Raw genomic sequence first — 115343 nt, 5'->3', positions numbered from 1 at the left:
TAATGGTCAAAGATGGTGCGCGCCGCCGACGTCGTGGCATTGGTGACGGTCTCCGCCGTCACGTACGGGTTGCCGTCGTGGTCGCCGCCGATCCACGAACCGGGGCGCACGATCGCCGTGCGTGGCACGCTGTCGCCGTACTGCTGCTTCATGTGCTCGTTGAGACGGCGGTTGATCGCGGGGATTTCGCTGAGCAGGCTGATGCCGTAGTAGCGCAGACCCACTTTGATCTCGTCTTCGATACGCGGGCGCACACTGCGGATCAGGGAGGTCTGCCACAGCAGCGTCATCCGACGACGGATCACCAGCTCGATCTCGTCCAGCTGGCGCGCCGAACGGACCGATTGCGGGTTAAGTTTAAGTTCTTTGAGCACGCGTGCGCGCCGACGCATCATCTTCATGATGTCGGTTTGCACGTCGAACACGGTCCGGCGGCGGGTTTCCGTCGGGTGTGCCGTCAACACTGGTGCTACCAGGGCGTTCGCCATGGTCTCGGCGACCTTCTCCCCCGGCACCGCATGGTTGTGCAGTTCTTGCCAGGTGTAGGCCAGCGTGGAGCGCGGCGCGGTGTTGCCGCGGTCCTCTTCGAGGTCCCGCACGCGCTCGACGTACAGATCCTCGGCCAAGTTCGCCATCAACGCGAAGTGCGAGAACGCGCGGATGACTGGCAGCGCCTTGCCCGTTGGCAGCGTATTGAACTGTTCCGCCAACTGTTCGATCTGCATCTCGCCATAGCGCAGGTCGAATGCCGCACTGCGGGTGTTTTCAATCAGGTTGAAAGTGTACTCGCCCTCTTGCTCCCTAATCACCTCGCCCAGGATGCGCCCGAGGTAGCGGGTATCGTCCCGCACCGTCGGGCTGATCTCTGGGTGGGCAATTTCTTCGGGAGCGACGGGAATGGCCGTGCCGCGGATCGTGTCCTTGCTCATCGTCGCGCGCTTAAGAGGTTGCCTTAGCCGCTGCGGCAGCCAGACGAGCGAAGTCTTCGCCGTCTAGTGACGCCCCGCCGACCAGACCACCGTCGACATCAGGCTGGCTGACCAGCTCTCCGACGGAATCGGTCTTCACGGAACCGCCGTAGAGGATGCGGATGCCACCGGCAACCTCCTCGCCCGCCAGCTCTGCGACGAGCTCGCGGATGGCGTGGCAGACCTCCTGGGCGTCCTCGGCAGAGGCGACCTTGCCGGTGCCGATGGCCCAGACCGGCTCGTAGGCGATGACGGTCTTGGCCAGGTCTTCGGCGGACAGACCCGCCAGGGAGGCCTTGGTCTGCGCCTTGACGAACTCGACGTGCTCGCCCTTTTCGCGGACATCCAATTGCTCACCCACGCACACGATCGGCTGCAGCTCGTTATCCAGTGCGGCGCGTGCCTTGGCGGCCACGACCTCGTCGGTTTCGCCGTGGTACTGGCGGCGCTCCGAGTGGCCAACGATGGCCCAGGTGCAACCCAGCTTCTTCAGCATCGCGCCGGAAACCTCGCCGGTGTAGGCGCCGGAGGCGTGCTGGGATACGTCCTGGCCACCGTAGGTAATGGCCAGCTTGTCTCCGTCGACCAGGGTCTGGACGGAGCGGATGTCGGTGAACGGAGGGATGAAGGCCACGTCTACGGCCTCGTAGTACTCCTTCGGCAGAGCGAAGACGAACTTCTGGACCACCTGGATGGCCTCAAAATGGTTCAGGTTCATCTTCCAGTTGCCGGCGATCAGCGGCTTGCGTGCAGTCATTGTATGAATGCCTTCCTTCTAGTGCCTAGTGTGGCTAGTGTCTAGTGTGTTACCAGCTTGTGGTCTCTTCTAGCTCTCCAGGACGGAAACGCCGGGCAGCTCCTTGCCCTCCAGGAACTCCAGGGAGGCGCCACCACCCGTTGAGATGTGGGAGAAGCCCTCCTCCGCCAGACCCAGGGTGCGGACCGCTGCAGCCGAGTCGCCGCCGCCGACGACCGAGAAAGCACCGTTCGCGGTGGCGTCAATAATTGCCTGAGCAACACCGCGCGTACCCTCAGCGAACGCAGGGAACTCGAATACGCCCATCGGGCCGTTCCAGAAAACGGTTTTGGACTGGGACAGGATGTCGGCGAAGGCATTGACGGACTCCGGTCCGATGTCCAGGCCCATCCAGCCGGCCGGGATGGACTTCAGGTCGACGGTGCGGTGGTCAGCGTCCTTGTCGAAGCGCTCTGCGACCACGACGTCGCTGGGCAGGGCGATGACGTCGCCGAAGCGCTCCAGCAGATCCTTGCAGGTGTCGATCATGTCTTCCTGCAGCAGGGAGCCCCCGACCTCGTAGCCTTGAGCGGCGAGGAAGGTGAAGCACATGCCGCCGCCGATGATCAGGTTGTCTACGCGCGGAGCCAGGGCCTCGATGACGCCCAGCTTGTCAGAGACCTTCGAGCCACCCAGGACGACGGCGTAGGGGTTCTCCGGGTTCTCCGAGACCTTGCGCAGAACGTTCAGCTCTGCCTCCACCAAGCCACCGGCGTAGTGCGGGAGCTTCTTGGCTACGTCGTAAACAGAGGCCTGCTTGCGGTGGACCACGCCGAATCCGTCGGAGACGAAGGCGCCGTTGTCGCCGGTGAGGGCTGCCAGCTCGGCGGCGAACTCAGCGCGCTCGGCTTCGTCCTTGGAGGTCTCGCGGGCGTCGAAGCGGACGTTTTCCAGCAGCAGGATATCGCCGTCGTCCAGACCGTTGGCACGCTCGTGGGCATCCTCGCCGGTGACGTCGGTGGCCAGGGGTACCCACTGGTCCAGGCGCTCGGCCAGAGCTTCGGCGACCGGTGCCAGGGAGAACTCCTCCTTGAACTCGCCCTTCGGGCGGCCCAGGTGGGCGGACACGACCACGCGGGCGCCAGCCTCGAGCAGCGACTTGAGGGTCGGCACAGAGGCGTCGATGCGGCCCGGGTCGGTGATGTCACCGTTGGACAGGGGGACGTTCAGGTCCGCGCGAACCAGGACGTGGCGACCCTGTACACCCTCGTTGATCAGGTCTTGAACGGTCTTGATGGCCATGGGGAGCTCCTTTATAGAGATGGTAATTAGGGATGTAGAGAGAAAAAGAGAAAACGGGTCGGCTTCTCGAAACCCGCGACGCGCTACACGTGCGGCGCTCGGAGCCGAACCCGTCAGTCCTTGTGAAGGAAAATGGCTAGTTAGAGGCGCTCGCCCACGTAGGTAGCCAGGTCAACCAGGCGGCAGGAGTAGCCCCACTCGTTGTCGTACCAGGAAACGACCTTCACCTGGTTGTCGATGACCTTGGTCAGACCGGAGTCGAAGATGGAGGAGTGCGGGTCGCCGACGATGTCGGTGGAAACCAGCGGAGCGTCGTCGGAGTACTTGGCGATGCCCTTCAGCTCGTTCTCTGCAGCCTTCTTCAGGGCAGCGTTGACGGCCTCGACGGTGACCGGCTTCTCAGCTTCGAAAGTCAGGTCGGTCAGGGAGCCAGTGATGACCGGAACGCGGACTGCGTAGCCATCCAGCTTGCCCTTCAGCTGCGGCAGAACCAGGGAGACGGCCTTCGCAGCGCCGGTGGAGGTCGGAACCAGGTTGACGGCTGCGGCGCGGGCGCGGCGCAGGTCCTTGTGCGGAGCGTCGTGCAGGCGCTGGTCGCCGGTGTAGGCGTGAACGGTGGTCATCAGGCCCTTAACGATGCCGAACTCCTCGTCCAGCGTCTTGGCCAGCGGAGCCAGGCAGTTGGTGGTGCAGGATGCGTTGGAGATGATGTGGTGGTTCTCCGGGTCGTACTCGGTGTGGTTAACACCGACGACGAAGGTTGCATCTTCGTTCTTCGCCGGAGCGGAAATGATGACCTTCTTGGCGCCGGCCTCGATGTGAGCCTTTGCAGCCTCAGCGTCGGTGAAAAAGCCGGTGGACTCGATAACGATGTCCGCGCCCAGCTCGCCCCACTTCAGGTTCTTCGGCTCGCGCTCAGCAGACACGGCGATGCGCTTGCCGTCGACGGTGATGGACTCCTCGTCGTACTCGACCTCGGCATCCAGGCGACCCATCACGGAGTCGTTCTTCAGCAGCACAGACAGGGTCTTGTTATCGGTCAGATCGTTGATGCCGACGACCTCGATGTCCGCACCCTGGGAACGGATTGCGCGGAAGAAGTTGCGGCCGATGCGGCCGAAGCCGTTGATGCCAACACGGATAGTCACAGTTGATCTCCTAAAAAGTGCGTCTATATTTTCCTCGATCTAGACGCCAAGGTCGGTGGCTCGAAAACAACCTAAGCCTCGACCCTCACGCCGACACTTTCGAGAGTACCTGCGCCCCACAGGCTTTGCAGCGATTCCGAATGCCCTGCATGCCGGGGGTAACTGTCGGCGTCAATCAACCTCAGTCAACGTCGTTGAACAGCTCCGATGTCACGGCAGAATGCGTGTCCGGCAGCCCCAGTTCCTCTGCCCGCTTGTCCGCCATAGACAGCAGCCTGCGGATGCGCCCGGCAACCGCGTCCTTGGTCATCGGCGGGTCTGCGAGGCGCCCGAGCTCCTCCAGGGAGGCCTCCTTGTGCTCCACACGCATCTGCCCAGCCTGGGCCAGGTGCTGGGGAACGTCGTTATCGAGGATCTCCAGGGCGCGCTCCACGCGCGCGGCGGCGGCAACGGCGGCACGAGCGCTGCGCCGCAGGTTCGCATCGTCGAAGTTGGCCAGGCGGTTAGCCTTGGCCCGGTTCTCCCGGGTACGGCGTTGCTTTTCCCACACCTCGCGGGTTTCCTGCGCCCCCATGAGCAGCAACAGCCTGCCGATGGAATCCCCGTCGCGGATAACCACGCGGTGCACTCCCCTGGCTTCCTTGGTCTTGGCCGTCACGTCGATGCGACGCGCGGCACCGACCAGCGCCAGAGCCGCTTCGTTGGACGGGGTCTGCACTTCCAGCGCGGACGAACGTCCCGGGTCAGTCACATAGCCATGAGCCAAAAAAGCCCCCCGCCACGCGGCCACGCACTGATCTACGGTGCCGCCGATAATGAAGCGCGGCAGCCCGCGAACTGGTCGACCGACCCGGTCGATGAGTTCGGTGCGGCGCGCCAGCTCCATGCCACCCTCAGTCCAGCGCAGCACGTGCCGTGGGCTGCGGCGCAGGTTTCCCGCGCCGATGATCTGATGCTCGGGCTCGATCTTGTACAGCTGCTCGACCATGTCGGTCAGGCGTCGGGCAGTGTCGGCTGAGTCGACTTCGGACTCCACCACGATCTTCTTACCCACCAGGTGAAGGGCCGCCGTGTAGCGCAGCAGGCTGGCGACCTCCGCGGTCATCACGTCGTGGCGGGTCACCAGCACCCTGTTGAGCTCCGCCTTCACATCGGCCGTCAGTGCCACGGGCTGTCCTTTCCTCTGTTTTCCTGTACTAAAACAAGCAATTATAGCTGGATTGGGTGTTTACCTTTCCGGGAGGTTTCGCACTCCTCCGGAGATCTCCTGCAGCACCGCTGCCAGCTTCTCCGGCTTGTGGCGGTCGGTCCACCGCCCGCGGTTGTCGTCCTCCCGTACGTCACGGTAGATCACTTTGGCGCCCAATGCTGCTGCGGCTCTATCTATATGACGCCTCGTGCTGGCCACTGGCATCGTTGACAGATCGACGATGACAACGTCAATCTGCAGGCTTGGGCAGTGCTGCCGCACCATGTGGATGTGGTGTTCCAGCGACATGCCGGCGGTCTCCCCCGGCTCCGGCACCAGATTCAGCACCAGCGCTTTGACGGCCTCCGTGCGGTTCAGGGCGTCCACAATCCCCGGCACCAACAGGTGTGGGATCACGCTGGAGAACCAGGATCCCGGACCCATGGATACGAGGTCGGCGTCGAGGATGGCATCGACGGCCTCCTGGGAAGCCGCAGGTGATTCGGGGTACAGCTTGACCCGGCGCACCTCGCCTAGCGTGGAGGCCACGGCAACCTGTCCGCGCACGGCGACGACTTCCCGGGGGTCTTCTTCCAGCCCCAGCACCTCGGCCTCCAGGTCGAGGGGTTCGTTGCTCATGGGGATGACGCGCCCCTGAATGCCCAGCAGGCGGCCGATCTCGTCCAGGGCGGCCATTTCGCTGCCCATGACCTGCGCCAATCCGGTGATTAGGAAGTTGCCCAGGGCGTGCCCCTTCAGCGCGCCGGAACCGCCGAAGCGGTGCTGGAGGACTTCCTCCCACATGCGACCGCGCTCGGAGTCTCGGGTCAGGGCTGCCAGTGCCATGCGCAGGTCGCCCGGAGGCAGGGAGCCGAGCTCGCGACGGATGCGGCCCGAGGAGCCACCATCGTCGGCCACGGTGACGATCGCGGAGACGTAGTCGGAAATGATGCGCGCGGAACGCAGCGTGTTGAACAGCCCATGCCCGCCGCCAAGGCAGGCGACGCGTGGAATCGGCTTAGCGGGCTCGGAGGTATCAGGCACAGAGGTATCAGGCACAGAGTAGCCAGAAGAATCAGTAGTAGTCATGGTGTATCTCGCGCCCTCTCTAACGCTCGAGGTCTCGGTGGGAAAGGTTCACCAGCACCCCGCCTTCGGCCAGGCGGCGCGAAAGCTCTTCGACGATCGCTACGCTGCGGTGGTGGCCACCCGTGCAACCGACGGCGACGGAGACGAAGAACTTACCTTCCTTGCGGTATCCCGGCAGAACCGAGTGGATCAGCCCCAGGACATGCTCCAGAAACTCCTCGGCACCGGGTTGAGATAGGACAAAGTCGGAGACGGGGGCGTCAATACCTCTAAAAGGACGCAACTCCGGATCCCAGTAAGGGTTCGGCAAAAAGCGTGCATCCAACAACATGTCAATGTCCTTGGGCGGGCCGTGCTTGAATCCGAAGCTCTGCAGGTTAATGCGCACGCTGGAGTGGTCGGCGGCGGCGAAGAACTTTTCCAGCTCCCGGCGCAGGTCGTGGATGCTGCGGTTCGTCGTGTCCAACACTATGTCGGCGCGTTCGCGGATGCTGGCCAGCATTTCTCGCTCCCGGTCGATGCCGTCCTGCAGCGTGCCCTCCTGTTGTAGCGGGTGGGTGCGCCGAACCGCGTCGAAGCGGGCGATCAGTGCTTCGTCGGTGGCATCCAGGTACAGCACCGTGGGGCGCCGACCGCCTGTGTGTAGGTCGTGCAGCACACTGGTCAGATTGCCGGCGAAGTCGCGGGAGCGCACGTCGGTGACGATGGCCAGCTTCTCGATCGGGGAATCCTCGGAGAAGCTGAGCTCCACCATGCGCACGATAAGCTCCGGCGGGAGGTTATCGGCGACGTACCACCCGAGCTCCTCCAGGGCCGCGGCGGTGGCTCGCCGACCTGCCCCAGACATGCCCGTGATCAGGATCAAACTGGGCTCTTGCTGCATTGATGCGCTCATACTCCCCGATCCTACCCAGCATTGAGGGCGTCGTGAATGAGTTGCGCCAACTTCTGCCCAAAGCCCGGTAATGCGGCGATGTCGTCCACGCTGGCCTGCTTGACCTTGGCCACGGAGCCGAACTGCTTGACCAACTGCTGGCGCCTCTTTGGCCCCAACCCCGGAACGTCGTCCAGCTTGCTGCGGCGCATCCGGGCGCTGCGCTGCTGACGGTGGAAGGTGATGGCGAAGCGGTGTGCCTCGTCGCGCAGGTTTTGCACCAGGTAGAGCGCGGGCGAGTTGCGGGGCACGATGATGGGGTATTCCTCGCCGGGAACCCAGATTTCCTCCAGGCGCTTAGCGATGCCAATGAGGGTCACATCCGTCACACCCAACTCATCCAGAACCTCTTGCGCAGCGTTGACCTGCGGCAGACCGCCGTCGACGATGAACAGCTGCGGTGGGTAGGCGAACCTGCGCTTCTCTGGGGCACTGCCCGTGCTGCCATCGCTGCCGCTGCTACCAGCACCGCCAGCGCTCTCTAGCTCCGCTTCGCCCTCTAATAGGTCTCCCCCGTCGTCACCCGCGGGCACCGCGGACTTGTCCTGCTGGTAACGCTTGAAGCGCCGCCGCACGACCTCCGCAATGGAGGCGACGTCGTCGGAATGCCCGTCGCCGGCGGCCTCGCGGATCTTGTACCGCCGGTAGTCTGACTTCTTCGGCAGTCCATCCTCAAAAACCACCAGGCTGGCCACCACGTCGGTGCCCTGGATATGGGAGATATCAGTGCACTCGATGCGCAGCGGAGATTCGTCCATCCACAGCGCCTCCTGCAGTTCCTTCAGGGCTGCCGAACGTGCCGTGATGTCGCCTGCCCGCTTCAGCTTGTGTTGGGCCAGTGCCTGTGTGGCATTGGTCTCCGCGGTGGTCATCAGCGCCTTCTTATCGCCCCGCTGGGGCACGCGGATCTGCACGTTGGATCCGCGCAGGCTTGTCAGCCACTCCGCCAGGTCGGTGGACTCCTCCGGCAGCGTATGCACCAGGATCTCGCGGGGCACGGGCGTTACCTGCACGTCCCCCACCAGGTCGCCGAGATCCTGTGTGGCGGCCGGGTTCATCGCGCGGGCGAGCTCCCGATCCACTTCCGGGCCCGATGCGCCACCCACCTGCGTCTCCGTCGCCTTTGCCAGCTCGGCGGTCTCGCCGTAGAACTGGGTGATGAAGTCGGCGACCAGGCGTTCCTCGCTCAGATCCTCGCGCTCGACTACCCACCCGCGCTGACCGTGGATGCGCCCGCCACGGACGTGGAAGATCTGCACCGCAGCCTCCAGCTCGTCGGCGACGAACGCGATCAGGTCCGCATCGGTCTTGTCCGAAAAGACGACCGCCTGCCTCTCCATGGATTTCTGCATGGCCTGAAGTTGGTCGCGCAGCGCGGCGGCGCGCTCAAAGTCCAGGTCCTCGCTGGCCTGCTCCATTTCTTTGCGCACGCGGCGCAGCACGGGCTCTGTGTTGCCCGCCATGAAGCTGGAAAACTGATCGACCAGTGCGCGGTGGTTGGCGGGGGTGATTTTTCCTACGCACGGCGCACTGCACCTGTCGATGTAGCCGAGCAGGCAGGGTCTTCCCAATGCTTCGTGACGCCTATACACCCCAGCCGTACACGTTCTGATCGGAAACACCCGTGTCAGCGACTCGAGGGTTTCGCGGATCGCCCACGCCTTGGGGTACGGCCCGAAGTAGCGCACGCCCTTGCGCCGGGGACCGCGGTACATGAACGCGCGCGGGATCTCCTCCTTCACGCTGATGGCCAGCATGGGGTAAGTCTTATCGTCCCGGTACATGACGTTGAACCGGGGGTTAAAGCGCTTGATCCAGGTGTATTCCAGGTTCAGCGCTTCCAACTCGCTGGAAACAACCGTCCACTGGACGTGGTTGGCGGATTGCACCATCGCGCGGGTGCGCGGATGCAGTTGATCCAGATCCTGGAAGTAATTAGACAGGCGCGCGCGTAGGTTCTTGGCTTTGCCTACGTAGATGACGCGCTCGGTGGCGTCCCGAAACGTGTAGACCCCAGGGTCGGTGGGGATGCTTCCCGGTTCTGGACGGTAGGAAACGCTACTCATCGAAAGGCATGTAGCGATCCTCCAGCTGGCGGAAGTCCTCTACGCGCTGGGCGATCAGCTGCTTGTCGTAGATGTTCAGTGCCATCATCGGCACAAACTCAAAGTCGGGCAGCTCCAGGCGCGCCCATTTGGCCTCCTGGGGAAAGGACAGGCCGTGGATAATTTCCCACGGGTAGAACTGCCCGTTGACGATGTTGCGCACCTCCACGCCCTGGCTGTTGACCTTGACGTGGGGGCGGAGCAGGGACAGGGCGACGAAGGAGAACACCAGGCCGATGCCGATGAAGCCCCACCGGTCGGCGCTTGACACCGTCACTCCGGTATCTCCCACCGCGACGACGATGGCCATGAAGATGTGCACGGCCATGACCAGTACGACCAGGATCCACGCCAGCTTCTTTAAGAAGGGCGAGGAAACCTCCAGCTCCCATTCATCCTTATCGCTCACGCCACCCAACCCTACTCTGTTGACACGGGGCAGCCCTAAACGCCCCGCTCGATCTGTCGTAGCACGAGTGCGGTGTGGATCGCCGCGACCGCCGCATCGTGCCCCTTATCTTCTTTGGCATTGACGCCGCCGGCACGGTCCACCGCCTGGGCGTGGTTGTCGACCGTCAACACGCCGTTGCCGACGGGCGTGCCCGAATCCATTCCCGCGCGTGTCAGCCCGTAGGTCACGGCATCGCAGACCACGCGGAAATGCTCGGTTTCGCCCTGAATCACACAGCCGTTCGCCACGACGGCGTCAAAACGTTTACATGCCGCGGCGACAGCGACCGGCAGCTCCAGGGCTCCGGCGACCCGCCACTGCGCTACCTGGGCGCCGGCCTGCTTGGCCGTCTCGATAGAGCGGGCGTGCAGAGCGTCGGTGATGTCCGCGTTCCAGGATGCGCTGATCACCGCAACGCTCAAGCCTGCGGCCGAGCCTGCCTTGAGTTCGACATCAGCTACTCCGGTGTTTGCCATGGGGGTGCGGCTCCTTCTTCCAGGGGGTACGGGATCGGTCGGGGTGTTTGGGTTAGTCCAGGGAATCCAGCTGGTGGCCCATTCGGTCGCGCTTGGTGCGCAGGTAGACCACGTTGTCCTCGTTGGCGTTGAGCTCCACGGGGATGCGCTTGGTGACGTCCACCCCGTGGCTGGCCAGGTCGTGGATCTTATCCGGGTTGTTCGAGATCAGCGCGACGGATTTCACCTGCAGATCCTTGAGGATCTGTGCAGCGGCGCTGTATTCGCGGGCGTCCACGGGCAGGCCTTGTTCGAGGTTGGCGTCCACCGTATCCAGGCCTTCGTCCTGCAGCACATAGGCGCGTAGCTTCGGCAGCAGACCAATGCCGCGACCCTCGTGCCCTCGCAGGTAGATCAGCACGCCCCGCCCCTGGGCCTCGATGTAGTCCAGGGCCGCGGACAGCTGATCGCCGCAGTCGCAGCGGCGGGATCCGAACACGTCGCCGGTGAGGCACTCCGAGTGCACGCGCACCGGAACCGGGGTATCACCGGCCTCAGCGACCGAGACATCGCCCTTGACCAGCGCGACGTGCTCCGTGCCGTCGATGATGTTGACGTAGCCGATCGCGCGGAAATCTCCGTGGACGGTCGGCAGTCGGGTCTCCACCGCGCGTTCCAGGGTCTGGGTGTGGTGGCGGCGCCAATGCATCAGCTGTTCGATGCTGATCAGTGCCAGGTCGTGTTTGTCCGCGAAGCGGCGCAGCTCCGGCAGGCGGGCCATAGCCGTCGGGTCTTCCTCGGAGACGATCTCGCACAACGCGCCGGCGGGCGCCAGGTTGGCCGCGCGGGCTAGATCTACGGCGGCCTCGGTGTGGCCTTGGCGCACCAGTACTCCCCCGCGCTTGGCACGCAGAGGAACCACGTGGCCGGGGCGGTTGAAGGTTGCGGCGGTAGAGGAAGGATCGGCCAGCAAGCGCACCGTACGGGCGCGGTCGGTGGCGCTGATGCCGGTATCCACGCCCTCTGCGGCGTCGACCGTAACGGTGTAGGCGGTACCGCGGACGTCCTCGTTGCGGGCGACCATGGGCGGCAGCCCCAGGCGGTCGCAGTCGGCACTATCCATGCCCACGCACACGTACCCGGAGCTGTGGCGCACCATGAAGGCCATCAGTTCCGGGGTGGCCTTCTCTGCGGCAAAGATCAGGTCGCCTTCGTTTTCGCGGTTCTCGTCGTCGACCACGACCACCGCCTTGCCGGCGGCGATGTCGGAGATGGCGCGCTCGACGGAGTCCAGCTGGATGTTGTGTGTATCGCTTGTGCTCATCGGTGCTTAGCCTCTCGCTTTAATTCTGCTCGCCGAACTGAGCGAGCCTTTCGACGTACTTCGCCAGCACGTCGCACTCCACGTTCACTTGAGATCCCGGGTGCAGGTCGCCCAGCATAGTATCGGCCAGGGTCGTTGGAATGAGGGATACCTCGAACCAGTTGCCGGAACCCGATTCACCTGCACGATCTGTGGTGTCTGCGACCTCCGCGACCGTTAGCGACGTTCCGTTGATAGCCACCGAACCCTTCTTGGCCACGTAGCGTGCAAGCTGCGGATCGTTGAGTTGGAAGCGGAATACCTCCCAGTGCTCCGAGGGGCGGCGTTCTATCAGTTCGGCCGTGCCGTCGACGTGTCCTTGCACGATGTGGCCGCCGAAGCGCTGACCGCTGGCCATGGCGCGTTCCACGTTCACGCGGTCGCCTGCGCGGACCTTTCCCAGCGCGCTGTAGTCGAGCGTCACCTGCATAACGTCGGCGGTGAATTCCGTTGGGTGGTCTCCCCCGCTCAGTTCTGCGACGGTGAGGCACACGCCGTTGATAGCGATGGAATCGCCGCGCTTGGCGTCCCCCAGTACTGCCGGTGCTGTGAAGCGCATCCGCAGCGAGTCCCCTGCCACCTCGATCGCAGCGATGCGCCCGACCTCTTCAATGATTCCGGTGAACATGCGCGCTCCTTAGCTTTTATGTATGTGATTACATACACATTAGCCCACTGTGGGTTAACTCAAGCTTTAGGGGGTGCGCTGCGGTGCCGTCATCGCCCAGCGCACATCAGGACCGAAAACCTCCAGCTCACGCGGTACGAAGCGCCGAATGTCGCCGATAGTTTGGCCCAAGCTGTCGTCGCTGTTTCTTATGGACGCCACCCCCGCTCCCAACACCGCAGGGGCCGCGTAGTACTGCACCTCGTCCACCACGCCGGCGCCAACAAAGGCCGCTGCCACCCGGGAGCCACCTTCGACCAGCAGCGTCCGCACGTCCCGCTTCCACAACTCGTCCAGTACCTCGTGTACATCGCGGGTCTGCAGATGCAGCCCCTCGCCGGGGGCGGAGAACACCCGCGCATCGGCGGGGACCTCGCTGATACCCATGACGACCCGCAGGGGCTGCAGCTCCTCGGCGAAGGGTTCCCCGTTTCCGTCGCGGGCGGTGAGCCGCGGATTATCGGCGGCGATCGTTCCGGTGCCGACCAAGATCGCATCACGGCGGGTCCTATCCCGGTGCGCGGCAATCCGCGCTTCCTCTCCGGTGATCCACTGGCTGGTCTTGTCCACCGCCGCCACTCGTCCGTCGACGGTCGAGGCGATCTTTAGCGCGACGTGCGGGCGCTGCTCGGCCATTGAAATCAGCCACGGTTCCACGCTGTACATCTCTGTCCACGCTGGTAGCTGCACGCTGTGACCGGTGGGATGCGGTAAGTAGGGGCCGATGACCTCCACGCCAGCCGTCCGGAGCGTAGAAGCCCCGCCCTCGGCCACGGGGTTCGGGTCGGCGAAGAGGAAGTCCACCCTCCGGATGCCGGCGCGGATGAGGGCCTCGGCGCACGGTCCAGTGCGGCCGGTGTGATTGCAGGGTTCCAGGGTGACAATCGCGCGCCCACCGCGTGCGCGATCCCCGGCCTGCTGCAGTGCCATCACCTCGGCGTGCGCCCCACCGAGGCGCTGCGTGTAGCCGCGGCCGACCACTGCCCCGGCGGGATCCTCAATGACGGCGCCGACCGGCGGATTCGGGCTGGCTAGCTGGGCCGCCTGCCAGCCAAGGCGGTGGGCGTCATGAAAAAGCGAAAGATCCATCGGGCTACGACGCGCTGGCGCGAATAGCCTCCACCGCAGCGGCGGGGTCGTCCTTGCCGAACACGCTGGAACCGGCAACGAAAACGTCCACGCCCGCGGCGGCGGACTCGGCTGCGGTCTCTGCCCCAATGCCGCCGTCAATCTCGATGAGGGTTTCCAGGCCGTCGGCATCGATGCGGCTGCGCAGGGCGCGGACCTTGTCCAGGACCTCAGGCATGAACTTCTGGCCACCAAACCCGGGCTCCACACTCATGACCAGCACGAGGTCGAACTTATCCAGGTGATCCAGCAACGGCTCCACCGGGGTGTTGGGTTTGATAGAAATGCCTGCCATCGTCCCGTGGCCACGCAGCTTATCGGCCAGCGCGATCGCCGCATCCACATCCGCAACGGCCTCCAGGTGGAAGGTCACGGACTGGAAATCGTCGGCGTAGTCTTCTGCCCACTTCTCCGGGTTCTCGATCATCAGGTGCACGTCCAGGTGCTTATCCGTGTGCGACAGCAGGGACTTCGCCACAGGCAGACCGAAGGAGAGGTTGGGGACGAAATGGTTGTCCATCACGTCGATGTGCAGCCAGTCCGCGTTGGGCACGCGGGCGACATCGCTGGCCAGGTTGGCGAAGTCGGCGGCAAGGATAGACGGGGCGATCAGCGGGGTGCGGAGATTGGACATAGCCTGTGGCCTTTCTATGAAGAGTTTTCTGGTGAAGTTAGTTGGCGGCAGGTCGCAGAGCGGCGAAGAACATGGCGTCCGTGCCGTGGATATGGGGCCACAGCTGCACGAAAGGCGCTGTGCGGTCGGTGTTGGTATCGGCCAGTTCGGGCAGAAACTCGGTGACGTCCAGGATCTCCGCACCCGTGCGGGCGGCGATGGAGCGGACAACCTCGCTAGTCTCCTGCGGATGTGGCGAGCAGGTGGAGTAGATCACCACGCCGCCGGGCGCGGTTGCAGCCAGGGCGGAGGTCAGCAGTTCGCGCTGCAGGGTAACCAGCGGGGCGATGTCCTTGGGGTCCTTGTTCCACCGGGCTTCGGGGCGGCGGCGGAGGGCGCCTAAACCGGAACAGGGCGCATCGACAAGCACGCGTGCGAAGCCCTGCTCCGGGGCGTCGAGGTCCCGGATGGCCTCCAGCTTGCGTCCATCGCCCACGTGCACGTTAACAGGCAGGTCGCGGACGGTCTGCTGGATGAGCTTGGCGCGGTGCTCGGCGATCTCGATCGCGTCGACCTTAGCCTGCTCCGACAGGGCGACCGATGCGATAAAGGCGGTCTTTCCGCCCGGGCCTGCGCATAGGTCCAGCCAGCGCGCAGGCAGGTCAGCGGCCACGGGCACGCGGGTGGTGGCAAGGCCGATTAGCTGGGAGCCTTCGTCTTGCACGCTGGCCATGCCTTCGCGAACCGGGGCGATTTCCCCAGGTGCTCCGTCGTCCAGGTAGACGGCATAGGGAGAGTACTTGCCCTCCGTGCCGCCGGTGATCAGTGCTAGCTCTTCGCCGCTGATCTGTCCTGGGCGGGCGGCCAGGTGCACAATTGGGCGCGCATCGTCGGCGGCCAGGGCGCGCTCCAGCTCCGCACGACCGGAGTCCGTCGTCGGGTCCACGCCCAGCGCGTCCGCGAACACCTCCGCGATCCATTCCGGGTGCGCGTTGCGTAGGGCCAGGGCGCCCAGGGAATCTCCTGGAGCCACGCGCTCGACCCACTGCTCTGGCTTCTTGCGCGTCAGCGCGCGCAGCACGCCGTTGACAAATCCAGAGGCCTGGCCCGCGCCAAAGGCCTTCACCAGCTCCACCGAGGTATTCACGGCGGCGTGGTTCTCCACGCGCGTGCGCAGGATCTGGTAGGCGCCCAGGCGCAGAGCATCCAGAGCGACCGAGTCGATCTTCTGCACCTCGCGCCCGGCCGCGTCCGCGATGATCGCGTCCAGCAGCCCACGTGCCCGCAGCGTGCCATAGGTCAGCTCGGTCGCAAATGCGGCGTCACGACCCTTGATTCCGGCTTCCCGCAGCGCCTTCGGCAGCGCAAGATTGCCGAAAGCATCGTCGACGGTCACCGCGCGCAGCACCCCAAAGACGACGTCCCGGACCTTGTCGCCCGATCCCTGGGAGCGGCTCTTGCGCTGCTTATGCGCGGGGCGACGTTGCTGGTAGCCCGTAGCGCGCGATGGCTTGTCCTTCTGTGTGTTGCCGCTGCGCGCCGACTCGGAACGAGACCTAAAACCTGCCATGATCCTTGCGTACTTTCCCTAGTTGCTTTCCCGTGCGGTCTCGTGCCGCGCGCTAAACACGGGCTTCCCGGCCAGCAGCTCTTGTTGGCCACGTGCCCACGCCGCGGCCTCCATCATCTTCTTGCCCGGAGGTTGGATGCGGGTGATCTCTAGCGCGTCGGTCCCGGTGCCGACGAATACCTTTTTTGTTGACGCCCACATTTCCCCAGCGCCCAATCCAGTGACCTCGTTCGGGTCGGCTGGCAACAGCATTCCAATCTTGAAGCGCTGGCCGTCCAAGAGGGTCCACGCGCCCGGAGCTGGGGTGTGCGCGCGGGCAACCCGCTGGATGACCTCGGCGGGCTGGGACCAATCGATCTGCGCATCGGCGGAGTGGATTTTCGGCGCGTGGGTGGCTTCTGCCTCGTCCTGCGGGGTCAGTTCGACCGTGCCCGCCTCCATGGCGACGAGGGTATCGGCCAGCAGCTCGCGGCCGGAATACGTCAGGCTAGCCAGCAGGTCGTCGGCGGTGTCCTCCACGGCGATGGGCTGGGTGAGCTGTGCCGCGACCGGGCCCGTATCCAGGCCTTGCTCGATGCGGAAGATGGAAGCGCCGGTGGTCTCGTCGCCCGCTGCCAGGGCGGCCTGTACCGGGGCGGCACCGCGCCACCGGGGTAGCAGTGAATAGTGAAGGTTGACCCAGCCGTGTGCAAAAACGTCCAGGATGTCGGCGGGGATCAGGTTGCCGTAGGCGACGACGGCGCAGGCGCGCACCCCGTCCGCGGCCAGTTCGGACAGCACTGCCCCAGCCTCATCGCCGGACTCAGTTCCGCCCTTCAGGCTGGGCCATTTGTACGTCGGGATGGCGGCCTTCTCCGCGACCTCCGCGACCTTGGACGGGTGTAGGGTGCGGCCACGGCCACGCTTGGCGTCCGGCTGAGTGATCACCGCGACCACCTCGAGGCGCTCGTCGGCGATGAGGTGCTCGAGGGCTACGGCAGCGGGTTCCGGGGTTCCGGCGAAGACGATTTTCACTGCTTGAACCACTCCGATTCGCGGATCTGGCGCATTGCCTCTCGGCGCTGTTCGGTGGACAGGTGCTCAATGAAAAGCACACCGTCCAGGTGATCCGTTTCGTGCTGCACGCAGCGTGCCATCAGGTCAGTGACCTCGCGGTCGACTTCTTCCCCATCCACGGTGGTGCCGCGCAGGCGCACGCGCAGTGCGCGGGTGACATCCCCGTGGACGTCCGGGATGGAAAGGCAGCCTTCGCCCCCGGTTTCGGTTTCCTCCCCGACGGCCTCCCAGGTGGGGTTGATGATGTGCCCACGATCCCCGTCACAGTCGTAGACGAAAATACGGCGGGTGATGCCAATCTGGTTGGCGGCCAGTCCCACCCCGCCGTAGTGATCCATGGTTTCCAGCATGTCTTCCACGAGCCGTCGGGTGCTCGCGTCCTGGATCTGTTCTTGTTTCATAGGATCTGCAACGGTCTTAAGTACCGGATCCCCGAAGTAGCGCATGTTTAGCACGGTCATGGTTATCCACCCTAACCGATACGCACGGGATCCATGACAACGCGTAACGCGTCCGGCTGGGGACCGCGACCGCTGCGGTGAATCGTGCGCACGGACTGTGCCCGGCGCAGCGCCTGCCCCAGTTCTGCTTGATGCTCGGCCGGTACCCGCACCAGTAGCCGCCGTGCGGACTGTCGGGCTTGGGGATCGTGGCTATCGATGCCTGCGGGCAGCCGTACTCCCTGGGGCAATTCCACTGGCCCCAGAGTCTCGGCGCCTTCCGGCAGCTCCCATCCGGCCTCCAGGTTCTCGATGGAGGCGACGGTGCCGTCGATGGCGGCCACACTATAGGCCGGCGGGAAGGCTGCTTCGGCGCGGTGGGCCAACTCCGCTCGGGCGGAACCCACCGGATCCCACCGAATGAGCTGCTGGGCCGTGGGCAGGTTCGCAGCCCCGGCGAAGATGACCTTTCCGCCTTCGGTGCGCGGAGCCACCAGCGCGGCCGCCTCCATCCAATGGCGTAGCGCAGTTTCCGCCGCCCGCAGATCTTGCCTTCCAAGCAGGATCCAAGGATCCACCAGAACCGCCGAACCGTACAGCCCGCCGTCCACCGTCGGCTCGGCGCCGGGGGTGGCAACGACTATGCTCTTGCGCAGCCTCACCTGATCGACCACGTTCTTGCCGCCGCTGGCGATGATCGGGATGCCGGGGAATGCTCGCCCCAGCTCCTCCACTGTCCTGTCGTGGCCGACCACCGCCAGGCGCACGCTATGGTTACCGCAGCTGGAGCAGGTAAATAGCCCTGCGGTCTGCCCACACCACCGGCACCTCGGCGGCGCGGCCTCGGCACTTGTAGGCAGCTCCAGGGGACCGTTGCAGTGCCGGCACCTCGCCGGGGTACGGCACTTCGCACAGCTCAACGCCGGGGCGTATCCCCGCCGGGGTACCTGCACCAGTGCGGGCACGTTGCGCTCCATGCACTCGCGGATCGCCTCGAATGCCATGGAGGGAATCCGCGCGCCCGGGGCATGCAGCTCCCTCTCGGTTGCCCCGTCGGTCTCCCCCAGCCCGCGGATCCACGGCATGGCCTCCCGCAGTACCTCCGGCAGCGGCGCCAGCGGGTACACCAGCTTCCTATCCACCCACTGCTGCACCTCCGCCGAGCGATGCACCCCGGCAATCAGCAGTCCCGAACCGGAGTGTTCGGCGTGCAGCGCTAGGGCCTCCCGCGCATGGATATACGGCGCGCGCGGATCCACCAGGTTGTCGTCGGACTCCCCCACCAGCACCATCAGCCGTGGTTTCACCATTGGCAGCAGCGCCGCCGAGCGCGTGCCCACCACCACGCGCGCCTGCCCGGCCAGCACCGAAAGGTAGCGGCGGTATCGGGCGTTCGGGCCTATGGACGCCGTCATCTCCAGCACCTGTGCCGGGTTCATATGCTCTTTCAGGCCTGCTACCAGGCGATCTACCAGGCGCTGGTTGGGCGCTACCACCAGCACACTGCCGTCCGTATTCCAGGCCACGGCGGCTGCCACGGCCGCGATGAGCGTGGGGATGTCGCTGCCTGGGGGCGTCAACAGGCAAGAACGAGCAGGCTTTCCCGCGACGAGCGCGGATAGAAACGCTGCTCCGTGCGTATAGGGGGCAAGGGCGGTCTCGGCTGCCGTGTAGGACTGCGTGGCGGCCTCTTCGACGGACTGCAGCTTGGCGCCCAGATCCTCCCAAGCCGCACCGTCCGCGAATAGCCCGGAGGCTTCGGCTGAGGCGTGGCGCGAAGGCACAACCGAACGCAGAATGTCGGAGCGCACCCCGGCGTAGCGATCGGCCAGAGTATTGACGAGCTCCCACAGTGGTTTCGGCAGCACGCGGATAGGGCTGATCACGCGTTCCAGCGGGCGCAGCTGACCGGGATGGTCACTGCGTCGACGACGTTCGATGAGGAAGGCGTCGACCAGTCGGCCGGAAAAACGAACGCGGACGCGCACACCCGGCTGGGCGTGGGCGTCCATGTCCTCGGGGACGGCGTAGTCGAAGAGCCGGTCGAGGTGCGGCACGCCCAGCAGCGGCAAGACGCGAGCGACGGGCTGTTCCACAGTGCCTTTATACCCCTTTCACGGCGGGCGTTATTTCGCTGCGATGGCCTTCTGCAGTGCCTCTACCCGATCGGTGCGTTCCCACGGCAGATCCAGGTCGGTACGGCCAAAGTGGCCGTAGGCGCTGGTCTGGGCGTAGATCGGGCGTTTCAGGTCGAGTTCCCGCAGGATCGCGGCGGGGCGTAGGTCGAAGACTTCGAGCACAGCGGACTGGATGTCCTCCACCGGGGCCTTTTCCGTGCCGAAGGTTTCGACGTACAGGCCAACCGGGGTGGCACGGCCGATGGCGTAAGCGACCTGCACCTCGGCGCGGTCGGCCAGGCCCGCGGCGACGATGTTCTTGGCTACCCAGCGCATGGCGTAGGCGGCGGAGCGGTCGACCTTGCTCGGATCCTTGCCGGAGAATGCACCACCGCCGTGGCGAGCCATGCCGCCGTAGGTGTCGACGATGATCTTGCGTCCGGTCAGGCCCGCGTCCCCCATCGGACCGCCCAGCACAAAGGAACCGGAGGGGTTGACCAGCAGCGTGTAGTCGGTGTCGGCCAGGTTGCCGCTGAGTCCCGCCTCGTCCAGAACGTACTGCACAACATGGGTGCGGATCTGCTCGTGCAGCCACTCTTGCTCGATGCCGCCGTCGTGCTGGGTGGAGACGACGACGGTATCCACGCGCACCGGGGTGCCTTCCGCGTCATAGGCGAAGGTCACCTGGGTCTTGCCATCGGGGCGCAGGTGGGGAACGATTCCCTTCTTGCGCACCTCGGTGAGGCGCCGCGACAGGCGGTGGGCCAGGGCGATGGGCAGCGGCATGTACTCCGGGGTCTCGTTGGTAGCGTACCCGAACATCAGGCCTTGGTCGCCGGCGCCCAGGCGGTCGATCTCGTCCAGCTCGGCGCCGCCCTCCGCATCGTGGGAGCGGTGTTCCAGGGCGGTATCCACGCCCTGGGCGATTTCCTGCGACTGCTCGCCGATGGCCACGCTGACACCACAGGTGGAGCCGTCGAAGCCCATGTCGGAGCTGTTGAAGCCGATCTCCAGCAGCGTCTTGCGCACCAGCGCGGGGATTTCCACGTAGGTGGTGGTGCGGATCTCGCCGACGACGTGCACCAGGCCGGTGGTCACGACGGTCTCTACCGCCACGCGCGCCTCGGGGTCCTTGGCTAGAAGTGCGTCGAGGATCTTGTCGGAGATCGCGTCGCAGATCTTGTCGGGGTGCCCTTCGGTGACGGATTCGCTGCTAAATAGGCGCAAAGACACGTGGATTTTTCCTTTTGTGTGGTCTTGACGGCGGTTGCCGTTTTTAGTTAATGGACACATACTAGACCAAGCTGTCTGTATTTGTCACGTAGCCGGTCTAGTTAGTCTCGCACACGGCTTTCCAGATGGCGGCAGCGACCCTCGTCTTCGGCCCCTGGGGAACCTCGATCACCTCGCCGCCCGGGCGCAAGATCCACCCCGCGCTATCGGGTTGCCCGAAGACCTTGCCCTCGCCCACCGCGTTGCACATGAGCAGGTCACAGCCCTTCTTCTCAAGTTTCTTGCGGGCGAAATCCAGCGGCGTGCTCTCCGCATCACCTGTCTCCGCGGCAAAGCCCACGATCTTTGTTGTGGACGCCACGTCTCCCCGGCTACGGGCCTCCACCACGCCGGCAAGGATGTCCGGGTTCTCGGTCAGATGAACTGTCGTCAGGTCAGCGTCCGAACCCTTCTTCATCTTCGACTCAGCGACCTCTGCAGGGCGATAGTCGGCCACCGCGGCGGCCATGACAACTACATCCGCAGTGCGCGCGTGTTCCATGACCGCGGCTTGCATTTGGCGGGCGGTCTTCACCCGCACGACCTCCGCCCCGCAAGGGGTAGGCAGGTTCTCCGTCACCCCCGCGACAAGAGTGACGCGAGCGCCGCGCTGCGCTGCCACCTCCGCCAGCGCGTAGCCCTGGCGTCCGCTGGACGCATTGCCCAGATAACGCACCGGATCCAACGGCTCGTGGGTGCCACCGGCGCTGATGACCACCCGCTTGCCCTCCAGGTCGCGGCTGAACGCAGTACGATCCCCCAAAACGGTGAGCGCCAGCTGGCCGATCTGCTCTGGCTCTGGCAGCCTTCCTGGACCGCTATCCGTTCCGGTCAGGCGGCCATGGGCGGGTTCCAGGACGGTGATCCCGTGCCGACGCAGCGTGGCGACGTTATCCACGGTGGCGGGATTCTCCCACATCTCAGTGTGCATAGCTGGCGCGAGCACCACCGGACATGTGGCGACTAGACAGCTAGCGGTAAGCAGGTCATCCGCACGCCCGTGCGCGATACGCGCCATGAGGTCAGCAGTGGCGGGCGCTACGACGATCAAGTCTGCCTCTTGGCCGAGGCGTACGTGCTGGACCTCGTCGACGGCGTCAAAAACCTCGGTGGCGACAGGTAGACCCGATAGAGCCTCAAAGGTCGCAGCACCGACGAAGTTCAGCGCCGAGCGAGTGGGAATAACGCGCACCTGGTGGCCCTGCTCGGTGAAGTAGCGGACCAGGTGAGCGGCCTTATATGCAGCAATGCCGCCCCCTACGCCGATAACGACGCGGAGCGGCTGTGTGCTTTCTTCAGCTGATGCAACGTTCACAACGACTCAGCCTAGCTGGTTTAACCCTCGGTGTGTTCCAACAGATCCCGATTGATCTCGCGCAGGGCGATAGACAGGGGCTTCTCGTGAACGTCCGGAGTAACCAGGGGACCAACGAACTCGAACACGCCCTCATCAACAGTCTGGAAGTAGTCGTTGATCTGGCGAGCACGCTTAGCTGCGAAGATGACCAAGGCGTACTTGGAGGAAACCTTCGTCAGCAGCTCGTCGATGGGTGGATTGGTGATGCCCACAGGAGGATCGAATACGGTCTCGTTCGCATTCACGTCCTGATTTTCCACGGTATGCACCTTCTTTGGTGGGTTGTTTGATTATGCGGGTTAGTTCTCTGGCTTAAGGAGGCTACTGATGGCGGCGACGGCCTGGTTCACGTCGTCGTTGACCACCACGTGGTCGAACTCCGACTGCGAAGCCATCTCCACCTTTGCTGTCTGCAGACGGCGCTGGATAACTTCCTCGGTTTCCGTGCCACGGCCAGTCAGTCGTTCCACCAGCGCCTCCCAGGATGGTGGCGCCAGGAAAACCGTCTGCACCTCCGGCAGCAGCTTTTTAACGTTGCGGGCGCCCTCCAGGTCAACCTCGACCAGTACGGGGCGGGATTCCGCTAGAGCGTCCTCGATGGGCTGACGGGGCGTGCCAGAGAGCTGCAGTCCGCCGTGAATTTCCGCCCATTCCAGCATTTTGCCGGCGGCGATGTTCTGTTCGAACTGCTCACGGGTGACGTAGATGTAGTCCTCACCGTCTACCTCCCCTGGCCGGGGATCGCGAGTCGTCATAGACACACTGAAGAACAGATCGGGAACATCACTGCGTAGCCGACGCACGACGGTGGACTTCCCCACCGCCGACGGACCTGCAAGTACGACGATCCGTCCGCTATTCAGGTCCTGGCTCAAAGCTATGCCTCGAAGCCGAAGTGCTCCAGCAGAGCGCGACGCTGACGGTCACCCAGGCCGCGGATGCGACGGGTCTCCGCGATCTCCAGCTGCTCCATGATCTCCTTGGCCTTAACCTTGCCAACCTTCGGCAGGGAAACCAGCAGAGCAGAGACCTTCATCTTGCCCAGGGTCTCGTCGGTCTCAGCGTCCTTCAGGACCTGCTTCAGGTCGGTGCCGCCACGCTTCAGCTTCTCGCGCAGTTCTGCGCGTGCCTTACGTGCCTCTGCTGCCTTCTTCAGCGCTTCTGCTCGCTGCTCATCGGTCAACTGGGGAAGTGCCACGGGTGCCTCCGTATGTAATGCTCGTAAAAAAATGAAAATTATCTGGTCAATAACCAGCATGCTGTGGGTCCGAAAGAGTACGCCAAGCACCGCTGGATATTAAATTGTCTCGGTCTAATATGCCAACCTGACACACCGAGCCTATGTTCCTGACTACTGTACACGACCTCGTGGACTGCGATAAGCGCAGACAGGGCGCCGCAACGGCAGGCTCGAAACAACGCCCATCAGTGTATCACCTCTAGGCTGATAAACCAGCAAAAGACCCAGCTTATGGCCTCTAGAGGCGCAAGGTAGCGGCGTGCTCAACCACCGCCGCGCGGAGGGCGGCGACGTCTGGCCCTGCCTTGAGTACCCCACGGGAAACATTGGGCGATACCAGGCGCGCTGTCTGCTTTCCTCCAGCGATACGCCGCACATCCTCCATGGTGCCGCCCTGCGCACCGACGCCCGGCATCAGCACCATTCCGCCTACCCTATCCAGGCGGGGCGGTTGGGCTAGCGTGGCACCAACGACCACTCCGAGGTTGCCGGCCTCGCCGTGGACAGAGTTTTCCTCCGCCACCCGGTCGACGATGTGCTGTGCCAGGTTTGCCTCGGAGCCATGGAACAGAGAACGCTGCAGCTCAACGGCCTCCGGATTGGAGGTTGCCGCCAGCACGATCACTCCCTTGCCGTGCTGTTCACCCAGTTCGATGACTGGACGCAGGGAATCGAAGCCCAGCCACGGGGAGACCGTCACAGCGTCACTGCTCAGCGGCGAGTCCGGATCCAGCCACGCGCGAGCGTAACCCGCCATGGTGGAGCCAATGTCGCCGCGTTTCGCGTCGGCTATCACTAACACGCCAGCGCGACGCAGCTCGGCGATAGACTGCTCCAGTACAGCAAGACCTGCAGAACCGAACTGCTCGTAGAAAGCCACCTGGGGCTTGACTACACAGGCGACGTCCGCAAAGGCCTCCACACAGATCTTGCTGAAGGCCTCCACGCCCTCGACATTCGCTGGCAGGCCCCAGGCCTCCAGGATGCTGAGGTGCGGATCCATTCCCACGCAGAGTTGGCCGAAGTTCTCGGCACGCTCGAGGAAACGCTCGCCGAAGGTCAGACGCTCGCCCGAACTTGCGGTCACGAGTGATCAACCTCCTGGATCGGGCGCACGGTGGGCTCTGCGCCCTGCAGCGCCTCGATGCCCTGCACCGCGGCAACGGCTCCCTGAACTGTGGTGACGCACGGCACGCCCATGTTGACGGCGGCAGAGCGGATGTCGTAGCCATCGTGACGCGCCCCGGCGGAGCCGGCTGGCGTGTTCAGAATCAGGTCAACGTCGCCGTCCTTGATCCAATCGCCAACGGTGCGCAGCGGGTTGCCATCGGTATCGACCAGCGGGGTGTTGTCAGCGGCAGCGCGACGCTCGTCGGAGATCTTCGCCACAACCTCACACTCCACGCCGTTGCGACGCAGCATGGCTGCGGTGCCTTGGGTGGCCAGGATCTTGAAGCCCAGGGAGTACAGTCGCTGGATCGGCAGGATCAAGGTCCGCTTGTCGCGGTTCGCCACAGAGACAAAGACGGTGCCCTCGGTCGGCAGGTCGCCGGTGGCCTCCTGGGACTTGGCGAAGGCGGTACCGAAGTCGTCGTCCAGGCCCATGACCTCGCCGGTGGACTTCATCTCTGGGCTCAGCAGGGAATCCAGCACGTGGCCTTCCGGGCTGCGGAAGCGGTTGAAAGGCATCACGGCTTCCTTCACGGCGATCGGGTGGCCCTGCGGCAGGGATCCACCGTCGCGGTCGTGCGGCAGCACGCCTTCCTCGATCAGGTCGGAGATCTTCGTGCCCAGCATGATCCGGGCCGCTGCCTTGGACAGCTGCACGCCCGTGGCCTTGGATACGAAGGGAACGGTACGGGAGGCGCGGGGGTTGGCCTCGATGACGTACAGGATGTCGTCCTTCAGAGCGAACTGGACGTTCATCAGACCCTTTACACCAATACCGTGGGCCAGTGCTGCCGTTGCCTTGCGCACCTTCTCGATGTCCTCGGAGCCCAGCGTCATCGGCGGGATGGCGCAAGCGGAGTCACCGGAGTGGATGCCGGCCTCCTCGATGTGCTCCATCACGCCCGCCAGGTACACGCTCTCGCCATCGCACAGCGCGTCGACGTCGATCTCGATGGCGGAATCCAGGAAGCGGTCAACCAATACCGGGTGGTCGTCGGTGATCTCGGTCGCGCGCTGGATGTAGTCGGTCAGGCTTTCGTCGTCGTAAACGATTTCCATACCTCGACCACCCAGAACGTAGGAAGGGCGGACCAGTACCGGGAAGCCAATGCGGGCTGCCACATCGTGGGCCTCCTCAACGCTAGTGGCGGTGCCGAACTCCGGCGCAGGCAGGGCAGCCTTTTCCAAAACCTTGCCGAACTCGCCACGGTCTTCGGCCAGGTTGATGGCCTCCGGGGAGGTACCCACGACCGGCACGCCAGCGTCTGCCAGGCGCTGTGCCAAGCCCAGTGGCGTCTGGCCACCCAGCTGCACGATTACGCCAGCGATCTCGCCGGACTCGGCCTCGGCGTGGTAGACCTCCATGACGTCCTCGAAGGTCAGCGGCTCGAAGTACAGGCGGTCGGCCGTGTCGTAGTCGGTGGAGACCGTCTCTGGGTTGCAGTTGATCATCACGGTCTCGTAGCCCACACGGGACAGCTCCAGGGCTGCATGCACACAGGAGTAGTCGAACTCGATGCCCTGGCCGATGCGGTTCGGGCCGGAGCCCAGGATCAGAACCTTCTTCTTGTCCGGCTGCGGTGCAACCTCGGACTCGGCGGCCGGGTCCAGCTCATAGGAGCTGTAGTGGTACGGGGTCTTCGCCTCGAACTCGGCGGCGCAGGTATCGACGGTCTTAAACACCGGGCGGATACCCTGTGCCCAACGGAGGGCGCGAACGCCGTCCTCCCCTGCCAGCTCCGGGCGCAGTGCTGCAATCTGCTTATCCGACAGACCCATGTACTTCGCTTCGCGGAGAAGGCCGACGTCCAAAACTGGGGCGTCGATAAGGCGATGGCGGAACTCGACCAGACCGGCGAGCTCGTGCAGGAACCAGGGGTCGATGCCGGAGGCAGCGTAGACCTCCTCGACGGTGGCGCCCAGGCGCAAAGCGAGCTCCACGTCGTACATGCGCCCCTCGGTCGGGCGCTTCAGATCCTCCAGGACGGCCTGCTTGTCGGTGGCACGCTCGCCGGCGAAAGCCTCGTCCGGGATTGTCCAGAAGCCCGCCTGCTTGGTCTCCAGAGAACGCATGACCTTGTTCAGGCCGGTGATGTAGTTGCGGCCGATGGCCATGGCCTCGCCCACGGACTTCATAGTGGTGGTCAGTGTGTCGTCGGCGCCGGGGAACTTCTCAAAGGCGAAGCGCGGAGCCTTGACGATAACGTAGTCGAGGGTCGGCTCGAAGGCAGCCGGGGTGACCTCGGTGATGTCGTTGTGAACCTCGTCCAGGGTGTAACCGATGGCCAGCTTCGCGGCCAGCTTTGCGATCGGGAAGCCGGTGGCCTTGGAAGCCAGTGCGGAAGAACGGGACACGCGCGGGTTCATCTCAATGGTGATGATGCGCCCGTCCTTCGGGTTCACGGCGAACTGGATGTTGCAGCCGCCGGTGTCCACGCCGACCTCACGCAGGATGGCGATGCCCTGGTCGCGCATCACCTGGAACTCCCGGTCGGTCAGCGTCATGCTGGGGGCAACGGTCATGGAGTCGCCGGTGTGCACGCCGAGGGCGTCCACGTTTTCGATGGAGCAGACGACCACTACGTTGTCCTTGCCGTCGCGCATGAGCTCCAGCTCGAACTCCTTCCAGCCGAGGATGGACTCCTCGATCAACACGTTGGCCTCGGGCGACGCCGCCAGACCACCACCGGCGATGCGCTCCAGATCCTTTTCGTTAAAGGCCAGACCCGATCCCAGGCCACCCATGGTGAACGATGGGCGAACGACGACCGGCAGGCCCAGCTCTGCAACGGTCTCGTGGACCTCCTCCATGTTGTGGCACACGCGCGAACGGGCGGAATCGCCGCCGATCTTCGCAACGATGTCCTTGAACTTCTGGCGATCCTCGCCGCGCTCAATCGCTTCGATGTCTGCGCCGATCAGCTCAACGCCGTACTTATCCAGAATACCCAGGCGATCCAGCTGGATCGCGGCGTTCAGTGCAGTCTGGCCACCGAGGGTCGCCAAGACAGCGTCGACCTTGTGGCCGGCCTCCTGCTCTTCCTGGAAGATCTTCTCGATGTACTTCGGGGAGATCGGCTCAATGTAGGTGTGATCGGCGAACTCCGGGTCGGTCATGATCGTCGCCGGGTTCGAGTTGATCAGGGTGACGCGCAGCCCCTCTTCCTTCAACACGCGGCAGGCCTGGGTGCCGGAGTAATCGAACTCACAGGCCTGGCCGATAACGATCGGGCCGGAGCCGATGACGAGTACGTGGTTAATGTCTTCGCGACGTGGCATTGGTGTTTTCCCTACTATCCCTGTTGCTGAATCTTCTTCGTTAAAGATCTGTGTTGGCTGTTGGCTGCTAGCTGTTCTTTTCCAAGTTCTCCAGGAACTTATCGAACAGTGGGTTCGCGTCGTGTGGACCAGCTGCGGATTCCGGGTGGTATTGGACGGAGAACGCGCTGCCGTCCACCAGTGCCACGCCCTCGACCACATCGTCGTTGAGGCAAGTGTGGGTCACCTGCGCTTCGCCGAACGGGGTATCGAACTTCTCCAGTGGCTTGCCCTTCAGGGCGAAGCCGTGGTTCTGCGCCGTGATGTCGATCTTGCCGGTCTGGTGATCCAGCACCGGTACGTTGGTGCCGCGGTGGCCGAACTTGAGCTTGTAGGTTTCCATCCCCAGCGCACGCCCCAGCAGCTGGTTGCCGAAGCAGATGCCGAAGAACGGGATCTTGGCTCCCAGGATCTTCTTCAGCTCCTCAACCGTCGCGTCGGCCGTCGCGGGGTCGCCCGGGCCGTTGGAGATGAACACGCCGGTCGCGTCGTACTCTCCCATCAGCTGCTGTACCTCTTCGAAACTGGTGGTCGACGGAACCACCACGCTGCGCACGCCGCGCTTGGCGAACTCGCGAGGGGTGTTGGTCTTGATGCCCATGTCGTAGGCGATGATGGTGTGCTTGCGCTCGCCGTCTGCTTCCACGATGTAAAGCTCGTCGGTGCTGACGTCGCCAGACAGGTCCGCGCCGGCCATCGACGGTTGAGCCTGAACCTGGCTGATCATGTCGTCGTCGGAGCTTAGGGCGTCACCACTAAAGATGCCTGCAGCAACCGAGCCCTTGTCGCGCAGGTGGCGGACAATCGCGCGGGTATCCACACCCTGGATACCGATGATGTCCTGGGCAATCATCTCCTCCGGCAGGCTGCGCTTGGCCCGCCAGTTGCTCACGGAGCGGGACAGGTCGCGGATAACCAACCCGGCCACCCAGATGTTGTCGCCACGGGATTCGGAATCCTCGTCGTTCCAGCCCGTGTTGCCGATGTGCGGGGCGGTCGCCACGACAATCTGGCGGTGGTACGAGGGGTCCGTCATGGTCTCCTGGTAGCCGGTCATGGCCGTCGTGAACACGGCCTCGCCGAGGGTGCGACCCGTCGCGCCGAATGCCCTGCCGCGGAAGATCTTCCCGTCGGCCAGAACCAGTGCTGCTGGGGTGTAGCTCATTGTGTCTCTTTCCTTAACTGTTGGACTGTTGTGTTCGGTTCTTCTTAGTGACGCCCACTCGTGGGTTCTTTCTACACTGATGAGCCGTTCCTACAGGTCACCTTGCCGCGCAACAGCGTGGTGCTGACCTTGACCGGCATATCCATGCCCTCGTATGGGGTGTTGTTGGCCTTGGAAGCCATGTCCTGGCCGCGAGCCACCCAGGACTGGTTCACATCCACGGCACACAGGTTCGCAGGCTCCCCGACCGCGATCGGGCGGCCATGACCGGGCAGCTTGGTGATCTCGGCGGGACGCTCGGACATGACCTTGGCCACGAAGCGCCAGTCCTGATCGCCGTCGATGACGAAGATCTTGGCGATCAGCGCTAGCGAAGTCTCGATGCCCAGCATGCCGGGGCGCGCCTGGTCGAACTCGCAGCACTTGTCCTCGGAACCATGCGGAGCGTGGTCGGTGGCCACGCAGTCGACCGTGCCGTCGATCAGGGCGGCGCGCAGCGCCTCCACGTCGCGCTGTTCGCGCAGCGGCGGGTTCACGCGGTTCACGCCGTCGTAGGTTTCCAGCCGTTCGTCGGTGAGCATCAGGTGGTGCGGGGTGACCTCCGCAGTCAGCGGAATATCCTGTGCCTTTGCCCAGCGCAGCAGGTCAACGGTGCCCTCTGTAGAGGCGTGGCAGATGTGCAGTCGGCCGCCGTAGTCGCGGGCCATGATCGCGTCTCGGGCGACGATGGATTCCTCGGCGACGCGCGGCCAGCCACCCAGACCGAGGCGAGCGGCGGTCTCGCCCTCGTGTGCTACGGCGCCGATCGTCAGGCGTGGCTCCTCGCAGTGCTGGGCCAGCAGTACGTCCATACCCTTGGAGTATTCGATTGCGCGGCGCATGAGGCGCGGATCGTCGACGCACTTGCCGTCGTCGGAGAACATGCGCACCCTCGCATCGGAATCGGCCATCATGCCGAACTCCGTGAGCTCTTTACCCTCCAAACCCTTGGAGATAGAACCGACCGGGTGCACATCGCACAGGTTGGTGTTCTGCCCCTTGTACCAAACCATCTCGGCAATAGCGGGGTTGTCGGTGACCGGTGCGGTGTTCGCCATGGTGAACACCGCCGTGAACCCACCCTGGGCGGCCGCGGCGGATCCGGTGGCGATGGTCTCGGTATCCTCCCGCCCCGGTTCGCGCAGGTGTACGTGCATATCCACCAGACCCGGCAGCAGCACCTGGCCGTCCAGATCCAGCACCTCTGCTCCTTCCGGTGCCTTGGCCGACAGGTCGCTGCCTATCTCTGCAATCACGCCGTCCTGCACCAGCACGTCCTGCTTGTCGCCCTCGCCGTAGATCAGCACGCCACGCAGCAGAACTGCATTATCGGCGCCGGTGGGGTGGCTGGCCAGCTCGCCGGTGGCCGGGTAATCGGAAGTCATGGTGGAAGTCCCTTTGTCGCTCGTTTTGGAGTTTGTCTGTGCCTTTGTGGGGATTGTGGCCATCGTGCGCCTCTAACCCTCTTCCCCAACCAGCAGGGTAAACAGCACCGCCATGCGCACGTGCACGCCTGCGGTGACCTGGTTCAGAACCACGGTCTGCGGTGCGTCTGCCACGTCGTAATTGATCTCCATACCCCGCAGCATCGGGCCTGGGTGCATGATGATCGCACCCTCCTTCATCCGCTCTGCGCGAGCCTTAGACAGGCCATAGCGGGTGGCGTATTCGCGGTGCGAGGGGAAGAAGCCGCCGTTCATACGCTCGGCCTGCACGCGCAGCATCATCACGACATCCGCGTCTGCGATCTCGCTGTCGAAGTCGTAGCTGACCCGCACGCTGTCCTTGCCCCCGCCATTGCCAGCGCTGTTTCCAGAGCAGTTGCCCCAGTGCTCGATGCCCAAAGGCACCAGCGTCGGAGGCGCCACAAACACCACTTCCGCTCCCAGAGTCGTGAGCAGTTGGGCGTTCGAACGCGCCACGCGGGAATGCAGGATATCGCCGACAATAACGACCTTCTTGCCGCTAATGTCCCCAATGCGGTTGCGCATCGTGGTGGCGTCCAAAAGAGCCTGGGTGGGGTGCTGGTTCGAACCGTCACCAGCGTTGATGACGGCCGTATCGCCCAGCCACCCCGCGACCTGACGCGCTGCGCCGGAGGACGGGTGGCGCATGATGATCGCGTCCGCGCCGACCGACTTCAGGGTCAGGGCAGTATCGCGGAGGGATTCGCCCTTCTTGACCGAAGAGCTGGAGGCGGAGATGTTGATGACGTCGGCGCTCATCCACTTACCCGCGGTCTCGAAGGAGGATCGCGTGCGGGTAGAGTTCTCATAGAACATGGTGAAGACGGTGCGACCGCGCAGCGTGGGCAGCTTCTTCATCTCGCGCCCCTCTAAAGCCTCGGCGAAGCGGTCGGCCTCGTCCATCAGCCCCAGAATCTCCGACTTGCTGAGGTCAGCAATGCTAATGAGGTGCTTCATGGGTTACTTGTTCCCTTCCCCGGTGGCCGCGTGGCGGTACAGAACCACGTTGTCCACGTCATCCAATTCGACGAGCTTCACCGTCACTTCCTCGTCCGCTGCGGTGGGGATGTTCTTGCCCACGTAGTCCGCGCGGATCGGCAGCTTGCGGTGGCCACGGTCGATCAGAACCGCCACCTGCACGGAATCCGGGCGACCAATGTCGGTCAGCGCGTCCAGAGCCGCGCGGATGGAACGCCCGCTATAGAGGACATCGTCTACCAGCACAACGGTGGTGCCGTCGATTCCTTCTGCGGGAACCTTGGTGGGTTTGAGGGCGCGGTGGGTCGTGGTGCGCAGATCATCACGGTGCAACGTGATATCCAGCGAGCCCTGGAAGACCTCCACCCCCGTAAAATGCTGGATCTTCTCGGCGAGACGCGCCGCGAGTGGCACTCCCCCCGATGGAATGCCGAGTAGAACTACGCGCCGGGAGTTCTGTCCGTCCAGCGCGGTCTTTTCAATAATCTGGTGCGCGATGCGCGCGACAGTACGGGAAACTTGATCTGCGTCGAGTAGGGTGACGCCAGCTTCCCCAGCCGTCGGGTTCATCGTGACCTCCTTTCCCGCCTCTCTGTGCGGTCCGTTAAAGGATGTCTACATTGTCCGACTGGCAGTTTATCACGCTTCGTTGGACTCGTTAATGACTCCGCCGAGAAGCTCGTCCAGATCGTCCTGGCCTGGTGTTTCGCTAGCGCCTGCAGCGCCTGCAGCTCCTGCAGCGCCAGCGGCCGCCGCACGTTGTGCAGCCGCCGCATCCGCCAGCTGTAGGTCGGCCTGTATCTGCAGATCCTTGTTGATGCCGTCCAACACCGCATGGATGTAGTTGGGCGCCTTGTCGTGCGAGTATTCGCTGGCCAGTTCAACGCCTTCGACGACGGCTACCTTGGCATCCACATCGTCGTTGAACTTCAGCTCCCAGGCCGCTACGCGCAGCACCGCACGGTCGACGGCAGGGAGACGATCCAGACGCCACTCGCTGGACAGGTGCAGCGCGATGGCCTCGTCCAGCGCATCTAGGTTCGTCGCCACGCCGGGCACGATCTGCTGGGTGTACTCCGGCACGGGCTTGACCTGGTTGGCTGCGTCCTTAGCCAGGGTGATGCGTTCCTCGACGATCTCGACCGGGTCGATGTCGCGGAACTCGGCCTCGAAGAGGATGTCAACGGCACGGCGGCGCGCCTTGTAGCGCGCACCGTGGCGCTTGAAGGCGCTCTTATCAGCTGTGTGTTCTTCAGTCATGGGGTGAAAAACGTTCGCTGGATTAGTTGCTGACGCGGGACAGGTACTCGCCGGTACGGGTATCGACCTTTAGTACGTTGCCGGTCTCGATGAACAGCGGAACCTGGATCTCTGCGCCGGTCTCCAGGGTTGCGGGCTTGGTACCACCGGTGGAGCGGTCACCCTGCAGGCCCGGATCGGTCTGCTCAACCTTCAGTTCGACGGCGACGGGCAGCTCGGCGAACAGCGGCTCGCCCTCGTGGAAGGAAACCTGCACGCTGGTGTTCTCCAGCAGGAACTTGGCGCCATCGCCCATCAGGTGCGGGGCCAGCTCGACCTGGTCGTAGGTCTTCTCGTCCATCAGAACGAAGCTGGTGCCGTCGTTGTACAGGTAGGTCATGTCGCGACGGTCGACAGTAGCGGTCTCCACCTTGACACCTGCGTTCCAGGTCTTGTCAACAGTCTTGCCGGAGACGACATCCTTGAGCTTCGTGCGCACGAATGCGGGGCCCTTGCCCGGCTTTACGTGCTGGAATTCGACGATCTGCTGCAGCTTGCCGTCAACCTTGAGGACAAGGCCGTTCTTGAAGTCAGCGGTGGTTGCCACGAATGGTCTCCTTGTATTGGGATATAGGGTTCAAAAAAAATTTTTGCTGCTACAGTCTAGCAGCTGCCCACGCCTAAACGACGATGAGTTCCGTCGGCGAGGCATTGAAGCTCTTAGCCCCGTCGGCGGTGATCACGTACGTGTTCTCAATGCGCAGGCCCGTCTTGCCGGGAATGTAAATGCCGGGTTCGACCGTCACGGTCATGCCTTCCACCAGCTTTTCTTCGGGATTGACGCCCGCCGCCGCCCGCGGGGCCTCATGCACGTCGAGACCCACGCCGTGCCCGGTGGAGTGTACAAAGAACTCCCCGTAACCGGCCTCGGCGATCACGTCGCGGCAGGCGGCATCCACGTTTCGCAGCTCTACACCCGGGGCCAGAATGGCCTCGCCTGCCTTCTGCGAACGGTACACCACGTCGTAGAGCTCGCGGGCCAGCTCGTCGGGCTCGCCCACGCAGACCGTGCGGGTCTGATCGGAGGCGTATCCATCGAGGTACACCCCGAAGTCCACAGTGACCAGCCCCGGCACGATCTTCTCCCGCGATACCCCTGCGTGGGGCTTTGCAGCGTTCACGCCGCTGGCCAGGATCGTGTCGAAGCTCAGGCCGTCCGCGCCTGCGGTGCGCAGCTGGAACTCCAGCTCCGCCGCTGCCTGGATCTCGGTGATGCCTTCGCGAATGCCGCCGTCCTCGATGAAGGAGCGCCACACGCTATCGGCTAGCTCGCCGGCCTCGGCCAGCGCCGCAACTTCCAGCTCGTCCTTCACCAGGCGCAGCCCTTCGACCACGGATCCCAGCACCGGCGGGTTGCCCAGTGCCTGGGCCTGGCCGTAGTCGAGGCTGGGCTCAACTGCGAAGGACTCCCCCACCTCCTTGGCAAACTCGGCCGCGCGGTCGAACAGCTTACGGCCGATCTCGATGCGCACGTCCTCCGGCTCTCCGGTCTCGATGCGCACCTGCGTGTCGTAGCGCCCATCCGTCAGCAACAGGTGCTGACCGTCTTCGCGGATGACTAACAGCCCGTTGGAGCCGGAGAAGCCGGTGAGGTAACGGACGTTCTTCAAGTCGCTAATCAGTACCCCCGCGTGATCTGAGTCTTTGACCAGACCTGTGGCCTTGGCGCGGCGGGTGCGGTAGGCGTCAAAAAATTTTTTAGACATCAACTCTCCTTAAAAATGTAGCGTTACGCAGGGGCCATGCAGGGGGGAGTTATTGGGCGAAATAGCGCAGGGCGGCGACGTAGCCGTAGATACCCATTCCGGCGATCACGCCGCTGGCCAGGGGGCTGAGGTAGCTGTGGTGGCGGAATTCTTCGCGCGCATGGACGTTGGAAATGTGCACCTCCACGAAGCCGGCGCCGTCAGCGATTTCCGCCAGCGCGTCGCGCAACGCAACGGAGGTGTGGGTGAATCCACCCGGGTTGATGATCACCGCGTTGCCCTCGTCGGCGGCGCGGTGGATGCGATCCAGCAGCTCGCCTTCGTGATTGGACTGAAAGAAGTCGACCGCGATGCCCAGCGCGGTGGCTTCGCGGGCCAGCAGATCCTCCACATCGGCCAGTGTGGTGCTGCCGTACACCTCCGGCTGGCGCTTGCCCAAGCGGTTAAGGTTCGGCCCGTTGATGACGCACACCTTCGGCGCGTTGGTTTCCTCTGCATTCATCGCTGTCTCCAGTCTTTGGGTCTTTAGGCCTCCACGCTAGCGGCATACGCCGCGCGCAGCAGATCTTCGCTGGGGCCTTCCAGGCGGGTGGGCTTGCCGATCTCTTCGAGCACGACGAAGCGAATCTTGCCGCCCTTGTTTTTCTTGTCGCGCCCCATCGCAGCCAGAAGCTCGTCGAGCTCGGCGCCGTTGTAGCTGGTCGCCAAACCTACGGAACTAAGGATGTCGCGGTGACGCCGAACGTCCGCCTCATCCAGCAGCCCAGCTGCCTTGGCCAGCTCCGCCTCGAAGATCATGCCGGCGGCGACCGCCTGGCCGTGGCGCCAGCGGTAGTCCTCGTAATGTTCAACTGCGTGACCATAGGTGTGGCCGTAGTTGAGGATCTCGCGCAGGCTGGACTCCTTCAGATCCACCGCCACTACGTCCGCCTTCACCTGGATGGCGCGGGCGATGAGCTCCGGCAGGCTGCCGCGCGGGTCGAGTGACGCTTCGGGGTCGGCCTCGTAGATGTTTAGGATTTTCGTGTCTGCGATGAAGCCAGCCTTGATGATTTCTGCCGACCCGGCCACCATTTCTTCGCGCGGCAGGGTTTCCAGAACCTCCAGGTCGACGATCACGGCGCTGGGCTCGTGGAATGCGCCGACGAGGTTCTTTCCGGCCGGGGTGTTGATGCCTGTCTTGCCGCCCACGGCAGCGTCCACCATGGCCAGCAAGGTGGTGGGATAGTGCACGACCTTGATTCCGCGCATCCAAGTGGCGGCGATGAATCCGGCCAGATCCGTTGCAGCGCCGCCGCCCAGACCGATGATCGTATCGGCGCGGGTCAGGCCGATGTCCGCACACACGTCCCAGCACTCGGCGGCAGAGTGAGCGGTCTTGGCGGATTCGGCATCCTGGATCTCGTGCGTATGCGCGGCGTATCCCGCCTCGGTTAGACGTCCTGCCAGGGTCTTGGCGCGTTCGGACAGCGCGGGCTGGTGGATAATCAGGTAGGTCGCGGTCGCACCGGCAACCTTGAGGATCTCCTGCGCTGCGAAGTCGGTACCGCGGTCGATCACCACATCGTAGGGCGACTGGGAGGCCACGGTGATGCGCTGCTGTTCAAAGGTGTTCATGGGCGGGGATCCTCGTTGGTAGGGGTTGCGGGGAAGATTATCGAAAGGCCGGGTCCGGTTGGACTTGATCGCGTTCGTCGAGGCGCTCCAGGCGGATTTCCTCGATGAACATGAGGATGTCCGTGACTACGCGGCGTGGCTCCTTGCCGTCGCAACGCACCATAAAGTTGGAGACTTCCTCGTAGAACGCGGAGCGCTGGGCGAAAAGCTCCTCGTACTTGCTGCGTGGATCGGGGACGTTCAGCAGCGGGCGGGCGTTAGAGCGGGACGTGCGGCGCACTCCCTCGTCGATGGAGACGTTCAGGTACACCACCGTGTGGTCCGCCAACAGTTGGCGGGTGCGCTCGGTGACCACTGCCCCACCGCCGAGGGAAACGATGCCATCGCTGTGCAAAGCCTCAGCGACCACATCGGCTTCCTTTTCCCTAAAGCCGGGCTCCCCCAGCTCCGCCATGATCTGGCTGCAGGTCTTGCCCAGCTTCGCTTCAAGCAGATGGTCGGTATCGACCAATTGAACGTTCAGGGCATTAGCCAGGCGCTTGCCGATCGTGGTCTTGCCAGAGCCGGGAAGCCCAACCAACACCGCGCGGGGACTCATCGACTCTCTCCTACCTCAGCCTGCGCCTCGGACCAGTCCAGCCGGTCATTGACGTACTCCAAGTAGGACTGAACGTTCCGCTTGGTTTCTTCCACAGAATCACCACCGAACTTCTGCAGTACCGCGCGAGCCAGCACCAGCGCGACCATGGTCTCTGCGACCACACCGGCGGCGGGTACGGCGCACACGTCGGAGCGCTGGTGGATGCCCGTGGCCGCTTCGCCATTGGCCATATCCACGGTCTTCAGGGCGCGCGGCACGGTGCTGATGGGCTTCATTGCCGCCCGCACCCGTAGCTCCTCGCCGTTGGTCATGCCACCTTCGAGCCCACCGGCGCGGTTGCTCAGCCGACGGACGCCACCATCGTCGGCGGCCTCCATCTCATCGTGCGCCTCAGAGCCGCGGCGGCGAGCTTCCTCAAAGCCATCGCCGATCTCCACGCCCTTGATGGCCTGAATTCCCATCAGGGCCGCTGCCAGTTGTGCGTCCAGTCGCTCCTCGCCCGACACGTGAGAGCCCAGGCCGATCGGCAACCCCTTCACAACGACCTCCACGACGCCCCCTAGGGTATCGCCGGACTTCTTGGCCGCCTTGATCTCGTCGATCATCGACTCCTCGGCCGCTGCATCGAATGCGCGCACCGGAGAAGCATCGATGGCCTCCAGGTCCGCAAACTCGGGGGTGGGGCCCGTGTACGGCTCTGAACGGCCGATGCTGATCACGTGGGATAGAACCTCCACGCCCAGCACCTCGCGCAGCAGGGCGCGGGCGAAAGTTCCGGCGGCCACACGAGCGGCAGTTTCGCGGGCGGAGGAACGCTCCAAGATCGGGCGTGCTTCAGCGTGGTTGTACTTCACCATGCCGGAGAAGTCCGCATGCCCCGGACGCGGGCGGGTGAGCTTCGCACCACGGCCACTGGACATCTCCTTATCCACCTCCGGATCGGACTCATCGATCGGGTCGGCGGACATAATCGTGGTCCACTTCGGCCATTCCGTGTTGCCGACCATGATTGCAACAGGGCTGCCCAGCGTCTTGCCGTGCCGCACACCGCCGACAAAGGTGACCTCGTCGGCCTCGAACTTCATGCGCGCACCGCGCCCATAGCCCAGCCGGCGCCGAGCGAGCTGATAGGAAACATCTTCCCGAGTAACCGACAGACCGGCCGGGAGGTTCTCAATCAAAGAAATGAGCGCCTGGCCGTGGGATTCACCTGCAGTAGTCCAACGAAGCATAAGAAGCATAATACAGGCCACACACGACCCTAGCCCCACTGACGTGCCCATTAACTAACACCGCGTTAACGGTGCTCACGGCGCAATGAGGGTTATTGACGCCACCACCACAATCCCACTGCCCACCAACATCGCCGGGCCGTGCGGTGTGCCCCGGATACGGTCTGCACCCCGGGCGACCCCGGCGGGCGATACGAAAACACAGTGCAGTATGCCACTGAGAGCCATGGCCACGAAGGCCCCCAGCGGATCAGCGATCGAAGCCAACGTGCCGGTCGATAGCGCCAGCTTCGCATCACCTCCCCCGGCCAGCAGACGCGGATGCACGGCGGGAAGCGCAAACGCAATCGCACACCAACCTAAGCCTCCTAGGAAAGCCAGACTATTGGCGCCCGGAATCATCGCGGGCACCGCTGCGGCGACCGCGAAGGCTGGCAGGGTAAGGACGTTGGGTAGTCGGGAGGTGTGGGCGTCAAGAACAAAGAGCGCCACGCCCCACGGCAGAAAGAGGAGCAATAAGCAACAGGCCACAGGCCACGAATGAACGAACACACCTCGGAAGGTAACCGGTAGACCGGACGGCGAGTGCGGTTCTACCCCGGCGGAAAGAGAGCCCTGTGGAAAGCCAAAAGTTTTCCACAGGGCAGAAAAATTAGTCTTGACCCTTGGCGCGCAGCACGGTATCCAACATGATCCCTTCCGGGGCGGAATGCCCCGTGAACAGGCGGAACTGCTCCTCGGCCTGGCCCGCGAGCATGCGCAGCCCATCGGCATGCGGAACCCCCTGCGCGCGTGCGGCGGACAGCAATGGCGTGGGATAAGGGTCGTAGATCACGTCCACAATACCGGCGGCAGAGCACAGAGCGGGCGCTAGTTCCTCGGCAGCGTGGGCGGGGATCGTCGACACAACCACGGCCGCATCGGCGCAGGTCTGGGCGATGTCAGCATCCTCGAAACGGGACCAGGAAAATTTCATGCCCAGCGTCTCCACCACGGCCTGCAGGTTCAGGGCTCGCTCGGAACGCGCCAGCACCGTGACCTGGGAAACCCCAGCTGCCGCCAGCGCGGCGACCGCCGGGCGCGCGGTGCCTCCATTGCCGACGATCACCGCGTTGGTGTCCTGCAGAGGATCATCGCCACGCAGGTAGGAAAGGCAGCTGGCCACACCGTCGACGTCAGTGTTGTCCGCCAGCCACTGACCATCGCCCTGCGGAACCAGAGTGTTGGCAGAGCCGATCTCCTGCGCCCGGTTGGTCGCCAGGTCCGCCAGCTCCAGGGCAGCCTGCTTGCCAGGCATCGTCACGGAGAAACCACGGACGTCTGCATCGGATTCGCGGAGAAGACGGCGGATGTCGCGGGACTCGGCGGCCTCCACGCGGAAGTAGTCCATGTCCAACCCGAGGGCACGGTAACCGGCAGTGTGCAGCTCCGGCGACAGCGAGTGCTCGATTGGGCTTCCCAGAACCGCGCAGCGCGGGCCGGACTTTTCCAGGAACTCATCTACCGTCAGCACCTGGCCTGCGGCGGACATACTTTCACACACCCCTATGGTTGAAAAACTAGAGAAATCCTACTGTGGCCGCTGTTAGCGGTTAGAGTCCAGCACGCCGTTCCGGCGGGACTCCTCGATGGCCCTTTCGTGGGCATCGAAGTCGCGGTTGAACACCGTGCGGCCGTTGCGATCCACCGTAACGAAGTACAGCCAGTCGCCGTCCGCCGGGTTCTCAATCGCATGCATCGCCTGCAGGCCCGGGGAGGAAATCGGCGTTTCGGGCAGGCCTTCCTTGGCGTAGGTGTTCCACGGGGTCGGGCGCCTACGATCTTCGTCGGTGGTGGCGACCTCGACTTCGCTCAGGTCGTAGTTGACGGTGGAGTCGAACTCCAGCTTCTGGTTTTCGTGCAGGCGGTTCAGGATCACCCTGGCAACCTTGTCAAAGTCACCCTCGGGAGCCTCGCGCTCCACCAGAGACGCAGCGACAAGCATGTCGTAGGGGCTAAGCCCCACAGTCTGTGCGGAGGACAACAACCCGGTGTCCTCGTACTCGCTCTTGGAGGTGTCCAGCAGCGAGGCCAGGATGTCCTTGGCGCTGCTGGTCGGGTCGAACAGGTGCACACCGGGAGAGATCAAACCTTCGATGCGCTTCGGGTCATCGCCGCGAGCCTTCACCGGCTCCAGCGCCCACTCGGCAATGTTCAGTTCTTCCGGCGGGGTTTGCCCGGCGGCCTTCTCCAACTCCTCAACGGAGACGCAGTTGTGCTCGTCCTGGCAGGTCTGTTCTGAAATCAGGGTGAAGATACCCTTGCGGTTATCACCGCCGACGACCTTCACGTCTTTAAGGGTCAAGCCGTTCGGAATGTCTACCACGCCGCGGCGGCGATCTTCACTGGACAGCCATTCCAGAGCCTTGTCCGCGGACATTTCCTCCTGCAGGGGGTAGTACCCCGCCTGCAGTTCAGGTTCCTTCCGCTCTGCGGCGGACATCAGGGCCCGGCGGGAGCCCACCACGCCCTTTTCCACCAGCTGCGAGGACAGACTGTCTACAGAATCACCCGGGCTGACGCGCACCATCACAATGTTGCCGTTGCCCTCACCCGCGTAGTCGCGCACGGCCACCACGTCGCGCTGATACCAGACGTAAGTGCAGGTACCGACCAAAAGTACAACCAGAGCGATCCCTAGCGCCAAGGCGAGCTGCCGGCGACGGCGAAACTTTGGCTGCATATTACGGGTCGGTCCCATAGGTAAAGGTGGCCTTTCGTACAGGTTGTTTTACGCGGGTGTAGATAATACAGCGCCCATTTTCTCACGAATTGATAAATTTTAGGAAAGCGCGCGCCGCCGCGTGTCTAACCACCCCTGCAGGATGTGTACTGCGGCCGCCTGGTCTATTTTCTTTCGGCCTTTTTTACTATTGACGCCAGATGCGTGGAACGCCTGTGTCGCGGCCATCGTAGACATTCGCTCGTCCACCATGCGCACAGGAATATCGGGCAGTGCCTCTTTAACTAAGCGGGCAAATTCCTCCGCATTGACGGTGCTCTGAGTATGATTTCCGCGCAGTGCGACAGGAAGCCCGACCACGATTTCCACCACGAAGTTCTCTTCGCAGATTTCCACGACGCGCTGAACGTCAGCGTCGTCCGCGCTGGCCTGGATCGTCTCCACCGGGGTGGCCAGGATGCAGTCCGGGTCAGAAATCGCCACGCCGATGCGTACGGTCCCCACGTCCAGGCCCAGCCGCCGCCCCCTTCCGGGGTCGGTGGCGGGATTCGGCTTCTCGGTTTGCATCGGTGACAACTCCCCTGTTGGCGGTTAACCGCGCAGCGCGCCCTTGACTGCCTCGATGGCGGCGGGGATGCCGGCGGCGTCCGAACCAGAGCCCTGCGCCATGGCCGGCTTACCTCCACCGCGACCAGCGACCTTGTCCCCGAAGGTCTTGACCAGCTCACCGGCCTTGATTCCCTTGTCCACGGCGGCATCGTTGACCGCGGCGACGAAGGGGACCTTTTCGCCGTCGACGGAGGCAAAGACCACCACGGCGGGCTCGGAGCCCAGGCGGTTCTTCGCGTCCATGGCCAGGGTGCGCAGGTCACCAGCGGCCACGCCTTCGGGCAGCTGCTCGGCCAGAACCTTGACCTCGCCGATGGTCTCGGCCTTCTCGACCAGCTGGCCGACCTGACCCGCGAGCTGCTGGGTGCGTAGCTGCTGGATCTGCTTTTCGGCGGCCTTCAGCTTGGCGGTGAGGGCATCGATGCGCTCGGGTAGTTCCTCGCTGGGAGTCTTCAGGCTGGAAGCCAGACCCGCGACCAGGGACTTTTCGGTGCTGAGGAAACGGAAGGAATCCATGCCGGTATAGGCCTCGATGCGGCGCACGCCGGAGCCGACGGAGGACTCACCCAGGACGGAGATCGGGCCGATCTGGGAGGAGTGCTCCACGTGGATGCCACCACACAGCTCCATGGAGAACGGACCACCGATTTCCACCACGCGCACCTCGGTGCCGTAGTTCTCGCCGAACAGTGCCATGGCGCCCATGGCCTTGGCCTCTTCCAGGGAGGTCTCAATGGTGTTGACCTGGTAATCACTGTCCACCGCACCATTGGCGATCTCTTCGATTTGGCCCAGCTGGTGCTCGGTCAGCTGCTCGCCGTAGTTGAAGTCGAAGCGCAGGTAACCGGGCTTGTTCATCGAGCCTGCCTGCACGGCTGTCGGTCCCAGTACCTCGCGCAGCGCTGCGTGGATCAGGTGGGTACCAGAGTGCGCCTGGCGGGCCTGGTGGCGCCATGCCTTGTCCACGGTGGCCTGAATCTTCTGGCCCACAGCCAGCTCGCCGCCGCTGACAGTCACGTGGTGCACCCACACCTTCTTGCCAACCTTCTGCACGTCCTCGACGCGCACGGCACCGGAGGTGGAGGTCATCTCGCCACGATCAGCCATCTGGCCACCAGCCTCGGCGTAGAACGGGGTGCGGTCCAGGATCACCTGGGCGGTCGCGCCCTCGGTCGCGGTCTCCACCAGCGCGCCGTCGCGGATGATGCCCAGAACGGCGGCCTCGTCGGCCAGGTTCTCGTAGCCGGTGAACACGGTCGGCTGGTTATCGACGAAGGGGCGGTAGATCGTCTGGTCTACGTGACCCAGCTTCTTGGCGTTGTTGTCGGCCTTTGCACGGGCCTTTTGTTCGGCCATGAGGTTGTGGAATCCGTCGATGTCGACATTCAGGCCGGCCTCGGCAGCCATCTCCTGGGTCAGGTCGATCGGGAAGCCGTGGGTATCGTGCAGGGAGAATGCAACGTCGCCCGGCACCGTGTCCTCGCCGCGCTCCTTGGCGCCGGTGACCCAGTTGTCGAACATCTGGGAACCGGATTCCAGGGTCTTCAGGAAGGACTTCTCCTCCGCCAAAGCAACGGAACGGATGCGCTCGTAGTTGTCCGCGATCTCCGGGTAGGAAGGCGTCATGGTCTCCCGCACGGTATCCATGAACTTCTCCAGCGTCTCCCCCGTCGCACCCAGCAGGCGGGCGGAGCGGATGATGCGGCGCAGCAGGCGGCGCAGGATGTAGCCGCGGCCTTCGTTGCCGGGGGTCACGCCGTCGAGCATCAGCATCAGGCCGGTGCGCGAATGGTCGGCGATCACGCGGAAGCGCACGTCGTTGGCCTTGTCCGCGCCGTACTTCGCGCCCGTTACTTCCTGGGCAACGTCGATCACGGGGCGCAGCAGGTCGGTCTCGTACACGTTGTCGACGTCCTGCAGGATGCAGGCCACGCGCTCGATACCCAGGCCGGTATCAATGTTCTTCTTCGGCAGCTTGCCAACGATCTCGAAGTTGCCCTTGCCCAGGCCCTCTCCACGCTCGTTCTCCATGAACACCAGGTTCCAGATCTCGATGTAGCGCGTGTCGTCGACGATCGGGCCGCCTTCCTGGCCGTGCTCCGGCCCGCGGTCGTAGTAGATCTCCGAGCACGGACCACACGGGCCGGGAATACCCATGGACCAGTAGTTGTCCTCCATGCCCAGGCGCTGAATCTTGTGCTCGGGCACGCCGATCTTCTTGTTCCAGATCTCCGCGGCCTCATCGTCGTCGGTAAAGACGGTGACCCACAGGCGCTCCGGGTCCAGCCCCAGGCCGCCTTCCTCTACCGGGTTAGTCAGCAACGTCCAGGCGTGCGTAATGGCGCCTTCCTTGAAGTAGGCGCCGAAGGAGAAGTTGCCCGCCATCTGGAAGAACGTGTTGTGGCGGGTGGTAATGCCAACTTCGTCGATATCCAGGGTGCGCACGCACTTCTGGATGGAGGTAGCCGTGCCGCTTTCGAACGGCGGGTTCTGCTGGCCCAGGAAGTAAGGCTTGAACGGAACCATGCCTGCGTTGACGAACAGAAGGTTCGGATCGTCCAGGATCAGCGAAGCGCTTGGCACCTCGGTGTGCCCGGCCTTGGTGAAGTGCTCAATGAAGCGCTGGCGAATCTCATGCGTTTGCACGTTGGCTTTACCTCGTCAATTTGTGTCGACAGTGTACGGAATGCGTTTATTCTACCCCCGGGTAAGGAAGGAGCGAACGATAGCCCTCAAGCTACTCAAGCGCGCGCCGATGGTCTTTTCGTGCCCGTGGTTCGTCGGTCGGTAATAGACCGCATCGCGCAGGTCCTCGGGCAGGTACTGCTGCGGCACCACGCCCTTCGGATCGTCGTGGGGATAGACGTAGCCCACCGCGTTACCCAGTGCTTTTGCGCCTTGGTAGTGCCCGTCGCGCAGGTGGGCTGGCACGGCACCACCCTTGCCCGCCCGCACATCGCCGATCGCCGCGTTGATAGCTGCGATCACGCCGTTGGACTTCGGCGCAGTGGCCAAGTGAATCGTCGCCTGTGCCAGGTTAAGCCGCGCTTCCGGCATGCCGATGAAGCTCACGGCGTGATAGGCGGCCACCGCCACCTGCAGCGCCTGCGGGTCGGCCATGCCGATGTCCTCGCTGGCGTGAATCACGAGCCTACGAGCGATAAAACGCGGATCCTCGCCGCCTTCCAGCATGCGCGCCAGGTAGTGCAGCGCGGCATCCGGATCCGAGCCGCGGATGGACTTAATAAAGGCACTGGTGATGTCATAGTGCTGATCGCCGTCGCGATCGTAGCGCACCACGGCCTTGTTCAAGGACTTCTTTACTTGGGACGCCACCAGCTCCCCCACACCGTCTTCCCCATCCAGCTCGACTCCCTCGGCGGCGGCCTCCAGGTATGTCAAACTGCGGCGGGCATCCCCGGCGGCCAGGGCAACAAGCTGATCCATGGCCTCGGAAGTCACGCGCAAACGACCGGCGTACCCGCGCTCGTCGTCGAGCGCGCGCTGGAGCACGGTGCGGATGTCGGCGTCACTAAGAGAAGACAGTTGCACCAACAGCGACCGCGACAACAGCGGCGAGACCACGGAGAACGACGGGTTTTCGGTGGTAGCGGCGACAAGCAGCACCGTCCGATTCTCGACGGCGGCGAGGAGAGCATCCTGCTGGGTTTTAGAGAATCGGTGGACCTCGTCGATAAACAGCACGGTGTGCTCGCCGAGGAGCAGACGCTTCCGGGACTGTTCGATGATGGCGCGGACTTCTTTGACACCGGAGTTCAGGGCGCTTAAGGCCTCGAAACGGCGACCGGAGGCCTGGGAGATCAGGCTGGCGATGGTGGTCTTGCCCGTGCCGGGAGGGCCATAGAGGATGACGGAGGTATCGCCCTGCCCCTCGATCAGCCGGCGCAGCGGTGAACCGGGACCCAACACCTTGTCCTGGCCCACTACCTCGTCCAGGTTGCGGGGGCGCATGCGCACCGCCAAGGGCGCGTGGGTGCCAGGGTGGAAGTAGGCCTCGGCGGCCGAGGGCTCGGTGCTGGCGCCCTTGTCCGGCTGCGAAAAAAGATCATCCACGGGCTCGGACCTCGCCTCGTTAGTCGGCGCGCTCGTGCGGGAACGCGCCCAGCTGTGCCAGAACCTTCAGCAGTACCCCTGCGAAGGCGCCGACGGCCTCGAAGTTGCTGGAATCGCGGCGGCGGGAGAAACGCTGGATCGCCTCTACGGTCGTGGCCAGATCCTCCAGCTGCTCCTCCGACATATGGCGAAGAGAGCGCGAGACTTCCTGGTTATCGGGATCCTCGCCGAAGACGAAGGAGGAGTGCTCGGCGACGGACAGCCGGCCGTAGTACATCATGATCAGCGACAGGAAAGCCCAGCCGATAAGGGCGGACATGACCCAATCGTGGAACACCTCGTCGTCCGAGAGCACCGGCCAGATGTGTTGCGCCTCCGCGCGCCAGGCGGCCAGGAACTCCGTGGTCTCGGGCTCGTCCAAGCTCGGGGTGGAGTTGTCCTGCGGGAAGCCCGCGACCACGCACGCGACGTCGAAAGCAGCATCGCGGAAGCCCGCCCATTCGTAGTCCAGCAACACGACATTGGTCGTGAGCATCACGTTGTCCGGCGCAAGGTCGAACGGGGTAAAGACCTGGTACTCGGACTTAGTCTGGCGCTCCGCGGCCTCCATGGCGTAGCGCTGCACCACTGGATCGATGGTCAGGCCGTTGGTGGTCATCAGTTCCACGCCCGATTCGATGAGCTCGCCGACATTGATATCGGATTCCTGGATCGCCTCGGGGCTGATGTGATGGCGCTGGCACTGCCGGCGCATCAGCGTGGTGTAGGAATCGGCGCCGCCGAAGGTCGCGGCGTGCATCTTGCCCAGGGAACGCCCCAGCTTGCGCAGTGCGCCCGTGCGCGCTTTCGAATCCTGCAGCGTCAGCACGTCGGTGAAGCTGGTGCCATCACCCGCGTCCGACAACACCAGCAGGCGCTGGTTAATGTCGTAAGCCAACAGCACCGGGCCGGGGCGCACGGACTCGGCCAGGGTGTTGGTGTACTGGTAGGCCACAACCTCGCGCAGCATGCCTAGTGCGTCCGGACCGAAGTCCTCCCCACCATCGGTGGCCTTAGCTGCCACGGGCTCGCCGACCTTCTGCGGCGGCAGCTGCTTGATAACGACCGTGCGCTCCTGCAGGAACGGGTCAGCGGAAAGTCGGCACCGCAGAACCATCGAGGAACCACTGCCACCCAGGTCCTCCGGATCGCTGAGTTCAGGGGAACCTCCAAAGCGAGCCACTAGTAGAGCTGTGGCCGCTTCGACGGTGGACTCGACTGATTGCACTTCTCTTCGCCTATTTCCTCGTGTGGGTTGCTAGCAGGCAGGGCTAAGCCTTGCAGGGCTAGGCCTTCATATCCTTCTTCGGCTTGAAATCAATGCCGGATTCCTTGCGCTGTGCCGCGGAAATCTCACCCGGGGCGTCGGTCAGCGGATCAACACCACCGCCGGACTTCGGGAATGCGATGACATCGCGGATGGAATCGAAGCCGCCCAGCAGGGAGACGATGCGATCCCAGCCGAAAGCGATACCGCCGTGCGGCGGGGCGCCGAAGGCGAAGGCGTCCAGCAGGAAGCCGAACTTCTCGCGAGCTTCCTCCTCGCTGATTCCCATGACCTTGAACACGCGCTCCTGGACGTCGGGCTGGTGGATACGGATAGAACCGCCACCAATCTCGTTGCCGTTACACACGATGTCGTAGGCGTAGGCCAGGGCCTCGCCCGGGTTTTCGTCGAAGTTGTCCAGGTATTCCGGCTTCGGGGAGGTAAAGGCATGGTGCACGGCGGTCCAAGCGGAGTTGCCCAGGGCCACGTCGCCGGAGGCGGTTGCGTCTGCAGCCGGTTCGAACAGAGGGGCGTCCACGACCCAGGTGAAGGCCCAGTCGCCTTCCTTGATCAGACCCAGCTTGTTAGCGATCTCGCCGCGGGCAGCACCCAGCAGGGCACGGGACGGCTTGGTCTCGCCCGCGGCGAAGAAGATGCAGTCGCCCGGCTTCGCGCCGACGTGCTCGGCGATGCCTGCGCGCTCTTCGGCGGTGATGTTCTTGGCCACCGGGCCCGACAGCTCGCCGTCTTCGCCCACCAGGATGTAGGCCAGGCCCTTAGCGCCGCGTTGCTTAGCCCATTCCTGCCACGCATCCAGCTGACGACGGGGCTGATCGGCGCCGCCTTCCATCACAACGGCACCGACGTACTCGTTCTGGAACACGCGGAACGTGGTGTCCTTGAAGAACTCGGTGCACTCGGTGATCTGGATGTCGAAGCGCAGATCCGGCTTGTCGGAGCCGTAGTACTTCATCGCATCGGCGTAAGTCATGCGCGGGATTGGGGTGGAGATCTCGTAGCCGATCTCCTTCCAGATAGCCACCAGGATTTCCTCGGCCAGGGAGATCACGTCTTCCTGGTCGACGAACGACATCTCGACGTCCAGCTGAGTGAACTCCGGCTGGCGGTCAGCGCGGAAGTCCTCGTCGCGGTAGCAGCGGGCGATCTGGTAGTAGCGCTCCATGCCAGCCACCATCAGCAGCTGCTTGAACAGCTGCGGGGACTGCGGCAGGGCGTAGAAGGTGCCCGGGCGCAGACGCGCCGGCACCAGGAAGTCGCGAGCACCCTCCGGGGTGGAGCGCGTCAGCGTCGGGGTCTCGATCTCCGTGAAGTCGTGGTTGGCCAACACACCGCGGGCGGCCTGGTTCACGCGAGAGCGCAGGCGCAGCGCATCGCCCTGGGGCTTGCGGCGCAAGTCCAGGTAGCGGTACTTCAGACGAGTCTCCTCGCCCACCTCGCCGGAGGAGGAGGGATCGTCGATCTGGAACGGCAGCGCCGCAGCCTCGTTCAAAACCTCGAGCTCGGAGACGTTAACCTCGATGCCGCCGGAAGCCAGGTTCGGGTTCTCCGACCCCTCCGGGCGAGCCTCCACCACACCGGTGACCTTGAGGCAGTACTCGCTGCGCAGGTCGTGTGCGCGCTCGGCTACCTCGGACTCACGGAAGACGACCTGTGCCACGCCGGTGCGGTCGCGCAGATCGATGAAAATGACGCCACCGTGGTCGCGTCGGCGACCAACCCATCCGGTTAGGGTCACTTCATCGCCGATATTTTCTGGGCGCAGTTCGCCCGCAAGGTGTGTGCGCAGCACGTTCCTATAAGTCCTTCCTCGTATTAAGCTCTCTAGCTTTCAGCTTTTCTAGCCTTTATCGACCTTATAGCCTACCTTGTCCCCATAGGGCTGTATACGGCGCCCGGGTATGGCACGATTCACTTGTGACTTTTAACAACAATCTGAACAACTATTCCGACCGTGGACAGCGCGGAGGTAGCGGCTCCGGCGGAGGCGGTTTCGGCCTCGGGGGCGGGGGTGGCAACCAAGGTGGGGGCGGTGGCCTTTTTACCGGCCTACTTTTTGGCGCCCTCGCCCGCCGCTTCGGCATTCCGGGAATCATCGTTGCCGCCATTCTGGTGTTCCTCTTTAACGGCGGACTCGGCATGTTGGGTGGAAACAATGCCTCCGACCAGCGTGCGGGCGTCAGTAACAGTAGGCAGGGTGAAGGCTTCGAGCACTGCAAGACCGCCGATGACGCGAATAAGAACGACGACTGCCGAATCCTGGCGACCGCGACTTCCGTCGACGATTTCTGGGGTCGAGCACTTCCCGAGGAAGCCGGGATCGATTACACCAAGCCGGGGCTTGTGATTGCCGAAGGCCAAACCAGTACCAGGTGCGGATCGGCAAACCTCGCCAACACCGGGCCTTTCTACTGCCCGGGCGACGAGACGGTGTACATGTCCACGCCCTTCTTTAAGGAGCTAAAACAGATGGGCGGTTCCGATGGACCGTTCGCACAGATGTACGTCACTGCCCACGAGTTCGGCCACCACATTCAGCAGCTGGAAGGGAACCTGGGGCTAAGCGACTACGACAATCCAGGCGAGGACTCCAATGCGGTGAAAATGGAAGTCCAAGCCGACTGCTACGCCGGCGTGTGGGCCCAGAACGCAGATAAGGGCGAGGGAGCTCTCTTGGAGCCCCTCACCCAGGAGCAGGTCGAGCAGGCAATTAAGACCGCCCGTGCCATTGGTGATGACGCCATCCAGTCCAGCGCCGGGCAGGAAGTTAACCCTGACAAATGGACCCACGGATCCTCAAAGATGCGCGTGGAATGGTTCATGCGCGGCTACCAGGGCGGCACCATGAAGTCCTGCCACCAGGACTTCCAGCGCTAGTCGCCCGGGTTTGCCGCTAGTCCCCGTGGTTAGCGTTGCGGCGGCAGAAACGGGCGCAGCCAATTCGGAACCATGTGAGCCGGAATCAGGTGGTTGACCCAACCCCACAGACCCGCCCCCACGGTGCCCAGTGCGATGACGCCCAGCATGATCGTGGTGATGATGCCCGCCTTCGACGAGCCGTCGAGACCCGGCTTGGAGCTATCGGAGGAACCAGAGGATCCACCCGGCTTGTCAGGGTTACCGGGTTCGCCCGGCTTGTCAGGGCTACCGGGTTCGCCCGGCTTCCCCGGTTCCGCACCCGGTGCGTTAAAACCGACCTTGATCGGATCGTGGTCCGACGCGCGGAACACGTTCTGCTCATAGAAATCAACCACGTTGTTGTTGCGACGAGAGTACTCGAACGCAACGGACTCGTCAGCGTTAATGTCCCACACGTCAGCGCCGGTGGTCAACTTCGTAGCCTTTTCATTCGCCAGCACGTGATCCAGCGAGCCGACACGGCCGCCAAACTGGTAAGAATGACCCGCTTTGTACTTGCCCTCCAGGTTGGTAAAGCCAGCCTCTTCGATGATGCGGATGGCATCTTCCTTGGCGTAGGCATTGAAGTCGCCCAGTACGAACTGCGGCTTGTCCTTCAGATCAGCGTCCTCGGCCAGCCACTTGACCAACTGGCGGGACATCTCGGCGCGCAGGCGCGCGTTGTTGCCCTGGCCGTCGCCGGTATCCGCGTCACCATTCGCCACGCTGCCCTTGGACTTGTAGTGGTTGACCACGGCCACGAAGGCCTGATCATCCTTCGCGCCCTTGTTCTTAAACTGCTGTGCGAGGGGCTGGCGCGCAATCCCGTTGAAAGCCTCAACGTCGAGGATCTTGGACTCCCCGACCGGCTCCACCTTGTCCGGCTGGTAGATGAATGCCGTGCGGATAGCGTCCTCGTTCGCCGCAACCTTTGCCGGACTCGGCACGTACTGCCAGTTGCCACCTTTGCCGTTGAGTTCACCGACCAGGTGCTTCAGCGCCACGTCGCGATCCTTGCCGAAAGTCGCGGAGTTCTGAATCTCCTCCAGCGCCAGGACGGAAACATCCAGGGTGTTGATGGCCTTCACGATCTTGGCCTGCTGATCCTTGAACGCCTGCTCGGTGAACGCACCGCGGACGTCACAGTTGTTAGCAGTGACCGGGTTGCCCTCGCGGTCCTTGTAGGAACCACAGCCGTCAGTGTTCTGACCCAGATCCGTGAAGTAGTTCAGCACGTTGAAGCTGGCGATGGAGTGGCTACCGCCGACTTCCTGCGGGCCGTTTTCCTCTGCCGGGCGCGAGTCCTCCCAGGTGATCGGCAGATCACCACGAGCAGTATCGCCCGTGATCTGGCTGGCGGGCTGCAGCGACCACTTCTTGAAGTTGTAGGACAAAACGGTGGGCTGGGCGAAGCTGACCTTGTCGCCAGTGCGCAGGGACCTGATTCCCTCGGCGGTCTTCAAGTACGGCTGAGGGGTGTTTTGGGCATTCTTGTTGCGGAGGTAGTCCAGCGAAGAGCCGTCATCCAGGGTAACGACGCGCTTGGCATTGCCGGCCTCGTAAGCCTGAGCTTCCGCACCTGGGGCAACCACGGACGTCGCCTGGTACAGGGGCTCGTTGCCTTCCACCAGATCCACCGATCCGTACTGGTTCAGGCTGTAGTTGTTAGTGACCGTGTAGGTGGCGCTGGGCTGGAACAGCATGTGCTCGTTGGCCTCGCGGGTCTCCTCATCCAGCGGAATGGCGTCCTTAATCGGCTCCGGCTTGTCGCCACAGTCTTCAGTCGGGTTCGTCGACTCGGTGTACTTGGCATAACCGATCTGCGTGGAGTCGAAGTGCTCACCGACCTTGCCGGTAACCACGACGCACTTGCCGAGATCCGCCGGGGTGCCACCCTTCCCGGTGTAGACAAACACGGCCTGGGAAGCCTCCCCCGGCTTACGCAGCTGCGCCTTGCCGCCCTCCTGGATAACGAAGCCGTCGAAGCCGCCGTTCGGGTAGCTGGCGGTAACCCAGCCTGCGGTTTTAACCTGCTTATCCACCAGCGGGGACTTCGCGCCTGTGCCCTGAATGTCAGAGATCTTGTGCTGCTCCCCCTCGCCCGGCTGGGCCGGATCCTTGGGATCAGTTGGGTCGGTAGGCTTCTCCGGCTGCTCGGGAGCCTTTGCGTTCGGGTCGAGCGCATCGCCACCGCTGAAGCGCGGTTTCGGCTCACCGACGGAGAAGTCCACACTGTTGTCGTCAGTGTCCTTGCCTTCGGCCGAACGCGCCGCCGCCTTTGCGCTACCCAAGGCGCCGGTTCCGGAAGCCTCCTTCACCTGCGTTTTGCCGTAGCCCACGATGTCGATCGCGGGGGTACCGGCGGCCCACACATCGGAAGAGTTGGTCAATACGACGGTGCCGTTGGTACCGCCCATGGCCAGGTCGCCACTGGTGGCGTCAGCAACAAATTCCTGGGTACCGCCGTTACCCGCAGCGCCCTTGATCAGATAGAACGACTTCGGCTGGATGGTGCCGGACAGGGCCACAGGCTTGCCGTTGTTGTTGCCGCTGGCGACGAGGTACTGCACGGTCCAGCCGTCAAGGCTGATCGGCTTGTCGGTGGGGTTGAACAGCTCAACATAATCGTTCTTAAGCGTCGCGCCCGAGTTGCCGCCGCCACCATACACTGCGCTGATGACGACCTTATCGCCAGCCGGGGTAGCCACGGCAGTTGGGACGGTGAGGACGTTGGCTCCTAGAGCCAGCGCGCTGAAGGTGGCGACAGAGGTGATGGTCTTGAAACGTGCCTTCATGATTCTAAAGTCTGCTTTCTAGTAGAAGATAGCTCCCGCTGGTGAGGCGGGAGCTAGAGGTGGTTGAGGTGCTGATTACAGTGACCTAGATGTGGAGCATGTTGCGCGCCCACTGCGGCAGCATGTCGCGCGCCCACTGCGGCAGGATGTGGGTCGGGATGCCACCGTGGTTCTGTACCCAAGCGATGGCAGTTGCGCCACCGATGATCACGGCGAGGATGCCAATCACTGCAGCGATGATGCCGCCCTCGGAGGAACCAGACAGAGAGCCATCCGTGCCCGGCTGCTCGTCGCCTTCGCCCGGCTGCTCGACGCCGCACTCCTTGTTGCCTTCGACGGCGACCGGGTAGTTGAGCTCGCTGCCGGCATCCGTGGTGATCTGCAGGAAGCCTGCTTCCTGCGGAACCGTCAGATTGACGGTTGCCTTGCCGGTCTCGTCGTGATCATCGGTGATGGTGTTATCCATCTTGCTGTTAGCCTCGGCACCCTCGATAGCGGTCTTGCCATCGCACTTCAAGAACTTGGCGGTCGCCGTGGTCGGCTTATCCTCCTTGCCGGTGTAAGCCAGAGAGCTGAGGTTGACGGTGACGTCCTTCTTCGGCGCCAGCACGCTACCGCGCAGGGCCTCATCGGAAACCTTTGCTTCATCCACGGCCGCGCCGGACAGCTGCACGCCGACGGACGTCTGGTTCGGGCGGATGGAGATATCCGAGTTGTCCTTCAAGTAGCGGTTGAACGCATCGATGTCGATCTGGCCTGCGTCCTGGAACTCGCCACCCTTGAAAGCTTCGAAGCCATCGCCACCGTTTAGCAGGAAGCTGGACCCGGCCACGCGGTACTTCTTGCTCGGATCAAGGGGCTTGCCATCGACGGTGACGTAGGTGATGCGCTTACCCTGCTCTGCATCGGGGTTGTAGGCGTACTGCACGTTCTTGGACAAGCCCAACGCCAGCATTGCGCGCTCCCCGCCCGGCTTCCACTGCTGTTCGAGAGCCTGCTTCAGCTGCTCACCAGTGATCTCCACAACACCCAGGGAGTTGCCGAAGGGCTGCACCAAGAATGCCTCTGCGAAGGTCACCTCGCCGGAGGCCAGATCCTCGCGCACGCCACCGGCGTTCATCACTCCCAGGTCGGCCTTCAGGTCGGTCAGCTCGTTCACGCCGTACAGGGTGGCATCCGCGATCATCGAGTTGAGAGAGGATTCGGTGCCGCGGTTGCTGCCGAGGTCACCGTCGCCGTTGGCGCCACGGTAGAAGTCGTTCTTCAGGTTGGTAACTACCTTCTCGCCCTCGGTCTTCGCCGCGTCCTTAGCAGCTGCAACGATCTTCGCCACCTCGGCGTCCGGGGTTGCTCCGCAGCGATCCATCATGTCCTTAGCCGAACGGTTGACAGCGGTAACGGACACGACCTTCTTAGCTGCCTTGTCGTAGACGATGTCGATATCCGCCAGGTCCATGCCGTAGTTGGCGGGCTGCACCAGCACCGGCTTACCGTCCAGCTTTCGCAGTACGTGGGTGTGACCGGCGATCACTGCGTCCACATCGCCGGAGAACTCTTTGTTATCCATGCCCTCGTGCACCAGTCCCACGATGACGTCGGCCTCGCCGCTGTCCTTCAGACGCTTTGCCTCAGCGTTGGTGGCGGCCACCGGGTCGGTAAAGCTGATGCCCTTGATGCCGTCCGGGGACACCAGGGTTGAGGTCGTGTCGGTGACGGTACCAACGTATCCGATCTTCACGCCGTCCTTTTCGATGACCTTGGACGGCGCCATCTCTGCACCCTTGACGTTCGCGCCGAGGTAAGGGAACTTCGCAAGCTTGTCGCCGTTAACACCTACGCGATCCTTCAGGTCTGACCAACCCTTATCGAACTCGTGGTTACCCACGGCGGAAGCCTCCAGCCCCATCTGGTTCAGCGCCTCGATCGTCGGCTTGTCCTTCAGAATGGAGGATTCGAACGGGGAGCCACCGATGTTGTCGCCTGCGGATACGAAGCTGGTGTTCGGGTTCTCTTCGCGTTCCTTGTTGATGTAGCAGGCCATCACGGCCGCGCCGGGCTCCTTGATGTTGTCGTTGCGGTCCTTGGCCTGGGACAGGTGGCCGTGGAAGTCGGTGACGCCGATGATGTTAAGGCTAACCTGGTCGGACTCAGCGGCGTATGCAGGGACGTTCAGGCCCGCGAGAGCCAGGGTTGGTGCCATGGCGAAGGTCATCACGGCACGGGAACTGCGGCGAGACAGCTTGAACACTTTGGGTTTCTCCTCGTTGAAACGAATCTTCAAAAGTTGCGCAAGAAAGACGTGCTACAACGAAGGAGAGCTAACCACCGTTACCTGCTTCTGTCCGCGCAATGCTTTGCGCAAATCCCCCTGTGACCAGGCAATTCATATAATGTAACGAAAGTATTAAACTTCAATTCACCAAAAATACCCCCGTGCGGTGTGACACGGGGGCAAAGATGTGACGAGTGTTGCTTAGGGCTCGTGACTTGCGGAGCCCCTCTAAGCCTCGGCCGTCTTTTCCTCCAGCAGCTCCACCACCGCTGCCAGATCAATCTGCTGCTGTTCGTGCGCCGCCAGATCCTTGACCGTCACTGTTCCCTCGGCCAGCTCCTTGTCACCGAGCACTAGAGCGTACAGCGCACCTGCGCGGTCGGCGCCCTTCATCGCCCCCTTCAGACCGCGGTCGCCGTAGGACATGTCGGCGGAAATACCGCGGCCACGCAGGTCGTTGACGATACTCACCATGCGGCGCTTGGCCTCTGCGCCCAGTGCCACGCCGTAGACATCGACCCTTCTTCCTGTGGACGCCTTCTTCTCCTCCGCTTCCAGCGCCAGCAAGGCTCGGTCGACTCCCAAGCCGAAGCCGATTCCAGACAGGTCCTGCCCGCCCAGCTGCGCCATCAAGCCGTCGTAGCGGCCACCGCCACCGATTCCAGACTGCGCCCCCAGGCCGTCGTGAACGAATTCGAAGCAGGTCTTGGTGTAGTAGTCCAGGCCGCGCACCATCCGAGGGTTGATGGTGTAGCCAACGCCGAAGTCATCCAGCAGGCCAGTCACGGTTTCAAAGTGCTCACGGGAAGAATCGCTGAGGTGATCCAGCATCAAGGGCGCCTCGGCCAGCATCTCCTGCATCTCGGGCCGCTTGTCATCCAGGACGCGCAGTGGGTTCAGCTGCGCGCGACGCTGGGTTTCCTCATCCAGCGGCAAGGTGGCCAGGAAGTCCTGGAGTTTCTGGCGGTAGGCAGGGCGATCCTCCCAATCACCCAGGCTGGTCAGCTCCAAGCGGAAGCCGTTCAGACCAATGGAGGTAAAACAGCGGTGTGCCAGCGCGATGACCTCGGCATCCAGCGCGGGATCGTCCACGCCGATGGCCTCCACACCGACCTGCTGGAGTTGGCGGTAGCGCCCCGCCTGCGGGCGCTCGTAGCGGAAGAAGGGACCGTTGTAGACCAACTTGACCGGCAGCTGCCCTCGGTCCAAGTTGTGTTCAATGACGGATCGCATGACGCCCGCCGTTCCCTCCGGCCGCAACGTCACCGAACGCCCACCCCGGTCTGCAAAGGTGTACATTTCCTTCGACACGACGTCCGTCGACTCGCCCACGCCACGGGCGAACAGTGAGGTCTCCTCGAAGATCGGCAGCTCTACGTGCTCGTAGCCCGCGGCATGCGCGGCACTGGTAAAGGCATCCTTGACCGCCTTAAACTCCGCGGATGTCGGCGGCACGTAGTCCGGCACGCCCTTGGGCGCGCTCAGCGCGGTGAACTTCTGGGCCTTCTGTTGCTTCTTGTCGCTCTCAGTCACAAAAGATCAGTGTACTGCACCGCTATTTCACTGCTGCCAGGAAGCTATTAGTGCGCTTTTCTTCCCCAATGGTGGTGTGCGGGCCATGTCCCGGCAACACGATGTCGCCGTCGGCGAAATCAGTGGTGAGCTTCTTCAGGCTCAGCATCATGTCCTCCGGCGAGCATCCCGGCAGATCTGTGCGGCCTACTCCCCCGCGGAACAGCACGTCCCCACCGAAGATCAGACCATTCACGCGGAACATCACGTGCCCGGGCGAGTGGCCCGGCATGTGGTGGATCTCGAACTCCGCGCCACCGATACTGATGGAATCCCCCAGAGGGCGGATGTCCTCGATCTTCGGCATGTTTGCTACATCGAAAGGCTGCGCCAGCGGGCTGGCCGCCTGATCCATCTCCAGCATAAAGCGGTCGAGCTCGTGGACGTACACAGGCACTCCGAATGCACCTGCGTCGCGGATGTGGTCAATGTGCCCGTGGGTTAGCACGACCTTCTCCACGAAGAACCTATTCTCCTCAGCGAGCCTTTGGATATGGGCAAAAGCACCCAGGCCAGGGTCTATAACGACCGCCGGGGAGGTTTCCCCCGAGGTGGCGTCCGAACCATCAATCACCACATAACAATTGGTTTCGAAAGGTCCGGCGGGAAAGCTTAAGATCTGGGTGCTCTCCGGAAGGTCAACGGGGCTGGGCGCGCTATCGGTGCTCATGCCACTACAGCCTAGCGAAAAGCGACGAAACCACTCGCCCCCTTCGCACTATCCGGGCATCACATGAGGCATAATGGATCACCGTATCTAGCACAAGAAAGGCCCTAGAAGACGTGTCTGATTCGCCTGACAAGAATAACTACCCTAACTCCGCCTACCGCGACGAGGCGCTGGACGAGCTATCCAAGGCTCTCAAGTCCCGCGAGCGCAAGGCAAAGGTCGCGCCGCTGGGCGTGGTCGCCGCAACTCTGGCCGTACTGGTCGTGATTGTCGGTGGTATCTGGTTCGCCTCCACCTACAGCTCCGACGAGAACGAAGACCAGGTCGCAGAGAGCGAACAGCAGGATGAGCAGACCAAGCAGAGCGAAGAGAAGGACATCAAACCCGCATCTCTGCCACGGGGCCCGAAGGAGCCCTATGGAATGACGGTGAAGTGCGAATACAAGAAGGACCCTCAGGGCAAGCTCAGCGAGGCCGGGCTGCCGAATGGTGACGGGGTCCAGTCCCAGGGCACCGAGAAGGTCACCCTGACCATGAACGGTCAGAAGGTTGGCCTGGAGCTGGAGAACAGTGTTTCCCCGTGCACCACGAACTCCTTCAAGCACCTGGTGCAGAAGAAGTTCTATGACTCCACGAAGTGCCACCGCTCCGTGAAGTCCGACTCCATGACGATCCTGCAGTGCGGCGACCCGGAGGCCAGCGGTGCCGGCGGCCCGGGCTACTCCTTCGCTGACGAATACCCGCTCAACGGTGTGGATAAGGACAAGGCCCAGCAGCCTGTTAACTACAAGCGCGGAACCCTGGCGATGGCCAACAGCGGTCCGAACACCAACGGAAGCCAGTTCTTCCTGGTCACCGGCGATACCACCCTGCCGCCGAGCTACAACATCTTCGGCACCATCGACAAGGCTGGGCTGAAGATTCTGGACAAGTTGATGGAGAAGGCTCCGGAGGGCGATGCTGCTCCGACCGAGGACATCAACATCGAGTCCGCCGTGCTGGGCTAGAACCGGGCACCCCGGCGCCTCAGCGCTCTAGCGTTTCCCGGCTTAACCGCCGGTGGTCACGCGATAGACGTCGTACACGCCTTCGACGTTGCGCAGCTGGTTCATCATGTATCCCAGCTGCTTCGTGTCCGAGACCTCGAACGTGAACCGGATCGTCGCCACCCGATCGCCCGCAGTATGCGAATTGGTGGCGATGATCGGCACCTTCTGCTCCGAGACCACGCGCGTGACATCGGATAGCAACCCATTCCGATCCAGGCCTTCGATCTGGATCGTGACCATAAACACCGCATTGTGGAAGCTGCTGGCCCACGAGACCTCGATGATCCGCTGCGGTTCCTGATGCAGCTTCTCTGCGTTGGTGCAGTCCGTGCGGTGCACACTGACTCCCCCGCCCTTGGTGATGAAGCCAAAGATCTTGTCCCCCGGTACTGGGGTGCAACACTTCGCCAGCTTCGCCGAGAAGTCTGCCTCTCCCTGCACCAGAATTCCCGAGCCGTCGCCGCGCCCCTCCTGCGGAGTATTCGCGATCTTTGAGGTGGCCGAGCCGGACTGCAGAACATCGTCCGCCTCGGACTCCGGCTCCAAGCCCTCTACCAGGCGGTGGCACACGTGGCCCGGGGTGATCTCTCCCCTACCGATCGCCGTGTACAGCGCATCAACATCCGAATAGTTCAGGTCGCTGGCCAGCATCCGCAGGGATTCGTGGGTGAACAGTCGGTGCACTGCCAGCCCGCCGCGCTGCGCCTCGGCCGCCAGCATGTCGCGACCCTTCTCCGCCGCTTCTTCCCTCCGTTCCTTGGCGAACCACTGGCGGATCTTCGCCTTCGCCCGGGGCGATACGACGATGTTCATCCAGTCCTTCGTCGGCCCGGAGTTCTGATCCTTGGAGGTAAACACCTCCACCTTGTCGCCAGTCTTCAGCTTCGATTCCAGCGCCACCAACTTGCCGTTGACCTTCGCACCAATGCAGCGGTGGCCGATCTCCGTATGCACCGCGTAGGCGAAGTCGATGGGCGTGGACCCGTTCGGCAGCGTAATCGCATCGCCCTTGGGTGTGAAGACGAAAATCTGGTTCGTCGATAGGTCGTAGCGCAGCGAATCCAGGAACTCGTTGGGGTCCGCGGCTTCCTTCTGCCAGTCCAGCAGCTGGCGCATCCACGCCATCTGGTCGACTTCCTGAGACTCGCTGTTGTTGTTACCGCGGGTTTCCTTGTACCGCCAGTGCGCCGCAATGCCGTATTCGGCGTTGTGGTGCATTTCGTGGGTGCGGATCTGCACCTCCAGCGGCTTAGTGTCCGGGCCGATCACCGTGGTGTGCAGCGACTGGTATACGCCGAACCTTGGCGCGGAAATATAGTCCTTAAACCTTCCCGGCATCGGCTGGTAAATCGTGTGGATCGCACCGACGGCGGCATAGCAATCCTTCACGTTATCGACCAGAATGCGCACGCCCACCAGGTCGAAGATCTCATCGAAGTCCCGCCCGCGCACAATCATCTTTTGGTAGATCGACCAGTAGTGCTTGGGTCGGCCTTCCACCGTGGCGTGCAGCGAGCTGCGGGACATGGCCAGCTCGATCTCCTGCTTGACCTTGGCCAGGTACTGGTCGCGCTTCGGGGCACGGTCGGCTACCAGCCGCACGATCTCCTCGTACTTCTTGGGATACAGGATCGCAAAGGCCAGATCCTCGAGTTCCCACTTGACCGTTGCCATGCCCAGGCGGTGCGCCAGCGGGGCAATAACTTCTAGGGTTTCCCGTGCCTTCTTCGCCTGCTTCTCCGGCGGCAGGAAGCGCATGGTGCGCATGTTGTGCAGGCGGTCGGAGACCTTGATCACCAGCACGCGCGGATCCTCGGCCATTGCGACGATCATCTTGCGGATGGTCTCTGCCTCCGCAGCGGAACCCAGCACCACTTTGTCGAGCTTCGTCACCCCGTCCACCAGGCGCGCGACCTCCGAGCCGAAATCGCGGGATAGATCCGCCAGCGAGTATTCCGTGTCCTCCACCGTGTCGTGCAGCAGCGCTGCGACGACGGTTGTGGTATCCATGCCAATCTCGGCGGCGATGGTTGCCACGGCCAGCGGGTGGGTGATGTAGGGCTCGCCGGATTTCCGCTTCACGCCTTCGTGCAGCTTCTCGGCGGTGGCATAGGCACGGTTTAGCAGGGCGAGGTCTGCTCGCGGGTGGAAGCGCCGATGCACGGAGATCAGCGGCCCCAGCACAGGGTTGATCTTTGGTTTACCGGTGCCGGTGAGGCTGCGCGCGATCCGAGCCGCCATCCACAGCGACCCCTTTTCGTTACTCATTGCCGCTCTACCCTGCCTCTTTGTCTCTAGCTCGAACTATTAAGTTGTGCCGTGCTCTTTTATTGACGCCACTCGCGGCTCCGCCGCCGGGACGGGTTTAGCGGGCCTGATCGACCACGTAGAGCGGAAGATCCTTTAGGCGATCCCGACCGTCCAGCGCGGCTACCTCTAGCACCACGCCGAGGCCACACACGTTGGCACCAGCTTTTTCCAGCAGTTCCCGGGAGGCGCTGAGGGTACCGCCGGTTGCAAGGACATCGTCGATAAGAAAAACATTCTTGCCGTGCAGCGGAATCGCGTCCCCGGCGGGGATCTCTAGAGCAGCCGTGCCATATTCCAAAGCGTAATCCACGTGGTGAACCGGGGGTGGCAGTTTGCCACCTTTGCGTACTGCCAGAATGCCCACTCCGAGCTCATAGGCCACGGCGCTACCCAGCAGAAAGCCGCGGGCGTCCAGTCCGCCGATGAGGTCAATGTCGAAGTTGCGGCAGTGATCCGCCAGATCCTTGACCAGCAGCCTAAAGGCCTCTGGGTCAGCTAGCACCGGGGTTAGGTCCTCGAACACAATCCCCCGGGAGGGGAAGTCGGGGACGATACGGATCAGTCGGCGCAGCGCCTGGGAGGCAGTTTCTGTGGATGTCAAAGCTCTACAGTCCTCTTTTCTGAACAAGCTAGCTGGTGTGGCAGGTAACCCGTACCACTCTAACGCCACCCTCAGGCTCGGCGCTGCAGGGCGGGGTTAATCTTCAGGGTTATTTTTCCGGCGCCTTAGATTTTTCCTCGGTAGCCATTCCGGCACCCGCGGAGCTCTCTGTGTTCTTCGTGCCCTCTCCGTCCCCGATGTCCTTCGTGTCATTGGAAGCACGCCCCGTGGATACAGGTTCGTCGGCCTCGACCCATCGGTCCATGTTCCAGCTCACCCCGGTGTCTGAGGAACTATCTAGAACGTTGGCCGCATGCACCTCCGCCAAGACGGTCCGCGGTTCCGTGATCAGGGGCAGCGTCAGAGCGTCCTCAGCCAGGGTGTGCTCCGCAACGCGGATCTCCTTCAGCGTGGAAGATTCCGTGGCGTTAACCGCCGAATTCCTGCCCGCTGCAGAGCGGGTGTCTAGCGCAACGTCGTAGTCCACGCCAAGCAGTCCATAGTCCTCCGCCTTCCGGGGCACAGGCTGGATCTCCACGCCAGCCTTGGAGCACTGATCCTTGAGGGCGTCAACAATCTTTCGATAGCGCGGCACGCTGTCCAGGAAGCCGATCCGAATGGTCAAACCCTGCAGGGACGGACGGGCTGCCTCGATGTCGGTCGCGGTGTTCCGACGGTTGATGTCCTCGAGGTACTCCCGCAACGGGTGGGTCGTGCCGAGGATTCGCAGGCCGGTGGGTTCCACCGCAGCGCCGGTCTCCTTCTCCACCGTCTTCGCAATGGCCGTGCGATCGATGCAGGAGTTCAGGGCGCGGCGCGTCGCCGGATCCTGCAGGATCCCGAGATCGGAGATCCGCAGTGTGTCGACGCGCTGGGAATGCTCCTCCACCACGCGGTAATCATCGCCGTTAAGACCCAGGTCACCAGCGAGCTTGCCGGGCTTATCACCGGATCCGCGGTTGATGTCCACGACGGAAAGCTGGTTGTGCTCCCCCAGGCTCTTCACATCCGCGTCGTGCGGCCACAGGTAGACCGGCGATTGGTTGGCCTCCACGCCCTTCCACTCGGGGTTCTTCTCCAGCTTCAACGACCCGTTGTCCTCCCGGGCGCCGATCTTGTACGGCCCAGAGGTAGGAACCTCAGCGGGGTCGGTCTTGTGGAAGTTAAACACGTCCTGCCAGGCCTTGCCCAGTTCCGTCAGTGCCTGTTCATCGGCACTATCGATGGCAGCCACCACGTTTTCCACTCCGGCCTTCTGCGCCACAGTATGGGAGGGCAGCACCGTGCCCGGGCCGAATAGTTCGCGGTAGCGGCTACCCCGCTTCTCCGCGAAATGCACGCTGAACTTCTTCGCACCGGCGGCGCAGTCCACGCGCTCTACCTGCCCAAACAGCGGCATGTCGGAGTTAAAGAGATCTGCGCGCTTGCTGGCCTGGTAGGCCAACAGAAAATCGTCGCATACTACGGGCTTGGAATCGGAGTAGCTGGCCTTTTCGTTGATGGTGTAGTCGACCCGCCGGGGGTCATCCTGGCCCGGCTTGGCCGTCACTAGGTCCCCGTTGGGCAGGTTCTGTCCTCTGGAACCAGCGATGAAGGCCCCCGGGTACAGCCGGGCGGAAATCTTCGCAGCATCCGTCGCCACGCCGACAGCGGTGCCGGCGTTGGAGGTCACCAGGTCGCTCGTCAACACGTACCCAAACTGCTCCGGTGCCGGCTTCAGCCCGCTACCCTCGGAGCAGGCCGCCAGACCTCCCGCGGTCAGCGCGGCAGTTAGTGCCAGCGCCGCGGTGGCCGTGGTTGTGTGCTGTGCTGCGCGCCGCCTGCGAATCACTGCCTGCCTCCTCAACTCTTCTGCCCAGCGTTCCCGACAACCGTTTTACATGCCCGGGCGCCAGGACCGTCCGGCATCCTCGTTGCCGGTCTCGCGCAGGAAGTCCTCGGTGGAGTCATCCACCGCACGCTTCTTGTCCGCGGCCTTGGACTCCAGCTTCGCGTTGGGGCTAGATACTCCGCGCTTCGCCGGAGTATCGGTTGCTTCGTCCTGTGCGCTGGATTCTTCGGCGGCCTCCACTGCGGCGTCATCCTCCGAAGAATCGTCGGTAGGAGCAACGGCAAGGGAACGCGCGCGCTCCACTCGAGCCTCGTGCTGCTTGTACTTCTTTTGGCGCATCTTGAAGGTCACCAACAGCGGGGCGGCGAAGAAGATGGAGCTAAACGTACCGGCGATCACGCCAATGAACTGCACCAGCGCCAGATCCTTGAGCGTTCCCACTCCCATGATGCCCACAGCGACAACCAGCAGAGAGGCGATCGGCACGAGGGAGAAGATCGACGTGTTGATGGAACGCATGATCGTCTGGTTGATGGCCAGGTTTGTCTCCTCGGCAAAAGTCGAGCGCGTGGATCCGAACAGCCCGGCAGTGTTCTCTTGTACCTTGTCGAACACCACCACCGTGTCATACAGCGAGTACGCGAGAATCGTCAGCAGGCCGATGACGGTAGCCGGCGAAACCTCGAAGCCGATGAGGGCGTAGGTGCCCGAAACAACAGTCAGGTCGATCAGCAGACAGATAATTGCGGCGGCGGCCATATCACGTTCCAGGCGGATCGCGATGTACAGGAACACCACCAGCAGGAACACGCCGAGGGCGATAAGCATTTTCTTGGTGATGCTGCTGCCCCACGACTCGGACACGGTGGAATCGCTAATTGCGTCCTGCGTGATTTCGCCGACGTTGTTCTTCGGGTGGAACTCGTTGAACAGTGCGGAGCGTGCCTTGCGGATCTGTTCTTCCGACAGGCGCTCCGCCGTGATTTCGATGGATTCCGCGTCACCGCTGCCGACGGTCTGGGTCGACTGTGGCGCGATGCCAGTTGCTTCCTCGAACACCTCGGACACGCTGGACTCGGTGGCTCCACCCGCGGGCGGCATCGTCATGCGGGTACCGCCCTCAAAATCGATGCCGAGGGTAAAGCCGCGTACCGCGATAGACAGCACGCAGGCAACGAGCACAGCGACGAGGATGCCGTAGAGGCGCCCACGATTCTGCACGATGCGGAAGCCACCGGTGCCGTTGTAGATCTTTTCAAAGAAGCCACCGGCTTGGGTGTCTGGCGCGTCGACCGGGGTTGCTACTGCGGTCGTTTCAGTGGTCGTCTCAGCGGTCGTTGTCTCAGCGGTCGTTGCTTCTGCCGCACTTAGGGTTTCAGCGTTACTCATTTACTTCCCCTCCTTGGTCTCGGAGGTCGAGGACTCTTGGTCGTCCATGGATGCGGTGTCTGCTGTGTCTGTGTCGGTGTCGGTGTCTGTCGAGCTGTCTTTTGCTTTCGACGCCGACTTCTCAGCCTTCGCCTTCTCCTTGGCGCTCACAGCGTGCGCGTGGGGCTTACGCCCGTACTTGCGCTCCGCAACGCGGTACGCAGAGCCCAGGCCATTGAGCTTCGGGGAAGCGAAGAACGCCCGGCGGGACATCAGGATGATCAGCGGTGCGGTGAGCAGGAACGCAACCACCAGGTCGAAGAGGGTGGTCAGACCCAGCGTAAACGCGAAGCCCTTCACGTCGCCGATGGCCAGGAAGTACAGGATCACGGCTGCGATCAGGGAAACGATGTTACCGGTAACGATCGTGCTGCGAGCTCGCTGCCAAGCACGCGGCACGGCGGAGCGGAAGGTCGAGCCGTTCTTGATCTCGTCCTTGATCCTCTCGAAGTAGATCACGAAGGAGTCAGCGGTGGTGCCCAGGCCGATAATCAGGCCGGCGATTCCGGAAAGGTCCAGGCTGTAGCCGATCCAGCGACCCAGCAGAACGATGAAGCCGTACACCAGAGAGAACGCAGCGATCAGGGAGACGATGGCCACCACGCCCAGGCCGCGGTAGTAAGCCAGGGCGTACAGGCCCACCAGCACCAGGCCGACCAGGCCAGCGATCACTCCGGCCTTCAGGGAAGCGGCTCCCAGCGACGGGGAGATCGTGGTGGTGGTTCCGCCCGGCTCGCCGTTCTCACCGACGAAGCTCAGCGGCAGCGCGCCGTAGCGCAGGTTGTTAGCCAGATCCTGGGCTTCCTTCTCGGAGAAGCTACCCGTGATCTGGGATACCTCGCCCGGAGGGGTTGGAGACTGGATTTGCGGCGCGGAGATCACCTTAGAGTCCAGGGTGATAGCCACGCGCTTGCCCAGCATCTGCTGGCCCAGTGCGAACCAGGTCTCGCCACCCGGAGTCTTGTCGCCAGTCTTGAACTTGAAGGTGATGGCCATCTGCGCCGAGTTCGGCTGCAGGCCACCGGTGATCTGCGAGTTCGTATCGATCATCTCGCCGGTCAGGCGCTCGCCGTGCTTCTCGTCGGTCTCGCCCTTGAGTAGCGGTGCCGGGCCGAGGATCATCGGACCTTGGTCGCTACAAGTCACCAGTGGCTTCGCCGGATCGTCGGAGCCCGCCATGGGGTCGCTCTTCTCGCAGTCCAGCAGGGAGCCTGCAGCCTGCTGCTTGTTGCCATCGGTGCTTTGGCGGTCAGCCTTCAGCACCTCCACCTGCTTATCGCGGCGCTCCTGCTCTTCCACCGAGTCCTTCGGCGTCGCCGGCGGCTTGGCCGTGACCTTCATGTCCTTCGGGTCGACCTTCAGACCGGCCTGCGGGAGCCCCTTCGCCATCTTGGCCAGGCGCTCGTTGGCAAACTCCGGCGTGATGATGCCGTTCTCCACCCACCTGTTAGCCATGTCCTTCAGCGCCTTGGGGAAGTCCTTCGTCGGCTGACCTGGCTGGGACTCCGGGCGGAACAGCAGCTGGGAGGTCTTGCCCAGCGTGCGAGCCTCACCTGCGTCCGACCCGGGCACTGTGATGACCAGGTTGTTGCCGTCGGTCACCACCGATGCGCCCGATACGCCCATGCCGTTAACGCGATTCTCCAGGATCGTTCGAGCCTGGCTGAGCTGTTCCGGCGTCGGGGTATCGCCCTGTGGCACCAGCGTCACGCGCGTGCCACCCTGCAGGTCGATGCCCAGTTTGGGTCCGAAGGACTTGTTGCCCGTGAACATGATCAAGCCCAACACGATCAGGGCGATCACTACGAATGCGGCGATCGCCCGTTTCGGCCATGCGAAGCCACCCCGCGTAGCTTTTTTCTTTTGCTTCTTTGCCACCGCTTTATGTCTCCTACAATCCAGCCCTGCACCCGTCGGCGTGGCCGGTGTACTTAGAAAAATCCAACCCCGTGATACTAGCGCCTACTTGGGGTATTGAAAACACCCGACGCTCGTCGTGGCGCTAGTTAGCAGGTAATTCTTAGGTCGTTAGTCTTCCGTCAGCTGCGAAGCTTGCTGCGAGCCCGGCTCGACCGCATCAACGGTCTCGAGGATCGAAACCTTCTCCCAGGTCGTCACAACCCCCTTCGCAACCTCCAGGTCAACGGTGGTCTCCCCTACGTGAGTAACGCGACCGTGCAGGCCAGAGGTCGTCTTCACGACCATGCCCGGCCCCAGGCGATCCTGGAAGTCACGGATCTGCTGCACCCGCTTGTTCTGCTTGCGGATCTGGATCAGAGGCAGACCAACGAAAACCAGAAGGACCAGGACGATAAGAATAATGTCATTTGGCATAAGGCCAATCTTGCCATACCGCCCGCTAGACCCCGATGGTGCCCTCTGGTGGTTCCAGCCCGATGTGGCGCCACGCCGCCGCGGTGGCCACTCGCCCGCGCGGTGTGCGGCTGACCATTCCGGCGCGCACGAGGTAGGGCTCGCAGACTTCCTCGACCGTTGACGGTTCTTCCCCTACCGCCAGCGCAAGGGTATTGACGCCCACCGGTCCACCACCATGGCCTTTCACCAACGCTTCAATGACCGCCCGGTCAAGCCTGTCCAGCCCCGACTCGTCGACGTCGAAAACCAACAATGCGGCACGCGCCACCTCGACGGTGATTTTCCCGTCGGCGTTGACGTCCGCGAAGTCGCGGACCCGGCGGAGCAATCGGTTGGCGATACGCGGGGTTCCGCGGGAACGGGAGGCGATCTCCGCTGCGGCGTCCCCAGTAATATCAACCCCCAAGATTCCCGCAGCGCGCGTGACGACGCGCGTGAGGTCGGCGACGTCGTAGAACTCCATCTGTGCAGTAAAGCCGAAGCGGTCGCGTAGTGGCCCGGTGAGCATGCCCGCGCGCGTCGTAGCGCCGACCAGGGTAAACGGGGCGATTTCGATGGGGATAGAGGTAGCGCCCGGCCCCTTGCCGACGATGACGTCGATGCGGAAGTCCTCCATGGCCATGTACAGCATTTCCTCGGCGGGGCGGGCCATGCGGTGGATCTCGTCGATGAAGAGCACGTCGCCCTCCATGAGGTTCGAGAGCATGGCAGCCAGGTCACCCGCGCGCTCCAGCGCGGGGCCGGAAGTCATGCGCAGGGAGGTTCCGAGTTCCTGAGCAATGATCATGGCCATCGTGGTCTTGCCAAGTCCCGGCGGACCGGCCAACAGCACATGGTCGGGAGCCACGCCGCGGGAGCGCGCCCCGCCGAGGACCAGATCCAGCTGGGTGCGTACCTTCGGCTGGCCGATGAATTCGTCTAGAGACTTCGGGCGCAGGGAGGTATCGATATCGGAATCCCCGGAGGTTTCTTGGGGGTTCAGCTGCTGGTTCGGGGCGAGGTTGTTCGGCGCAAAGTTGTTGCCCACGCCCGGTGGCAGTTCGAACTCGGTGCGCTCAATATCGCTCATGCTCTACAGTCTCCCCTATTTCACCGCGGCCAGGGAAGCGCGCAGCAGCGAGGAGGCATCGGGCGGGGTCTGCTCCGGCCACTGTGCCAGCACGCCGTCGACAGCCGCGTTCGCCTTCGGCTCAGTGAAGCCCAATCCCACCAGGGCTTCGATGACTTGTTCACGGACGTCCGGGGCGACTGCCCCGCCGGTGCCGGACGTGCCGGTTGCCCCGACCGCAGTTCCCAGTGCGCCTTCGCCGGCCGGATCACCGAAGTCTGCAACCTTGCCCTTCAGATCCACGGCCATGCGCTCGGCCAGACGTTTGCCCACTCCGGGGGCCTTCTGCAAAGTCTTGTGGTCTCCGTTGGATACCGCCACGGCGAGCTCTGCGGGCGACACCACGGACAGGATAGCCAGTGCCAGCCGTGCGCCCACGCCGGAAACGGACTGCAGGGTGTTGAACGCACGCTTCTCGTCGGCATCCTTGAATACGTACAACGTCTGCGAGTCCTCGCGCACCACCATCGCGGTGGTCACGAACACTTCTTCGCCGCGTGGTAGCTCCGCGATGGTCGTGGCCGTGCCAGCGCACTGGTAGCCGACACCGGCGCACTCGATAACCACGTAATCAAGACCCTTATCAATGACGATTCCGCGCAGTGATGCGATCATAGTTTCCCCTTCACAAGATGGTTCAGCGGCGCTCGCCAGCAATGGCAGACCGCCAGCGCCAACGCATCCGCCGCGTCCGGTGGCTTCGGCGGCTCGCCGAGCCCCAGGATGCGGGTGATCATGCGGGTCATCTGTGCCTTGTCTGCCCGGCCATTGCCGCTGATGGACTTCTTGACCTCACTGGGCGTGTACATGTGCACGTCCACTCCCCGCTTCGCCGCGGCAAGCATCAGCACGCCCGATGCGTGGGCGGTGTTCATCACCGTGGACACATTGGATCGTTCAAAGACGCGCTCGAGCGCCACCACATGCGGCTGGTAATCGTCGAACCACTGCTCCACCGCAGTGGATAGCTTAAGCAGTCGCTGCTCTAGCGCCATATCGGCGGGAGTCCGCACCACCCCCACGGCCACGGGGTACACGGCCCGCCCCTTCCCCGCCTGCACTACAGAAAGTCCGCAGCGTGTCAGCCCAGGGTCGATCCCCATGACGCGCAGCCCGGCCAGCGAGGTCGGGCTAGCGGCTGGGGCGCCCCAGGCGGAATTCTGTGGAGTACTCATCGTGCCATAAAGAATAGCACAGATGTTCCAATTACTCCCCGTCCAGCTCCGCCAGCACCTCGTCCGACAGGTTCATGTTCGTAAACACGTTCTGCACGTCGTCTGAATCTTCCAGCGCGTCAATAAGGTTAAACACCTTCTTCGCCGTGGACGCATCGGCCGGAACTTCCATTGTGGCGCGGAAGTCCTGTTCAACGGAGTCGTAGTCGATTTCCGCTTCCTTCAGCGCGTCGCGCACCGCGTTCATATCGGAAGACTCGCACACGACCTCGAACTTCTCGCCGATGTCGTTGACTTCTTCCGCACCCGCGTCCAGCACGGCCAGCAGGATGTCGTCCTCGGTGTGGTCGCCCTTCTCCAGCACAGCCACGCCCTTGCGGTTGAACAGGTAGGAAACGGAGCCCGCGTCGGCCATGTTGCCGCCGTTCTTGTTCATGGCGGTGCGCACGTCGGTGGCGGCGCGGTTGCGGTTGTCGGTCAGGCACTCGATGAGCATGGCCACACCGTTGGGGCCGTAACCTTCGTACATGATCGTTTCCCAGTTAGCGCCGCCGGCTTCTTCGCCAGAGCCGCGCTTGCGGGCGCGCTCGATGTTGTCGTTGGGCACCGAGGACTTCTTGGCCTTGGTGATCGCATCCTGCAGCGTCGGGTTCGCGCTGGGGTCACCACCACCGGTACGGGCAGCCACTTCGATGTTCTTGATCAGCTTGGCAAATTCCTTGCCACGCTTCGCATCGTTGGCAGCCTTCTTGTGCTTGGTCGTTGCCCATTTTGAGTGGCCGGACATGGTCCTCTTTCGGTAGTCGGGTTCGTCTGTATCGCTTCCATACTAGACCTCCCGCTGCACCGACAGTCACGCGCATGGCCTTTTCTATTGACGCCCCCACGCCGGAACCGCCCTACACCCCAGCGCGGTGCCCTTCAACCATCAGTAGGAAGTAGCCGTGCACGCGATTGTCTTCGGACAACTCCGGATGGAAGCTGCATCCCAGCACGTTACCCTGGCGCACGCCCACGATGGTTCCATCAGGCAGGGTGGAAACCACCTTGACCCCATCGCCCACTTCCTCGACCTTGGGGGCGCGGATAAACACGGCCTCGACCGGCGTCTCGATATCCCCGAACGGCAACTGGGTCTCGAAGGAATCCACCTGGCGGCCGAAAGCGTTGCGCCGCACTGTGATGTCTAGCGCGTGCAAGCTGTGGGCGTCCGCACGAGTATCCAGAACCCGATCGGCCAGCAGGATCAACCCGGCGCAGGTACCAAACACCGGCAGGCCATCGGCGATGCGGGCGCGCAGAGGCTCCAGCATTCCGCCGAGATCCAGCAACTTGGACATCGTTGTGGACTCGCCACCGGGCAGGATCAGCCCGTCGAGGCCCTCCAGGTGTTCGGTCCGGCGGACGGCGCGGGCTTCGTGGCCCAGGCGCTCGATACTGCGCATGTGCTCGACGAATCCGCCCTGCACGCTCAACACACCGATGATCACAGCGCTACTGCTCCTTCTAGCTATTGCTTCTTCAAAGGCACCGAGGAGGCACCGTCGCGCAGGCTGCGGGTCAGACCCTCCTGCGTAACCACGGCAACAAGGTCGCCCTGCTGGTTGAAGATCCGCCCGTGGGTCAAAGCTCGACCACCGTGGGCGGACGGGGAAATCTGGTCGTACAAAAGCCACTCGTCGGCACGGAAGGGGCGCAGGAACCACATCGCGTGGTCCAGCGAGGCCTCCTGGAACTCCGCCGGGCGGTGCGGAACCAACGCCGAGGACAGCAACGTCATGTCGGACATGTACGCCAGGGTGCAGACGTGCAGTGTGTCTGCGTCCAAACCCTCTACCTCCGGCAGCGGGGTCTTCGTGCGGAACCACACCACCTGTTGGGAGGCGGTGTACTTGTTGTGCTCGTAGTCCTCCGGTGGCACAATCCGCACGTCCCAATCCGCCCACTCGTCACGGAACAGGCGCTGCATGCTGGTCAGCGATCTCGGATCAACCACAATCAATTCTGGGTCCGGAACCGCGCGCATCTCATCGGAGTGCTCGGGGCCGTAGTCGTTCCGGATGTGAAAGCTGGCCTGCATGATAAAGATGGCCTTGCCGTTCTGTACGACCTTAACGGAACGGGAAACGAAAGATCGACCATCGCGCACGCGGTCGACCAACATCACCGTCGGCGCGTCGGGGTTGCCGGGGCCGACGAAGTAGCCGTGCAGGGAATGCACGCTGAACTCGTCGCTCACTGTGCGGGTAGCTGCCACCAGAGCTTGGGCGGCCACCTGGCCTCCGTAGGTGCGAGCCAACTTCGACGGCAGTGGACTACCGCGGAAAATGTCGCGGTCGACGCGCTCCAGATCCAGGATGTCAAGGATCTTCGGACGGTGATCTGCCATTACCAGCCGCGCTCCGCCAGACGGTGTGGCTGCGGAATCTCATCCACGTTGATGCCCACCATGGCCTCGCCCAGTCCACGGGAAACCTTGGCGATGGTCGCCGGGTCATCGTAGTTCTGGGTGGCCTGGACAATGGCGCGGGCGCGCTGCTCCGGGTTGCCGGACTTGAAGATGCCGGAGCCGACGAAGACACCTTCGGCGCCGAGCTGCATCATCATTGCAGCGTCGGCCGGGGTGGCGATGCCACCGGCGGTGAACAGCACAACCGGAAGCTTGCCGTTGGTCGCTACCTCGCGAACCAGCTCGTACGGCGCCTGCAGCTCCTTGGCTGCAACGTAGAGCTCGTCATCAGCCATGGAGGTCAGTCGGTTGATCTCCGCACGGATGGTGCGCATGTGGGTCACGGCGTTGGAAACATCGCCGGTGCCGGCCTCGCCCTTGGAGCGAATCATGGCTGCGCCCTCGTTGACGCGGCGCAGTGCCTCACCCAGGTTGGTGGCGCCACAGACGAAAGGCACCTCGAAGTCGAACTTGTCGATGTGGTTCTTGTAATCGGCTGGGGTCAGCACCTCGGACTCGTCGATGAAGTCCACGCCGAGGGATTGCAGGACCTGAGCCTCCACGAAATGGCCGATACGAGCCTTAGCCATCACCGGGATAGAGACGGCGTTGATGATGCCCTCGATCATGTCCGGATCGGACATGCGGGACACGCCACCTTCGGCGCGGATATCGGCGGGCACGCGCTCTAGAGCCATGACGGCGGTAGCGCCGGCATCCTCGGCGATCTTGGCCTGCTCCGGGGTAACGACGTCCATGATGACGCCGCCCTTGAGCATGTCGGCCAGGCCGCGCTTGACGCGAGCGGTACCAGTGTGGGCAGCAGAAGAGTTATTAGTCACGATGCTTGACTTCCCATCTTTCAAGAAATGTGGATTTGCTCTAGTCTAACCTGTCTAGTTTGCGGAAACGCTATCGGGCGGGCGCTTAAATCTGGTCCTCCACAGAGTCTGCCTCACCTGCGGAATCCTGCGCGTAACCGGGCTGGGCCTCACCGCGCTGGGCGTCACTGGGCTGGGCGTCACCTGATTGGGTGGCACCCTGTGCGGGCGCAGGGCTGGACAGCAGCGCCTCGTAGTATTCCGGCAGTGGGGCGCGACCGGCCAGACGGAGGACGCGGACCAGCGGGCGCGTACGCACACTGAGCGTGTCGGATACCGCGTCGTTGTAGAACCGCGCGGCCAGATCCACCTTCGAGGAGGCCTCCACGAAGCTCGCGGCGTTCCAGACCTCCGGTTTCAGTTCGCTCAGCAGCTCGTTTTCCGCGCCGCTGCGTGCCCCCATGTCAGTGGCCCGCAGTGCCACCCGGTTCACCTGCGCCACCTCCTGGCTCAGGTCCGGTTGCAGTGCCGCAATCACGGCCGATCGGGAATGCAACGCGCCTTCCAGGCTCACGCGGGCGGAGTCCGTGCGGATGTGTAGGCGGTTCAGCCTGGTGGCCATGCCAGAGGCCCACACGCCGACAATGATCGCGAGGATCACCGCCAGCGCGGCGATCATTGCCCATACCGGAATCGTGATCATGCCAACGTCACCTTTCGCCCCTTCACCGTCACCGTGTCATAGACCTGCTCCACCTGGTCGGTCACGGTTTTCCAGTCGAAGTCCATCGCCCTTGCCGCGCCGGCTTTGATGAGCTCCGCCCGGGTGTTTCCCTCCCGCAGCAGCTGCACGGCCTGCTTCGCCAGGTTCTCGGCCGAGCCATTGTGGAAAAGCCGGGCGGATTTGCCGTGCTGACCGACCGCCTCGAAAGCCGGAATGTCGCTGGCCAGCACCGCGGCACCAGCCGCCATGCCTTCAACCAGGACGATTCCGAAGCTCTCGCCACCGGTGTTCGGCGCCACATAGACATCGCTAGCGCTCAAGGCGCTGGCCTTGTCTGCGTCGCTGACGCGCCCGAGCACGCGCACGTGGGCGTCACTAGGACCTAGCCCTACACACGAGGAAAGCCCCAGGTTACGTACCCGCTCGACCAGCGCATCGATGTCGCCGCCACCGGCTATGATCAGCTCCACATCGGGCACCTCCGCCACGATCCGCGGCATGGCCTCCAACAGAACCTGCAGTCCCTTCCGGGGCTCTTCGAAACGGCCAAGGAACATCAAGCGGGGGCGCTCCACACCGGGCTGACCGAGGCCCTCCAAGGGGCGAGCCTCCCGGTAGACGGAAGTATCCACGCCGTTGGGGATCAGCACCGGGTCGCCGGCCAGGTTCTCCACCTGCCACTTGCGCGCCTCCTCAGAGACTGCGATACCGCCGTGGATGCGTTCCAGGTAGGGCCGCAGGAACGGCAGGGCTACCTTCAGAATCTTCGACTCGCTGGCAGAGGCGTGATACGTGGCCACGATCGGTCCCTCCGCCACGGCCATGGCCATCATGGAATACGACGGCGAGTTCGGCTCGTGGATGTGCAGCAGGTCGAATTGATTATCACGGATCCAGCGCTTCAGGTGCTTTCTGGTGCGCGGGCCAAAGCTCAGCCGGGCGACCGAGCCGTTGTAGCGGATCGGAATGCTGGAACCACCTAGCTCCACGAAATCCGGCAGCCCCTCGGCGGACTTCCCCGGGCCGATCAGACTGACCTCGTGTCCGCGCTTGCGCAGCTCCGTACACAGGTCGATGGCGTGGATCTGTACTCCGCCGGGTTCGTCGAAGGAGTACGGGCAGACCATTCCTATCCTCATGCGTCCTCCAACCCCAGTCGCTTGCGCCGTGCCTCGGATAGGTCGGCGAACCACAGAGGCTGCAGCATGTGCCAGTCCTGTGGATCCATGGCGATACCCCGAGCGAAGTTATCGGCCATCTCCTGCACGATGTCCTGCAGCTCGCGTCCGTCCACGGCGACCGGGGTGGTTTCGTGTTCCCAGGTCTCGGGCTGGCCCCGTCGGGCGGCATCCGAATCGGTCGACCCGCCACGGAAAGCCACGCGGGCGGTGAACAGGTTAGCCCCGGTGCGCTGTGCCAGCAGCGCCGCACCAGCGGGCATGGAAGTCCTTTCACCGAAGAAGTCCACGTGCACGCCGTGGCCGGTCATGTCGCGCTCCCCCATCAGGCAGATCGTCCCGCCGCCCCGCAGCACTTCCTCCATCTGCTCCAGCGGCGGTACCTTTGCACCCGTTAAGGCGATGATTTTAAAGCCCAGCGATTCGCGGTACTCCACGAACGCCTCGAAAAGGCTCTCTGGCTTCAGCCGTTCCGCCACCGTCGTGAACGTCCCGTAGTGGTGGACCAGCCACACACCGGCCATATCCCAGTTGCCCGCGTGCGGCAGCGCGATGATCGTTCCGCGCCCAGATTCTGCGCTGGCGTGCAGCGCCTCCAGCGACCCGGGCACGAAGTTCCGGTTCAGCTCCGCAGCCAGCTCCGGCCCCGCCATGGCTGGTAGCTGGAAGGCCTCGCGCCAATAGCGCATGTAGCTGCGCATCGACCGGCGCACCAGGTCGCGAGTGACGTTTTCTGGCCCGACGACGCGCGCCAGGTTGCGGCGCAGCTGCTCTGGGCCTTTGCCGTTTTTGGACGCCACGTCTGCGCCCCATTCGAACAGTACTTTCGCCACCGGCTGCGGCAGCTTGGAGGTGATCTTCCAGCCGGCAATATAGGCCGCGGCCGTGAGCCGCTCGCGCATTACTGCTCACCCCCGTCGGTCGGGAACTCGCGGGCTCCTTCGGGGGCGGCGATGGTCTCAGACGCGGCGTCAGAACGCGCGACAACGACCAAGCGCTGAATGACCGTAAACAGCGAACCAGCAGCGAGGATCCACAGGCCCCAAGCGAGGATGTGCGGGATACCCAGACCGCTCAGGCCGACGGCGACGAGCGAGATGATGAGGCGCTCGGGGCGTTCGATCAGGCCACCCACGACCTTGATGCCGGAGGCCTCGGCGCGGGCTTTGACGTAGCTGGTGACCTGGCTGGCGACCAGAATCACCAGGCAGACGCACATCATGATGGTGTTGACGGGATCCTGGAGGCCGAACCAGACGACGAGGGCTCCGAAGATTGCCCCGTCACTGAGGCGGTCGCAGGTTGCGTCCAACGTGGCGCCGAAGCGGGTGCCGCCGCCGCGCATGCGGGCCATGGTGCCGTCGACCATGTCGGTAGCCACGGTCAGGCCAATCAGCACCGCCGCGGTGAAGTGATGTCCGGTGGGAATCAACCACAGCGCGAAACCGATCGCCAGCATGGTGCCAAAGACGGTCACCGCGTTGGGGGTGATCCCCACCTTGTGCAGCACCCGGGCGATCGGTTCGATGATGACCGCGGCGGGACCGCGGCCGTGCACGCTAAGCATCGCTGAAGTTACTCTCCCTTGTCTGCGGAAAGGACGGTGCGCTCCCATGCCTCCGCTAACAGCGCACGGGTCTCGCGCAAGGTCTGTGGCAGCACCTTGGCACCGGTCATGACTGTCATGAAGTTAGCATCACCCACCCACCTCGGCACTATATGTTGGTGGAGGTGTGTCGGAATGGAGCCACCCGATGCCTTGCCCAGATTCAGGCCGACATTCACCGCATCGGGCTTCGACACGGCGCGCAGGGTCTTCAGCGCAATCTTCGTAAACTCCGCGAGCTCCGCGGTTTCTTCGTCCGTGAGCTCCGTGTAGTCCGCAACCTGGCGGTAAGGAACCACCAGCATGTGCCCGGGGTTGTAGGGGTACAGGTTCAGCACGCAGTAGACGGTCTGGCCGCGGGCGACGATCAGCGCCTCCTCGTCCGACTGCTCCGGCAGGGTGGAAAAAGGGTCAGCGGAACGATCCGACTTTGCGATGTACTGCGAGCGGTAGGGAGCCCACAGCCTCTCGAGCCCGCCTTGCAGGTTGGGCTGCGAGCCTGCGCCTTGGTCTACGTACTGGTCCCCCACAGCGATTTAAGCCTCCACCAACGGCTGTACCAGTTCCGCGCTTGGCTGGGCATTGCGGCGTTCGCGGATCCAGGTGGAGATGATGCGCAGGGCATCCTCGCGTGGCACGCCGTTAACCTGGGTGCCGTCGAGGAAGCGGAAGCTCACCGCGTTGGCTTCCACGTCACGCCCGCCGACCAGCAGCATGAACGGCACCTTGCCGGTGGTGTGGTTGCGGATCTTCTTCTGCATGCGGTCGTCCGACGTATCGACCTCCGCGCGGATTCCCTGGGTGCGCAACTCGGCAGCGAAGTCCTCCAAGTAGTCGTTGAACTCGTCGGCGACGGGGATGCCGACGACCTGGTGCGGAGCCAGCCATGCCGGGAAGGCACCGGCATAGTGCTCCAACAGCACGCCGAAGAATCGTTCGATGGAGCCGAACAGGGCACGGTGGATCATGATCGGACGCCTCTTCGAACCATCCGGGGCGGTGTATTCCAGGTCGAAGCGCTCCGGCAGGTTGAAGTCCAACTGTACGGTGGACATCTGCCAGGTGCGGCCGATGGCGTCGCGGGCTTGCACGGAGATCTTCGGACCGTAGAAAGCAGCACCGGCCGGATCCGGAACGAGTTCCAGCCCCGACTTGGTGGCCACGCGCTCCAGGATCTCGGTGGAGCGCTCCCAGATCTCGTCGCTACCGACGAACTTGTTCGGATCCTTGGTGGATAGCTCTAGGTAGAAGTCATCCAGACCGTAGTCGCGCAGCAGGGAAATGATGAACTCCAGCACCGTCGTTAGCTCTTGTTCCAGCTGGTCCTCGGTGCAGTAGATGTGCGCATCGTCCTGGGTAAAGCCGCGGGCGCGGGTGAGTCCGTGGATCACGCCGGACTTCTCGTAGCGGTACACAGTGCCGAACTCGAACAGGCGCAGCGGCAGCTCGCGGTAGGAGCGCCCGCGTGAGGCGAAGATCAGGTTGTGCATCGGGCAGTTCATCGGCTTGGCGTAGTAGTCCTGCGCCGGCTTGGTCTCGTTACCCTCGTCATCGGTCTCCCCGTCCAGCTGCATGGGCGGGAACATGCCGTCTGCGTAGAAGTCCAGGTGCCCGGACTTCTGGAACAGGTCACCCTTGGTGATGTGCGGGGTGTTAACGAAGCTGTAGCCGGAGGCAATGTGACGCTTGCGGGAGTGCTCCTCCATCTCCAGGCGCACGATGCCGCCGTCCGGGTGGAACACGGGGAAGCCAGAGCCGATCTCGTCCGGGAAGCTGAACAGATCCAGTTCCTGTCCCAGTCGGCGGTGGTCACGCTTCTCCGCCTCCGCCAGCATCGTCTGGTACTCGGCCAGCGCTTCCTTGGATTCCCACGCGGTTCCGTAGATGCGCTGCAGACCAGCCTTGGACTGGTCACCGCGCCAGTAAGCGGCGGAGGAACGGGTCAGCGCGAAGGCCGGAATGTAGCGAGTGGTGGGCACGTGCGGGCCGCGGCAGAGGTCGTACCACTCGACGTCGCCGGTGCGCGGGTTGACGTTGCTGTAGGCGGTCAGCTCGCCGGAGCCGACCTCGGTAGCCTCGTCGGAATTCGGGTCGACGTTGCCCTTGTCGGCGATCAGTTCGGTCTTGAAAGGCTCGTCCGTGTACTCCGCACGCGCCTGCTCTACGTCGTCGTAGGCCTTGCGCTCGAACTTCTGGCCGGACTTGATGATCTTCTTCATCGCCTTTTCCAGCTTGTTCAGGTCCTCCGGGGTGAAGGGCTCTGCAACCTGGAAGTCGTAGTAGAAGCCGTTTTCGATGGCCGGGCCGATGCCCAGCTTCGTGCCGGGGAACTCCTTCTGAACGGCCTGAGCCAGGACGTGTGCGCAGGAGTGGCGAATAACCCCGCGTCCCTCATCGGTGTTGGCGGGCACCGCAGTCACATCGGTGTCTTGCTCTGGTGCCCAGGAAAGGTCGCGCAGCTGGCCGACGTTGTCGCCCTCAGCTTCCTTGACGCAGACGATGGCTTCCGGGCCTTTGTTCGGCAGTTCCAGCTCGCGCATTGCAGCGCCTGCGGGAGTGCCTGCCGGCACCCGGAAGGTTACGGGTGCCTGATGGGCATCGGCTGCTGGAGGGTTTGCGGGGTTACTCACTTGTGGATCGCGCTCCTTCTAAAGGCTCATGTGACGGTCACATACCTGGTGACAGTCCTCAACGCCCGTAGATTCTACCCCTCTAGAATCTTCTGGCCCCAGTACGCCCCGTGTTGGGTGCCGGGCAGTACCCAAAACACCGCGGAGCCGACGTGGGTAATCCACTTATTCAGTCGATCCTTTTCCGCCAGTCGCTTCTGCAGTGGAGTGAAGGCCTTGTCGGGGTCGTTCTGGAAGCAGATGAAGATAAGGCCGCTGTTGCCCAGTGGCGTTACTTCGTTGTCCCAGTTGTAGGCGCGACGGCGTATGTGCGTGCCCTCGCCGGCGGTAATGCCAACGTGGCTGCGCTCGTCGATCAACGGCAGACCGTCATCGCCCGTCTTGTTCAGATCCACTGGGTCGAATTCGTCGTTGCCGCCGATCGGGGCGCCCGTATCGACGTGGCGCCCGAACACGACCTCCCGCGACTTTCGATCCAGTTGCTCCCAGGCCGGCATGTCGAAAACGATCCGGCGCACGACCATAGCGCTGCCGCCCTGGTCGTCCCAGATGAACTCGTTGTATTCCTCTTCCTTGCGGGGAATGGCCGTGCCATCCTTGAATCCCAGCAGGTTGCGGGGAGTCTCACCTGTGGGTGAGTCGACGAATCCGCGCTGGGTCCACTTCGGCGTGGCGTAGTCGCGCCCGCCACGGGTCAAAACGCGAGCCGCGTGACTAACGGCCGTCAGATCGTCGCCGCAGATCTGTAGAACCACATCGGCTGCGCCGAAATCATCGTTGAGCTTGTCCCCCTTGAACTTCGGCAAGCCGTCCAGGTTCTTCTTTACCCACGACGGAGCATCGCCCAGAAGACCTACTTCCTCAATCAGCTTCGGCCCCCACCCGACGGTAATCGTCAGGTTCTGGGGTGCGACGGTCAACTCGTGCTCCAGATCCGCCAGGGCGGTCTTGCCCTGCGTCATCGAGCGAGCGTCACCCGTCCAGATCCGCATCAAGCGTGTGAGGTTCTGCTTCAACCCACCGCTGGGCAGCCCGTCCCTCTGCAGGTCAAAAGCCACGACCAGCGCATGGGTCTGCGAGTCTTCCTGGATTCCTGCTTGGTGCGGCCCGTCGAAATCTATCTTTCTTATTGACGCCCCACTGTCCGCCCCAGCATTGCCAGCTGACGCAGCGGAATCATCCGCCGAGCTGCATGCTGCCAGTACGGATGCGGCGCCGGTCATGCCCAGCCCGGCGAAGAAACCTCGGCGGGTGAGCTTATGCCCGCTGGCGGGTTCGGGCGTGGGGGCGTCAGAAAGCGAAGAACGGGAATCTACAGGATCAGACATGGCGATTAGTGGTGCTCGTGGCCCTCGTGGCTCATGTGATCACCGTGATCATGCCCCATGTGATCATGACCCTCGTGCCCCTTGCCGTCCTGGCCCTCGCCATAGTGCTCGTGGGTCGACTGCTGAACGCGCACCGGGATGTTCTTCATCTCGTATTCCTTGCCGTCCTCGTCCACGAGGGTCAGGGTCAGGGCATCACCGGCGGAGAGCTCCTTCTTAACCTCCATGATCATGATGTGATCGCCGCCGGGCTCCAGAGCCTTGTCCTTGCCCGCAGGAATCTTCATGTCGGAGACCTGCTTCATCACACCGGCGTTGTCAACCGTGTGCAGCTGATAATCAGCACCATCGATGTCGCCCTTGACCTCGGTGATGGTGATGTCCTTGTCAGTGGTGTTGTGCAGAGTACCGAAGACGGCAGTCATCATCTTGTCTGCGCCCTTTGCCGTCACATAAGCGTCCTTGAACTGCAGCTCCTCGCTGCCAATCGCTGCAGACTCTCCACCCTGCTCGGCGGATTCAGCGGCCGAGGACTCGGTTGCCGAAGCGCTCTGGGAGCTAGTGGAATCCTTCTTCTCATCCCCGCTATCAGAACATGCGGAAAGAACCAGCGCACCACTGAGGGCAATCGCGGCCACCGAAGCGGCACGCAAGCTCTTCTTGGAAGCATTCAGGGAGGTCAGGGACATAACGAACCTTTCGTTTAAAAAGGCGTTCAGGCCCACCATCGTTGTGCCCGGGAATATCCCGGGCACGCACGCTACTAAAAGTTTCGTGCGTTAGTTGGCGGAACCAGACGCGGAAGCTGCGCCGGAGGCGGTTGCCTCGGCGTTGTTCCCGGCCGTGCCGTCCATCTCAGTCATCTCGGACTCTGCAGTCGCGGATTCAGACTCAGCCTCAGACTCGGTTTCAGACTCGGTCTTAGACTCAGCGGAATCCGTAGCTGCCTCCTGAGTGGACTGGATGCTCGGGGTAGCCGGGCCGGTGGTGGCAGTGTCCTCGCGCTTGTCACCGTCGTTCTCATGCGGAGGGGTGCAGGCGGACAACGCGAGAGCGGTGGAAAGAGCCAGTGCAGCGGCGGTTGCAGAGCGGAACTTCTTCACGGGAATTCTCCTGATCAGGTAAACGTCAACAAATCACGCGCGAAGAACCTAGTCGTTCTTCACATCGCGAAAGCGGGCAATGGCGAGCGCCAGTGCACCTACAATTACGACGATACCGCCCAAAGGCAATAACCAAGAAGGAACACTCGGGGATTGCTCCCCCGCTTCCCCCTCTTCACTCTTTTTCTCCTCTCCACTATCGCCAGCGCCGTTAACCGTTCCGCCCTCAGCTTCGAGAGTGAACTTGACGCTACCGCGAGTGGAGTGACCATCGGAGCTAGTGATCTGGTAGCCGATAACGTACTCGCCGTTGTCCTTCTTCGACTGGACATCCTCGGGCACGTCGATGCTCAACTGCCGACCATCTGCCTTCGGCTCCCCGCGGAACAGAACATCGCCGTTGTGGGACAACGCGATGTTGTTGAAACCATCCTGCGGCGCGCCGGAGAAATCCAGCACGATTTTGCCTGGCAAATGGTCAACCGTGGAGTTGGCAGAAGGGTTCGAATTCAGCACCACGTCGTGAGCCTCCGCAGGAGCACTGACCCCCACCGAGACGGCAGCGACCATTCCACACGCGGCAAGGCCGCGAGCGAGGGGGCGTCCAAAAGAAGAAAAACGGCGAGGCATGAAAACGGTGAACCTTTCTGTCACAGACACTGCTAACACCATAGCGCCGAAAACGATGGATGAAATCCTGCGAACACTTTCGACACTGCATGAGTAGTCGGGCGCGGGCTGACAATAGTTCCCACCCCAGATCCCCCACCCCCTAGAGGGGGAAAAGAAAAACCGCCCGGCGCCTACGCGCCGGGCGGATGTTGGTGGTTCCAACTGGGTTCGAACCAGCGACCTTTCCGGTGTGAGCGGAACGCTCTTCCACTGAGCTATGGAACCTTAGTGATCCTTTGCGACCACTGGGGAAGAAAGTTACCACTAGGAACTCAGCAGAACCAAACCCCCTTGAAGTCAGCGGTGCCGAAAATCCCAACGATGTAGTTCTATGGCTGCGACCCCGGCAGTATCTCCGGCAACGAAGCGCTGTTTAACCTGGGGATTTGTGATCTGGCAGATAAACACGCTAGTGTTTGTTTTCGCAACAACGATCGATTGCACATTCAGTAGCACCGATCAATGTTTGCGAGTGCGGATGTAGCGCAGTTGGTAGCGCATCACCTTGCCAAGGTGAGGGTCGCGAGTTCGAGTCTCGTCATCCGCTCCACGCTCAAGCCTAGTAGGTTCCCTAATAGGACTTGGGTCGTTGATTTCCTGCGCGTTTAGCTCAGCGGGAGAGCGCTTCCCTGACACGGAAGAGGTCACTGGTTCGATCCCAGTATCGCGCACAGGATCCCATGCGGATCCGAATGCGGATGTAGCGCAGTTGGTAGCGCATCACCTTGCCAAGGTGAGGGTCGCGAGTTCGAGTCTCGTCATCCGCTCCACGGTTCACTAAAGTGGACCACGAGCAAGCACTTCACTTGCCGCGGTGGAATGGCTGAGTGGCTTAGGCAACGGTCTGCAAAACCGTGTACACGGGTTCGATTCCCGTTTCCACCTCCACATTCTTAAACACAAAGTGAACTATTAGGCGCGTTTAGCTCAGCGGGAGAGCGCTTCCCTGACACGGAAGAGGTCACTGGTTCGATCCCAGTATCGCGCACAGGATCCCCCCGAGGATCCGAATGCGGATGTAGCGCAGTTGGTAGCGCATCACCTTGCCAAGGTGAGGGTCGCGAGTTCGAGTCTCGTCATCCGCTCCAAAAAATTTGAGGGAGGCTCCGCGCCTCCCTCTTTTTGCTTTCTTACCAGCGGCGTGGCACCGGGGCGCGGGGAACTTCCGGGGCTAAAATCATTCCGCGATGAATGCCGACAAATCTACTTCTCCCCGTGTAGACACCTCCCGGTTGCTCTGCGTGGTGTTCTGGCCGCTAGCCGTGATGACTTTTATCCACCGCGCGTTCCTGCACCCCTGGAACGCACGGCTGACCGATGACTTCGGGACGGTCATTAACGCCCTGTACAAATTCCGCGCGCACGAGGCGATCTACGACCAGGACTATTCGTCCACCGACCCCCACTACTTGTACTCCCCCGGCGCCACGCTGCTGCTGAGCCCCCTGTCGCTGGTTGGCAACATCGATGCCGCCCGCGCGATTTACGTGGTCGGCAACGCCATCGCGGCCGTACTCGCGGTGATGGTGCTGACAAGGTTGTTCGGCTTCCGCCTTTCCTCCTGGGTTGTGCCCGTCGGCGTCTTCTTCCTCTTCAGCTCCGAATCGATCGCGAACACCCTGGGCTTCGGCAACATCAACGGCGTGCTGCTGCTGGCCGAGTCGCTATTCCTCTGGCTGCTCATTAACAACCGGAGCCTGCTGGCGGGGCTCGTGATCGGCCTAGCCATCACGGTCAAGCCCCAGTTCCTCCCCCTGCTGTTCATTCCACTGATGCGCCGTCAGCTTTCCACCATTGGCATTGCAGTGGCGATTCCGGTTGGGCTGAACGCCATCGCCTTCCCACTGACCGCCAACGCCAACGATTACTTCGACAAGCTGCTGCCTTACCTCGGCGGCGTTCGCGACTTCGCCAATTCCTCCATTCCTGGGGTCGGCGTGTACTTCGGTTTCCCGGATTGGACGATCTGGCTGTGGCGGATCTTGGCGGCTCTGGGCGTGATCGTGGCCCTCGCGATGCTGTTGCGCTTCCGTGACCGCGACCCCGTCATGTGGTCTGCAACCACGGCCGGTGTCTTATTGACAGGCGTGTTCTTGATCAGCAGCCTGGGGCAGATGTACTACTCGATGCTGCTGTTGCCGATGATCTTCACGGTACTGCGATCCCGTTCCACCATGCACAACCCGGTGGCGTGGTTGGGCGTGTACCTGTTTTTCAGTTTCGACGAGTGGTTTTCCGACCGGTGGGTCAACTATGGCCGTATCGCGGAATATACTCGCGGCACAATCGGTTGGTCATTGTTGATCGTGTCTGCCGCGGTGGTTTCGGTGTTGTGGTTTCTTAGGGATCGACGCCACAGCGTCCACCCCCTCGGCGATCTGCACACGAATGGCCTGTTCTACCGGGCACCAGCCGAATCGGTACGTGAGAGGAAAGACTAATGGTAGAGCTGAACCCTTCCGTCGACTACCGCAAGCTCTCCGAGGAGCAGTGGCGCGAACGGTTGACCCCTGAGGAGTTCACCGTGCTGCGCCAGGCGGGTACCGAAGCCCCGTTTAAGGGCGAGTACACCGATACCGAAACCGAGGGCGTGTACGCCTGCAAGGGCTGCGGCGCAGAGCTGTTCCGTTCCAGCGAAAAGTTCCACTCGCACTGTGGGTGGCCGAGTTTCTTTGATCCGAAGGATTCCGACGCGGTGATTACCCGCGTGGATAACTCGCTGGGTATGCGCCGGATCGAGGTGCTTTGTGCACGCTGCGAAAGCCACCTTGGCCATGTTTTTGAGGGTGAGGGCTACCCCACCCCCACGGATCAGCGCTATTGCATCAACAGCATTGCGCTGACTCTCAAGCCCACCGAGGGCTAAAAGAGCCAAAGAAAAAGGCGCCCAGTGGGCGCCTTTTGAGTTAAGCCAGCGACTCTACGAAGCCGGCCAGGTTCTCCTGGGAGCCGTTCACACGGCGGCCGGTGAAGAACGGGGTTTCCTCGCGCACATGGTGGCGGGCCTCCGTGTAGCGCATCTTGTACATAAGCTCAACAATGCGCTCCAAGGTCGGGGATTCGAAGGCCAAGATCCACTCATAGTCGCCGAGCGCGAAAGCAGGAACGGTGTTGGCGCGGACCTCATCGAAGCCCAGTGCAGCCTGACCGTGCTCGCGCAGCAGGCGGGAACGCTCCGCGCGCTCCATGGTGTACCACTCGTAGCTGCGGACGAACGGGTAGACGCAGATCCAGTCGCCCGGATCCTCGCCCATGATGAAGGACGGTAGGTGCGCCTTGTTGAACTCGCTGGGGCGGTGCAGGCAGGTGTTGGACCATACCGGCTCGCAAGCCTGACCCAGCTGAGTCTCCTTGAGGAAGCGACGGTAGGCCGCCTGCAGGTCTTCCATCTTCTCTGCGTGCCACCAGATCATCACATCTGCTTCGGCACGCAGCGCGGACAGGTCGTAGACGCCGCGGATCTCCAGATCCGCGTCCGCGTAGGAGTCAATGAATGCCTGGAAGTCTGCAGCCACCTCCGAGCGCTCCCCCAGTACACCCGGCTCAACCTTGAAAACCGAGTAGTTCGCAAAGCGGACGACGGCGTTGAGGCGCTTGATTTCCTGCGCGTTCAGTTCACTCATGGTGTTTAAGCCTTTTAGCCTTTCTTGGTTTTGAGTGTCGCGGGTTTTCCCACACCCGCATGTGCAATCCAATTTACGCGACCCAGTACATGGGAGGGGGTAGGCGTGGGGAGGGTCACGCCATTTCGCGGATGATCTCCCGGGCCGCCTCCACACCGGAGGCCGCACAAGCTGGCACGCCCACGCCGTTGAGCATGGCGCCGGCCAGTGCCAGCCCACGCACACCGAGCACGTCGTCGTAGGCCTGCGCCATCGCATCCATGTAGCCCACTCCGTAGCGTGGCAGGCCACCCCACCAGCGCTGAACGAAGTACTCCTCCGGGGTCTTGCGCTCGCCAGTGATGCGCTCCAAGTCGTCGACTGCGAAACTCAGCAGAGCACGGTTGTCCACTTCCAAGTGCCAGGGGTTAGAGAAGCTGCCGAAGCTAGCGCGCACGAAAGCTCCTCCCCGCTCGGCCAGATGCGGCCACTTGCGGGAAGAGAACGTAAAAGCCTTCGCCTCGGTGGGGGCGTCACTTCCCAAAAGAACCCCAGAGCGCTCCGGGATGCCATGGGCGGAAGCCATGCGCATGCCGACGACTACGCTGCTGGCAAGCTCCACCTCGCCCAACACGTCCGCGGCCGTGGGTGCCATGTACTGCAGAATCGCGGATGCGGTCGGGGCGGGAGTGGCCACAATAACCGCGTCGAACTCACCGATCGGATCGATGTAGTAGCCAGTGCGGGTGCGGCCGATGGATTCCACCGCCGTATTGCGCAGCACCTCGGGGTTCGCGTGACGCACCAGTGCGTCCACCAGGCTGGCGTAGCCTCCGCGCAGACTGCGGAACACCGGCTTGGGCTTCTCCCTCGCCTCCGGCTGTGCAGCCGCACGCTTCGAAAGAATCGCTTCCACGGCATCCACCAGGAAGAACGGCTGGCCGTTTTCGCCCAGACGATCAAGTTCCGCGGCAAGCTGCGGGATGGTGGCGCGGACACCCAGGTCGAATCCGTCGGCGGAATACACGCCTCCGAGCAGCGGGGAGACCAACCGGTCGACCACGATGCGCCCCAATCGGGCTTCCACCAACTGGCCAACAGAGGTGTCCTGGCCGGGGGTCCACGTCATGGGCTGACCGTTACGCTCCGCGTCGATGCGGGCAGCTCCGTCCTTGCCGACGACCTCCAGCACGTCCTCACCACGGGCGGGGATTCCCATCAGCGTGCGGCGGGGGATGTCCACCAGGGCACCGTCGACGTAGAACCCACTCGGCAGGCCAGAGGGGGTGCACAACTGATCGCCCAGCCCGACGGACTCGATTAGCTCTGTGAAGTCCTGCCGAAAACCCAGGTAGGCCTCCGCTCCCATGTCCACTGGGCCGTTGGCGAAGTTAACTGTCTTGAGCTTCCCGCCCAGACGGTCGTAGGCCTCGGTCACCAGGATGCGGGCATTCGGCCCCAACTGTCGGCGCAACTCCCAGGCTGCGCTCAGACCCGCAATTCCGCCGCCGATGACGGCGACGCGCAGCCCCTCCAGCCCGGTGGTATCTAGCTTCTCGAAGTGGCAGGAGAACTGGTTAGCTTTCATCGCTTGTGAACCTCCTCAAAGGCGCGAGTGATGGCATCCGGATCCGTGTTGGGCAACACCCCGTGGCCGAGGTTGAAGATGTGCCCGCGAGCCTGGCCGCGCTCGATAGCTCGGTCGGCCTCTGCACAAATGCGGGCGACGTTCTCTGCGGTAATGTCCGGGCCAGCGAATAGCACCGCAGGATCCAGGTTGCCTTGCAGTGCCTTCGCGCGGCTGGCAGGCTCCGCGGTGGGTTTGGCCTCTTGCAGTGCGGCAGAGATACGCGCCGCCGCAGAGTCCATCGGGACGCGCCAATCCACTCCCACCACATCCGGGCCGGCCAGAGCCATATCTCCCAGTAGCTCGCCAGTGCCCACGCCGAAGTGAATCATCGGAATGCCATAGGGACGCATCGCATCGAAGATCTGGGCGGAATACAGCTGGACGAATTCCCGGTAATCCCGGGCGGACAAGTAGCCCGCCCAAGAGTCGAACAGCTGCAGGGCATCCACGCCAGCCTCCGCCTGAACCTGGAGGAAGCGGACAATTGTGGGCGTCAATCGGCGCATCAGCGAATGCCACACATCAGGATGGGTGTACATCAGTGCCTTCGTGACCTCATGGTTCTTCGATGGGCCACCTTCCACCAGGTAAGAAGCGAGGGTGAAGGGCGCGCCTGCGAATCCGATGAGCACCTGGTCGTTGCGCAGCCCCTCCAGAACTCCGCCGATGCCCTCGACGATGCTGTCCAACTGGCCTGGTTCGACGACCGGCAGCTCGTCGACAGCCTCCTGCGTGCGAACCGGGTGCTCGACGACCGGACCCCGACCGGCCACAATGTCCAACTCCACCCCCGCTGCCTTAAGTGGCACCACAATGTCGGAAAACAGGATCGCTGCATCGGCATCGTGCCTCCGCACCGGCTGCAGCGTGATCTCCGCCAACAGCTCAGGGTTGAAACAAGATTCCAACATCCCGTGGTTCTTGCGAATCTCGCGGTATTCAGGCAGCGAACGGCCTGCCTGGCGCATCATCCACACTGGTCGGCGACTGGGTTTTTCGCCGCGCGCAGCGGCCAGGAAAGGCGCATCCTTATCGGCTCGGCGGCGTGCCTCGGCAGCAGCGACATCGGCGGGCAAGTCGGACATAGGATCTAGGCGATCAAAAGGCTCACGCGTCATGGCCTCCATTATGCCAGCGCCAGCGGAGCGCCCGACAATCACAATCGCCTCGGCGCGCCTCACGTCCGCACCAAACCTTAAAGGCTAGGTTTAGGCCTTGTGAGCCAAGAGACTGAGATCCCAGAGTACTTCCACGAAGCCGTGCGCTCCATGTCGGAAGCACATGTGCGTCGCGGCATCAGCGTCGGCGATATTCGCCCTCCCCGCAACCTCGCACCCCTCAGCCACGCCATCGGCCTCGAGGTGCTGCCCGCCGACGAGGACACCCCCGGCGCCGAATCTAGCGCTACCCCCGCAGGCGACGCCTTTGGCCGCCTCATTCTGCTGCACGACCCGCAAGGCGAGGAGCAGTGGAAGGGCAAGAAGATGCGCATGGTCGCCTACATTCAGGCGGACATGGACGCCGCCGTTGCCTCCGACCCCCTGTTGCCGGATGTTGCTTGGGATTGGCTTAAAGAACAGCTCGATTCGCCGGAATGCGAGTACACCGACCTCGGCGGAACGGTCACTTCTACCGCCTCTGTTCGTTATGGCGACATCGGTGGCCCGCCGCGTGCCTTCCAGCTGGAACTGCGTGCGTCCTGGACTGCCACCGGCTCTGACCTGACCGGCCACGTCCAGGCTTTTGCCGAGGTTCTGGCCAACGTCGCTGGCTTGCCACCAGAGGGTGTGACCGCACTCGCCTTCGGCGCCCGTTCCGCGGGCACCGCCAGCGCCGCCAACGACTCTTAAATCGCACGCCTCCGCAGTGCAGCTCCAGCGGCCAGCAACGCGCCCGTGGCGTATCGTTGTCGTGTGAGCTTTGTATCTGTCCCCGCCGCCGGTACCCCGCCTCTGCGGGACACCCCGGAGCAGATCAAGGAAGCCACCCGCGCCCTCGCCGCGGGAACCGGCCCCATCGCCATCGATACCGAGCGTGCTTCCGCCTACCGCTACAACGACCGCGCCTTCCTCATCCAGCTGCGGCGCCGCGGTGCCGGAACCTTCCTCATCGACCCAGAAGCGCAGCCCACGGCCGCCGCCCGCATGTCGGAGGTCGTCAATAGCGCCGACTGGATCCTGCACGCCGCACACACGGATCTGCCCTGCCTGATGGCTCTGGGGTGGCAGCCGCAGCGTCTGCACGACACACAGATCGCGGCTCAGATCCTCGGCGCCGAACGCATCGGGCTGTCCGGCCTGCTGGAAGATTTTTTCGGCATCGAAGTACCAAAGGACAAGGGCAACGCCGACTGGTCGCGCAGACCGCTGACCACGGAGATGCTCAACTACGCGGCCTTGGACGTGGAATGGCTCATCGAGATCCACAAGCTCTGCATGCAGGAGCTTGCCGAAATGGGCCGTAATCAGTGGTACAGCCAGGAATGCGCCTATGTGCTCGAATCCGCCACGGCCCTGGCCGACCCCGACTGGACCTCGATGAAGGGGCTTTCCTCTCTGCGTAGACCCCTGTCACGCAAGGTCGCCCACGACTTGTGGGAGGCGCGCGATCAACTGGCCCGCCACCGCGATCTATCCCCCGAAACCATCCTGCGCAGCCGCGACATCGTCGCCATCGCCGGTCACGTCGTCGACGATCCGAATGCTGCGCTGAAGCAACTCCGATTTTGTCTGCACCGCTCGCGGGTTCGCCTTGCCCCGCGGGCTCGCAGGCGGTTTACTGAGGTTCTTTCGGACGCCCTCACCTCCGCCCCCTACGACCTCGAACTAGAGCACTACCGTGCGCCCCGGCACTCGTCCCCCGGGATTCCCGACCACAAGATCTGGCCCCAGGAATACCCGCGCGCCGCTACCTACGCAGATGCAATCCTGTCTGCGGCGGACGACGTCGCCGATAATCTACAGATACGGCTGGATACCATCGTCACCAGGCGAAACCTGCGCAAGGCCGCCTGGGCCTGCTGGCTGGCGGAGGCCAGCCATGCCTACGACGGGGCGGCCGACCCACTGGCCGAATGGGAGGATCTTCTGGGCACTCAATGGGAAAGCCTGGGGCTGCGTCCGTGGCAGGTAGAGGTCCTCCTCAACGCCACCCTCCCCGCCGTGGCCGGGGTGTATAGCGGGGACTACAGCTTCTGGGCGTAACCCAGTACGGTGTCCACGACCGTGTCGACGTCCAAGCCGAGCTCCTCCAGCACTTCCCCGCGCGAGGCGTGAGCCAGGAACTTCTGCGGCACGCCCAGGATCCGTACCGGCACGTCAATGCCCGCGGCGGATAGCTCGTATTGCAGGGTGCTGCCGGCACCACCGTGGATGCCGTTGTCTTCGATCGTGACAACCAGATCGAAGTCCTTGGCCAGCTCCAGCAGGTTCTCCGACGTGGGAATGACCCAGTGGGGATCGACGACGGTGGCGGAAAAGTCGGCGTCACAAAGAGCTTGGGCGGCAGCGAGGGCCTGCGCGGCCAGAGCGCCGAAGGAAACAATGAGCACCTTCTTGCCAGAATCGGCACCGTCGCCGCCCTGCTCGAAGAGCACGTCGTAGTCGGCTTCCTCTCGCACCGCAGGAATCGCTGCGGGGGCGTTGCCCTTCGGGAAACGCACCACGGTAGGCGCATCGTCGATGGCCACCGAACGGTCGAGTGCCAGCTCGAGGGTGCGCGCATCACGCGGCGCGGCGACGTGGATGCCCGGCACGATGCCCGTGATCGACATGTCCCACATACCGTTGTGGCTGGCGCCGTCGGAACCGGTGATGCCCGCGCGGTCGAGGACGAGTGTCACACCTAGCTTCAGCAAGGCGACGTCCATCAGCAGCTGGTCGAAGGCGCGGTTCAGGAATGTCGAATACACAGCAACGACGGGGTGCAGACCACCGAGCGCCAAGCCGGCAGCGGAGGTCACCGCATGCTGCTCGGCGATGCCGACGTCGTAAGTACGGCTGGGGTGTACCTTGGCGAAGTCGGCCAGACCCGTAGGGCCAGCCATGGCGGCGGTGATGGCAACTACGTCCTCGCGCTCGTTGGCGATATCGATCAGGCGATTGGAAAACACCTTGGTCCAGCTGATTGCGCCCTCGGTCTTCTTCGCCATCGACTCGCCGGTAATCGGGTCGATCACGCCGGTCGAGTGCATCTGGTCGGCCTCGTCCTGCTCCGCTGGGTCGAAACCCTTGCCCTTCTGCGTCACGGTGTGGACGATAACTGGGCCGCCGTAGTCCTTGGCATAACGCAGGGCGTTTTCCACCTGCTTGAGGTCGTGGCCGTCGACCGGGCCGATGTACTTCAGCCCCAGCTCCGGGAACATCTCGTGCGGGATAACGGTGTGCTTCACGCCCTCCTTGAAGCCGTGAATCACCTGGAAGGCACGGTCGCCGACCCAGCCCATGCGTCCGAGGGCGTTCTTTCCGGTATCCATCACCCGGTCGTACATGGGCTGTAGGCGCAGCGCGGCCAGGTTCTCGGCCAGGCCGCCGATCGTCGGGGAATAAGAGCGCCCGTTGTCGTTGACGACAACAACAAGGCTGCGCTTCTTTGCTGCAGCGATGTTGTTGAGCGCCTCCCAGGTCATACCACCGGTCAGGGCACCATCGCCCACGAGGGCAACGACGTGCCGGTGCACCTGCCCGGTGAGTTCAAACGCCTTGGCCAGACCATCCGCGTAGGACAGAGATGCGGAAGCATGGGAAGATTCAGTCCAGTCGTGCGGGGATTCCGCGCGGTCGGGATAGCCGGACAGGCCATCCTTTTGGCGTAGGGTATCGAAGAGGTCACGGCGACCGGTCAGGATCTTGTGCACATAGGCCTGGTGGCCGGTGTCAAAGATCAGCGGGTCCGACGGCGAATCGAATACCCGGTGCATCGCGATGGTCAGCTCCACTACGCCCAGGTTCGGCCCCAGGTGGCCGCCGGTGGCGGAGACCTTCTGGATCAGAAACTCGCGAATCTCCGCGGCCAGCTGTTCGAGCTGGTCTGCATCCAGTCCCTTTAGGTCAGCGGGCGAGGACACCTTGTCGAGAATTCCCATGTGAAGCTACTCTTCTCCATCCTTTATCGCGCGCCGATGAGTGATTTTCGTTCTATTCTAACGGCGCCCTAGCGAATTGAAAGAATCCGCTGTGAGTCCGCGCTGCTACCTAAGAATCAGCTCGTGAACCAGCTCGACGGCCACGGGTAGGAACTAGATATGCCAATAGCTCTACGTGGTGGTTAAGGCCGAATGCATCCACTACGCACAGCTCCTTGATCGCATAGCCCCGCTGAATCCATACACCCAGGTCACGGGCTGCAGTGGCAGGGTCACATCCGACGTGCACCACGTGGCGCGGCCGTGCCTTAGCGATGTCGATAATTGCTTGCGCACCCGCACCCGTGCGCGGCGGATCCACAACCACGGCGTGGACTTTTCCGCCCCGTGGGAGGCTAGAAACGCTTCGGGCTACATCGGCGTCGACGAACTCAACGTTGTCGATTCCCGCCGCTTCCAAGGCCCGCGCCCCGGCTTCACTGGCGCTCCCGGCAACGTCTACGCACACTACGCGGTCGGTTTTACGGGACAGCGTGGCACTGAATACGCCCGCGCCGCCATAGAGGTCCCACGCGGCGGAAGCGCGCTGCTTGCCCGCTGGCGGTATATGCCGCGCAATCCAGCTGGAATAGAACTGCGGTGCAGCGCTGTGAGCCTGCCAGAAGTCCTGTACCTGGCTCTCCCACTGCACATCGAACTCACGATCCAAGCCCTCGCCATAGTGCACTGTGCGGGTGACGGTGGGTAATGGTCCGCCCGTAAGCGCTTCCGCCTGCGGTCGTCCAGCCGATCCCTGCAGCTGCACCATGCGCCGGGTGCCGTCGTCCCCCACCGCCACGGCGATTTCCGTGTTCGGGGTCAGTCGCCCTGCCTCCTGCAGTTGCTGGATGTCCTGCGCCAAACCGTCCTTCAGTGCGTCACTCCACTGCGCGCATTCGTGCTCCACCGACACAACGTCGTGGGAGCCGCGGACGCGTTGCCCGACGGTGCCTTGGGCGTCAACGGCCAGGCGCACTCGGGTTCGTGAACCCGCGTAAGGTTCCAGGCTCTTCGTGGTCACCTGAATCTGGTTCAACGTCTCGGAGTCGATCTTGCCCACCCGGCGCAGCTGGTCCAGCACGACCTGCTTCTTCAAATCCAGCGCGCCGATAGCGTCCACAAAATCCAGGTCACAGCAGCCCGCTCCCGCCTTCGCCGCTGGACACAGAGGTTCCACGCGGTGCGGGTGTGGCTGGCCGACCGCTGTCGCCTCACCGGTCCGGAAGCCCTTCTTGGAGTTCGATTTCCGCGCCGGATCCAGCGCAACCGTCACATCATGCTCCCCGGGCAGCCCACCGCGCACAAACACGACTTGCCCGTCTAGCCGACCAATCACGGTGCCGCCGTTGGCTGGCCCCTCCAGGTTGATCACTACTTCTTCCTTCTTAGTGACGCCCATCCGCTTCCACTTCTTCGTCATTTCCCACGGTGCTGTCGGTCTCCGCTTTCTCGGGTTGATCAGCGTTCTCCGTGTGCCGGCCCTCCGCCTTGTTCGCAGCCTTGACGGCCCAGACGGTGACGGCCACCGCGACAAGAGTTAACGGCCATCCCATGGCAATACGGGTGTAACCCAGCGCGTCGGTCTTGTCGGCTACATAGAGCCACTGCTGAATGCCGAAGCGTGCAAGGAACACCAGTGCCCAGGCAATCGTGGCGATGTTGAATGCCTGCACGGCCCGACGGTTAGTGCGCCAACGCTGGTCGTCGCCATTGATTCCGCGCCAGATCACACCGACCAGGGGCCAGCGGACAAAGATCGAAATGATGAAGGCGATACCTGCCACCAGCGAATACCAGATGCCATAGGCGAAATATCCCTTTGCATCCCCCATGAACCAAGCAATGGCTGCGCACAGCGCGACGGCCATGAATCCAGATATTGCGGGCTGTAGATTTTCCTTTCGCGCCAGCCGCCACACCAGGATCGCCACCGCTACTGCGAGCGCAGAAATCAAAGCAGGTGTTAGCCCCCATTGACTGTTCACAGGCACGAGGACAAGCACGGGCAGGGTCGACGAAACCAGCCCGGACAGACCACCCATCTGCTCCAGCAGAGTGCCCTGCTCTTCCTTGGTTTGGCTCTGCTTCTGTCCAGATTCCGCCGATTCGGTCGATTCGGCCATTACTGCTGTTCTCCGCCGTTCTGTTCAGCTTCCATCTGCCGCAGCTGTTGCTCCATCTGCTCCTGCAGAGCCGGTGACATCAAGACCGGCAGCGCCTGACCAGCCGGGATCGGATCATTGCCACGCCGGATAAAGGTACGTGCGACAATCTCTCGGGCGATCAATGCCAGATCCTCGGCCTTGGACTTTTCACCAGCCAACGTCATGCGGAACATCCAGCGCGGGCCGTTGGCGCCGATGATGCGCATCTGCCCCTCACCAGCGACTGCACAGATTTCCTGGCCCCACGGGCCATCCTCCAGGTGCACTTCCAGCCCGTCCTTGGTCATGCCCGCCACGGTCTCGTCGATGGTTTCGGCCCACAGGTCGCCGTTGCGAGGCGCAGCGAAAGCTACGGGTGTCAGGCGACCACCGTCAACCTGCAAGTGGATCATCTGTGGCCCCTCCGGCCCCATCTCCACAATCACTCCACCGCCACGAGGCACTGGAATCACCATGGAACCCAGGTCGAGGGCACCGGCGGAGAAGTCCGAGAAGTCGAAGTCCTCGAAGTTCACGGTGTCACCGTCAAAGGGACCGAAGTCGTTGTCTTCCTGCCCCTGCTCGGCCACCACCTGCTCCATCTCTTCAGCGGGGTTGTTGTCCTTCTTCTTGCGCCCAAACATCATCAAACTCCGATTCTCTGGATTGGCTTACTTCTGTGACTAGCTTCTTTGTGTCTTATACGCCGGTTATACGCCGGTCGACCCGTACCCGGACGCGCCACGGACGGTCTCCCCCAGGTCGTCGACGCTGTCTACTTCCTCCACGTCGCACAGGCTCACTTCCTGTACCAACAGCTGCGCGATGCGCTCACCGCGGGCCAGCTCAATCGGCTGCTCGGGATCCAAGTTGATTAGGCATACCTTGATCTCGCCGCGGTAATCTGCATCGATCGTCCCCGGCGCATTCACGATGGAAAGCCCCTTCTTCAATGCAAGCCCACTGCGCGGGTGCACCAACCCCACAGTCCCTACCGGCAGCCCGATGGCAATGCCAGTGCCCACCAGCTCCCGGTGCCCCGGGGCAATGGTCACATCCGTCGCTGCGTAAAGGTCGATGCCCGCATCCGTCGGGTGGGCGCGACGCGGCAAGGGCAGCTCCTTGTCCAACCGGACGATGCGCAGCGGGGCGTCGCTACCACAAGAGCTAGTGCTATCAGTTGCATTCTGCTTAGAGGTCACGATCACCAAGACTAACAAGTCAGCGGGCAAAGTTACGATGTCCAAACGCGGTGGGGCTAGAATTGCTTCACAGCACTAGAAGCGAACAATCAACAGGAGTTTTCAAGTGGCATCGGACAATCAGCAGGAAAAGCTGCTGTATTCGGAGCATCAGCGTGTCCCCCTGGTGTGGTGGCTCTTCGCCGCAGGCGTTGTGGCAATCATTTCCTGGCAGGCGCAGATGGGCCGACCGATGTGGGCTTTCTACGTCGCCCTGGTTGTTTCCGGAGCGCTGGCCATCTGGGCACTAATCCACTTCTCCCGCACCAAAGTGCAGGTCACAGAGGATTCCTCCGGTGAGCGCTGGCTCCACGTCGGACCCGCTAAACTGCCCGCGGAAGTGGTCAGCCGGAGCCTGGTTATTCCCCCCACCGCTAAGCGCGCCGCCATGGGGCGCCAGCTGGACCCTGCCGCATATGTCGTGCACAAAGGCTGGATCCCAACGATGGCAATGTTGGTTTTGAACGATCCGGACGATCCCACGCCCTATTGGCTGATTTCCACTAAGGAACCTCAAGAGGTTCTAGAGAAGCTGGGGAGCCCGATCTACTAACTGGTTCTTCTGTAAGGGCGATGAGCGCCGTCCTTATAGCTAAGCGCAGAACTGAGCGCTATGCGCAGTCCTTACAGATGTACTCGCCGTCACTGACAGTCTCTGCAATGCAGCTGCGGTGCTGCACCAGGAAGCAGACGCTGCACGTGAACTCGTCGTTTTGACGCGGGATGACAGAACCCGATAGTTCCTCACCGGACAGATCCGCCATCGGAACGTCGAAGGGTTCAACGATCTCGCCGTCGTCGGTATCAGAGATAGCTGGCTCGGCCTTTTCCGCCGCTTTCAGCCCCTCCAGAGAGTCGGTCTCGATGTCGTCTTCGGAACGTCGCCGGGGTGCGTCGTAGTCAGTCGCCATGTGGGGATCCTTCGTGATGAACTAGCTGAAAATTGCTTAAATTTGCTCGCTGTTCGCGGATCGTAGAGCACCAGTACCGCACTTGTCACTTTCACGCGCGGCAGGGGCGACTATTGGGGTACTTCCCCTCCCCCCGCGCCTAGTCCGCAAGCAACTCAGCGAGCTCAACAGCAACGCCGGGTTTAACGGCCATAACCAGCGCTTTTTCTTCCTTCATCACGGCGTAGTCAGGCGCTGCCACAATCGCCCCCGCCCGCGCTGCAATGAGCGCTCCGGCGGCATGGTCCCACGGCCCCAATCCGTGCTCGAAATACGCATCCACTTCCCCGCTGGCCACGCGGCAGAGGTCCAACGCGGCCGAACCGATGCGACGGATATCACGCACCCGCGGCAGCAGTCGCGTCAGCCGCTCGGCTTGGCGGCGCCGGTCCTCGGCCACGTAGGAGAACCCCGTCGCTACCAAAGCGCGGCCCAGGCTCGCTTCAGTCTGCGCCGGAACGACACGCAGCACTTCTTCGCCACCCTCACCAGCGCTGCCAGCTCCGCTGAGTCGCCGTGCCGGTCCTCCAGCGTGTGCCACGTATGCCTCACCAGCCTTCACATCGACAACCACGCCCGCCATCGGCTGACCATCCACCACCGCGGCAATACTCACCGCATATGCAGGTACGCCGTAGAGGAAGTTCACGGTTCCATCGATCGGATCTACGATCCACAGAACCTCCCCGCCAGCCCCGCCACCTGCACTGTCCCCGTCACTCAGCCCGCTTTCCTCACCAAGTACCCGGGAACCCGGCACTCGCTCCACCAGCTGCTCAAGAATCAGCTTCTCGCTGGCTTGATCTACCTCCGTGACGGGGTCCACCTCGGAGGTTTTCGTCCCCAGCACGCCAACGTGACCATGCTCGTCGGCCAGTTCGGCTCGGCGGCGTCGAATAAGAGCAGCGGCATTCAGCGCCACCTCGAGGGCTACGACCTCTAGCTGGGCAGGGCTCAGGGTTTCTTTATTTATCGACGCCCGATCCTCCCACCCCGTGACGGCTTCATCGAAGACGTAAAGCTGCACCTTGCCGGGGCTATCTTTCTGCGTGCTGTTGAGGACGCGTGCTACATCGTGGGCGATGTGGGAACTTTCCATGAGCACCACTGTGCCATAATCGCCACCGTAATCACCTCCGACAACTCAGCGGAGTAATGAAGGTTCAAGGTAGGGTTAAGCGCATGACTGAGGATATTTCCAGCCAGGGTGAACAGCACAAGCAGCAGCTGAGTTTCGGTGTAGATATCGGCGGCTCCGGCGTCAAAGGCGCCGTGGTGGACTTAAACACCGGTGAACTGGTCACCGAACGCTTCAAGATCCTCACGCCGAAGCCCTCTACCCCGGATGCGGTGGCAGAGGTCGTACGCAAGCTCATGGACATGGCAGAGTGGGACGGCCCAGTAGGCGTGACAGTCCCGGCCGTTGTGAAGAACCAGCGCGCCCGCACTGCAGCCAATATCGATAAGTCTTGGATCGACACCGACCTGCAAGAGCTGTTCAAGCGCCACCTCGGGGAACGCGAAATCGCGGTGCTGAACGACGCTGACGCAGCCGGCCTGGCAGAGGTTGAGTACGGAGAGGCCAGTGCCAAGGAGGGAGCGGTGCTGATGCTGACCTTCGGCACCGGAATTGGGTCTGCGATGCTGTGCGACGGCCACCTCTTCCCCAACTCCGAGCTGGGGCACCTTCCCTACGACAAGAACGGCGATGTGGAGTGGTACGCAAGTTCCGCGGCCAAGGATCGCGAGGAGCTGTCTTACAAGAAGTGGGCTGCGCGCGTCGACGAGGTTCTGCACGCTTACAGTGCGCTGTTTAGCCCCCAGCGCTACATCGTCGGCGGAGGTATCTCCCGCAAGGCAGACAAATGGGTGCCTTTGCTGACCGTCGAGCAGGAAGTTATTCCCGCCAAGCTTCGCAACCAGGCAGGCATCATCGGCGCTGCCATGGCCGTGCGTGACGGAATCAAACCATAGAAAGACCGGGGACCCTTGGCACACGTGCCGATTTTTTGGGTTATAATGGGCGGTCGATTCCCAGAATAGGGGTTCGCAGAACCCCCTAGACCAATGGTTGCGGGCGTGCCGTAACCTGGTGCAATCCAATTCCCTACAGGAATGTGGCCACCACATGCGGCCATTCGTTGCACCATGCACTACGAGCGAAAGGGCTTCCGTGGCAGCGAACGACTCGACCACCACCGGCGATGACGCACAGGGTGTTGTGCGTAAGGTAGCAAAAAAGACGGCAGCGAAGAAGACTGCCCGCAAGGTGGCAAAGAAGTCGACGGCCGCGAAGAAGACTGCAGCTAAGAAGGTTGCACCCAAGGCAGCCACGTCGAACGACGTGGATACGACCAATGCGGTTGAGGAGCAGGCGTCCACTCCCGTGAAGAAGGCGGCGAAGAAGACCGCTAAGAAGACGGCGAAGAAGGCCGCTAAGAAGACTGCCAAGAAAGCCGCGAAAAAGACTGCGAAGAAGACCACCCGCAAGGCCACGAAGAAGGCAACCACCAAGCGGGGAACCAAGGCAGCGAAGGCCGCCGCAGAGGCCGCTGAAGTCACTGAGGAAACGACGAAGGCGACTGCCGCGCAGGTCGAGGGCAAGGACAACGACGCTGACGTTGATAACGACGACTTCGACCGCGACCCGGACGACCTCGATGACATCGATGACCTGGACGACGACCTCGACGACCTAGACGACCTCGATGACCTGGACGACGACCTCGACGATGACGATGACTTGGAAGATGACGACCTCGACGATGATCTAGAGGACGACGATCTGAACGAGGACGACGAAGATTCCGATGACGGTGACTCGGATGACGACGAGGAAGAGAAGAACGACGGTAGCTTCGTCTGGGACGAGGATGAATCCGCCGCGCTGCGCCAGGCACGGAAGGACGCGGAGCTTACCGCCTCTGCGGACTCCGTCCGTGCGTACCTGAAGCAGATCGGCAAGGTAGCCCTGCTGAATGCAGAGCAGGAGGTCTCCCTCGCCAAGCGAATTGAGGCCGGCCTCTACGCCGCCTACCGCCTGCAGGAGATCAAGGAGTCGGGTGAGAAGCTCTCCCCGATGAACCGCCGCGATCTCCGCGAGATCGACCGCGATGGTCGCCGTGCAAAGAATCACCTGTTGGAGGCCAACCTGCGACTGGTGGTTTCTCTTGCGAAGCGCTACACCGGCCGCGGCATGGCCTTCCTGGACCTCATCCAGGAAGGCAACCTCGGTCTGATCCGTGCGGTGGAAAAGTTCGACTACGTCAAGGGCTACAAGTTCTCCACGTACGCCACCTGGTGGATCCGCCAGGCCATCACCCGCGCAATGGCGGACCAGGCTCGCACCATCCGCATTCCGGTACACATGGTGGAGGTCATCAACAAACTGGGCCGCATCCAGCGCGAGCTGCTGCAGGATCTGGGCCGCGAGCCCACCCCCGAAGAGCTGGCCCGCGAAATGGATATCACCGTGGACAAGGTGCTGGAGATCCAGCAGTATGCCCGCGAACCGATCTCCCTGGATCAGACCATCGGTGACGAGGGCGATTCCCAGCTGGGCGACTTCATCGAGGATTCGGAGGCCGTCGTGGCCGTCGATGCGGTTTCGTTCACCCTGCTGCAGGATCAGCTGCAGGACGTCTTGCACACCCTGTCCGAGCGTGAGGCTGGCGTGGTGAAGCTGCGCTTCGGCCTGACCGACGGCATGCCACGCACTTTAGACGAGATTGGCCAGGTCTACGGCGTCACGCGTGAGCGCATCCGCCAGATCGAGTCCAAGACGATGTCGAAGCTGCGCCACCCGTCGCGCTCCCAGGTTCTGCGCGACTACCTGGACTAGTCGAGCTCTCGGCGCCTCGCGGCTACTTGTTCTGGTTGTTCTTCACGCAGTCGGAGAACTCCGTGCCGCGGAGGGTTTCGCACCCCTCGACGCTCTTCATCGCGGCCTGTGTGAAGAAGATCGCCATAGCCATCGAAATCACCGCCAGAACCAGGCCAATGATTGCGTAGCTGCGCTGCGTTCCCTTGCGGTTCGCCCTGATCACAGCAATTATTCCCACCACAATGGCCACCGCGGCCACGACCACGCCGACCAGCGGGAAGATAGCCGCGGGAATCGCCAGGATACCGACGAGCAGCGCCGCCAAGCTCAAGCCGCCGACGGCGCGGGGTTGTATCTTTTGGCGCTCAATCTTCTGCGCATGGGACTTGTCCAGATCGGTGTAATCTTCCCGAGCCACGTGGCCTGCCTTTCAGTGCCCTTTTTTTCAGAGCCCTATTTCAGGGCTCTAGTGCCTATTGCCTTCGACGGCGTACATGCTAATTCCTACCAGTCTCTCAGATAGGCGATGCGATCCCGTAATTGCTGTGCGGTACACAGCGCCGTGGCCGGACCACCGCAATTTCGCCGGGCATCGTTGTGAATCTGCCCGTGAGGCTTTCCTGTCCGAGCCGACTTCATCGACACTAGCGCATTCAATTCCTTCCGCAGCGCGGGAATTTCCTCGCTGGTCACACGCTTGTTCCGCAGATCAGCGCCACTGCCTTCGGGCGCGGGGTTCTGCTTCTCCTGCTTGCGGCGCTGTTCCTCTTCCTTCGCCCGGGCATCCAATTGCTCGGCTTGGCGCTGGCGCAACAACGTACGCATCTGGTCGGCGTCCAAAAGACCGGGAAGGCCAAGGTAGGCCTGCTCCTCGTCCGATCCGCTCAGCGTCGCAGTGCCGTAGGTCGATCCGTCGAAAATCAGACTGTCAAGTTCGGCCTCGGCGCCGACCGACTCATAGCCTTTATCCTCTTCGGGCTCGTTCTTTTCCTGGTTGGCCTGCTGCAGCAGCTCGTCGTCCCAGCCTTCGTTCGGCCGATCTGGCTTGCCGAGCACGTGGTTGCGCTGCTGCTCCATCTTCGACGCCAACTCAAGCAGGACCGACACGCTAGGCAGGAAGATGGACGCCGACTCTCCCGGCCGCCGCGAACGCACGAAACGGCCAATAGCCTGGGCGAAGAACAGTGGTGTGGAGGACGACGTCGCGTACACGCCCACGGCCAGGCGCGGAACGTCCACGCCCTCGGACACCATGCGCACGGCCACCATCCACTCATCAGTGCTGGCGGAGAACTCCTTGATGCGCTCCGAGGCGCCTGCCTCGTCAGAGAGCACGACCGCGACGGGGGTGTTGCTGATCCGTTCGAGGATCTTCGCGTAGGCGCGGGCTGTCGTCTTGTCGGTGGCGATCACCAACCCGCCCGCGTCCGGGGTTGTCTCCCGCAGCTGCTGCAGACGTGTCTGCGCCGCATTCAGCACTGCGGGGATCCAGTCGCCCTTGGGGTCCAGTGCGGTGCGCCAGGCACGAGCGGTCTGTTCAGCGTTCAGCGGCTCCCCCAGGCGAGCCTCGAACTCCTCACCGGCAGAGTTACGCCACCGCGCCTGCCCGGAATACGCCAGGAACACCACGGGGCGCACCACGCCGTCCTTCAATGCGTCCGCGTAACCGTAGGTGTAGTCGGCGGAGGAAACCAGCGCGCCGTCGGCGCCCTCCACGGCCTCGTAACGCACAAACGGTATCTGCGAATCGTCGGAACGGAACGGCGTACCCGTGAGCGCCAGGCGCCGCTCGACGTGCGCATAGGCCATCCGCACGCCGTCACCCCAGCTCTTCGCGTCGCCGGCATGGTGAATCTCGTCAAGGATCACCAACGTCTTCTTCGCGGTCGCGACCTGGTAGTGCTTGGTGGGCTTCATTCCCACCTGGGCATAGGTCACGCACACTCCGTCGTAGGAGTTGTTGAACGGTGAGGAGTTCGTGAACTCAGCGTCGAGCGCAATCCCCTGCCCCGCTGCGGACTGTGCCCACTGCACCTTCAGGTGCTCTGTGGGCACAACGATGATCAGCCGGTCAACCGTGCGGGTGTCTAACAGCAGCCGCGCGATCGTCAGGGCGAAAGTCGTCTTACCCGCTCCCGGGGTTGCCACCGCCAGGAAGTCCTGCGGACTGGTCTCGACGTATTTGTTCAGTGCCTCCTGCTGCCATAGGCGGAGGTGCTTCACTTCTTGCGCAGCCCCTTGTAGATCTGCTCGCAATCCGGGCAGACGGGCGACCCCGGCTTCGCCTGCTTGCGCACGGGGAAGGTCTCACCGCACAGTGCCACGACAAGCTTGCCCATCACGGCGGATTCGACGATCTGGTCCTTCTTTACGTAGTGGAAGAACTTCGGTACATCGTCATCCGTCGTCGAGTCTGTGTTGACTTCGGGGCGTTCAATCGTTGTCGTACTTGGGTTACTCACAGTTCACCATCATGCCCCTGAATCTGCCTGTTTTCCAGCCGCGTACTAGCGTGGGTTCCATGGCAGTTGCACGAAAAAGGAAAACGGGAGGTGAATCCCGTTCCAGGCGTGTCTCACAGGTGGAAGTGATCACGGATGCGAAAAGTTCGCCCCTGGAAGGCTGGCACCACCGTCGCAGGGTTTATACCGTGCTGCAGATCCTGCGCATCCCTCTGCTCGCTGCGAGTGCAGTGGTGATGCTGGTGACCCATAACGCTGCCCTGGCTGTGGGGGTGGCGGTGATCAGCATTCCGCTGCCGTGGATCGCGGTGCTCTTGGCCAACGAGACTGGCCAGGTCGACGAGACCACCAACAAGGTTTATAAACCCGCCCTCGTCCGCGAACAGCGCCGTGCCCAGCGCGCCGCATTGTCGGGTGAATCGGCCCGGCCGATGATCGAGTCCACCGAATCGGCCCCGCAGGTCATTGATCACCTCGAAGCCCCCGACTCCCCCTCCGACTAGCAAGGATCCACTATGTCTGCCCATTCTTGTAGCCCTTCTTGTAGTCCCAGTGCAGCTACCGAACAACTGGTTCGCACCCTTATCGCGCGTGGGTATGGCTCTGCCCTGATCTTGGAGGCGCTCGGCGAAGAAGGTGTCGCCGCCGTGCAATCTGGTTCGCCCGCGGCGGCGCACTGGCACCTGCAGCGCCGCAATGCTGCGGGCGCGCAACTGGTCGCCGCCATATATTTACGACGCCCCCAGCCAGCCACCTTCTACCAGGATCTCGTCGGGGCAGATGTGACCTCCGGCTTGGTGGCAGAGCATGCCCTGGTCAGCGCCGACGATCAGCTGCAGCTCAACCTCGACATTCGCCCTGCCCACCATCCTGCGCACGGCAACGCGGAAGTACTGGTGCTGTCCGATCCGGATGCGTCCCTGGACCTCCGTATCCCGGGTTCCGATCACGTCCCCGGCGTCGGCAACGCTCCCCTTTCGCTTCTGAACTCCATTCCCCGGCTTCCCGAAGAAGCTAGAGTGTTGGACCTCGGCACGGGCTCCGGTGTGCTTGCGATGGTGTTGGCCGCCAACTACAGCGCAAGCCGCCCAAAAATTTTTGGCAGCGATATCCACGCCCGCGCACTGGCCTACGCCCGCGTCGCCGCCGCGGCGCAAGGCCTGGAAGAGCCCCTAATCAACTGGGTTGAGGGCTCGTGGTTCGAGCCTTTTGCAGGCGAGGAGTTCGACGTCATCGTCGCGAACCCGCCCTTCGTCATCGGTCCGTCTGTGGATCTGGACGCCGCAGAGGGGCACGTGTATCGCGATTCCGGCCTGCCCCTGGACGCCGCCAGCAAACTAGTGGTTGAGAATTCCGTCGCGCACCTTGCCCCCGCCGGCCACGCGCACCTGTTGGCCGGCTGGGCTCTCGAGGATGAGGGCTCTGCCGCGGAGCGCATCCTCAGCTGGCTTCCCGACGAAGGCGCCCGCGCCTGGGTGCTACAGCGCGAGGAGGTGGATATCGCCACCTATGTCACGACTTGGCTGCGGGATGAGAGCATTGATCCGCGCAGCGCAGACGGGCAGCGCCGCACCACCGAGTGGTTGGACTACTTTGCCACCCACGGAATCACCCGCATTGGCCTGGGATGGATTCACATTGAGAAAATTTCAGGCCCCACCGAGCTGACCGTCGAAACGCTGTCCCACGGGCTACCAGCAGGAGCTTTCCTGGGCCAGGAGGTAGCCGAGTGGTTCGCCCGCTCCCGCTGGATCGACGGCTTGGAGGTCCCTGGGCGTTCGGCCCGCGACGCGATAGTGGGATCGCGCTATCAGCTGCGACGTGGCGTCATACTAGAAAAAACAGCAAGCACCACGAACCAGGGCTACGGCGACGAAGAGTTAGCGCTCACCCGAACCGAGGGTCCGGGGTGGACACACCAGATCGATGCGGCGCTGGCGGCGATTCTGGCGGGCCTGAACTGGGAAGGACTGAACCTCGGCGACGTCGCCGAGCTCTATCACGCCGTCAACGGCCAGGAACTGGACCTAGAGGCCGAGCAGCTAGTGGACCAGTTGGTGCCGATTGCGATTGATTTGGTGCGGCACGGGATGATTGTGCCGGAAGACCTGCGGGAAAGGAACGGGAACGAATGAAAGCAGTGGTAAGTACAGTCAGCAGTGCCGAAGTAACAGTCGACGGCGAGGTCGTCGGGGCGGTTCAGGGGCCGGCGCTTTTGGCTCTGGTGGGCATCGGAGTGGACGACGTGACGAATAACGAGTCGGTGGAAAAGATGGCGCGGAAGATCGCAGAGCTGCGCCTTCTCCCCGCAGACGGAGAGGCATGGGACAGGCCACGGAACCACTCCGTGGAGGAAGTCGGCGGGCAGGTGTTGCTGGTAAGCCAGTTCACCCTGATGGGGGAAACGAAAAAGGGCCGCCGACCGTCCTGGGCGAACGCTGCCCCCGGCGAGGCAGCGCAGCCAATCTTCGACCGAATCGCCGAATTGCTACGCAAGCGCGGGATAGTTGTAGAAACAGGTCGATTCGGGGCGATGATGAAGGTCTCCAGCGCCAATGAGGGGCCGTTTACCGTATTGATCGAGACCTAAATCAGCACCCTCATCGAGCGCTAAATAACCTGGTCGGCTAAGATTTTTCTGGCTACGGCGCTGCGCGGGTTCACTCCCTAACCCCTGTGCGGGGGTACACACAGTTCCCTCCTTGTGGGCGTGTGGGGAACAATTCGACGCAGTAGTCCGTTAACCCCTTAGAGCTTCGGCACAAACCCACACATCTTGAACGGCTTGAGCGCTATCGAGCCACAGGAGGAACACCAGCACTATGAGCAACTCCATGTTTGATGACGACATCCAGGCCGTCAGCAACGATCGAGGGATTAACGGCGGTTCCGCCGACGATAGCGATAAAAAAGAGGACAAAGGTCGGCGCCGGGGTAACAACGAAAACCCTTCGGCTGACCTCGTGCGCGTGTACCTCAACGGCATCGGCAAGACTGCCCTGCTGACCGCAGAGGACGAAGTCGAGCTTTCCCAGCGCATCGAGGTAGGCCTGTACGCCGAACACCTGCTGGCAACGGCGGAGAAGCTAACCCGCGCGAAGAAGCGCGACTTGAAGGTGCTGGCTCGCGAGGGCAAGGCAGCGCGCAGCCACCTGCTAGAGGCCAACCTGCGACTCGTCGTTTCCCTGGCCAAGCGCTACACCGGCCGCGGAATGCCCCTGTTGGATCTGATCCAGGAGGGCAACCTGGGACTGATCCGCGCGATGGAGAAGTTCGACTACACCAAGGGCTTTAAGTTCTCTACCTACGCCACCTGGTGGATCCGCCAGGCCATCACCCGTGGCATGGCCGACCAGTCCCGCACGATTCGCCTGCCCGTCCACCTGGTGGAGCAGGTCAACAAGCTGTCCCGCATCAAGCGCGAGATGTACCAGCAGCTGGGGCGCGAGGCCACCAACGAGGAGCTGTCAGAAGAGTCCGGCATTGAGGAATCGAAGATTGAGATGCTGCTGAAGCAATCCCGCGATCCGGTGAGCTTGGACATGCCAGTCGGTAGCGATGAAGAAGCTCCCCTGGGTGACTTCATCGAGGATTCCGAGGCAACCGACGCAGAGACCGCAGTTGTGGCTTCCCTGCGCCACTCCGATGTGCGCGCAGTGCTGGGCACTCTGGAGGAGCGTGAGCAGGACGTCATCAAGCTACGTTATGGCCTGGACGATGGCATGCCCCGCACGCTGGATCAGATTGGTCGCCGCTTCGGGCTGTCCCGCGAGCGGGTTCGCCAGATTGAGCGCGAAGTGATGGCCAAGCTGCGCGAGGGCGACCGCGCGAACAAGCTGCGCGAATACGCAGTCTAAGCTCGAACTTAAGCTTCTGCCCCAAGCCCCGACAGTCGGGGCTATAATCGGTCGAAGTCAATCAGTATAGAAAGGGCGTAGCGCTGGTGAGGGATCTCGTCGATACCACTGAGATGTATCTCCGAACGATTTACGAGTTGGAAGAAGAAGGAATTCCTCCGCTGCGCGCCCGCATCGCCGAGCGGCTGGATCAGTCCGGCCCTACCGTGAGCCAGACGGTTGCGCGCATGGAGCGCGATAATCTGCTGACCGTTGAAAAGGATCGTTCCCTGAAGCTCAGCGCACAGGGGCGTGAACTTGCTACCGCCGTCATGCGCAAGCACCGCCTGGCCGAGCGCCTGCTGACGGACGTTATTGGACTGCCCTGGGAGAAGGTGCACGACGAAGCCTGCCGCTGGGAGCACGTCATGGGCGACGAAGTCGAAGTGCAGCTAGTCAAGGTTCTAAGCGAATACTCCACCTCCCCATTCGGCAACCCGATCCCCGGACTTGACGAGCTGATGGATAGCGTCCCGGAGGCAGAACGTGCCGACATGCGAGACAAGATCCGCACGCTGCAGGAAGGCTCCTCGCAGCGCGCCTCTGACCTCGATCCGGCAGAGCCCATCACGGTCAAGATCCTGAGTATCAACGAAATCGTTCAGGTCGAGCACAAGTTGATGGCAAAGTTCCACGCGCTGGACATGCGACCCGGCAGCGTCGTCACCTTGGTCGCTACCGAGGACGGCCTGGAGTTCGGCAACGACAACGGCACCATGGTCGTGCCGGAAGAACTATCCCACGCCGTGCGGGTAAAGGAGACCAGCTAGTCAGTGCGGTAGCGTTGGACGTGTGAACAATATCGATCTTTCCACCTCCGTCCTACCGCCTTCCTCCCACATCGTGGTCACCGGCGGTGCCGGCTACGTCGGCAGTGTCTGCGCCACCGTACTTCTCGAGCACGGCTTCCGTGTGACCGTCGTCGACGATCTATCCACCGGCAACGGGTACGCAGTTCCGGACGGCGCGAACTTCGTTGAGGGCGATATCCGCGATGTAATCTCCGACGTCTTCGCCGCCGGGGATGTCGCGGCAGTAATGCACTTCGCCGCCCGCTCGCTGGTCGGCGAATCGGTGGAGAAGCCGGATATCTACTGGCACAACAACGTAGGAACTAGCCTTTACCTGCTGGATCAGATGCACGAGCATGGGGTGAAGAACCTTGTGTTCTCCTCCACTGCCGCCACCTATGGCGAGCCGAAGCAGGTGCCCATCACCGAGGACATGCCAACCGCGCCAACCAATCCTTATGGCGCCTCCAAGTTGGCAATCGACCACATGATCACCTCCTACGCAAAGGCCTATGGTCTGGGCGCCACGTCCCTGCGCTACTTCAACGTAGCCGGCGCCTACGGCACTATCGGTGAGAACCACAAGGTGGAAACGCACCTGATTCCGCTGGTTTTGCAGGTCGCGCTCGGCCACCGCGAACACATCTCTATCTTCGGCACCGATTACGCCACCGCCGATGGAACTGCAGTGCGCGATTACATCCACATCCGCGATCTCGCGGACGCGCACCTCCTAGCAGCGGCTTCCAATGCCTCCGGCACCCACCGCATCTTCAACCTGGGTTCCGGCGACGGATTTAGCGTACGCGAGGTAATCGAAACCTGCCGAGAGGTCACGGGCCATCCGATCCCAGCGATCGAATCCCCCCGTCGTGCTGGCGACCCGGCCACTCTTATCGCTTCCTCTGCGAAGGCGAAGTCAGAGTTGGGGTGGAACCCCACCCGCTCCGACCTGCACACCATCATCTCCGACGCATGGGCCTTCAGCGGACAACTGGGTGATAGGTTGCATTCCGCACAGCGTTAATCGCATCCCAATCCACCGTCTGGAGTAGTCGCTCGTACTCCCAAGCTATGTCGAGTCCGGCGTACTCGCGGACGGTGACATATGAATGCTCCCCTTCAGAAGCTTCATTTTCGCTGGCTTCTTCGCTGCCATCTTCGGCCGCGTCCAGATCCATCTGCACATTCGCCATCACGGTGCAGGCCGCGCGCACGGCCTTGGCTAGCAGTAACTTGATCATTCCACGCTGGTGGGCATCCAACGCTGCGATCGCGATATCCACGGTGAAGCTGTCCATGTCGGAAAGCTGCAGTTCGCCATCGAAGGAAGCTTCATTCTCTACCCTGTGCAGCACATCCTCCGGTGCATCGGCGAGGCTATCCGTCTCCTCGTCATCGATCCACGGCGCCTGCCCCAGATTATCCAGCATGTGGCAGGCATCCTCCGCGCGGAGATCAGCCTGCAGCTCCTCTAGCAGGCGATTCAAGGTGTGATAGGCCAACACTCCCTCGTCGTTTGCAGAGGCCACAAGAGCCAGGATCAGCATCACTCGCCGGCGCACAGCTCCTGTCGTCCGACGGGCCGTGCTGGCCAGCATCTCCCGCAAGATCGCGCTGTTCGCACCCAACGACCAGGCGATGACCAGCGTGTGCAGCAATTCGTCACTGCAGACGGCGGCCAAGCTATCCACCAAGTATTCGTGCTCACACTCTTGCTCTAGCACCCGCGTGCCGTTGGCTACGGAGGCGACTGATATCAGCACTTGGATCAGATCCACCGTCGAGGCCTCCCCACGATCCTCGATGATCCAGTCGGGTTCCAGGAGGTTCGCCGGATCCAGCCACTGTTCCATCTCTTCCCTGCCACGCATCTTGCGTGCTCCGCTTAAGGCACTGATGTCGGCCAGCTCATTGGTCTCTACGCTATCCACCGTGCCCTTTTCCCCGTCCAGCAGGTCGGTCCACTCCTCCCCCGTGGCGATACGCCGAACGATCAGGGCGGATTGCAGCTCCACGCAGTCGCGCTGGAGTTGGTTCGTGGCGGTTGCCATACAGGTCCCCAGGCAGTCGTCATTGTTTCCGATCGCGAGGATGATGGCCTCTGCCGCTGGGGCGTCACAAAGAATCCGAGAGAGACCGCGCACCGCTTCGTCGACGGCAACGGGGTGTAGATCGCAACGCAGGACCGGACCAATGCGGAAGCGACGATGCCCCTCCGCCAGCGAATCCGTGTCGGCGGACGCGACAAGACCAATGAGAACCATGGAATCGACGGGCGGGAATCCCAGCAGCGAGGGGATCGCGGCGATGAGCTTCCCCTTATCTGCGCCGAGGTGAACCGAAGGGGTGGGAATAGATTGTGTGCTGCGCTGGTTGTCTTCTGGTGAGTTGTTCATGCCACAGATAGTCGCCGAGGGAAGAGTTTTTCGCCGACGCGCGGGAGAACTTCGGCATGGAAGCCCCAGGGGCCTGTGGATAACTCACAACTGTGAATAAACGTGTCCGAAGCGCCTGATAGGCTAGGCAGACGGTGCTTGGTTGGACACAGGTTCCGCCGGAAGGGAGAGCGAAACTATGCATGAGCACTTCGAAAACAACGACCGCACAGAGCAGCAGTCGACGGGACGGATGTACGAGCTAGAATACCCAGCTCCGATCCAATTCGATCGACAGTCTATCGCCGACGAACCAGCTGTGCTGGGTGAAGGCACGTCTGGCGATGGCGCGCCCAGCGAAGAGCTGCCGATGCTCGTAGCCCTGCAGGGCTACGCGGATGCGGGACAAGCTGTGTCCAGCGCCAGCTCCCACCTCCTAGCTGCCCTCGAGCACAGCCCCGTGGCCTCGTTCAAGATTGACGAGCTGATCGACTACCGTTCCCGGCGCCCCGGCGTGACGATCGATAACTCCAAGGTCGTGGACAGCGAGGACATTCGTCTTGACCTGCACCTTGTGAAGGATACGCAGGGTCGCCCGTTCTTGCTGTTGAGTGGTCTGGAACCAGATCTGAAGTGGGGTGCTTTTAGTGACGCCGTCGTGGATCTGGCTCGCCGTGGTCAGGTAGGCATGGTGGCCTCCCTGTATTCCGCGCCGATGACGGTTCCGCACACTCGTCGCCTGGTGATCTCTGCGCACGCTTCGGAGGCGTCGCTGATCCGGGATTACCACACCTGGGATTCCCGCATGATTGTCCCCGGTGCGGCGGCGCTGGAGACCGAGAAGAAGCTGAACCGGCATGGCTTTGAGACCATCGGTTTCACGGCCCACGTTCCGCATTACATCGCGGCCTCCGACTACCCAGAGGCAACCCTGCGACTGCTGCAGGCTTTCGGCGAAGTTGCCAACCGCGAACTGCCGTTGAAGGCGCTGGAGGGCGAGCTGGAGCGGGTTCAGCGCCAGCTGCAGGACCAGGTCGACGATTCGCAGGAGATTGCGACGGTCGTCAGCGCACTGGAGCAGCAGTACGACGCGGAAATGGAGCGGATGCGCCGCAAGCGGGAAAACAACCTGCTGCAGCCCGGCCAGGATATCCCCACTGGCGAAGAGCTAGGGGCGGAATTCGAGGCCTTCCTACAGAACATGTCGGACGAGGGCGGCAGCGATGGCGGCTCCGCTGGCACCGACGGCCCGGAAGAAAACAAGTAGAGGAAAAGTAGACAACGTGGGTATTGCCGCAGAACTGGCCGAGCTCCTCTCCGACCTCGATGAGGTCCCAGAATCCCTGATCGACGATGCGATTCTAGAATCCTTTCTGGGCTGGACGCGCGACCGCGGCATCAACCTCTACCCCGCCCAGGAGGAAGCCGCGACCGCCCTGGTTGCCCAGGACAACGTCATCCTGGCTACCCCCACGGGATCCGGCAAGTCGATGGTTGCCATCGCCGCGCACTTCATCGCCATGGCGCGCAAGCAGCGCAGCTTCTACACCGCGCCGATCAAAGCCCTGGTGAGTGAGAAGTTCTTCGACCTGTGCCAAACCTTCGGCCCGGAGAATGTCGGGATGATGACTGGTGACGCCACAGTCAACGGTGGCGCGCCGATCATCTGCGCCACCGCCGAAATCGTTGCCAACATCGCCCTCCGCGACGGAGCGGAGGCGAAAATCGACCAGGTAGTGATGGACGAGTTCCACTACTATTCCGAACCCGACCGCGGCTGGGCGTGGCAGGTTCCGCTGCTGGAGCTCCCTAAGGCGCAGTTCCTTTTGATGAGCGCCACCCTGGGCGATACGAAATGGCTGGAGGATGACCTCACAGAGCGCACGGGGCGCCAAACCACGCTGGTCACAGGCACGACCCGTCCGGTGCCTCTGGATTTCCACTACGTCTACACTCCCGTCCACGAGACAGTGGAGGAACTGATCAGCGACGGCAAGTCGCCGATCTACATCGTCCACTTCACCCAACGCGAGGCCATCGAGCGCGCCCAGGCGTTGACCAGCATGAAGCTCGTCAACGACGAGGCCAAGGCAGCCATTGCCGAGGAAATCGGCGACTTCCGTTTCACCTCCGCCTTCGGCAAGACGCTTTCGCGCCTGCTGCGCAAGGGCATCGGCGTGCACCACGCGGGTCTGCTTCCCAAGTACCGCCGCCTGGTCGAGAGACTGTCTCAGAAGGGTCTGCTGAAGATCATCTGTGGCACCGACACCCTGGGCGTGGGCATCAACGTGCCGATCCGCACGGTCCTGATGACGGGCCTGACCAAGTACGACGGCGTTAAACACCGCGTGCTGAAGTCCCGCGAGTTTCACCAGATCGCCGGCCGTGCGGGGCGTGCGGGCTATGACACAGAAGGCACCGTGGTCGTCCAGGCTCCGGAGCACGAGATTGAGAACTTCCGCCTGCGCCAGCGCGCGGGAAGCGACCCGAAGAAGCTCAAGAAGCTGCGCAAGCGCTCCGCCCCGGACGGGCAGGCGACGTGGACCGAGTCGACCTACGAGCGGCTCACCCACGCCGAGCCAGAGGAACTCACCAGCCAGTTCCGCATGAGCAACTCCATGCTGCTCAACGTCGTCGCCCGCGACCAGTGGACCTTCGAGGCACTGGAGCACCTGCTGCGCACTAACCATGACACGCGCGCGAAGCAGAACAAGGCGATCCTGCGCACCATCGAGCTCTATCGCGGGCTGCTTAACGCAGAGGTCGTGGAGGAATTCTCCGCCGACACTCCCAGTGGTAAAGATGCCCGGCTCACCGCGGATCTGAACCGCGACTTCGCCCTCAACCAGCCGCTGTCCCCATTCGCATTGGCCGCGCTGGAGCTGCTGGATCCGGAGTCCGACACCTTCGCGCTCGACGTCATCTCAACCTTTGAAGCCGTGCTAGAGGATCCCCGGCAGGTACTTCTCGCCCAGCAGAAAGCTGAGCGGGGTGAGGAGATCGCGGCGCTAAAGGCAGAGGGCGTCGATTACACCGAGCGCATGGCCATCGTGGAAGAAATCACCTGGCCAATGCCGCTTGCCGACGAGCTCGACCAGGCCTATGACACCTTCTGTGAGGGCAACCCGTGGGCGCGGGACTTCCAGATCAGCCCGAAGTCTATCGTGCGCGACATGGTGGAAAAGGCCATGACTTTCTCTGACTTTGTGGCGACATACGGCCTGGGGCGTTCCGAGGGCGTGGTACTGCGCTACCTGACGGACGCCTACCGCACGCTGGAGCACTCGGTGCCGGACGCTTATCGCTCCGAGGAGTTCGACGACATCCTCGTGTGGCTGGGTGAACTGATCCGACAGGTCGATTCCTCCCTGATCGACGAGTGGGTTCAGATGGCCGACCCGGACGCTCCACTGACCGAGGATCAGGTCGCCGAGCACGCCTTTGGGGTGGAGGATACGAATCTGCTATCCGCCAACCCGCAGGCGCTGACCCGCATGGTGCGGAACTACTTCTTCCGCCACGTGGAGCTGTTCGCCTTCGAAAAGGAGCGCGAACTTGCGGAGATGGACGAATACCTGGACTCGCCGCCGGATTGGCCCGCCGCCATGGACGACTACTTCGACGAGTATGCGGATGTTGGTGTGGACGCCGCCGCGCGGTCAAACATGAACATCCTCATCAAGCGGGGCACCGGCTCCGACGCGGGCAGCTGGTTTGTGCGCCAGATCATCGACGATCCGGAAGGCGATCACGGCTGGGCGCTGGAAGGTGTGGTGGATCTGCACGCAACGGACGAGGCTGGCGAGATCCGCCTGTCCGAGCTCAGCATCGTGCAGGGCTAAGAAAGCCTCTAGAAGTAGGTTTCTAGAACGCGCCGGCTTTCCTGCGCCACGCGGTTGAACGACTGCGCGACGATCTCCCCCAGTGCCGCGTAATCGTCGATGCGCGTGGAGCTGGAACGGTAGGCCATACCAATCGTGCGTCCGGCGCGCACCGCGCCGCCGGAGAACGTTGCCAGGGCGATACCCGGCCGCTGGCATTCCACGGACACCGCGGACAGTGGCACCAGGGTGCAACCAAGGCCCGCGGCGACCAGCTGGATAACCGTAGACAGGCTTGCCGCGCGCGTCACAGAGTGGCGCGGATCGTTGGACATATCCACCGTTCGGCACAGCTCGAGAATCTGGTCGCGCAGGCAGTGCCCGTCGTCCAGCAGCAACAGATCCACGTTCTTCAGTTCGTCGACGGAAAGGTCCTTGCGCCCGGCAAGCGCGTGCCCCTCCGGCAGGACGAGGACGAACTCCTCGGTGTACAGATCTACGGTATTCAGACCGCCGCCTTCCCCCGGCATACCCAGCACGGCGACGTCGATCTTTCCTTGGCGCAGAGCATCGACCAGCAGTGGGGACTTTTCCTCCACGATCCGCGGTTCGAGCTCTGGGGCTGAGTCGGCGACCGAATGCAGGACGTCCGGGAGGATATACGGCGCGACCGTCGGGATCATGCCAATCGCCATCGGTCCGACCAGCCCACCGTGGGCGCCACGGGCGTGGGTGACGAAGGTCTCTAGGCTCTCCAGCGTTGCCTGGGCGTACGGGAGCAGCCCCCGGCCCACTGGGGTGACGATGACCTTGCGAGTAGAGCGCTCAATCAGTTGCACCCCCAGCCCTGCTTCCAGCGCGGCTAGTGCCTGCGACAAGGAGGGTTGGGAAATGCCCAAATGGGTTGCGGCAGTACCGAAATGGCCGTGTTCGGCAATGGTCACGAAGGTGCGCAGCTGGGCAACTGTAGGGCGATACTCTCTCTGAACCACGCTCACAACATTACAGCAATTATGAGAAACGTATAATTAAACCGTAAAAAATAAGTAGCAAGTCCAACGCTAGGTAATCTGCAGTTCAGCAGTGCCCTCGAATGGCGTCAGCTTCCCCAAGAACGCCTTCCAATCGCCCTTCAAACGCACGGTGTACTGCCCCGGAGGAACATCCTGTGTATTCCAGTCAATCGTGGTTCGCGTCTGCCCGAAACTGTTTTCGAATGTGATCAGAGTATTCTCGCTGGAATCATCTCCGACAACCTCACCATTGAGGTCTTCGATGGTCACATAGCCCTCACCGTGTCGCATATCGTTGTTGGGGTTAGCCCCCACGAATACCACTCGCGCGTTCGAGCCACTCTTGACCTCCGTTGGCGCTTCCAAGACTTCCCCGAACTTCTTCCCCGCCGGTGGAGCGTCCATCCAGTTATCGCTTCCCGGAACCTTAGGAATCAGGCCGGTCAGGTCGCCCGCAGGCTGTCCAACCTCCACCGGCTTGCCCTCCTTCAGCGCCCGAGCCAACTCATCGAAGACGTCTTGAAATGCGGACAGCTGGTACTGACCGAAGATGGTCGCGCCACCCTCATAGTTCTGCGCCTCATACTCCTCGGGCGTGGTGATGTAGTGGCCGTAGGCATTGGTGTAGCCCTGCACCACGATGGTGTTCTCCGGCACTTCCAACGCCGCGGCGACAGTGCGCTTAATGCGCAACCCACTGGTAATGGTCGGCTCGAATCCCAGGGTGACCAGAACAAAGGTTCCCAGGCGGTGAATGGTAAATGGGTGTACCTGCTGGATCATTCCGTCGATATACCCCATCGGTAGCAGACATTCCTTTGGGCCGTGAATATCCTTGATTTCCTGCGGTGCGAGAGCCTTGTTCAGGTCACGCACCCACGGATTGCCACCGCGCTCACCTTCGTTGAAGCCCAGTAGCGGCACGCCCCCGCCATCCTCTTGAGAGGACCCGGCGAAGGCCGCGCCCAGAATCGCTGGCCCGAGCTTGTGCTCCTTCTTGTCCGGGGTAAAACGGGGGCTTGCCACCAGCTTGGGACAATCCACCCAACGAAATCGCCCGTCGATTCCGCCTGCCGACCAGTCCTTACCCAGGTCGTCGGTCGCCTTCATCATCCGCTCGCCGAGGATCTTTGCTGATTCGCGCTCGTCTGCGCCGGGTCCAGAGTTAGGCGTCAACCCCATGTTCGGGGTGATGTCGCCCGGGCACATGTTGGCAAAGGCCGCAACGAACGGCGCGTCCTCGGGGTGGCGATGCACCACACCGTGGGCTTCCTCGGTAGCCCAGGCAGCATAACCCTTGTTGTCGCCGGCAATGTGCTTGTATTCTGCACCGAAACTTGTGGGGTGGAGCGAA

The 115343-nt window shown here is 62.8% G+C and carries 104 protein-coding genes and 7 tRNA genes (2 of these 111 cut by a window edge); 23 read left to right on the top strand and 88 right to left on the bottom strand.

Annotation, left to right across the window (positions count from 1 at the left end):
• The 44 genes from ppc to aspS form a co-directional block, all read right to left on the bottom strand.
• Positions 1-863, bottom strand: the 5' portion of a protein-coding gene (gene ppc, locus CRD15_RS08935; RefSeq protein ID WP_187402419.1) for a phosphoenolpyruvate carboxylase. The gene continues 1918 nt to the left of window position 1, outside the view; 863 of the gene's 2781 nt are visible here — the first part of the coding sequence; it begins with the start codon at positions 861-863; its stop codon lies beyond the left edge, outside the window.
• Between the two features lie 76 nt (positions 864-939).
• Positions 940-1725: a triose-phosphate isomerase gene (tpiA, locus tag CRD15_RS08930; RefSeq protein WP_034974415.1), complete on the bottom strand. Its 786-nt coding sequence runs from the start codon at positions 1723-1725 to the stop codon at positions 940-942.
• Positions 1726-1794: 69 nt separating this feature from the next.
• The gene (pgk, locus tag CRD15_RS08925; protein ID WP_034967992.1) at positions 1795-3006 is read right to left on the bottom strand and encodes a phosphoglycerate kinase; all 1212 of its coding nucleotides are present in this window, start codon (positions 3004-3006) and stop codon (positions 1795-1797) included.
• A 140-nt stretch (positions 3007-3146) separates the two neighbouring features.
• Complete coding sequence (gene gap / locus CRD15_RS08920; protein ID WP_034967997.1) at positions 3147-4154, bottom strand: type I glyceraldehyde-3-phosphate dehydrogenase; 1008 nt, start codon at positions 4152-4154, stop codon at positions 3147-3149.
• A 181-nt stretch (positions 4155-4335) separates the two neighbouring features.
• Positions 4336-5322, bottom strand: coding sequence for a DNA-binding protein WhiA (whiA, locus tag CRD15_RS08915; protein ID WP_034968001.1), 987 nt, complete (start codon positions 5320-5322; stop codon positions 4336-4338).
• A gap of 60 nt (positions 5323-5382) precedes the next feature.
• On the bottom strand, positions 5383-6432 hold the full coding sequence (gene yvcK, locus CRD15_RS08910) for a uridine diphosphate-N-acetylglucosamine-binding protein YvcK (protein WP_051892219.1): 1050 nt from the start codon (positions 6430-6432) through the stop codon (positions 5383-5385).
• 19 nt (positions 6433-6451) lie between these two features.
• Positions 6452-7327, bottom strand: coding sequence for an RNase adapter RapZ (gene rapZ / locus CRD15_RS08905; RefSeq protein ID WP_034968004.1), 876 nt, complete (start codon positions 7325-7327; stop codon positions 6452-6454).
• An 11-nt stretch (positions 7328-7338) separates the two neighbouring features.
• Positions 7339-9432: an excinuclease ABC subunit UvrC gene (gene uvrC, locus CRD15_RS08900; RefSeq protein WP_187402371.1), complete on the bottom strand. Its 2094-nt coding sequence runs from the start codon at positions 9430-9432 to the stop codon at positions 7339-7341.
• Positions 9425-9880 (bottom strand): PH domain-containing protein, encoded by a 456-nt coding sequence (locus CRD15_RS08895; RefSeq protein ID WP_034968010.1) that lies wholly within the window; start codon positions 9878-9880, stop codon positions 9425-9427. The genes uvrC and CRD15_RS08895 overlap by 8 nt, the downstream gene beginning before the upstream one ends.
• 35 nt (positions 9881-9915) lie before the next feature.
• Positions 9916-10398 (bottom strand): 6,7-dimethyl-8-ribityllumazine synthase, encoded by a 483-nt coding sequence (ribH, locus tag CRD15_RS08890; protein ID WP_034968014.1) that lies wholly within the window; start codon positions 10396-10398, stop codon positions 9916-9918.
• A 52-nt stretch (positions 10399-10450) separates the two neighbouring features.
• Positions 10451-11701 carry a bifunctional 3,4-dihydroxy-2-butanone-4-phosphate synthase/GTP cyclohydrolase II gene (locus CRD15_RS08885; protein ID WP_034968018.1) on the bottom strand — a complete coding sequence of 417 codons (1251 nt, stop codon included), beginning with the start codon at positions 11699-11701 and terminating at the stop codon, positions 10451-10453.
• 19 nt (positions 11702-11720) lie between these two features.
• Complete coding sequence (locus CRD15_RS08880) at positions 11721-12368, bottom strand: riboflavin synthase (RefSeq protein ID WP_034968023.1); 648 nt, start codon at positions 12366-12368, stop codon at positions 11721-11723.
• A gap of 66 nt (positions 12369-12434) precedes the next feature.
• The gene (gene ribD / locus CRD15_RS08875; protein ID WP_034968028.1) at positions 12435-13496 is read right to left on the bottom strand and encodes a bifunctional diaminohydroxyphosphoribosylaminopyrimidine deaminase/5-amino-6-(5-phosphoribosylamino)uracil reductase RibD; all 1062 of its coding nucleotides are present in this window, start codon (positions 13494-13496) and stop codon (positions 12435-12437) included.
• Between the two features lie 4 nt (positions 13497-13500).
• Positions 13501-14169 (bottom strand): ribulose-phosphate 3-epimerase, encoded by a 669-nt coding sequence (gene rpe / locus CRD15_RS08870; RefSeq protein ID WP_034968031.1) that lies wholly within the window; start codon positions 14167-14169, stop codon positions 13501-13503.
• Positions 14170-14206: 37 nt separating this feature from the next.
• Positions 14207-15718, bottom strand: coding sequence for an RsmB/NOP family class I SAM-dependent RNA methyltransferase (locus CRD15_RS08865; protein ID WP_034968035.1), 1512 nt, complete (start codon positions 15716-15718; stop codon positions 14207-14209).
• 18 nt (positions 15719-15736) lie between these two features.
• Positions 15737-16732, bottom strand: a complete 996-nt coding sequence (gene fmt / locus CRD15_RS08860) for a methionyl-tRNA formyltransferase (protein WP_034968039.1) — start codon at positions 16730-16732, stop codon at positions 15737-15739.
• Positions 16729-17235 carry a peptide deformylase gene (gene def / locus CRD15_RS08855; protein WP_034981977.1) on the bottom strand — a complete coding sequence of 169 codons (507 nt, stop codon included), beginning with the start codon at positions 17233-17235 and terminating at the stop codon, positions 16729-16731. The genes fmt and def overlap by 4 nt, the downstream gene beginning before the upstream one ends.
• Positions 17236-17246: 11 nt before the next feature.
• The gene (locus CRD15_RS08850; RefSeq protein ID WP_034968050.1) at positions 17247-19310 is read right to left on the bottom strand and encodes a primosomal protein N'; all 2064 of its coding nucleotides are present in this window, start codon (positions 19308-19310) and stop codon (positions 17247-17249) included.
• A 30-nt stretch (positions 19311-19340) separates the two neighbouring features.
• Positions 19341-20564: a methionine adenosyltransferase gene (metK, locus tag CRD15_RS08845; RefSeq protein WP_187402370.1), complete on the bottom strand. Its 1224-nt coding sequence runs from the start codon at positions 20562-20564 to the stop codon at positions 19341-19343.
• Between the two features lie 97 nt (positions 20565-20661).
• Positions 20662-21918, bottom strand: a complete 1257-nt coding sequence (gene coaBC / locus CRD15_RS08840) for a bifunctional phosphopantothenoylcysteine decarboxylase/phosphopantothenate--cysteine ligase CoaBC (protein ID WP_187402369.1) — start codon at positions 21916-21918, stop codon at positions 20662-20664.
• 20 nt (positions 21919-21938) lie between these two features.
• Positions 21939-22220, bottom strand: coding sequence for a DNA-directed RNA polymerase subunit omega (gene rpoZ / locus CRD15_RS08835; protein ID WP_034968060.1), 282 nt, complete (start codon positions 22218-22220; stop codon positions 21939-21941).
• A 39-nt stretch (positions 22221-22259) separates the two neighbouring features.
• Positions 22260-22835, bottom strand: coding sequence for a guanylate kinase (gene gmk, locus CRD15_RS08830; RefSeq protein WP_034976472.1), 576 nt, complete (start codon positions 22833-22835; stop codon positions 22260-22262).
• Positions 22836-22837: 2 nt separating this feature from the next.
• Entirely contained in the window at positions 22838-23158 is a 321-nt protein-coding gene (gene mihF / locus CRD15_RS08825; protein WP_034968069.1) for an integration host factor, actinobacterial type, read from the bottom strand.
• Between the two features lie 280 nt (positions 23159-23438).
• The gene (pyrF, locus tag CRD15_RS08820; protein ID WP_051894015.1) at positions 23439-24263 is read right to left on the bottom strand and encodes an orotidine-5'-phosphate decarboxylase; all 825 of its coding nucleotides are present in this window, start codon (positions 24261-24263) and stop codon (positions 23439-23441) included.
• A gap of 20 nt (positions 24264-24283) precedes the next feature.
• Positions 24284-27649 carry a carbamoyl-phosphate synthase large subunit gene (carB, locus tag CRD15_RS08815; protein WP_187402368.1) on the bottom strand — a complete coding sequence of 1122 codons (3366 nt, stop codon included), beginning with the start codon at positions 27647-27649 and terminating at the stop codon, positions 24284-24286.
• Between the two features lie 67 nt (positions 27650-27716).
• The gene (gene carA / locus CRD15_RS08810; RefSeq protein WP_034968078.1) at positions 27717-28853 is read right to left on the bottom strand and encodes a glutamine-hydrolyzing carbamoyl-phosphate synthase small subunit; all 1137 of its coding nucleotides are present in this window, start codon (positions 28851-28853) and stop codon (positions 27717-27719) included.
• Between the two features lie 71 nt (positions 28854-28924).
• Positions 28925-30277, bottom strand: a complete 1353-nt coding sequence (locus tag CRD15_RS08805) for a dihydroorotase (RefSeq protein WP_187402367.1) — start codon at positions 30275-30277, stop codon at positions 28925-28927.
• A gap of 72 nt (positions 30278-30349) precedes the next feature.
• Positions 30350-31315 carry an aspartate carbamoyltransferase catalytic subunit gene (locus tag CRD15_RS08800; RefSeq protein ID WP_034968087.1) on the bottom strand — a complete coding sequence of 322 codons (966 nt, stop codon included), beginning with the start codon at positions 31313-31315 and terminating at the stop codon, positions 30350-30352.
• A 3-nt stretch (positions 31316-31318) separates the two neighbouring features.
• The gene (gene pyrR, locus CRD15_RS08795; protein ID WP_034968091.1) at positions 31319-31906 is read right to left on the bottom strand and encodes a bifunctional pyr operon transcriptional regulator/uracil phosphoribosyltransferase PyrR; all 588 of its coding nucleotides are present in this window, start codon (positions 31904-31906) and stop codon (positions 31319-31321) included.
• 69 nt (positions 31907-31975) lie between these two features.
• Complete coding sequence (gene nusB / locus CRD15_RS08790) at positions 31976-32596, bottom strand: transcription antitermination factor NusB (protein ID WP_034968095.1); 621 nt, start codon at positions 32594-32596, stop codon at positions 31976-31978.
• A 22-nt stretch (positions 32597-32618) separates the two neighbouring features.
• On the bottom strand, positions 32619-33182 hold the full coding sequence (efp, locus tag CRD15_RS08785; RefSeq protein WP_034968099.1) for an elongation factor P: 564 nt from the start codon (positions 33180-33182) through the stop codon (positions 32619-32621).
• A 73-nt stretch (positions 33183-33255) separates the two neighbouring features.
• Complete coding sequence (locus CRD15_RS08780; protein WP_034968102.1) at positions 33256-34341, bottom strand: Xaa-Pro peptidase family protein; 1086 nt, start codon at positions 34339-34341, stop codon at positions 33256-33258.
• A gap of 49 nt (positions 34342-34390) precedes the next feature.
• A complete protein-coding gene (gene aroQ, locus CRD15_RS08775) occupies positions 34391-34843 on the bottom strand; it encodes a type II 3-dehydroquinate dehydratase (RefSeq protein ID WP_034968106.1) in 453 nt (150 codons plus the stop codon).
• 23 nt (positions 34844-34866) lie between these two features.
• On the bottom strand, positions 34867-35958 hold the full coding sequence (gene aroB, locus CRD15_RS08770) for a 3-dehydroquinate synthase (RefSeq protein ID WP_034968110.1): 1092 nt from the start codon (positions 35956-35958) through the stop codon (positions 34867-34869).
• A gap of 37 nt (positions 35959-35995) precedes the next feature.
• The gene (locus CRD15_RS08765) at positions 35996-36556 is read right to left on the bottom strand and encodes a shikimate kinase (RefSeq protein ID WP_034968113.1); all 561 of its coding nucleotides are present in this window, start codon (positions 36554-36556) and stop codon (positions 35996-35998) included.
• Entirely contained in the window at positions 36553-37791 is a 1239-nt protein-coding gene (aroC, locus tag CRD15_RS08760; protein WP_187402366.1) for a chorismate synthase, read from the bottom strand. The genes CRD15_RS08765 and aroC overlap by 4 nt, the downstream gene beginning before the upstream one ends.
• 75 nt (positions 37792-37866) lie before the next feature.
• A complete protein-coding gene (locus tag CRD15_RS10155; RefSeq protein WP_034968122.1) occupies positions 37867-38322 on the bottom strand; it encodes a prepilin peptidase in 456 nt (151 codons plus the stop codon).
• Between the two features lie 121 nt (positions 38323-38443).
• Positions 38444-39322: a shikimate dehydrogenase gene (locus CRD15_RS08750; protein ID WP_034968125.1), complete on the bottom strand. Its 879-nt coding sequence runs from the start codon at positions 39320-39322 to the stop codon at positions 38444-38446.
• Between the two features lie 54 nt (positions 39323-39376).
• Entirely contained in the window at positions 39377-40513 is a 1137-nt protein-coding gene (mltG, locus tag CRD15_RS08745) for an endolytic transglycosylase MltG (RefSeq protein ID WP_034994042.1), read from the bottom strand.
• Positions 40514-40612: 99 nt separating this feature from the next.
• Positions 40613-41080: a Holliday junction resolvase RuvX gene (ruvX, locus tag CRD15_RS08740; protein ID WP_034968128.1), complete on the bottom strand. Its 468-nt coding sequence runs from the start codon at positions 41078-41080 to the stop codon at positions 40613-40615.
• A 24-nt stretch (positions 41081-41104) separates the two neighbouring features.
• Positions 41105-43768 carry an alanine--tRNA ligase gene (gene alaS / locus CRD15_RS08735; protein ID WP_034994044.1) on the bottom strand — a complete coding sequence of 888 codons (2664 nt, stop codon included), beginning with the start codon at positions 43766-43768 and terminating at the stop codon, positions 41105-41107.
• Positions 43769-43819: 51 nt separating this feature from the next.
• The gene (locus CRD15_RS08730) at positions 43820-45196 is read right to left on the bottom strand and encodes a replication-associated recombination protein A (protein ID WP_034994046.1); all 1377 of its coding nucleotides are present in this window, start codon (positions 45194-45196) and stop codon (positions 43820-43822) included.
• A 19-nt stretch (positions 45197-45215) separates the two neighbouring features.
• Positions 45216-46463 (bottom strand): phosphotransferase, encoded by a 1248-nt coding sequence (locus CRD15_RS08725; RefSeq protein WP_034974472.1) that lies wholly within the window; start codon positions 46461-46463, stop codon positions 45216-45218.
• 58 nt (positions 46464-46521) lie between these two features.
• Positions 46522-48312, bottom strand: coding sequence for an aspartate--tRNA ligase (gene aspS, locus CRD15_RS08720; protein WP_034994048.1), 1791 nt, complete (start codon positions 48310-48312; stop codon positions 46522-46524).
• Between the two features lie 125 nt (positions 48313-48437).
• Between aspS and CRD15_RS08715 the strand changes: the two genes are divergently transcribed.
• Positions 48438-49397: a neutral zinc metallopeptidase gene (locus tag CRD15_RS08715; protein ID WP_034994050.1), complete on the top strand. Its 960-nt coding sequence runs from the start codon at positions 48438-48440 to the stop codon at positions 49395-49397.
• Between the two features lie 29 nt (positions 49398-49426).
• On the opposite strand, the gene CRD15_RS08710 is transcribed toward CRD15_RS08715, so the two are convergent.
• From CRD15_RS08710 to CRD15_RS08695, 4 genes are all read right to left on the bottom strand, one after another.
• Positions 49427-52213 (bottom strand): ExeM/NucH family extracellular endonuclease, encoded by a 2787-nt coding sequence (locus CRD15_RS08710; protein WP_034968160.1) that lies wholly within the window; start codon positions 52211-52213, stop codon positions 49427-49429.
• 85 nt (positions 52214-52298) lie between these two features.
• Positions 52299-54461 carry a bifunctional UDP-sugar hydrolase/5'-nucleotidase gene (locus tag CRD15_RS08705; RefSeq protein ID WP_034994074.1) on the bottom strand — a complete coding sequence of 721 codons (2163 nt, stop codon included), beginning with the start codon at positions 54459-54461 and terminating at the stop codon, positions 52299-52301.
• A gap of 252 nt (positions 54462-54713) precedes the next feature.
• Positions 54714-56018 carry a histidine--tRNA ligase gene (gene hisS, locus CRD15_RS08700; protein WP_034994051.1) on the bottom strand — a complete coding sequence of 435 codons (1305 nt, stop codon included), beginning with the start codon at positions 56016-56018 and terminating at the stop codon, positions 54714-54716.
• A gap of 22 nt (positions 56019-56040) precedes the next feature.
• Positions 56041-56727: an MBL fold metallo-hydrolase gene (locus CRD15_RS08695; protein WP_034994053.1), complete on the bottom strand. Its 687-nt coding sequence runs from the start codon at positions 56725-56727 to the stop codon at positions 56041-56043.
• Positions 56728-56840: 113 nt separating this feature from the next.
• On the opposite strand from CRD15_RS08695, the gene CRD15_RS08690 reads away from it, so the two are divergent.
• Entirely contained in the window at positions 56841-57734 is an 894-nt protein-coding gene (locus CRD15_RS08690; RefSeq protein ID WP_034994055.1) for a peptidylprolyl isomerase, read from the top strand.
• Between the two features lie 42 nt (positions 57735-57776).
• On the opposite strand, the gene CRD15_RS08685 is transcribed toward CRD15_RS08690, so the two are convergent.
• From CRD15_RS08685 to CRD15_RS08570, 24 genes are all read right to left on the bottom strand, one after another.
• Entirely contained in the window at positions 57777-60044 is a 2268-nt protein-coding gene (locus CRD15_RS08685) for a bifunctional (p)ppGpp synthetase/guanosine-3',5'-bis(diphosphate) 3'-pyrophosphohydrolase (protein ID WP_034968180.1), read from the bottom strand.
• Positions 60045-60141: 97 nt separating this feature from the next.
• A complete protein-coding gene (locus CRD15_RS08680; RefSeq protein ID WP_051892223.1) occupies positions 60142-60687 on the bottom strand; it encodes an adenine phosphoribosyltransferase in 546 nt (181 codons plus the stop codon).
• A 109-nt stretch (positions 60688-60796) separates the two neighbouring features.
• Positions 60797-62518 (bottom strand): ABC transporter substrate-binding protein, encoded by a 1722-nt coding sequence (locus tag CRD15_RS08675; RefSeq protein ID WP_370546983.1) that lies wholly within the window; start codon positions 62516-62518, stop codon positions 60797-60799.
• 45 nt (positions 62519-62563) lie between these two features.
• Positions 62564-63907 (bottom strand): protein translocase subunit SecF, encoded by a 1344-nt coding sequence (gene secF, locus CRD15_RS08670; protein WP_034968187.1) that lies wholly within the window; start codon positions 63905-63907, stop codon positions 62564-62566.
• On the bottom strand, positions 63908-65824 hold the full coding sequence (secD, locus tag CRD15_RS08665; protein WP_034968191.1) for a protein translocase subunit SecD: 1917 nt from the start codon (positions 65822-65824) through the stop codon (positions 63908-63910).
• 150 nt (positions 65825-65974) lie between these two features.
• Positions 65975-66280: a preprotein translocase subunit YajC gene (gene yajC, locus CRD15_RS08660; RefSeq protein ID WP_034968196.1), complete on the bottom strand. Its 306-nt coding sequence runs from the start codon at positions 66278-66280 to the stop codon at positions 65975-65977.
• 25 nt (positions 66281-66305) lie between these two features.
• Complete coding sequence (gene ruvB, locus CRD15_RS08655) at positions 66306-67391, bottom strand: Holliday junction branch migration DNA helicase RuvB (protein WP_187402365.1); 1086 nt, start codon at positions 67389-67391, stop codon at positions 66306-66308.
• A 15-nt stretch (positions 67392-67406) separates the two neighbouring features.
• Positions 67407-68045, bottom strand: coding sequence for a Holliday junction branch migration protein RuvA (ruvA, locus tag CRD15_RS08650; RefSeq protein ID WP_187402364.1), 639 nt, complete (start codon positions 68043-68045; stop codon positions 67407-67409).
• Complete coding sequence (ruvC, locus tag CRD15_RS08645) at positions 68042-68605, bottom strand: crossover junction endodeoxyribonuclease RuvC (RefSeq protein ID WP_187402363.1); 564 nt, start codon at positions 68603-68605, stop codon at positions 68042-68044. The genes ruvA and ruvC overlap by 4 nt, the downstream gene beginning before the upstream one ends.
• A 31-nt stretch (positions 68606-68636) precedes the next feature.
• On the bottom strand, positions 68637-69392 hold the full coding sequence (locus CRD15_RS08640) for a YebC/PmpR family DNA-binding transcriptional regulator (protein WP_034968213.1): 756 nt from the start codon (positions 69390-69392) through the stop codon (positions 68637-68639).
• A 112-nt stretch (positions 69393-69504) separates the two neighbouring features.
• Complete coding sequence (pdxT, locus tag CRD15_RS08635) at positions 69505-70095, bottom strand: pyridoxal 5'-phosphate synthase glutaminase subunit PdxT (protein WP_187402362.1); 591 nt, start codon at positions 70093-70095, stop codon at positions 69505-69507.
• Positions 70096-70115: 20 nt separating this feature from the next.
• Positions 70116-70994 carry an acyl-CoA thioesterase II gene (locus tag CRD15_RS08630; RefSeq protein WP_034982003.1) on the bottom strand — a complete coding sequence of 293 codons (879 nt, stop codon included), beginning with the start codon at positions 70992-70994 and terminating at the stop codon, positions 70116-70118.
• Positions 70994-71896, bottom strand: a complete 903-nt coding sequence (gene pdxS, locus CRD15_RS08625) for a pyridoxal 5'-phosphate synthase lyase subunit PdxS (RefSeq protein WP_141747037.1) — start codon at positions 71894-71896, stop codon at positions 70994-70996. Before pdxS ends, CRD15_RS08630 begins: the two co-directional genes overlap by 1 nt.
• A gap of 85 nt (positions 71897-71981) precedes the next feature.
• Positions 71982-72578: a hypothetical protein gene (locus tag CRD15_RS08620; RefSeq protein WP_255463816.1), complete on the bottom strand. Its 597-nt coding sequence runs from the start codon at positions 72576-72578 to the stop codon at positions 71982-71984.
• Positions 72575-73738, bottom strand: a complete 1164-nt coding sequence (locus tag CRD15_RS08615; protein ID WP_043015198.1) for a glycosyltransferase family 4 protein — start codon at positions 73736-73738, stop codon at positions 72575-72577. Before CRD15_RS08615 ends, CRD15_RS08620 begins: the two co-directional genes overlap by 4 nt.
• Positions 73735-74679, bottom strand: coding sequence for a phosphatidylinositol mannoside acyltransferase (locus CRD15_RS08610; protein WP_034968230.1), 945 nt, complete (start codon positions 74677-74679; stop codon positions 73735-73737). The genes CRD15_RS08615 and CRD15_RS08610 overlap by 4 nt, the downstream gene beginning before the upstream one ends.
• Entirely contained in the window at positions 74679-75344 is a 666-nt protein-coding gene (gene pgsA / locus CRD15_RS08605; protein WP_043012147.1) for a phosphatidylinositol phosphate synthase, read from the bottom strand. The genes CRD15_RS08610 and pgsA overlap by 1 nt, the downstream gene beginning before the upstream one ends.
• A gap of 8 nt (positions 75345-75352) precedes the next feature.
• Positions 75353-75913 carry an HIT domain-containing protein gene (locus CRD15_RS08600; protein ID WP_051891509.1) on the bottom strand — a complete coding sequence of 187 codons (561 nt, stop codon included), beginning with the start codon at positions 75911-75913 and terminating at the stop codon, positions 75353-75355.
• A 6-nt stretch (positions 75914-75919) separates the two neighbouring features.
• Complete coding sequence (gene thrS, locus CRD15_RS08595; RefSeq protein ID WP_043012148.1) at positions 75920-77923, bottom strand: threonine--tRNA ligase; 2004 nt, start codon at positions 77921-77923, stop codon at positions 75920-75922.
• A gap of 164 nt (positions 77924-78087) precedes the next feature.
• Positions 78088-79341 (bottom strand): Dyp-type peroxidase, encoded by a 1254-nt coding sequence (locus CRD15_RS08590; RefSeq protein ID WP_187402361.1) that lies wholly within the window; start codon positions 79339-79341, stop codon positions 78088-78090.
• A gap of 5 nt (positions 79342-79346) precedes the next feature.
• Positions 79347-80030 carry a copper chaperone PCu(A)C gene (locus CRD15_RS08585; protein ID WP_187402360.1) on the bottom strand — a complete coding sequence of 228 codons (684 nt, stop codon included), beginning with the start codon at positions 80028-80030 and terminating at the stop codon, positions 79347-79349.
• Positions 80031-80120: 90 nt separating this feature from the next.
• Positions 80121-80444: a hypothetical protein gene (locus CRD15_RS08580; RefSeq protein WP_034968256.1), complete on the bottom strand. Its 324-nt coding sequence runs from the start codon at positions 80442-80444 to the stop codon at positions 80121-80123.
• Positions 80445-80492: 48 nt separating this feature from the next.
• Complete coding sequence (locus CRD15_RS08575; RefSeq protein ID WP_080719771.1) at positions 80493-81074, bottom strand: copper resistance protein CopC; 582 nt, start codon at positions 81072-81074, stop codon at positions 80493-80495.
• A gap of 192 nt (positions 81075-81266) precedes the next feature.
• Positions 81267-81341, bottom strand: a tRNA-Val gene (locus CRD15_RS08570).
• Positions 81342-81590: 249 nt separating this feature from the next.
• Here CRD15_RS08570 and CRD15_RS08565 point away from each other — a divergent pair.
• The 8 genes from CRD15_RS08565 to msrB all read left to right on the top strand — a co-directional run bounded on the left by CRD15_RS08565 (position 81591) and on the right by msrB (position 83982).
• Positions 81591-81666 (top strand) — tRNA-Gly (locus CRD15_RS08565).
• A 49-nt stretch (positions 81667-81715) separates the two neighbouring features.
• A tRNA-Val gene (locus CRD15_RS08560) sits at positions 81716-81787 on the top strand.
• A gap of 23 nt (positions 81788-81810) precedes the next feature.
• Positions 81811-81886: transfer RNA gene (locus tag CRD15_RS08555), tRNA-Gly, on the top strand.
• A gap of 43 nt (positions 81887-81929) precedes the next feature.
• Positions 81930-82004, top strand: a tRNA-Cys gene (locus CRD15_RS08550).
• Between the two features lie 28 nt (positions 82005-82032).
• Positions 82033-82104 (top strand) — tRNA-Val (locus tag CRD15_RS08545).
• Between the two features lie 24 nt (positions 82105-82128).
• Positions 82129-82204, top strand: a tRNA-Gly gene (locus CRD15_RS08540).
• Between the two features lie 99 nt (positions 82205-82303).
• Positions 82304-83557 carry a glycosyltransferase family 87 protein gene (locus CRD15_RS08535; protein ID WP_187402359.1) on the top strand — a complete coding sequence of 418 codons (1254 nt, stop codon included), beginning with the start codon at positions 82304-82306 and terminating at the stop codon, positions 83555-83557.
• Positions 83557-83982 (top strand): peptide-methionine (R)-S-oxide reductase MsrB, encoded by a 426-nt coding sequence (msrB, locus tag CRD15_RS08530; RefSeq protein ID WP_034972822.1) that lies wholly within the window; start codon positions 83557-83559, stop codon positions 83980-83982. Before CRD15_RS08535 ends, msrB begins: the two co-directional genes overlap by 1 nt.
• A gap of 40 nt (positions 83983-84022) precedes the next feature.
• Here the strand turns inward: msrB and hemQ are convergent, their stop codons facing one another.
• The 3 genes from hemQ to hemE all read right to left on the bottom strand — a co-directional run bounded on the left by hemQ (position 84023) and on the right by hemE (position 87433).
• On the bottom strand, positions 84023-84739 hold the full coding sequence (gene hemQ, locus CRD15_RS08525; protein WP_034970708.1) for a hydrogen peroxide-dependent heme synthase: 717 nt from the start codon (positions 84737-84739) through the stop codon (positions 84023-84025).
• 115 nt (positions 84740-84854) lie between these two features.
• The gene (hemG, locus tag CRD15_RS08520; protein WP_187402358.1) at positions 84855-86306 is read right to left on the bottom strand and encodes a protoporphyrinogen oxidase; all 1452 of its coding nucleotides are present in this window, start codon (positions 86304-86306) and stop codon (positions 84855-84857) included.
• Positions 86303-87433, bottom strand: coding sequence for a uroporphyrinogen decarboxylase (gene hemE, locus CRD15_RS08515; protein WP_187402417.1), 1131 nt, complete (start codon positions 87431-87433; stop codon positions 86303-86305). The genes hemG and hemE overlap by 4 nt, the downstream gene beginning before the upstream one ends.
• 132 nt (positions 87434-87565) lie before the next feature.
• Between hemE and CRD15_RS08510 the strand changes: the two genes are divergently transcribed.
• A complete protein-coding gene (locus CRD15_RS08510; protein WP_034975344.1) occupies positions 87566-88198 on the top strand; it encodes a DUF3000 domain-containing protein in 633 nt (210 codons plus the stop codon).
• A 63-nt stretch (positions 88199-88261) separates the two neighbouring features.
• A complete protein-coding gene (locus CRD15_RS08505; protein WP_187402357.1) occupies positions 88262-89551 on the top strand; it encodes an HRDC domain-containing protein in 1290 nt (429 codons plus the stop codon).
• On the opposite strand, the gene dxs is transcribed toward CRD15_RS08505, so the two are convergent.
• From dxs to dut, 5 genes are all read right to left on the bottom strand, one after another.
• Positions 89533-91431 carry a 1-deoxy-D-xylulose-5-phosphate synthase gene (gene dxs, locus CRD15_RS08500; protein ID WP_070551445.1) on the bottom strand — a complete coding sequence of 633 codons (1899 nt, stop codon included), beginning with the start codon at positions 91429-91431 and terminating at the stop codon, positions 89533-89535. The two genes, CRD15_RS08505 and dxs, sit on opposite strands and share 19 nt — an antisense overlap.
• A 109-nt stretch (positions 91432-91540) precedes the next feature.
• Complete coding sequence (locus tag CRD15_RS08495) at positions 91541-92890, bottom strand: class I SAM-dependent RNA methyltransferase (protein WP_255463815.1); 1350 nt, start codon at positions 92888-92890, stop codon at positions 91541-91543.
• Positions 92856-93593, bottom strand: coding sequence for a DUF3159 domain-containing protein (locus CRD15_RS08490; RefSeq protein WP_187402356.1), 738 nt, complete (start codon positions 93591-93593; stop codon positions 92856-92858). The genes CRD15_RS08495 and CRD15_RS08490 overlap by 35 nt, the downstream gene beginning before the upstream one ends.
• A complete protein-coding gene (locus CRD15_RS08485; RefSeq protein WP_237746798.1) occupies positions 93593-94261 on the bottom strand; it encodes a DUF3710 domain-containing protein in 669 nt (222 codons plus the stop codon). Before CRD15_RS08485 ends, CRD15_RS08490 begins: the two co-directional genes overlap by 1 nt.
• A 63-nt stretch (positions 94262-94324) precedes the next feature.
• Positions 94325-94816 carry a dUTP diphosphatase gene (gene dut / locus CRD15_RS08480; RefSeq protein ID WP_051892250.1) on the bottom strand — a complete coding sequence of 164 codons (492 nt, stop codon included), beginning with the start codon at positions 94814-94816 and terminating at the stop codon, positions 94325-94327.
• A gap of 106 nt (positions 94817-94922) precedes the next feature.
• On the opposite strand from dut, the gene CRD15_RS08475 reads away from it, so the two are divergent.
• Positions 94923-95408: a DUF3093 domain-containing protein gene (locus CRD15_RS08475; RefSeq protein WP_034970694.1), complete on the top strand. Its 486-nt coding sequence runs from the start codon at positions 94923-94925 to the stop codon at positions 95406-95408.
• A gap of 58 nt (positions 95409-95466) precedes the next feature.
• On the opposite strand, the gene CRD15_RS08470 is transcribed toward CRD15_RS08475, so the two are convergent.
• Both CRD15_RS08470 and CRD15_RS08465 read right to left on the bottom strand, forming a co-directional pair.
• Positions 95467-95766: a DUF4193 domain-containing protein gene (locus CRD15_RS08470; protein WP_034970692.1), complete on the bottom strand. Its 300-nt coding sequence runs from the start codon at positions 95764-95766 to the stop codon at positions 95467-95469.
• 139 nt (positions 95767-95905) lie between these two features.
• Positions 95906-96904 carry an inositol monophosphatase family protein gene (locus tag CRD15_RS08465; RefSeq protein ID WP_080716702.1) on the bottom strand — a complete coding sequence of 333 codons (999 nt, stop codon included), beginning with the start codon at positions 96902-96904 and terminating at the stop codon, positions 95906-95908.
• Between the two features lie 83 nt (positions 96905-96987).
• On the opposite strand from CRD15_RS08465, the gene ppgK reads away from it, so the two are divergent.
• Positions 96988-97779 (top strand): polyphosphate--glucose phosphotransferase, encoded by a 792-nt coding sequence (ppgK, locus tag CRD15_RS08460; RefSeq protein WP_051891507.1) that lies wholly within the window; start codon positions 96988-96990, stop codon positions 97777-97779.
• Positions 97780-97978: 199 nt separating this feature from the next.
• A complete protein-coding gene (locus CRD15_RS08455; RefSeq protein ID WP_370546975.1) occupies positions 97979-99646 on the top strand; it encodes an RNA polymerase sigma factor in 1668 nt (555 codons plus the stop codon).
• Between the two features lie 22 nt (positions 99647-99668).
• Here CRD15_RS08455 and CRD15_RS08450 read toward each other — a convergent pair whose 3' ends face one another.
• The 3 genes from CRD15_RS08450 to CRD15_RS08440 form a co-directional block, all read right to left on the bottom strand.
• Positions 99669-100046 (bottom strand): DUF308 domain-containing protein, encoded by a 378-nt coding sequence (locus CRD15_RS08450; RefSeq protein ID WP_187402354.1) that lies wholly within the window; start codon positions 100044-100046, stop codon positions 99669-99671.
• Between the two features lie 86 nt (positions 100047-100132).
• Complete coding sequence (locus tag CRD15_RS08445; protein ID WP_187402353.1) at positions 100133-101851, bottom strand: DEAD/DEAH box helicase; 1719 nt, start codon at positions 101849-101851, stop codon at positions 100133-100135.
• On the bottom strand, positions 101848-102090 hold the full coding sequence (locus CRD15_RS08440) for a DUF3039 domain-containing protein (RefSeq protein ID WP_034970683.1): 243 nt from the start codon (positions 102088-102090) through the stop codon (positions 101848-101850). Before CRD15_RS08440 ends, CRD15_RS08445 begins: the two co-directional genes overlap by 4 nt.
• Positions 102091-102209: 119 nt before the next feature.
• On the opposite strand from CRD15_RS08440, the gene CRD15_RS08435 reads away from it, so the two are divergent.
• From CRD15_RS08435 to galE, 6 genes are all read left to right on the top strand, one after another.
• Complete coding sequence (locus tag CRD15_RS08435) at positions 102210-102593, top strand: DUF3099 domain-containing protein (protein WP_370546974.1); 384 nt, start codon at positions 102210-102212, stop codon at positions 102591-102593.
• Positions 102594-102605: 12 nt separating this feature from the next.
• Positions 102606-104225, top strand: a complete 1620-nt coding sequence (locus CRD15_RS08430; protein WP_034982021.1) for a methyltransferase — start codon at positions 102606-102608, stop codon at positions 104223-104225.
• Positions 104222-104680: a D-aminoacyl-tRNA deacylase gene (dtd, locus tag CRD15_RS08425; protein ID WP_034970677.1), complete on the top strand. Its 459-nt coding sequence runs from the start codon at positions 104222-104224 to the stop codon at positions 104678-104680. The genes CRD15_RS08430 and dtd overlap by 4 nt, the downstream gene beginning before the upstream one ends.
• Before the next feature lie 232 nt (positions 104681-104912).
• Positions 104913-105947 (top strand): sigma-70 family RNA polymerase sigma factor, encoded by a 1035-nt coding sequence (locus CRD15_RS08420; protein WP_370546972.1) that lies wholly within the window; start codon positions 104913-104915, stop codon positions 105945-105947.
• Between the two features lie 86 nt (positions 105948-106033).
• Entirely contained in the window at positions 106034-106756 is a 723-nt protein-coding gene (locus CRD15_RS08415) for a metal-dependent transcriptional regulator (RefSeq protein WP_035002326.1), read from the top strand.
• Between the two features lie 22 nt (positions 106757-106778).
• Positions 106779-107804, top strand: a complete 1026-nt coding sequence (gene galE / locus CRD15_RS08410) for a UDP-glucose 4-epimerase GalE (RefSeq protein ID WP_370546970.1) — start codon at positions 106779-106781, stop codon at positions 107802-107804.
• Here galE and CRD15_RS08405 read toward each other — a convergent pair.
• Complete coding sequence (locus tag CRD15_RS08405; RefSeq protein ID WP_222866536.1) at positions 107761-109176, bottom strand: DUF4192 family protein; 1416 nt, start codon at positions 109174-109176, stop codon at positions 107761-107763. The genes galE and CRD15_RS08405 overlap by 44 nt on opposite strands.
• Positions 109177-109354: 178 nt before the next feature.
• On the opposite strand from CRD15_RS08405, the gene CRD15_RS08400 reads away from it, so the two are divergent.
• Both CRD15_RS08400 and CRD15_RS08395 read left to right on the top strand, forming a co-directional pair.
• Entirely contained in the window at positions 109355-110422 is a 1068-nt protein-coding gene (locus CRD15_RS08400) for a PAC2 family protein (protein WP_035008246.1), read from the top strand.
• Positions 110423-110438: 16 nt separating this feature from the next.
• Positions 110439-112997: a DEAD/DEAH box helicase gene (locus tag CRD15_RS08395; RefSeq protein WP_187402351.1), complete on the top strand. Its 2559-nt coding sequence runs from the start codon at positions 110439-110441 to the stop codon at positions 112995-112997.
• 8 nt (positions 112998-113005) lie between these two features.
• Here the strand turns inward: CRD15_RS08395 and CRD15_RS08390 are convergent, their stop codons facing one another.
• Entirely contained in the window at positions 113006-113968 is a 963-nt protein-coding gene (locus CRD15_RS08390) for a hydrogen peroxide-inducible genes activator (RefSeq protein ID WP_187402350.1), read from the bottom strand.
• A gap of 69 nt (positions 113969-114037) precedes the next feature.
• A protein-coding gene (locus tag CRD15_RS08385) for a neutral/alkaline non-lysosomal ceramidase N-terminal domain-containing protein (protein ID WP_187402349.1) crosses the window boundary here: on the bottom strand, positions 114038-115343 show its 3' portion. Its footprint extends 773 nt past the window's final position; the window shows 1306 of its 2079 coding nt (coding positions 774-2079); the start codon falls outside the window, past its right edge; it ends in the stop codon at positions 114038-114040.

Source organism: Corynebacterium sp. LK28 (genome assembly GCF_014335105.1).
In the GTDB taxonomy this organism is placed as follows: Bacteria; Actinomycetota; Actinomycetes; order Mycobacteriales; family Mycobacteriaceae; genus Corynebacterium; species Corynebacterium macclintockiae.
The sequence above is the reverse complement of the archived record's forward strand: the minus strand, read 5'-3'. Positions and strand labels throughout refer to the sequence as shown.

Bases quoted from the DNA above. Each gene is read 5' to 3' on its own strand.
- carA (WP_034968078.1), bottom strand. From the start codon at position 28,853: ATGAGCTACACCCCAGCAGCACTGGTTCTGGCCGACGGGAAGATCTTC.
- CRD15_RS08620 (WP_255463816.1), bottom strand. From the start codon at position 72,578: ATGATCACGATTCCGGTATGGGCAATGATCGCCGCGCTGGCGGTGATC.
- CRD15_RS08430 (WP_034982021.1), top strand. From the start codon at position 102,606: ATGTCTGCCCATTCTTGTAGCCCTTCTTGTAGTCCCAGTGCAGCTACC.
- CRD15_RS08465 (WP_080716702.1), bottom strand. From the start codon at position 96,904: ATGGAAAGTTCCCACATCGCCCACGATGTAGCACGCGTCCTCAACAGC.
- CRD15_RS08535 (WP_187402359.1), top strand. From the start codon at position 82,304: ATGAATGCCGACAAATCTACTTCTCCCCGTGTAGACACCTCCCGGTTG.
- ribD (WP_034968028.1), bottom strand. From the start codon at position 13,496: ATGGATCTTTCGCTTTTTCATGACGCCCACCGCCTTGGCTGGCAGGCG.
- mltG (WP_034994042.1), bottom strand. From the start codon at position 40,513: ATGCAGCCAAAGTTTCGCCGTCGCCGGCAGCTCGCCTTGGCGCTAGGG.
- ruvC (WP_187402363.1), bottom strand. From the start codon at position 68,605: ATGAGTACTCCACAGAATTCCGCCTGGGGCGCCCCAGCCGCTAGCCCG.
- CRD15_RS08590 (WP_187402361.1), bottom strand. From the start codon at position 79,341: ATGTCTGATCCTGTAGATTCCCGTTCTTCGCTTTCTGACGCCCCCACG.
- aroB (WP_034968110.1), bottom strand. From the start codon at position 35,958: ATGAACACCTTTGAACAGCAGCGCATCACCGTGGCCTCCCAGTCGCCC.
- yvcK (WP_051892219.1), bottom strand. From the start codon at position 6,432: ATGACTACTACTGATTCTTCTGGCTACTCTGTGCCTGATACCTCTGTG.
- uvrC (WP_187402371.1), bottom strand. From the start codon at position 9,432: ATGAGTAGCGTTTCCTACCGTCCAGAACCGGGAAGCATCCCCACCGAC.
- CRD15_RS08880 (WP_034968023.1), bottom strand. From the start codon at position 12,368: ATGTTCACCGGAATCATTGAAGAGGTCGGGCGCATCGCTGCGATCGAG.
- CRD15_RS08865 (WP_034968035.1), bottom strand. From the start codon at position 15,718: ATGGCAGGTTTTAGGTCTCGTTCCGAGTCGGCGCGCAGCGGCAACACA.
- pgsA (WP_043012147.1), bottom strand. From the start codon at position 75,344: ATGCTTAGCGTGCACGGCCGCGGTCCCGCCGCGGTCATCATCGAACCG.
- CRD15_RS08765 (WP_034968113.1), bottom strand. From the start codon at position 36,556: ATGAGTCCCCGCGCGGTGTTGGTTGGGCTTCCCGGCTCTGGCAAGACC.
- ppgK (WP_051891507.1), top strand. From the start codon at position 96,988: ATGACTGAGGATATTTCCAGCCAGGGTGAACAGCACAAGCAGCAGCTG.
- CRD15_RS08750 (WP_034968125.1), bottom strand. From the start codon at position 39,322: ATGTCCGCCGCAGGCCAGGTGCTGACGGTAGATGAGTTCCTGGAAAAG.
- pgk (WP_034967992.1), bottom strand. From the start codon at position 3,006: ATGGCCATCAAGACCGTTCAAGACCTGATCAACGAGGGTGTACAGGGT.
- CRD15_RS08420 (WP_370546972.1), top strand. From the start codon at position 104,913: ATGAGCAACTCCATGTTTGATGACGACATCCAGGCCGTCAGCAACGAT.
- ribH (WP_034968014.1), bottom strand. From the start codon at position 10,398: ATGGCAAACACCGGAGTAGCTGATGTCGAACTCAAGGCAGGCTCGGCC.
- ruvX (WP_034968128.1), bottom strand. From the start codon at position 41,080: ATGCAAACCGAGAAGCCGAATCCCGCCACCGACCCCGGAAGGGGGCGG.
- CRD15_RS08495 (WP_255463815.1), bottom strand. From the start codon at position 92,890: ATGACGAAGAAGTGGAAGCGGATGGGCGTCACTAAGAAGGAAGAAGTA.
- rpe (WP_034968031.1), bottom strand. From the start codon at position 14,169: ATGTCCAATCTCCGCACCCCGCTGATCGCCCCGTCTATCCTTGCCGCC.
- dxs (WP_070551445.1), bottom strand. From the start codon at position 91,431: ATGGGAATTCTCGACAAGGTGTCCTCGCCCGCTGACCTAAAGGGACTG.
- CRD15_RS08800 (WP_034968087.1), bottom strand. From the start codon at position 31,315: ATGAAGCACCTCATTAGCATTGCTGACCTCAGCAAGTCGGAGATTCTG.
- ruvA (WP_187402364.1), bottom strand. From the start codon at position 68,045: ATGATCGCATCACTGCGCGGAATCGTCATTGATAAGGGTCTTGATTAC.
- CRD15_RS08685 (WP_034968180.1), bottom strand. From the start codon at position 60,044: ATGAGTAACGAAAAGGGGTCGCTGTGGATGGCGGCTCGGATCGCGCGC.
- msrB (WP_034972822.1), top strand. From the start codon at position 83,557: ATGGTAGAGCTGAACCCTTCCGTCGACTACCGCAAGCTCTCCGAGGAG.
- CRD15_RS08585 (WP_187402360.1), bottom strand. From the start codon at position 80,030: ATGTCCCTGACCTCCCTGAATGCTTCCAAGAAGAGCTTGCGTGCCGCT.
- hemQ (WP_034970708.1), bottom strand. From the start codon at position 84,739: ATGAGTGAACTGAACGCGCAGGAAATCAAGCGCCTCAACGCCGTCGTC.
- tpiA (WP_034974415.1), bottom strand. From the start codon at position 1,725: ATGACTGCACGCAAGCCGCTGATCGCCGGCAACTGGAAGATGAACCTG.
- CRD15_RS08885 (WP_034968018.1), bottom strand. From the start codon at position 11,701: ATGAGCACAAGCGATACACACAACATCCAGCTGGACTCCGTCGAGCGC.
- CRD15_RS08610 (WP_034968230.1), bottom strand. From the start codon at position 74,679: ATGCGCGAGCGGCTCACGGCCGCGGCCTATATTGCCGGCTGGAAGATC.
- carB (WP_187402368.1), bottom strand. From the start codon at position 27,649: ATGCCACGTCGCGAAGACATTAACCACGTACTCGTCATCGGCTCCGGC.
- rapZ (WP_034968004.1), bottom strand. From the start codon at position 7,327: ATGAGCGCATCAATGCAGCAAGAGCCCAGTTTGATCCTGATCACGGGC.
- thrS (WP_043012148.1), bottom strand. From the start codon at position 77,923: ATGCGCGAGCTGGAACTGCCGAACAAAGGCCCGGAAGCCATCGTCTGC.
- CRD15_RS08805 (WP_187402367.1), bottom strand. From the start codon at position 30,277: ATGACTTCCGATTACCCGGCCACCGGCGAGCTGGCCAGCCACCCCACC.
- CRD15_RS08640 (WP_034968213.1), bottom strand. From the start codon at position 69,392: ATGTCCGGCCACTCAAAATGGGCAACGACCAAGCACAAGAAGGCTGCC.
- CRD15_RS08400 (WP_035008246.1), top strand. From the start codon at position 109,355: ATGCATGAGCACTTCGAAAACAACGACCGCACAGAGCAGCAGTCGACG.
- CRD15_RS08575 (WP_080719771.1), bottom strand. From the start codon at position 81,074: ATGCCTCGCCGTTTTTCTTCTTTTGGACGCCCCCTCGCTCGCGGCCTT.
- hemE (WP_187402417.1), bottom strand. From the start codon at position 87,433: ATGTCCGACTTGCCCGCCGATGTCGCTGCTGCCGAGGCACGCCGCCGA.
- CRD15_RS08490 (WP_187402356.1), bottom strand. From the start codon at position 93,593: ATGGCCGAATCGACCGAATCGGCGGAATCTGGACAGAAGCAGAGCCAA.
- CRD15_RS08615 (WP_043015198.1), bottom strand. From the start codon at position 73,738: ATGAGGATAGGAATGGTCTGCCCGTACTCCTTCGACGAACCCGGCGGA.
- def (WP_034981977.1), bottom strand. From the start codon at position 17,235: ATGACCGTGCTAAACATGCGCTACTTCGGGGATCCGGTACTTAAGACC.
- yajC (WP_034968196.1), bottom strand. From the start codon at position 66,280: ATGCCAAATGACATTATTCTTATCGTCCTGGTCCTTCTGGTTTTCGTT.
- hemG (WP_187402358.1), bottom strand. From the start codon at position 86,306: ATGAAAGCTAACCAGTTCTCCTGCCACTTCGAGAAGCTAGATACCACC.
- pyrR (WP_034968091.1), bottom strand. From the start codon at position 31,906: ATGAACCCGACGGCTGGGGAAGCTGGCGTCACCCTACTCGACGCAGAT.
- aroQ (WP_034968106.1), bottom strand. From the start codon at position 34,843: ATGAATGCAGAGGAAACCAACGCGCCGAAGGTGTGCGTCATCAACGGG.
- CRD15_RS08695 (WP_034994053.1), bottom strand. From the start codon at position 56,727: ATGAGCACCGATAGCGCGCCCAGCCCCGTTGACCTTCCGGAGAGCACC.
- aroC (WP_187402366.1), bottom strand. From the start codon at position 37,791: ATGCTTCGTTGGACTACTGCAGGTGAATCCCACGGCCAGGCGCTCATT.
- CRD15_RS08405 (WP_222866536.1), bottom strand. From the start codon at position 109,176: ATGAACAACTCACCAGAAGACAACCAGCGCAGCACACAATCTATTCCC.
- CRD15_RS08710 (WP_034968160.1), bottom strand. From the start codon at position 52,213: ATGAAGGCACGTTTCAAGACCATCACCTCTGTCGCCACCTTCAGCGCG.
- dtd (WP_034970677.1), top strand. From the start codon at position 104,222: ATGAAAGCAGTGGTAAGTACAGTCAGCAGTGCCGAAGTAACAGTCGAC.
- ruvB (WP_187402365.1), bottom strand. From the start codon at position 67,391: ATGAGCGATATTGAGCGCACCGAGTTCGAACTGCCACCGGGCGTGGGC.
- CRD15_RS08485 (WP_237746798.1), bottom strand. From the start codon at position 94,261: ATGATGTTTGGGCGCAAGAAGAAGGACAACAACCCCGCTGAAGAGATG.
- CRD15_RS08630 (WP_034982003.1), bottom strand. From the start codon at position 70,994: ATGGCAGATCACCGTCCGAAGATCCTTGACATCCTGGATCTGGAGCGC.
- CRD15_RS08470 (WP_034970692.1), bottom strand. From the start codon at position 95,766: ATGGCGACTGACTACGACGCACCCCGGCGACGTTCCGAAGACGACATC.
- secF (WP_034968187.1), bottom strand. From the start codon at position 63,907: ATGAGTAACGCTGAAACCCTAAGTGCGGCAGAAGCAACGACCGCTGAG.
- nusB (WP_034968095.1), bottom strand. From the start codon at position 32,596: ATGACTGAAGAACACACAGCTGATAAGAGCGCCTTCAAGCGCCACGGT.
- CRD15_RS08780 (WP_034968102.1), bottom strand. From the start codon at position 34,341: ATGTCTAAAAAATTTTTTGACGCCTACCGCACCCGCCGCGCCAAGGCC.